The organism is Pseudomonas resinovorans NBRC 106553, assembly GCF_000412695.1.
Taxonomy (GTDB): domain Bacteria; phylum Pseudomonadota; class Gammaproteobacteria; order Pseudomonadales; family Pseudomonadaceae; genus Metapseudomonas; species Metapseudomonas resinovorans_A.
This window is the reverse complement of record NC_021499.1, coordinates 1-112,733: the sequence shown is the minus strand read 5'-3', so window position 1 is coordinate 112,733 and position 112,733 is coordinate 1. Positions and strand designations below refer to the sequence as shown.

Here is a 112,733-nt window from a genome sequence, read left to right as displayed (position 1 = left end):
GAAGCTCGCCAGGGGCACGGTGGCCCAGGTGGTGACGATGCCGCCGGTACTGCGCCGGCAGGCGGAACAATGGCAGTGGGCGACATCGTGCAGCGGCGCCTCGATGCGGTAGCGCAGCTGCCGGCAATGGCAGCCGCCGGTGTGGGATTCGGCCATGGTGATCTCCCGCTCAGGACTGTTTTCACCCTAGCAGGCGGTTGCGCATCGACCCGTGGATATCGAAGATGCCCGCTCGTACCCGACTGGATGTCCCCGTGCTCACCCTCCTCCAAGCCCTCTGGCCACTCTTCGCCCTGATCGTCGGCGGCTACCTGCTGCGCCGCTGGGACTTCCCCGGCGAAGCCTTCTGGCCCGCCGCCGAGCGCCTGAACTACTTCATCCTCTTCCCCGCGCTGCTGTTCAGCAGCCTGGCCACCGCGCCCCTGGACAACCCGGCGCTGCCGCGCCTGGCGGTCGCGGTGTTCCTCGGCCTCGGCATCGGCTGGGCGGCCCTGCTGCTGGCGCGGCGCCTGCTGCACTGGCCGGCGGCACGCTTCGGCGCCATCAGCCAGGGCATCCTGCGCTTCAACACCTACCTCGGCCTGGCCGCCATCGGCAGCCTCCATGGCCAGGACGGCCTGGCCATGGCCGCGCTGATGCTGGCCCTGATGGTGCCGACGGTGAACCTGATGTCGGTCTGGGCGCTCACCGCCGAGCGCGGTGTCAGCCTGCGCGGCCTGCTGCTGCCGGTGGCGAAGAATCCGCTGATCCTCGCCTGCGTGGCCGGCGCCCTGTTCAACCTCTCCGGCCTCGGCCTGGTGGGCGGCAGCGACCGCCTGCTCAACCTGCTGGCGGTGGCCAGCCTGCCGCTGGGCCTGCTCTGCGTGGGCGCCGCGCTGCGCCCGCAGGAGCTGGCTGGCGAGGTTCCGGCGCTGGCCTGGAACTGCGCCCTGCGCCTGTTGGCCATGCCCGCCCTGGCCCTGGCCGTGGCCCGCCTGCTCGGGTTGCCGGCGATGGAAAGCGCCATCCTGGTGCTGTTCTTCGCCCTGCCCACCGCGCCGACGGCCTATGTGCTGACCCGCCAGCTTGGCGGCGACAGCCATCTGATGGCCGGCATCATCACCCTGCAGACCCTGCTGGCCGCCGGGAGCCTGCTGCTGGTGTTGCGCGTGGTTGCCGGCTGAACGCCGGCGACCTCGCCATTCGTCGCTTATTCGCCACTCGATCGATACCGATCACCACCGAAAGCTCGTTGAAAGGTTGGCGCCTTAGCATCCGCCCCATTGCCGGCAACCGACCGGCAACCCGACAACAACAAGATTGGTGATCGACATGTCCTGCTCCGCCTGCCGTCCCGGCACCACCACGCCCGCTCTCCGCACGCCCCCGCGTTCGCGCTGATCCATCCCGCCCGAATCACGTCCGGAGAACCGCCATGCTGACTCTGCTCGGCTTCGCCATGGTCATCTGCTTCATGTACCTGATCATGACCAAACGCCTGTCCGCCCTGATCGCCCTGATCATCGTCCCCATCGCCTTCGCCCTGATCGGCGGCTTCGCCGCAGGCATCGGCCCGATGATGCTCGAAGGCATCAGCAAGCTCGCCCCCACGGGCGTGATGCTGATGTTCGCGATCCTCTACTTCGCCCTGATGATCGATTCCGGCCTGTTCGACCCGGCCGTGCGCAAGATCCTCAAACTGGTCAAGGGCGACCCGCTGAAGGTCTCGGTGGGCACCGCCGCCCTGGCCCTGATCGTCTCCCTGGACGGTGACGGCGCCACCACCTACATGATCTGCGTCGCCGCCCTGCTGCCGCTGTACAGCCGCCTGGGCATGAGCCCGCTGATCATGGCCGGCCTGATCATCCTCGCCGGCGGCATCATGAACATGACCCCCTGGGGCGGCCCCACCGCCCGCGCCGCCAGCGCCCTGCATGTGGACCCCTCGGACATCTTCGTGCCCATGATCCCGGCGATGGTCGTCGGCGCCATGGCTCTGTTCGGCCTCGCCTGGGCATACGGCAAGCGCGAACGCGCGCGCCTCGGCGTGCTGCACCTGCCGGACGAACAGATCAACCATGACGAGATCAGCGTGTCGCAGTTCCCGGAGGCCCGTCGGCCGAAGCTCTTGTGGGTGAACGCGGCCCTGACCGCCGGCCTGATGGTGACCCTGATCACCGGCCTGCTACCGCTGCCGGTGCTGTTCATGATCGCCTTCAGCATCGCCATGATCATCAACTACCCCTGCCTGCAGCAGCAGAAGGAGCGGGTCGCGGCCCATGCCGGCAACGTACTGGCGGTGGTCGGGCTGATCTTCGCCGCGGGCATCTTCACCGGCATCCTCTCCGGCACCGGCATGGTGGAAGCCATGTCCAAGAGCCTGCTGGCGGTGATCCCGCCGTCCATGGGTCCGTACATGGCGGTGATCACGGCGCTGGTGAGCATGCCGTTCACCTTCTTCATGTCCAATGACGCATTTTATTACGGCGTGTTGCCGGTTCTGGCCGAGGCCGCCAGCCATTACGGCATCAGCCCGGTGGAGATGGCGCGAGCGTCTATCGTAGGCCAGCCGGTGCATTTGCTGAGTCCGCTGGTACCCTCCACCTACCTGCTGGTTGGCCTGGCCAAGGTGGAATTCGGCGACCATCAGCGCTTCACATTGAAGTGGGCGGTGATGATTTGTCTGTGTATCCTCCTCGCCGCCCTGTTGCTGGGTGTGTTCCCGCTTTTCGGATCGCACTGACCAGCCGCCGAACGACACCCCGTTGGAGCCGGAAACTGCCTAAGCTTTTCCGGCTTCTTCGCATCCCATCCCTAGCCGCAAGACACTCACGAGGATCAACGCATCATGGAATGGCTGACCAGCCCGGAAATCTGGGTCGCCTTCTTCACCCTGACCGCCCTGGAAATCGTCCTCGGCATCGACAACATCATCATGATCGCCATCCTCGTGGGGCGCATGCCGCCGCACCTGCAGGCGCGCACCCGGTTCTTCGGCCTGGCGCTGGCCATGGTTACCCGCATCCTGCTGCTGCTCTCGATCACCTGGATCATGCGGCTCACCGCCGACCTGTTCCACCTGTTCGGCCAGGGCATCTCCGGCCGCGACCTGATCCTCTTCTTCGGCGGCCTGTTCCTGCTGTGGAAGAGCACCACCGAGATGTACCACGGCCTGGAAGGCGAAGATGAGACCGAGGCCGCCCCCAACGGCGCCGCGCGCAACTTCATCGGCACCATCATCCAGATCGCCATCATCGACATCGTGTTCTCCCTGGACTCGGTGATCACCGCCGTCGGCATGGTTTCCCACGTGCCGGTCATGGTTGCTGCGATCATCGTCGCCGTCCTGGTGATGATGCTGGCCGCCGGCACCATCAGCGCCTTCATCGACAAGCACCCGAGCCTGAAGATGCTGGCCCTGTCCTTCCTGGTAGTGGTCGGTACCGTGCTGATCGCGGAATCCTTCGAAGTCCACGTGCCCAAGGGCTACGTCTACTTCGCCATGGCCTTCTCCCTGGCCGTGGAGGCGCTCAATATCCGCGCCCGCATCGCCCGTGGCCGCAAGGAAGACCCGGTGAAACTGCGCAAGGACATCCCTGGGCAGTAATCGGTGACATGAAAAAACGGGGCCTGATGGCCCCGTTTTTTTGGCTATACCCGCACCTCAATATCCCTTCATTTCCTCCGCCTTGAAGCCACGGAAGCTGGCGCTGCCCAGGATCAGCCTTAGCAGGCTGTCCATGGTCTGCAGGTCGTTGTCGAAGCCGCCATGGCTGCTGCTGCGACTGGCCGCGCTATTGCTGGCCGACACCACCAGGGTGCTCCCGGCGGGCTGCCGGGCCGGGAGGAATTTCTGCATGCCCAGCAGCGGTACCCGCCGGTGCTTGTCTTCCAGGGCGTTGGACACCAGATAGAGCAGCGACTTGCGATAGGCGCCGGCGACCGTGTCTTCCTGTTCCGCCTGGTCGGACAGCACGAACAGCGTCTGCTGGCGGATGCCCTGGCCCAGCGCCTTGAGGAAGGTGGCCTCATACAGTTCCAGGGTGCAGGCGGGAGCGAAGAGCACCAGGTTGTGGATAACCGGTCCGCCCAACGCCAGCCAGGCCTGCAACAGCTGGGCATGCCAGATCGACCCGGCACTGTGGCCCACCAGGTGCACCTTGGGCGCCTGGGAACCCTGGGCCGCCAGCCAGCCCAGCAGGCGCTGCAGCACCAGCATGCCGGCCGCGCGTTTCTGGAAGGCGCGCGTGGCGTCCAGCTTCATCTCCTGCCAGAGGGCGAAGCCCAGCGGTTGGACAAGGCTTTCCACCTGGTTGTCCCACCAGGAGCTGACCGACCCCACACGCTCGCCCACCAGCGGCAGCTTGCCGAGGATGATGTCGCCCAGTTCCGCCAGCAGGCCGGTTTCCCAGATGAAGTGCAGTTCATGCACACCGTTGTCACGGAACGCCGGCCGCCATTTGAAGGCGCGCATGGCCGATCCGTTCACGCTGTTCAGCCCGCCGTGGGCATAGAGCAGCAGATGCGCGGGCTTGCTGTGCTGCAGTTCTTCGATGATGGCTTCCACCTGGGACAGGTCGGAGGCGTACTGGCCCAGGCCGTCGAACTGGCCGTCATCGATATGCAGGTAGTGCAGGTAGATGGCTTCCTGGGGTGGGCCCTGCAACGCCAGGCGCGCGGTACCGCCGTCGGATGCGTAGCGTGTGGCGGTGTCGGTCACGCCGTGGTTGACCGCAACACCCAGCTGCGCCACCCAGACATCCCAGACGTTCGCCTCGAAGTCCGCGTAGCTCCACAGCGCCAGCCCGGCGTGCACTTGCTTGCCCTGGCGAAAACCGCCCCAGGCGTCGCCCCAGGAGTTCTGCACCAGGAAACCGTCGCGGGTGTAGCCGAGGATGGTGAACGCGTGCCCGCCGCCGACACCCGGCGCTTCGGGTTTCCAGTCGATCACCCCGCGCCGTGGCGAACGCCAGCCATCGTGGGTCCGCGCCGAGGCGAAGAGCACGCCAACATCGCGCAAGGCCGCCTGCACGTCGTTGATCCGCGAAAGCACCCGGAAGTACGCGCCCAGGGGAATATCCAGCGCCTCCTGCTGGATCACCGGGTTCAGCCCGCCCTTGTGCTCGGGCGGCCAACTGCCCGCCAGGCATACCCCATGCTTGTGCCAGCCCTTCATGGCGCCTCGGGCGCTGCTGAAGTCGTAGTCCTCGCCGGGCCACTGGTCGTAGCGTCGAGCCATGGCGAAGAGCATCGCCGGACTTACCTGGCCGGGCAGGCCACGGCGGTAGCGCAGGTAGTTGACCGTGGCCGCCAGGCCGAAGCCGGTACAGGCGCCTTCCTCGCCCTGGTCGAGAATCTGCAGCAGCGACCAGTTCGGGTAGAGCTCGTCCGGCAGCGGCGATAGGGAGGCAGAATAGGTGAGGTCACGGAAATCCATGGAGTCCCGGCGGACATCCAGGCGTTTGGCCGTGGCCTTCTTGCGGGGTTTGCTGGGGGCGGGGCGTTTGGCCATGCTGACCTCCCTGTCCGGGTCCGGACGACATAGGCAAGGATTGACCGCTTTCAGCGCCGCCGTGGGATTGCGGACGAATGGTGGGTGAACCGCCACCACCCGGTGGGGTGGTGGCCGCTCTCAGAACAGGCTCAACTGGTCCTGATCCCGCCGCTGGTCCGGCGCAGGCACAGGCTCGACCACAGGCGCGACGAGGCCCGTCACCCCCAGGCGCTCGGCCAGGCCCGCCGCGCGCTCGGCCTTGGTCGAGACGGCTTCGGACAGGCGCGCCGGCAAGCCCCAGATTTCCACTTTCTGCTTCGCCCGGGTGATGCCGGTGTAGAACAGCGCGCGGCTGAGCAGCGGACTGGGTTGCTCCGGCAGGGCCAGCAGCACCTCGGTGAATTCCGAGCCCTGGCTCTTGTGCACCGTCATGGCGAAGGCGCTGTCGTGGCTGGGCAGGCGCGCCGGGGCGAAGGGCCGGTAGGCCTCGTCCCCCTCGAAGAACACCCGCAGGCCATGGCCGGTGTTCAGGCACAGGCCGATGTCGCCATTGAACAGGCCCAGGGCATAGTCATTCTGCCGCACCATCACCGCGCGGCCGGGGTACCAGCGCTCCCGCGAGGCGACGCCGAGGCGGCGCTTGATCCGTGCTTCCAGGGCTTCGTTGATACCGCCCACGCCCCAGGGGCCCTCGCGTTGTGCCGTGAGGGCGCGGAAGCCGTTGAAGGCGGCGAACGCCGAGGCCGGGTCGGCCGCACGCACGGCGGCGAAGTAGGGCGCGTAGCCTGCTTCCAGTCGCTCCAGCAGGGCAGCCGGGGTCGGACCGGCATTCCAGGTCAGGTCGGGGTGGCCGCCGCGCAGCAGCTCCAGGGTGCCTCGGGCATCACCCGTGTTGATCCGCCGCGCCAGTTCGCCAATGCCGCTGTCGCCGGCGAAGCGATGGCTGTGGGTCAGCAACACCACGGCGTCCCCCAGGCGCGAGCGGGGCGTTTCCACCGGCACCGCCTGGCCAGTGATGCGGGTCAGCTCGGCGGCGGCGCCGGCGTCCAGGCCACGGCCTTCGCAGAGCTCGGCGAATACCGCACCGGCTTCCACGGCCGCCAACTGGTCCTTGTCTCCCAGCAGGATCAGCCGCGCACTGGGCGGCAGGGCATCGAGCAGCTTGGCCATCAGCGCCAGGTCCACCATCGAGGCTTCGTCCACCACCAGCACATCCAGCGGCAGCGGGTTGTCGGCGTGGTGCCGCACCTGCGGGCTGTCGCCGCGGCTGCCCAGCAGGCGGTGCAGGGTGCGCGCCTCTTCGGGCAGCGCCGCCTTGATGGCGTCGCTCACCGGCAACTCGGCCTTGGCGTTGCGGATGGCCTCGGCCATGCGCGCGGCGGCCTTGCCGGTGGGCGCGGCCAGGCCGATGGCCAGGCGCTCGCCGCCAGGCTGTTCCAGCAGCGCCGCGAGCAGGCGCACCACGGTGGTGGTCTTGCCGGTGCCGGGGCCGCCGGAGATAACCGCCAGGTCGCGCCGCACGGCCTGCGCGGCGGCCAGGCGCTGCCAGTCCGGCTGCTGGGTGTTACGGGCGAACAGCCGCGCCAGGGACTCGCTCAGTTGCGCTTCATCCACCTGGGGTCGCGCCGTGGCCCGCTGCAGCAGGCTCTGGGCCAGCCGCGCCTCGTAGGCGTGATAGCGGCTGAGGTAGAGACGGGCGCCATCCAGGGTCAGGGGGGCGTAGCCGCCCGGCTGCGCCACCAGCGGCGATGCGGCCAGCGCCGCCAGCCAGGCGGGCAGGGCGGGTGCCAGCAGGCCGGACCCGCTCTCGACGAACAGCGGTTGTCCGGCCAGCCGGGCCAGCGGCAGGCACACATCCCCTTCGGCCAGGGCGCGGCAGCACAGGGCCGCGGCGGCCAGCACGGTCTCCCCGGCCTGCGGGTCGAGACGCTGCAGGGTCTCGGTGAAATGGCGCTCCAGCGGCCCCAGGGACCAGTCGGCCAGGCTCATCAGCGGCCCTCCTCGAACAGCAGGTCCAACGCATCCAGCAGGCTGTCGGCGGGACGGTTGAAGTACACCCCGGCGTCGGGCATGCCGCGCAGGAACAGGTACCAGGCGCCACCCAGGCGCTCGCTGGTGAAGTCCTCCAGGCGCTGGCGCAGGAAACGCCGCAGGGCCACCAGGTAGATCAGGTACTGCAGGTGGTAGTGCTCGGCGGCGATGGCCTGTTCCAGGCGTTCACCGCCGTAGAAGCTGGCGTCCGGGCCGAGCCAGTTGGACTTGTAGTCGGCGATGTACCAACGCCCGTCGTGCTCGAAGGTGAGGTCGATGAAGCCCTTCATGAAGCCCTTGAGGGTGTCGAACTCCAGGCGTTCGGCGGCCAGGCGCATAGTGTCCGGCAGGCCATGGGCGGGATCGGCGAGGATCGCCCGCAGGCGGCCGACATCCAGCCCGGCCACCGGGAAGGTGAAGCCCAGCTCCGGCAGCCGGCTCCTGGCGGCCAGGCCGGACAGGCGCAGGCCGTTGCCGTCGAGGTCGGTATCCAGCACCAGCTGCAGGTGGGCGCTGGCGATATCCGTCCAGCTCTCGGGCAGGCCATGCCCCTGCAGGTGCCGCTGCACCAGTTCGGGCAGCGTGCCCAGGTCGCGCATCCAGTCCTCCAGCACGGCGTGCAGGCAGGTACCGGCGCGGGCGCCTCGGGGGAAGGCGAAGAAACCGCTGCCCGGCTCGCTGGCCGAGGGCATGGACAAGGTGTCGCGGTCCGGCGCCTCCATGTGCATGCCGGCGGCCAGGCCGGAGAAGCTGCCGACCCGCCAGGCGCTGGCCAGTGCCCGATCCAGGCTGGCCAGGCCGGCCGGGGGCAGGGCACGGGACTCGCCCTGGGCGCTGGCTTCCTCGGCTTGCGGCGCGACCAGCGCGATATGACCGCCACTGGCGCCGGCCAGGGCCTCCAGCTCGGCGCGCAGGGCACGGCCGTCGCCGGCAGCCAGGTGGCGGGCGAGGGCGCCCAGCACGTCGCTATCGTCCAGCTCGCGACCATGCAGCAGCCAGGCGAGGGCGCAGCTGTGCAGGCCGTCTTCCGGCAACTCGCCGTCCTTCTTCGCCTTGGGCAGGGCCACCGGCCCCCAGTGCAGCCAGAGCCGGTCGCGGGCGCGGGTCAGGGCCACATAGGCCAGGCGCAGGCGCTCGGCGAAACGCTCGCGGCGGGCGGCTGCGCGGTGGCTGTCGAAGTCCGCACCGCCGAGGTCGAGCAGTGGCGTGCCGTCCTCGGCATGGCAGGTGATGTCCTCGTCCCGGCGCAGCAGGGCGCCGTCCCAGAGATAGGGGCAGAACACCAGGGGGTACTCCAGGCCCTTGCTGGTGTGCACCGTGACGATCTGCACCCGCTCGGCATCGCTCTCCAGGCGCAGCAGGGCGTCGTCGCCATGGCTTTCGGCGGCGCGCTGGGCGTTGAACCAGGCCAGCAGCGGCTCGAGGCCGGGCCGCTGGAGGCTTTCGCTCTGCAGCAGCTCGGCCAGGTGCAGCAGGTTGGTCAGGCGGCGCTCGCCGTCGGGCAGGCCGATCAGGCGTTCCGCCACGGCCTGTTCGTCGAGCCAGGCGCGGAAGGCCCGCATGAAGCCCTGTTGCTGCCAGAGCTGGTGGTAGCGCTCGGCGCTCTCGCGCTCCTCGTCCCAGGCGTGTTCGTCGTCCTGGCAGCGCGCCAATTGCTGGGCATCGCGGCCGAGCAGGCGGGTGGACAGGGCATAGCGCAGGACACCCTCGCGGCCGGGCTCGGCATAGGCGGCCAGCACCGCGGCGAGTTCTTCGCCTTCTTCGCTGTGCCACACGCTGTCACGGCCACGGCGCACGCTGGGCACGCCCCGGGCGGCCAGTTCGGCGGCCACGTCGCCCGCCTGGCGGTGGCTGGCCACCAGCACGGCGATGTCGCCACCCTTGAGGGGCGTACGCCGGCCATCCTCCTCGAAATAGGCCTCGCCCCGGGCGCTGGCCGCCAGCAGGCCGGCGATGCGGCGGGCGCTGTCCTGCGCCACGCTGGCGCCGGCCTCACCCTTGCCCAGGGGCTGGTCGCCCAGCCAGACCAGCTCCAGCGGCGCACCGCCGCCGGGCAGCACCAGTTCGGCGCGGGCCTTGTCGCTGGCGCCTACCGGTGGGTAGTCCAGGCCGGGCTCGGCAAAGGGCAGGGGACGGTCGAAGACCTGGTTGAGGGCGGCGATCAGCTGCGGCGTGGAACGGTGGTTGGTGTCCAGGCTGTACTGGCGCGCGGCTTCCTCGCGGGCCTTGAGGTAGGTGGCGAGATCGGCGCCACGGAAGGCGTAGATGGCCTGCTTGGGGTCGCCGACGAAGCAGAGGTCGCCCTGATGCTCGTACACCCGGTGGAAGATGGCGTACTGCACCGGGTCGGTGTCCTGGAACTCGTCGATCAGCGCCACCGGATAGCGCTCGCGCAGGGCCTGGCCGAGAACGTCGCCGGCCGGGCCGCGCAGGGCATCGTCGAGACGGTTGAGCAGGTCGTCGAAGGCCAGCAGGCGCTGGGCGGCCTTGCGCGCCGGCAGCTCGCGGTTGAGGGCGTCGAGCAGGCGCACTTGCAGGGCGATCAGGCGCGCCTCGCCGGCCGGCTTGGCGACTTCGAGGGCCTCGAAGAGTCGCTGCAGGGCGGCGCTGACGGGGTGGTCCGGCGCGTCGAAACCCTTCTTGGTGGCCTTGATCAGCGCCTCGCGGGCGAGTTTCTCCAGCCCGGTGGGTGGCGCGAAGAGGGCCGCCGGGTCGGCGAAATAGGCATCCAGCTCGGTCGTCCAGAGGGCGAACTTGGCCGCGTCGTAGCTGCGCTTGTTGAGGCCGTCGAACTGCGCCAGCTGGGCCACGCAATCGCTGCCCTGGCGCTGCCAGAAGCCCTGGGCATGGGTCCAGGCATCACTGGCGGCGGAGAGGTCGCCAGCCTCGGCCTCCCGCGGTTCGATCCGCAGGTAGGGCTTGCCCAGGTGCGAGCGCAGGCGCTGGCGCAACCAGACCGGGGTGATGCGCTTCTGCGCCAGGAAGCGCGCCCAGGCCGGCTCGGCCTCGGCCAGCTCGCGGCGCCAGAGGTCGGCGAGCAGGGCATCGAGCACTTCGCGGTCGTCGGTGGCCAGCTCGCTGTCGAAGTCGCCGCCGGCCTCGAAGGCCGCGTCCTGCAGGGCGCGCTGGCAGAAGCCGTGGATGGTGAAGATGGCCGCCTCGTCGAAACCATGCACCGCCAGCAGCAGACGGCGGTGGGCGTCCTCGCCCGGGTACAGCGCATGGAGCCCGGCGAGCACCGGGTCCGGCGCCGGCGCCCCCTCGTACATGGTCAGCAGCGCCGCCAGGCGGGCGCGGATGCGCTCACGCAGCTCGGCGGTGGCGGCGGTGGTGTAGGTCACCACCAGGATCTGCCCGACGTTCAGCTGGCGCTCCAGCAGCAGGCGCGCGTAGAGGGCGGTCAGGGTCCAGGTCTTGCCGGTGCCGGCGCTGGCCTCGATCAGGCTGCGACCGGTGAAGGGGTCCTTGAGCAGGTCGAGGCTCATGACTGGGAATCCTGCATGTCGTCACCGGTGAGAATCGCGTTGAGCACCAAGTTGCTGTAGTAGATAGAAAACCCAAGTTTTCTATACGTATCTGAATTGTCATGCATAGCCGTGCGCCAATTCCTATGCATCTTCGTCACCCGTGTTTTCCGCCAGGGCATCCAGTGCCGGGCCGAGCAGGGTTTCGGCGAGTTGCTCGAAGCGCTCGCCCAGGGGTTCGCGGTCGCGGAAGGCGAGGGCGTACCAGGGGTCGCGGGATTCGCCCACAGGGCCGAAATCGATGCCTTCCCAGGCCACGCGGGCCTTGTCGCGGGCGGCGTCCTGGGGCTGTTTGCGGCCGGGTTTGCGCAGGCCATGGGCGAAGCCGTAGCTGGCCTTGGTGAGCAGCGGCAGGGGGCTGCACAGGGCCTCGCGGTAGGCGTGCAGCCAGGGCTCCAGCAGTTCGCGTGCGTTGGCCAGCGGGCCGGCCTGCCAGTCGCCCGCCGGGGAGAGCAGGCGACTGTCGCGGGCGATACCCGGCGTGGCGGACAGGTTGAGCATCAGGTGGCGCAGCCAGAAGGGCGCCAGTTCCCACCCGCCTAGGCGGTTCAAGCGCCAGCCGAAGAGGCCTTCCGGGGTGACGCCGTCGAGCCAGCCGTGGATCCGTACGCCGGCCAACTCGATATCCACCAGCAGCGGTTGCGCCACCTCCTCGGGCCGGGCCTCGAACAGGCGCGGGGCGAAGGCGCGCACCGGGCCACGCAATTGGCCCCAGAGCGCGTGCCCCAGCTCGCCGGTGGGCAACCAGCCGGCGGCGCGGGCCATGCGGCGCTCGTCGGACTCCGACCAGCCGCGCTCCACCGCATCCAGCGCCAGTTGGCGCAGGCCGCGCCAGGCCGGGCCTTCTAGGCTGAAGGGTTCGTCGCTGGCCAGGGCTTCCTCGGCTTCGGCCAGGCGCAGGCCGAGGCGCTGTTCGAGGAGGAAGCGTGCCGGGTGGCGGAAGCACTGGATCAGTTGCGACGGTTCCAGGGTCAGCCAGTCGGCGTCGGGCTCGGGCAGCGGCAAGGCGAAGGGCGCGGCGGCGGGCCGCGGCGTTTCCGCCAGGCGCTGGGCCGCGCGGAACCAGGGCGCGGCGAAACCGGCCCACTGGCCGCCGGCGAAGTTGGTCGAGGCGAAGGGCTGCAGCGGGTGGGCCACCAGGACCCGCGCACTGGCCTTGTCGTCGCCGGCGATGGCGGTGAGGTCGATGGTTTCCAGCAGTTCGCTGACCAGCACCGAGGGTGGCAGGTGGGCGTTGTCGCGGGGGTCGCGGCCGACGAAGCTGAGGTAGAGGCCGTCCCGCGCCGACTGCAGGGTTTCCAGCAGCAGGTAGCGGTCGTCCAGGCGGCGGGCGCGATCGCCACGGCGCGGCTTGCGGGTGATCAGGTCGAAACCGGCGGCCGGGGTGCGGCGCGGGAAGGCGCCGTCGTCCAGGCCGAGCAGGCAGACCTGGCGGAACGGCAGGCTGCGCATGGGCACCATGGTGCAGAAGGTCACCGCGCCGGTGAGGAAGCCCGATGCGCCGCTGCCCTGGTCCAGGGCCGCCACCAGGTGCTGGCGCACCAGGGCCAGCTCCAGCGGACGCTCGATGCCGGCGGCCTCGGCCTGCTCGCGCAGGGCGCCACAGGCCTGGGACAGCAGGAGCAGGGTGTCGCCGGCCTCGCGCTCGTCGAACAGCAGGTCGATCAGGCCCTGGAGGGTTTCCGCCCATTCCGCCAGCGGGCGCGGCCGGGCCATGTCGTCGGCCAGGGTGCCGAGGCGCTGGACGAAGCCGGCCAGGCGTCCGAGCAATTGCGCACGGGCGCCTTCCAGGGCGTCCAGGGGCCAACTGTCGCCCAGCAGCGGCGGTGCCTCACCGGCCAGTTGTGGCGGCGCGGCGAAGCCCAGCAGCAGCCGGTCCAGACCCTGGCGCCAACTGAAGGCGCCTTCGTCGGGCAGCCCCAGGCGCGCCCGGTGGGTGCTATCGCGCCCCCAGCGCACGCCGGCATCGCGCAGCCAGTCGCGCAGCAGCGGCAGGTCTTCCGGTTCGATGCCGGCGCGGGCGGCCAGGGCCGGTTGCTCCAGCCAGGCCAGCAGTTCCTCGGCGGCGAAGCGGCTCTGCGGCAGCTCCAGCAGCGCGAGGAAGGCCTCCACCAGCGGCAGCTCGGCGCGCAGGCTGCGGTCGGCCAGGCTGAACGGTATGCGCGGCACGCCTTCGCGGGGGGCGAACACGGCTTCGATGTAGGGCGCGTAGCGCTCGATGTCCGGGGTCAGCACCACCACCTGGTCGGGGGTGAGGCCCGGGTCGGCGCGAAAGCGCGCCAGCAGTTGGTCATGCAACACCTCGACCTCCCGCAGCGGCGAGTGGCACAGGTGCACTTCCAGGGAGCGGTCGTCCGCGCGCAGGGCCATGCGCTCGTCGGGACGGCGGGTGCGCAGGCGCAGGATGTCGTTCTGCACGGCGCGCAGCAGGCTGCTGTCGACCAGGTCGTCGTCCTCGGCGTAAACGCCGATTTCCTGGCCGCCCAGGGTGAAGAGGGCGTCGAAGAAATCCCGGCCCTGCTTGCCGAGGCTGGCCAGCAGCGGGTGACCGACGTCCAGGTACCAGTCGTCGATGGCGGGCTCGGGCAGCCGCGCCAGTTCGCGGATATCACGGATATCGCCCCAGGCCTCGCGGCAGGGGTTGAGGGCGAAGAGCACCACCTGGCAATGCCGCGCCAGGCCTTCCAGCACCCGCATGTGGTGCGGCGGCAGGCTGCTGATGCCGAACACCAGCAAACGCTCGGGCAGCCCCTCGACGGGGGCGCCGTCGTGCAGGCGGGCCAGCAGGTCGCCCAGAAGGCGCGCACGGTGCGGGTGGCCGTCGGCGGTGAGCTCGCGCCAGAGCAGGGCCTGCCACTCCTCGTCCAGGCCGAGCCCCAGCGCTTCGCCGCCTTCCCAGGCGGCCAGCCAGTCGTCGCGGTAGAGCAGGTACTGGTCGAAGACGTCGGCGATCCGCGACGCCAGGGTCAGCCGGCGGCGTTCGTCGCCGCCTTCCAGGTACTGCGCCAGGCGCGGCGCACGGGCCAGGTTGTCGGGCTCGCAGAGCCAGTCGTAGAGGCGCCAGCCGAGGGTGACCGGGTTGAACGCCGATTGCGGCGGCAGCTCGCCAAGGGCCAGGCGGGTGACATCCCAGACGAAGCGGGCCGGCAACTGGATGTCCAGGTGCATGGCGATGCCCTGCTTGCGCGCCAGCTGCAGGGTCAGCCAGCGCCCCATGCCCTGGCTCGGCACCACCACATGGGCGGGCGCGAGCGGGTCCTGCTGGGGTTGCGCGAGCAGGCTGCAGGCCAGCTCGCCGAGGCTTTCCAGGTCATTGGCGTGGTAGAGGTTGAGCATGGGGGAGCCGCTTGCGAAAGGTCGGCACAGGTTAGCAGCCGGCTCCGCGTGGCGGCGAGCGGCTTGGCGCCCCTGGACGGCGCCCGGCGCTGACGGGAAACCACCTGAAATGTCATTTCCAAGCCCTTGATGAATAACGGGCAGGATTGGTCATTGCGAGCTTTACTAGGGAGTACCAACAACACGAGCCGGGCGATTGATGGAGATCAGCCAGGGCCATGACGGTCAAATGATGACAATCGTGTTACAACTCGCCTGACTGCGCCGCTGTATCCCCGCGCATGGACACAGCGGCCTTCTGCAAAGCCAGGAGGGCACAACCATGCTGACGCTGCTCAATCTGCTCTCAGCCGTCGCCTTGCTCATTTGGGGCACGCACATCGTTCGCACGGGCATCCTCCGTGTCTACGGCGCCAACCTGCGCCGTCTGCTCAGCCGCAGCGTGCGCCGTCCGCCCCTGGCCTTCGCCGCCGGCATCGGCGTCACCGCCCTGGTGCAGAGCAGCAATGCCACCGCCCTGCTGGTCAGTTCCTTCGTCGCCCAGGGCCTGATGCTGCTGGCGCCGGCGCTGGCCATCATGCTCGGCGCGGACGTCGGCACAGCGCTGATGGCGCGGGTGCTGACCCTGGATCTGTCCTGGCTGTCGCCGCTGCTGATCTTCTTCGGCGTGATCCTCTTTCTCTCCCGCAAGCAGACCCGCCTCGGCCAGCTCGGCCGGGTGGGCATCGGCCTCGGGCTGATCATCCTCGCGCTGCAGCTGATCATCGCCGCCGCCGAGCCCATCACCACCGCCAAGGGGGTGAAGGTGCTGTTCTCCTCCCTGACCGGCGACGTGCTGCTGGACGCCCTGACCGGCGCGCTGTTCGCGATGATTTCCTACTCCAGCCTGGCCGCCGTGCTGCTCACCGCGACCCTCGCCGCGTCCAAGGTGATCTCGCTGAAGGTCGCGCTGTGCCTGGTGATAGGTGCCAACCTCGGCAGCGGCATCCTCGCCCTGATCAGCAGCAGCCTGCAGAACCCCGCCGGGCGCCGCGTGGCCCTGGGCAGCCTGCTGTTCAAGCTGGCCGGCTGCGCCCTGGTGCTGCCGCTGGTGGGGCCCCTGGCCAACTGGATCGACAGCTGGCCGATTTCCAACGCCGAGCTGGTGATCGCCTTCCACGTGCTCTACAACGGCGTGCGCTGCGCGCTCTGCCTGCCGCTGACGGTACCCATGGCGCGCTTCTGCGACTGGCTGTTGCCCGACCGCCCGCAACCGGATGACGTCGTCAAACCGCGCCACCTCGACCCCGCCGCCCTGGAAACCCCCAGCCTGGCCCTGGCCAACGCGGTGCGCGAAACCCTGCGCATGGGCGACATAGTCGAGCAGATGCTGAACAACCTGCTGCACCTGCTGCGCGGCGGCGACCCGCTGCTGGGCAAGGACATCCACCGCCTCGACGACGACATCGACGCCCTCTACACCGCCATCAAGCTCTACCTGGCACGCATGCCCCGCGAAGACCTGGGCGAGCGCGACAGCCGGCGCTGGGCCGAGATCATCGAGCTGACCATCAACCTGGAACAGGCCGGCGACGTCATCGAGCGCATGCTCGATGACGTGCAGAGCAAGAAGAACTCCCAGGGGCGGACCTTCTCCGAGGAAGGCCTGGCGGAAATCGTCAGCCTGCACGACCAGTTGGTGGAGAACCTGCGACTGGCGCTGTCGGTGTTCCTCAACGGCGACCAGGAGAACGCCAAGCGCCTGCGCCGGGCCAAGCAGCGCTTCCGCATCCTCGAACGGCGCTACGCCCACACCCACGTTTCGCGGCTGCACCAGCAGGTGGTGCAAAGCATCGAGACCAGTGCCCTGCACCTGGGCCTGATCAGCGACATGAAGCGCCTCAATTCGCTGTTCTGCGCCATCGCCTACGCCATCCTGGACAACCCTGACGCCCCCGAGGCGGTCGAGGATGGATACGCGACCAGCGAACCCGAGCGCTACTTCGACACGGAGATCGGCTCGCACCGCTGAATGCGCACTTCACAGCCTACCGGTCGCTTGGGCAGAATCCGGCCATGACTTCCAACGACCTCTCCACCGCCTCGGTCAGCGCCAGCCTGACCCAGGCCGTGCTCAACGCCGCCGAACGGCTCGGCCTGGACCCCATGGACCTGTTGCGCGCCAGCCAGCTGGACCCAAAGCGTCTTGCCGACCCCGACGCGCGCATCCCCTTCAGTGCCCAGGAAGCGCTCTGGGACGCCATCCGCTCGCGCCTGGAGCACCCCGAGCCGGGCCTGGCCATCGGCCGCGCCCTGGCCCCCGGCCAGTTCAGCGTGCTCGGCTACCTGGTGCAGAGCAGCCCGACCCTGGGCGATGCGCTGGACGCCGAACTGCGCTACCAGCGTCTCGTCGGAGAGGGCGGCAGCCTGGCCCAGGAGGTACGCGGTGACGAGCTCTGGACCCTGTACCGTCCGCTGCACCCGCAGCTGCCGGCGACCCGTGCGCGGGTAATGGCGCTGATGGCGTTCTGGCTGGAATTGATGCGCCCGCTGCTGGCCGAGCTGCGCCTGGTGCGGGCCTGCTTCGTGCACCCGCAACCGGCGGACACGGCCCTGTACCAGCAGTTCTTCGCCTGCCCGTTGCAGTTCGAGGCCCAGGAATATGCCCTGGTGCTGCCCCTGGCCCTGCGTTCGGCACCGCTGAAACAGGCCAACCCGCCGTTGCAGGCGGTGCTGCGCCAGCATGCCGAGGCGCTGCTGGCGCGCCTGCCCAGCGAAGGCTTGCGGGCACGGGTGGTGGCCCTGCTGGGCGCCCAGCTGGCCCGTGGCGAGCCCGACCGTGGCGCCCTGGCCTCGGCCCTTGGCGTCAGCGAACGGACCCTGCAACGGCGCCTCGCGGACGAGGGCAGCAGCTACCAGCAGTTGCTCAACGACACCCGCCGCCACCTGGCCGAGCGCCACTTGCAGGAAGGTCGCCTGCCGATCGCCGAAATCGCCGTGCTGCTGGGTTACTCAGAGCCGAGCGTGTTCTTCCGCGCCTTCCGACAGTGGACCGGGCTGACGCCGGGCGACTACCGCCAGCAGCATCGGGATTGATGCTGCTCTCCTGTGGGGGCGAATTCATTTGCCAAGGGATGCGCGGCATCCCCCGCCAGCAAGCACCTGTAGGAGCGAATTCATTCGCGAACGGCCGCACAGCGGCCGCCGGGTAGGGTGCCTGCCGAATCCGACCGGAAACCCATTCGTCCCGCAGGTCAGGCCTGCGCCGCAATCCCCCGCGCCTTGAGGAAGGCCAGGAAGGCTTCACGGCTGGAGTACCGCGGCCGATAGCCGAACTCCTCTTTCAACCGGCGGTTATCCAGCACCGGGCGGTAGCGCAGGAAGTCCAGTTGTTCCGGGCCGTACTGGGTCAGGCCGAGCGGCTTGAGCAGGGCCAGCGCGCCGCGCAGCAGCCCGGCGGGCAGGGGCCGATACGGCTTGCCGAGGATGCCGGCGATCTCCGCCATGCTCAGGGCGCCGTCGCCGGCCAGGTTGTAGATGCCCGCCGAATTGCGCTCCAGTCCGACGCGAATGATGTCCACCACGTCCTGGTCCCAGATGAACACGAAGCGGCTGTCATGCCCCTTGATGCCCAGCACCGAGCGCTTTTCGAACAGGTCGGTGATCTGGTTGTTCACCCGCTCGCCCAGGATGGTGCCGGGGCGCAGCACCAGTTGGCGCAGTTGCGGCGAGCGTTTGCGTGCATCGGCCAGCAGCAGCTCCACTTCGCGCTTGTGCCGGGCATAGGCGAACAGCTCGTGGCCGCGCAGCGGGTGCTGCTCGTCGATCCACTCGGCGTTTTCCGGGTAGTAGCCGTAGGCGGCGCCGGAGCTGGTGACGATCAGCTGGTTCACGCCATGGGCCAGGGCGGCGTCGATCACCGCACGGGTGCCACCGACGTCGATGGCGTGCAGATGCGCATCACTCATGCCCCGTGGCGGGTTCACCACCGAGGCCAGGTGGACGATGGCCTCGGGCTTCCAGCGTTGCACGCAGGCATCCACCTCGCGGGCCTGGCTGATGTCCAGGGACACCGACTCGATATTGGGCTTGAGCCCTTGCTGGGCCAACGGGCGGATGTCCGCAGCCACCAGGGTCCAGTCCGGATGACGCTGCGCCAGGTCGTCGAGAAGTTGCCGACCGATGAAACCGGCGGCGCCGGTGATCAGGACGCGCATGACAGTTCCTCCTGGCCGCGCGGCGGGTTGCGCCGCCACAGGGCCACCAGCGCCAGGCCGGACACTATGTGCCAGAGCCCCCAGAAGCCGGCCACCAGGGCCATGTCCAGCTGGCCGCCGAACTGGGTGAGGATCAGCCCCAGGGCCAGGCCGGAGTTCTGCATCCCGACTTCGATGGTCAGGGCGCGGCGGTCCGCTTCGGGCAGGCGAGTCAGGCGCGAGGCGCTCCAACCCAGCAGCAGGGCGCTGGCGTTATGGCCGACCACCACCAGCAGCACCAGGCCGGCGTTGGCCACCAGCAACTGCCAGTTGCCGGCTGCCGCGACGACCAGGAACAGGCCGAAGGCGAGCAGGGAGAAACGCTTGAACCAGGGCAGCACCCGCGCACTGAAGGCCGGCGCCAGGTTGCCCACCGCCATGCCCGCCAGCAGCGGCAGCACCAGCAGTACCACCAGGCCGCCGATGATGCCGCTGGCGTCCACGTCCAGGCTGCTCATCTGGCCATGGAGGAAGGCGGCGGTTTCCGGGTTGAGGCTGGAGGTGAGGGCGAAGTTCAGCGGCAGGCTGAGAATCGCCAGCAGGCTCGACAGGCTGGTGACGCTCACCGACAGCGCGGTGTTGCCCCGCGCCAGGTGGGTGATGACGTTGGACAGGTTGCCGCCGGGGCAGGCGGCCACCAGCAGCATGCCCAGCTCCAGCCCCGGACGCAGGTCGAGGAAGAGGGTGGCCACCAGGGTCAACCAAGGCAGCAGCAGGCACTGGCAGAGCAGGCCCACCAGAGCCGGCAGCGGCCTTCTGGCGACCAGGAGGAAGTGGCTCAGGCGCAGCTCCAGGGCCACGCCGAACATCAGCGCGGCGAGCACCAGCCCGAGTATCAGTTGCTGACTGCTGTCGTAGTTCATCGAATGCTCTCTTGTTGTTCTTCAGGCGCCACTGGCGGGCGCAAGGCCCTCGCAGCTTAGTCCTCCGCGCCCCGTGGCGGCAGTGACCGACATCGCCAGCGGGAGTGGCCAATCGCGACACGGCGACGCACGCACATCGCCAGCCGACGGCGGGGCCGCCACCACCGGGCATTGCCAGGCCGGGCACCCTGGGCCAGAGTGCCAGCTCCCGTTCCGGAGCCGAATGCCCATGCCGATCAGGAAGTTGCGCATCAGCGATATCGAAGCCCTGCACCGCCTCTTCGCCGAGGTAAGCGCCGAAGGCGAGTTCCTCCTGCGCGCCGAGCCGCCGCCCATCGAACAGATGCGCGCCATGCTGCTGCGCTCGCTGCCGCTGGACCTGCCGCAGTTCATCGCTGAAGTCGACGGCGAGCTGGTGGGCTCCATCGAAATCTTCCCGGCCAGCTTCTGTGGCGTGGAGATCGGCTCGGGCGAGGACTTCGGCGTGCTCGGCATGCAGGTGAAGAAAGCCCATCGTGGCCAGGGCCTGGGTGGGCGCCTGATGGCGGCGGCGCTGGAGCACTGCCGCCGGCTGGACATGGGCCGGGTGGAGCTGACGGTGCTCAAATCCAACCTGCCGGCCATCCGTCTCTACGAGCGCTTCGCCTTCCTCTGGCTGGAGGACCTGGCCCCGGTCAGCCTGCCCAACGGTCGTGCCGACCGGCCGCAGAAGATGCGCCTGCTGCTGGACTGAGCCGCACGCCGTCAGCCCGCTCGCACCGCGCCTTCTCAGGGCCGGCAGCGGGCAGTATCCTGCGCGGCTTCGACCTCACCCGTCCTGTCGACGCCGATGCTGCTGTCCAAGTTCAAACCCCAAGTGCTCAAGCTGATCGAGCTGCTGCAGCGCCACCCGCGGCTGGTCGCCCTCTACGGCTTCGTGTCCGGCATGGCGAGCTTCCTCCTGGTGGAGCGCGGCGCGCGGGTGGCGCGGGTGATCGCCATCCTGCTGCTGGTGAGCTGGATCTGGCTGATGCTGGAGAACCTGTTCCGGCGCGGCGTCGAGCGGCTCTTCGGCGTCGAACTGCCACCGCCGCTGATGCGCTTCCTGACCCAGCTGATCCACCAGGAAAGCCTGTTCTTCGTACTGCCGTTCTTCGCCATCACCACCAGCTGGAACAGCGGCCAGGCCCTGTTCACCGGACTCCTGGGGGTGGCGGCGCTGTGCTCGATCACCGACCCGATCTACAACCGCCACCTGGCGCCCCGGCGCTGGCTGTTCCTCGCCTACCACACCCTGACGCTGTTCGCCGTGCTGCTGGCGGCGCTGCCGCTGATCCTCCAGCTGACCACCGCGCAGAGCTACCGCTGGGCCCTGGGCACGGCGGTGGCGCTGTCCTTCGTCAGCCTGTCCGGTGTCCTGCGTGGGCAACGCTGGTGGCGCAGCCTGGGCCTGGTGGGGCTGACCCTGGCCCTCGGCGGGCTGGGCTGGGTGACACGGGTGTGGGTGCCGCCGGCGACCCTCTGGCTCACCGAAGTGGCGGTATCGCCCCAGCTGAACAACCGGACGCCGGGGGACGGCGTGGACAGCCTGAGCGCCAACGAGCTGCGCACCAAGGGGCTCTACGCCTACACCGCGATCAACGCCCCGCGCGGGCTGAACGAGCGCATCTACCACGTGTGGCGCTTCAACGGCCGCGAGGTGGACCGCATCGCCCTGGATATCCACGGCGGCCGCGAAGCCGGCTACCGCGCCTGGACCCACAAGCGGAACTTCCCGAGCAACCCGGTGGGCCGCTGGCAGGTCCAGGTCCTGACCGAGGCCGGGCAGATGATCGGCACCCTGCGCTTCACCGTCACACCCTCGGAGCTGCCGCCCAAGCCTCGTTGAGACGCCTGCCAGACCAGATTCGGCCGTAGGATGGGTTGAGCGGAGCGATACCCATGCGGTCCGAATTGATGGGTATCGCAAGCTCACGGAACGCCGCCCGACCCATCCTACGAAGTGCCCGTGCCGACCTGAATCGAGGCAGAGGAGATGACGCCGCGCAAACCGCCCCTTCAGGAGGCCGAGTGGAATCCTTGCGAAACGGAGCGCAGCGAAGTAACAGCCGCAGGCTGGCCCGAAGGGCGAGCGCAGCGAGTCAGGGGGACGAGCGGCATGGATGCCGCGAGAGTCGCGCTGGGCCATGGATGGCCCTGCGCGGCGGGCCCCCGGAGCAAGGATGGAACGAGGGAACCCCGGCGCAGCCGCGGCCGGATGCAAGGGCAAGCCCTAATGGTTACTTTCTGGTGGGCGGCATTCCGTCGTTTGAGAAAGGGACTCGCCCGGGAGGGCGAAACAGAACCCGAAGCCCTCTCGGCAATGAGCCGTAATCCAAGCCCAATTTCCCAAACCCTTAAGACGTTGGGTTTCGCTTCGCTCTACACCAACCTACGAAAGAGGCTCCGTGAACCAAGGGTGGGCCACGCATCACCAGTCCACCATCGAGGCCCGGCATGGCGCCTACGAACAACAAGCGCGCTCAGCCGAAGAACCAGTAGCACACGCCGATGGACGCCAGCACGCCGGCCAGGTCCGCCACCAGGGCGCAACCAACGGCGTGGCGCGCACGCTGGATACCCACCGAACCGAAGTACACCGCCAGCACGTAGAAGGTGGTCTCGGTGCTGCCCTGCACGGTGGCCGCGATCAACGCCGGGAAGCTGTCCACCCCGTGGTTCTGCATGGTCTCGATCAGCATGGCGCGCGCCGCGCTACCGGAGAACGGCTTGACCAGGGCGGTGGGCAGGGCATCGACGAAGCGGGTGTCCCAGCCGAACCACTCGACCAGGGCGCGGATGCCGTCCAGGCCGAAGTCCAGGGCACCGGAGGCCCGCAGCACCCCCACGGCGCAGAGCATGGCCACCAGGTAGGGCAGCAGGTTCTTGGCGACGTCGAAGCCTTCCTTGGCGCCGTCCACGAAGCACTCGTAGACCTTCACCTTGCGTAACGCGCCAATCACCAGGAACAGCAGGATGAGGCCGAACAGGGTGAGGTTGCCGAGCAGCGAGGAGAGGGTCGCCAGTGCGGTGGCGGAGAGGCCGGCGAGCAGGGCCATGAAGCCGCCCAGCAGCAACGCGCCGGGTACCAGGTAGGCCAGCACCACCGGGTCCCACAGGCGCAGGCGCTGCACCAGGGCCACGGAAATCAGTCCCACGAGGGTGGAGGCGCTGGTGGCGAGGAGGATGGGCAGGAACACCAGCGTCGGGTCCTCGGCGCCTTGCTGTGCGCGGTACATGAAGATCGAGACCGGCAGCAGGGTCAGCGACGAAGCGTTGAGCACCAGGAAGAGGATCTGTGCGTTGCTCGCCGTGGTACTGCTGGGGTTGAGCTCCTGCAGCGCCTTCATCGCCTTCAGGCCGATGGGCGTGGCCGCGTTGTCCAGGCCCAGGCCGTTGGCGGCGAAGTTGAGAGTGATCAGGCCGAGGGCGGGATGGCCCGGCGGCACCTCGGGCATCAGGCGGTGGAACAGCGGCGCCAGGACGCGCCCCAGCCATTCCACCAGGCCGGCCTTCTCGGCGATGCGCAGGAAGCCCATCCACAGGGTCAGGGTGCCGAACAGCAGGATCATTACATCCACCGAGAGCTTGGCCATGGCGAACAGGCTTTCCACCATGGCCGCCCAGACACCCGGATCACCACCGATCCAGCGCGCCAGCGCCGCCACCGCCGCCACCACGAAGAAGCCCAGCCACAGGCCGTTGAGCATGTTCAGTCCCCCGAGAAATCAGTGGCACGGATTCTAGCGGGGCCGTTGCTGCCGGGGCGAATCCAATCTGCCCCGGCCCCTCTCCCCGAAAGGGCGAGGGGTGACAGCAGGCCCGATGCCTATACCTGCCTCACATAGAGCAGAGAAGATGACGCCGCGCAAAACGCCCCTTCAGGAGGCCGAGCGGAATCGTTGTGCAGGGGGACGAGCGGCATGGATGCCGCGAGAGCCGCGCAGGGCCATGGATGGCCCTTCGCGGCGGGCCTCCGGAGCGACGATGTAGTGAGGGGAGTTTGGCGCAGCCAAACCCGGATGCCGGGGCGAGCGTTCTTGGTTACTTCTTTGTGGTTCGGCATCCCGACGTTTGAAAGAAGTAACTCGCCCGGGAGGGCGAAACAAATACCCGCAACCCACTCGAAAACGAGCCTGACAAAAAAACGCAGGCCCCAACAAAAAAGCCCCGACCAGGTCGGGGCTTTCTCATCCAGCTCAGGCTCAGTCGATCACAGCCCGGCCCTTGGCCTGCACCTCGGTGCCGCGCCAATGGGGCAGGGAGCTCCAGTAGCGCTGGCCCTGCTCGGCGTCGTACATGCCTTCCCACTTGGCGATCACCAGTACCGCCAGCGCGTTGCCGATCACGTTCAGCGCGGTGCGCGCCATGTCCATGATGCGGTCGACGCCGGCGATGAAGGCCAGGCCTTCCAGGGGGATGCCGACGCTGCCCAGGGTGGCCAGCAGGACCACGAAGGACACGCCCGGCACGCCGGCGATGCCCTTGGAGGTGACCATCAGGGTCAGCACCAGCAGCAGCTGCTGGCTGATGGACAGGTCGATGCCGTAGAGCTGGGCGATGAAGATCGCGGCGATGCTCTGGTAGAGCGTCGAGCCGTCGAGGTTGAAGGAATAGCCGGTCGGCACCACGAAGCTGCTGATGGCACGCGGCGCGCCGTAGTCCTCCATCTTCTCGATGATGCGCGGCAGCACGGTCTCGGAGCTGGCGGTGGAGTAGGCGAGGATCAGCTCGTCCTTGAGGATGCGCATCAGGCGGATGATGGAGAAGCCGAACAGGCGCGCCACCAGGCCCAGCACCATGAAGGCGAAGAAGGCGATGGCGAAGTACACCAGCAGCACCAGCTTGGCCAGCGGCAGCAGGGAGGCGAAACCGAAGTTGGCCACGGTCACGGCGATCAGCGCGAACACGCCGATGGGGGCGTAGGCCATGATCATGTGGGTGACCTTGAACATGGTCTCGGAGATCCCCTGGAACATCTTCACCAGGGGCTCGCGGGTATCCCCGGGCAGGCTCGACAGGCCAAGGCCGAACATCACCGAGAAGAAGATGATCGGCAGCATCTCGCCCCGCGCCACGGCGGCGAAGATGTTCGACGGGATCAGGTTGAGCAGGGTCGAGATCAACGCGTGGTCGTGCTGCACTTCCTGGGCGGTCTGCTGGTACTTGGAGATGTCCACGGTACCCAGGGTGCTCATGTCGATGCCGGTGCCGGGCTGGAAGAAGTTCGCCAGCAGCAGGCCCACCACTATCGCCACGGTGGTGATGATCTCGAAGTAGAGGATGGTCTTGAAACCGATGCGGCCGAGCTTCTTGGCATCACCCACGCCGGCGATGCCGACGATCAGCGACGCGACCACGATCGGGATGACGATCATCTTGATCAGGCGGATGAAGATGTCGCCGGCCGGTTGCAGGACATTGGCGATCCACCAGGCCTTCTCGGCACTGAAGTGGTTGAGCAGGGCGCCAATGGCGATACCCAGCACCAACCCGATGAGAATCTGCCAGGCGAGGCTCAATCTGGCCTTGGTCATGGTCGTCACCCTCTGATTTCTTGTGGAATTCGGGAGCACGGTTGCGTCCGGGATGGCCGGTCGAACCGCAAAAGGGGCGCCATGATTCATAGGACGCTAACGATCGTCTAATGCCGTAAATGCCTACCCCATGCCGAATCGGCATGGGAAAAGCCACATGGAACCATGGTTCCAGATGATCTGGCCTCACGTTTTCGGCATGGGAACTGGCCCGATGGACGTGGAAGCAAAGATCGTGGGCGCCATCTAGGCTCACTGGGTTCGACCCGCTCGGTCGCCAATCCCCGATGGATGGAGAGCTGAAATGAAGAAGGTCCTGGTGCTCTATTACTCGATGTACGGTCACATCGAACGCATGGCCGAGGCCGTCGCCGAAGGTGCGCGCGGCGTGCCCGGCGTGGAGGTGACCATCAAGCGCGTGGCCGAGACCATGCCCGAGGATGTGGCCCGCAAGGCCGGCGCGAAGCTGGACCAGGCCGCCCCGGTGGCCATCCCGCAGGAGCTGGCGGACTACGACGCCATCCTGTTCGGCACGCCGACCCGCTTCGGCAACATGACGGCGCAGATGCGCAACTTCCTCGACCAGACCGGCGGGCTCTGGGTGAAGGGCGCGCTGGTGGGCAAGATCGGCAGTGTCTTCACCTCCACCGGCACCGGCGGCGGTTCGGAAACCACCATCACCTCGTTCTGGAACACCCTGGCGCATCACGGGATGCTGATCGCCGGGCTGCCCTACTCGGCACCGGAACTCAGCGATATCAGCGAACTGCGCGGTGGCTCGCCCTACGGCGCGGCCACGGTGGCGGCGGCGGACGGTTCGCGTACGCCGAGCGCCAAGGAGCTGGCCCTGGCGAAATTCCAGGGTGCCCATGTGGCGGGCCTGGTGAGCAGGATGCAGTGAGAGGATGACGCGGTGGCAGGGCGAGCGCCCCTGAGGGAATCGATCTCCGCTGCACACCGGGAGCTGGCATTCATCCAGCTCCCGGCAGCAGCTCGCCTGACCCGGCCCGCGGCTGCGGAGGTACCCCGTTTACCCCTAGGTCATGCCGCTCCAGTTGACGCGGTACAACCCGGCCCCTTGGTCTTCAGCCCATCTCTGGGCGTTGCTCCTTCACGTCCTCAGTACCAGTTCGGATCCGCTTTCAACTGCTCGTCGAGCATCCGTCGGACGCTCTGGTCCGGCTCGCCGAGCCAGCGGTAACTGGCGTGTCGACTGGGCGCCTTGTCGGATGGCAGACCATCCGGCACCTGCACATAGAGTGCCCAGGCGTCGTCCTTGTTCCAGCTGAAGGCGACATACAACCGCTGGTTGGAGCAGTTGCCCGCCTGGCAGAGCTCGCCCACCAGGAACTTGTCGTCCTCGTCATCCACCGCCTTCATTGGCGGCGCGGTGCCCGACAGGTTCATCACCCACTCGGGCAGACGGCTTTCATCCTCGACCAGCTCGCGCCAGGTTTCCTGGTACTCAGGGTCGCTGCCGAGCAGCTCGTCGAGACGGTGTATGGCCCGGCGGCCGGCGCTTGTGCGCCGGCCAGCCCCAGGAGCAAGGCGGCCGCCGCCTTGTTCAAGTGGTCCATCGAAACCTCCTCAGGGCGCTCGGCGGCCCATGATGAAGGACACCACGAACAACACCAGGAAGACGATGAAGAGGATCTTCGCGATGCCTGCGGCAGTGCCTGCGATACCACCAAATCCCAACACGGCGGCGACTATTGCGATTACCAGGAAAGTCAGTGCCCAGCTCAACATGGCCTTTCTCCTTCTGCTTCAAGTAGTCGGCTCAGCGGCCGCTGAACCATGACCACCGGCACCACGCAAGGCGCCATGACGGTGGGTGTTGCGAAATCGAGGAGCGCGCGGCGCAAGCAGGCGAGGCTGCGCATCGCGAGCGACGGGATGGAGGCATGGCGGGGCATGGCGACCACTCCTCAGAAGACCCAGCGTGCCCGGGTGCCGAGGTTCTCGGGCACGACCTGGCTGACTTCATGCAGCGGACCATCGGCGCGGACCGGCACGGCCGAACTGCTCTGTTCCGCGGCGGGCACCTGCATCGGCTTGGGCTGGATGTGCTCACGCAGGGAGTGTTCGGCCAGCATGGCGAGCACCACCACCAGTCCGATCAGCAGGACCATGAGGCATCTGGACGAGCGCCACTGGAAACCTTTCATCCTCGCATCCTCCCTTGGGTGGATTTGTGGCCTTGAGACTTCGAGTGCATTGCCCATGCCACTCATGGCCCTGGAAAACTTCAATTAACTCAATCAGTTACAACGGCACTCCAAACCGGCCCGGCGGCACTTTGCACGACCGGGTGTTTTCCGCCGGGCAAATTGCACGCTTTAAAAGGCCCGGAACCTCCCTGTTCCAGGCGGAGTGCTCCTGGTGGAGCGCGGGGTCACAAGAGGTGGAAAGACCGCCGCGCCTTCAGGTACGAGAAATATCGCAAGGCCTGTGCCAGTCTTTTGCAGAGATAAATATTTATAAAAATCAGCGCGTTAGCTTTTATGCCAGGACTTCCTACACTTGCATGCTGCAAGACTCGTAGGAAAAACGCGTGCAACTTGCACGATATTTCTTGGACTAACTTTCTATGACTCGGAAATGGAGTGAGAGCATGGAACAGGTAACCGAGAACCAGGGACGGGTACTGCTGGTGGATGACGAAGCCGCCATCCTGCGTACCTTCCGCTACTGCCTGGAGGACGAGGGCTACAACGTGGCCACGGCGAGCAGCGCCGCACAGGCGGAGGCGCTCCTGCAACGGCAGGTGTTCGACCTGTGCTTCCTCGACCTGCGACTGGGCGAGGACAATGGCCTCGACGTCCTGGCGCAGATGCGCGTGCAGGCGCCCTGGATGCGGGTGGTGATCGTCACCGCGCACTCGGCGGTGGATACCGCCGTGGACGCCATGCAGGCCGGCGCCGCGGATTACCTGGTCAAGCCCTGCAGCCCGGACCAGCTGCGCATGGCGGCGGCCAAGCAGCTGGAGGTGCGCCAGCTCACCGTGCGCCTGGAAGCCCTGGAGGGCGAAGTGCGCCGCGACGGCGACGGCCTCGACTCCCACAGTCCGTCGATGATGACCGTACTGGAGACCGCCCGGCAGGTAGCCGGCACCGACGCCAACATCCTCATCCTCGGCGAGTCCGGCACCGGCAAGGGCGAACTCGCCCGCGCCATCCACGGCTGGAGCAAGCGGGCGAAGAAGTCGGTGGTCACCATCAATTGCCCCTCGCTGTCGGCGGACCTGATGGAGAGCGAGCTGTTCGGCCATAACCGCGGCGCCTTCACCGGCGCCAGCGAGAGCACCCTCGGCCGGGTCAGCCAGGCCGACGGCGGTACGCTGTTCCTCGACGAGATCGGCGACTTCCCCCTGAGCCTCCAGCCCAAGCTGCTGCGTTTCATCCAGGACAAGGAATACGAACGGGTGGGCGACCCGGTGACCCGCCGCGCCGACGTGCGCATCCTCGCCGCCACCAACCTCGACCTGGACGAGATGGTCCGCGACGGACGCTTCCGCGAGGACCTGCTCTACCGCATCAATGTGATCGCCCTGAGCCTGCCGCCGCTGCGTGAACGCCACGAGGACATCCTCGAACTGGCCGAGCGCTTCCTCGCCCGCTTCATCGGCGACTACGCGCGTCCGGCGCGGGCGTTCAGCGAGGAGGCCAAGGCGGCGATGCTCGGCTACCGCTGGCCGGGCAACGTGCGCGAATTGCGCAACGTGGTGGAACGCGCCTCGATCATCTGCAACCAGGAACTGGTGGAGGTCGTCCACCTGGGCCTGGGCGATACCCCCGCCAGCAATGCGCCACGGGTGGGCGGGCCATTGAGCCTGGAGGAGCTGGAACGGGCGCATATCGCCGGTGTGCTGGCCAGCGCCGAAACCCTCGACCAGGCGGCCCGCACCCTGGGCATAGACGCCTCGACCCTGTACCGCAAACGCAAGCTCTACGGCCTCTGAGCGAGCCGCCGGCATGCGCCTTCGCACACGGCTGTTCCTGAGCATTTCCGCGCTGATCACCGTGGCCCTGGTGGGCCTGCTGCTGGGGCTGGTCAGCGTCATGCAGATGGCCGGCTCCCAGGAGCAACTGATCAACCGCTCGTTCGCCACCATCGACATCAGCCTGCGGCTGCGCCAGCACCTGGGCGACCAGATGGTCAACCTGATGGGCAAGGACCTGGACATGCCGGCCCTGCAGGATTCCCAGGCCAAGTTCCTCACCGCCCTGGAAGAAGGCCTGGACTCGGAGACCGACGCCGAGACCCGCGAGCACTTCCAGGCGATCGCTGCGTCCTACAAGACCTTTCTCGATGTAGTGCGCCAACCCGCCAGCCTGCGCTGGAGCCTGCTGGACGACGATGACTTCAGCCACTCCCTGGATGTCCTGCGCACCAGCATGGTCGCCCTGCAGCGCCATTCCCTGACGGTGGTGGGGGATGCCGAAGGGGCGGCGCGCGACCGTGCACTGCTGATCGCCGGCCTGCTCGGGCTGCTGGGCATCGCGGTGCTGCTCATCGGCTACATCACCGCCCAGGGCATCTCCCGGCGCTTCGGCGAACCCATCGACGCGCTGGCCAAGGCGGCCGATCAGGTGGGCCGGGGCGATTTCCAGGTCACGCTGCCGCTGTCGCCGGTGAACGAGATGTCCGCGCTGATCCGCCGCTTCGGCCTGATGGCCGAGGCCCTGCGGGCGGTCAAGGAAACCAACGTCGAGAAGTTGCTGGCCGAGCAGCAACGCTTGAAGGCGGTACTCGACAGCATCGATGACGGCCTGCTGATCCTCGACCGCCAGGGCCACGTCCAGCACGCCAACCCGGTGGCGCAGCGGCAGCTTTCCTGGAGCGAGACACCTGCCTCGCTATCGCTGGCCCAGGCGCTGGGTCGCCCAGAGCTGGAGGAGGTCGCCCAGCGCGTCCTGCGCGGGGAACCCCTGGAGGATGCGCCCGAAGACCTGAAGATCGAGGCCGACGGCGAGGAGCGCCTGCTCAACTGGCGCCTGGCGCCGGTGGTGCTGGGCGAAAGCCGCGTGGTCGGCGGGGTGATGGTGCTGCGGGACGTGACCGAAGCGCGGGCCTTCGAGCGGGTGCGCAACGAATTCGTGCTGCGCGCCTCCCATGAGCTGCGCACGCCGGTAACCGGCATGCAGATGGCCTTCGGCCTGCTCAACGAGCGACTGCACTTCGACCCGGAGAGCCGCGAAGCCGACCTGCTGAAGACCATGGACGAGGAGATGCAGCGCCTGGTGCGGTTGATCAACGACCTGCTGGATTTCTCCCGCTACCAGAGCGGCGTGCAGGCACTGGTCCGCGAACCCTGCGACCTGGAGGAGATGCTTGCCGCGCTGTGCCAACGCTATCAGGCGCACGCCGGCGAGCACGGCATCGAGCTCGACCTCGAGGTGCAGCCACCGCTGCCACGGCTGCAGCTGGACCGCCTGCAGATCGAGCGGGTGCTGGACAACCTGGTGGGCAATGCCATCCGCCACAGCCCACAGGGCGGGCATATCCGCCTGCAGGGCCGGCGCCACGGCGAGCGCGTCCTGGTGAGCGTGACGGACGAGGGCGAGGGCGTGCCCTACAGCCAGCAGGCGCGCATCTTCGAGCCCTTCGTCCAGGTCGGTCACCGCAAGGGCGGCGCCGGCCTGGGCCTCGCGCTGTGCAAAGAGATCGTGCAGCTGCACGGCGGTCGCATCGGCCTGTATTCACGGCCGGGGCAGGGCGCGCAGTTCTATATGACGTTGCCGGTGTGAACCCTGTAGGAGCGAATTCGGCGCTCGGCCTCAGCCTTGTAGGATGGGTTGAGCCCGCGATACCCATCGGGTCCGAGCGCTAACCGCATGGGTATCGCTCCGCTCAGCGGAACGCCGCCCGACCCATCCTACGAGCTGTGATTCGGAGCTCAGTGCGGCATGCCGTTCAACACCAGCAGCAGGGCGGCGGTCTCGGCGTCGGGCTCACCGTCGTAGAGGCGCTGGCGGTACTTCATCTGGAAGGCGGCGATGACGTTGCGGGTTTCCTTGTCCAGCACGCCGGTCTGCGGGGTGGTGTAGCCCTGGCGCGCCAGTTGCTCCTGGAACCAGCCCACGGTGGGCAGGGCCTGCTCGAAGCGCGCCTGCTCGCGAGCCACGGCATCGGCGTCCGGCCAGGGCAGCAGGCCGGCGTCGGCCAGGCGCTTCCAGGGGAACAGCGGGCCGGGGTCGACCTTGCGCTGGGGGGCGATGTCGCTGTGGCCGATGATGGCGCCCGGCGGCAGGTTGTGGCGTTTGACCAGGTCCTGGAGCAGGGGAATCAACGCGTCGATCTGCTCCTCGCTGAAGGGTTGGTAGACCCGCCCGGCGGGGGTGTCCTGGTAGCCCTCGTTGACCAGTTCGATGCCGATGGTGCTGGCGTTCAACCAGGTGCGCCCCTCCCACTCGCTTTCCCCGGCATGCCAGGCACGGCGGTCTTCGTCCACCAGGCGGTAGATGGTCGCCGGGTGGTCGCCGATCAGGTAGTGGCTGCTGACGCCATCTTCGGTCAGCAGACGCAGGGAGTTGTCCATGTCGGTGGAGGTGTAGTGCAGCACCACGTACTGCACGCGGCTGCTCTGGCTCACCGAACGGTGGCTGTCATCGATGCGCAGCCCGCCGGCGCAACCGCCGAGCAGGAGCAGGGCCAAGCCCAGGATCAGGATTCTCATGGGGTCAGGTGGAGAACGCTTTGCAGGTTGTCGAGCAGCATGTCGACGCTGAGCATGATCAGCAGCATGCCGGTCAGGCGCTCCACGGCCATCAGGCCGCGATCACCGAGAAAGCGCTGCAGGAAGGCGGCCTGCAGCAGGATCAGCGCGGTGCAGGCCCAGGCCAGCAGCACGGCGACGTAGAGTTCCCAGAGCTCGCCCTGGTGGGTGTTGCGCAGGGTCATCAGCACGGCGAGGGCCGACGGGCCGGCCACCGCCGGCGTGGCCAGCGGCACCAGCATGGGCTCGCCACCGGGCAGGTCGCCGAGCACGCCTTCCGGGCGCGGGAAGATCAGGCGCAGGGCGATGATGAACAGGATGATGCCGCCGGCGATGGCGATGGACTCGCGGGACAGCCCGAGGCCACTGAGGATCTTGTCGCCGAAGGTGAGGAACAGCATCAGCAGGCCCAGGGCGAACAGCAGTTCGCGCAGCGCGACCTTGAGGCGGCGTTCCGGGGCGACGCCCTTGAGGGCGGCGATGAAGATGGCGATGTTGCCGAACGGGTCGGTGACCAGAAAGATCAGGACGGCAATGCCGAGGATTTCCATGGGGGCTTCCCTTGATCGATGGGCAGAAGTGTACTGGCCGCCAGCGCCGGCGTCTGCGCGTGGGCACCGTGTTGGGGAGTCGAACCTGTTGCGAGATTTTCGGCCGGGGGACGCCCCGGCGCAAAAGGGCGCGGATTATAGCCCGATGCCAGCACGTTTATCGGACATGGGGCCGGCCGGCCGGGATGAACGGCGCCATGGGTTTTTCCGTCGCAGGTAATGTTGTAGGTAAGGGAAAACCCGACCGAGGAAAACTCCATGCGCCGCGTGTTGCTCTGGTTGAAGCAGGATCTCAGGCTCGACGACCACCCGGCACTGCAGGCGGCGCTGCAGGCTGACCGTCTGCTGCCCCTGTACGTCCTCGACCCGTCGCTGCTCGGTCCCTCACCCTTCGGACCACGCCGGCTTGGAGTGCACCGGGCGCGCTTCCTCCTGGAAAGCCTGGCCGCCCTGGATGCGGGCTTGCGCCAGCACGGCTCGCGCCTGCTGGTGATCCAGGGTCACGCCGAACTGGTGATCCCTACCCTGGTGAACCACCTGAGCCTGGACGAAGTGCTGACCCTGGACGAAGTCGCGCCCTTTGAGCGCGACGAGCTGCGCCGGGTGCGCCACGCCCTCGGGGTGCCGCTGGTCGAGCTGCCCGGCAACAACCTGCTGCGCGAGGACGAGCTGCCCAGGCCGCTGAACGAACTGCCGTCGGTGTTCAACCAGTTCCGCGAGCTGCTGGAGCAGCGCGTGCAGGTGTTCCAGCCGCGCCCCGCGCCTCCTGCACTGCCACCCTTGCCAAGCGGCGCGGCGAGCCTGATCGGGCCATTGCCGACCCTATCCCGCCTGGGCCTGGGCGAACCCCTGGGGGTGCCGGCCACCGCCTTCCCTTTCTCCGGCGGCGAGCCCGCCGCCCTGGCGCGGTTGCGCGACTACCTCTGGGAAACCCAGGGTGTGTTGCAGTACCAGGAAAGCCGCAACGGCATGATCGGCAGCGACTACTCCTCCAAGCTCTCGCCCTGGCTGGCCAACGGTAGCTTGTCGCCGCGCCGGGTGGCCGCCGAGCTGCACCGCCTGGAAGCCCAGCACGGCCGCAGCGAATCCACCCAGCAGCTGTGGCAGGATCTGCTCTGGCGCGAATTCTTCCGCTGGACCGTAAAGCGCTACGGCGGCGCGCTGTTCCGCTCCGACGGCCTGAAGGCCACCGCTCGAGCACCGCGCAACCTCGACGAGCGCTACCTGCACTGGTGCAACGGGCGCACCGGCATGCCGCTGGTGGACGCCAGCATGCGCGAGCTGATGATGACCGGCTGGATGTCCAGTCGCGGCCGCCAGGTGGTGGCCGCCTACCTGGTCAACGACCTGCAGCAGGACTGGCGCTACGGCGCCGCCTGGTTCGAGGAACACCTGCTGGACTACGACCCGGCGAGCAACTGGGGCAACTGGGCCTACCTCGCCGGAGTGGCCAGCGATCCCCGCCGCGCGCGAGCCTTCAATGCCCTGCGCCAGGCTCGCCAGTACGATCCGGATGCCGGCTACGTCAGCCTCTGGCTGCCGGAGCTGCGCGGCTTGCCGGTGGAACAGCGGCACACGCCCTTCATGCTCAGCGAACTGCAGTTCGCCGGGCTGGACTACCCGCGCCTGGAACAGATCCCGGAAAACTGGAAGCCCTACATATCCAGCGCGGCCTGAGCCGGCTCAGCCGGGCAGCGGCACGCCCTGGGGAGCCGGGTCGTCGCGCTCGGCGGGCACAAACGCCGTTTCGATGCGGTTGCGGCCCTGGTGCTTGGCCCGATAGAGCGCCTGGTCGGCACGCTGGAAGGCGGCGTCGCTGGATTCGCCGGCGATGAGCGCGGTGAGTCCGGCGGAGAGGGTGATGCCCACCCGCTCGCCCTTGAAGTGGAAGGGGCAGGCCTCGATGGCAAGGCGCAAGGTTTCCAGCAGCAGCCGACCGCCTTCGGTGGGCGTCGAGGGCAGCAGCAGGACGAACTCCTCGCCGCCGAAGCGGGCGATGAAGTCGGTCTTGCGCAGGCGCCGGGCCAGTTCCCCGGCGATGATCTTCAGCACCTTGTCGCCGGCCAGGTGGCCGAAGCCGTCGTTGATGCGCTTGAAGTGGTCGATGTCGATGACCCCGAGCAACAGGTCGCCGCCATAACGCTGCTGGCGGGCCAGCTCGATCTCCAGGCGCTCGTTCCAGGCCGCGCGGTTGGGCAACCCGGTGAGGGGGTCCTGCAGGGCCATCTGCCGCTGGGCTTCGAGGTTTTCCTGGACGCTCTTGGCTTCTTCTTCCATGGTCGCCACCCGCGTCATCAGCATCTGCAGGCGCTCGGCCACTTCCTGGTCGCGCACGGCGCGCTGCTGCTGGTAGCGGTTCATGGTTTCGAGCAGGCCATCGAGGCGCTGATCCAGGCCGAGCTTGAGATGATCGAGGTCGGTGGCGTCCTGCACGCTGGCCTGCAGCCCGCTGACCTGCTCGCGCAACTGGTCGTCCAGGGCGCGGGCGTCGTCCCGCGATTCGGCGTGGCCTTCCTGGGCCGCGCTGATCTGTTCGAGGAACAGCGTCAGGCGCTGGTTGAGTTGCTTGAGGTAGCCGGCGAACTCGCGCTGGCCGCTGTCGGTGACCGCCAGAACCAGCACGCCGAGGTCGTCCAGTACCGGCACCAGTTCGTACCAGTTGAGTCCGCCTTCCAGGCGCTGGCGCAGGCCATCGGCCATGGGCTGGTGATGCTCGGGCAGGTCCAGTTCGTCGAGCAGCGAACGCAGGCTGTCGGCTACATGCGGCGCGATGGCGCTATAGCCCGGCTCCGGCGCGCTGGGCAGGGCGTAGTCCGGATCACCTTCGCCGGTGATGATGGAAGCCGCCAGGGGCAGGCTGTCCAGGCTATTGCTGCGCACCGCAGGCGACGGCCGCAGCGGGTCGATGGCCACGGCGGCAGCGGGCAGCGCCTGCTCGGGTATCGGCGCGGCTGGCGCTGCGGGCTCGACGGCAGCCGCTGGCGGAATCTCCGCGACGGGTGCCGGTAGGGGTTCTTCAGGCGCCGCCGCTGGTTCGGCGCCGGTAGCAATGGCGACGGCGGGCGCGGGGAGGGGGTCGGCTTCGGCCGGCGCTTCGTCGCGGCCGCCGAACAGGCGCTGCAACAGGCCGGGCTTGGTGGCCGTGGCGTCGACGTTGGTCAGCGCCTGCAGGACCTGGCCCTGGAGCACGCCGAGCTCCGCCAGCACGCCCGGCATTTCCCGGGGCTGCCGGGCGCGCTCGTCGATGCGCCGGGAGAATTGCTTGAGGCCCTTGCGCACTTCCCGTGGGAGGTCGAGGGCCAGGAGCCGGCCGGCGATGCCGGTGAGCGCGCTGACGTTCTGTTCAACGCGCTGCTGGCGGCGCTGCTCGGAGTCCAGCACGGCCTTTTCCAGGCGCGGGATCAGTGCCGAGAGGCCGGCGTCCATCTGCTCGCCACGGATGATCTCGCGCAGTTCCTGCATGCACTGGTCGACGGCCTTGTCGGAACCTTCGGCCGCCAGGGAGCTGCGCACCAGGCCGCGACGCAACAGATCGAGGCGGGCGTCCCAGCGCTTCTCGAGCTTCTCCTGCTCTTCGAGGCTTTCGAGGTATTTGGACTTCCAACGCTGGGCGTCGTCGCTCATGCAGATTTTCCGCGTGGGGGTTCACTGAGCACCAGCGGCAGATCGGCCTGCAGCCCGGCGGGCAGGCGAATGTCCACCGCCACCGGTAGATGGTCGGAAATCGGCTGGCTGAGCACCGACACCCGCTCCAGGGTCAGGCTGGAGCTGAGCAGGATGTGATCGAGGCAACGCTGCGGCCGCCAGCTGGGGAAGGTCGCTTCGACCTGGGGCGCCAGGAGGCCGAGGTCGCGCAGGGGCGAATGCTCCAGCAGGTCGTTGGCGTGGGTATTCATGTCGCCCATCAGCACCACGTGGCGGTAGTTGCCCACCAGCTCACGGATGTAGGCCAGCTGACGGGTACGGGTACGGGCGCCGAGGGACAGGTGCATCATCACCACGGCGAGCGCGTCGCTGCCCTGGCCGAAGCGCATCAGGATCGCACCACGGCCGGGCGGGCCAGGCAGCGGGTGGTCTTCGAGCAGGCTGGGTTGCAGACGGCTGAGCAGGCCATTGCTGTGCTGGGCGATGCGCCCGAGATTGCGATTGAGCTGCTGGTACCAGTAGGGGAAGGCGCCCAGTTGGGCAAGGTGCTCGACCTGGTTGATGAAGCCGGAGCGGATGCTGCCGCCGTCGACCTCCTGCAGGGCGACCAGGTCGAAGTCGCCGAGCAGGTCGCCGATGCGCTGGAGGTTGCCGGCGCGCCCCGTGTGCGGCAGCAGGTGCTGCCAGCCACGGGTCAGGTAGTGGTGATAACGCTGGGTGCTGATGCCGACCTGGATGTTGAAGCTGAGTAGCCGCAGGCGGCCATCGGCGGGCAACCCGCCCGAGTCGAAATGCGGGTTGACCCGCGCATCACACGAGCTTGCCGTACGTTCGGCCACCCAGCGTCGCCTCACCGAGCGAATGCGCCGCTTACTTCGCGGCGCGCTCCTTCTCGATCAGGTGATCGGCGACCTGCAGGGTCTGCTCCGGACCACCCGAGGAGCTGATGTCGAAACGGTATTTGCCGTTGACCACCATGGTCGGTACGCCGGTGATCTGGTAGGCCATGGCCAGTTTCTTGGCCTTCTCCATCTGGCCCTTCACGGCGAAGGAGTTGAAGGTCTTGAGGAAGGCGTCCTTGTCTACGCCCTGGGTGGCGAGGAACTCGGCCATTTCCTCGGGAGTCGCAAGCTTCTTGCCTTCCTTGTGGATGGCGTCGAATACGGCTTTGTGGACCTGTTGCTCGACCTTCATGGTCTCCAGGGTGATGAACAGCTGGCCATGGACGTTCCACAGGCCGCCGAACATGGCGGGAATGCGTACGAAGTTGACGTCTGCCGGCAGCTTCGCGGACCAGGGATTGATGGTCGGCTCGAACTGGTAGCAGTGCGGGCAGCCGTACCAGAACAGCTCAACCACCTCGATCTTGCCGGGAACGGACACCGGTACCGGGCTGCTCAGCTCGACATACTGTTTGCCGGCCTCGATCTCATCGGCCTGGACGGCAGTCATGCCCAGCAGGCTCGCGCCAGCAAGAACGGCGGAAAGAATCAGGTTACGCATGCTTCACTCCTTGACGGTTTAAGGTGCCGCGGTGGCCAGAAATTCGACCTGCGGCCGTACAGCGGGTTCCGGCCATTGTAGTGGAGCCGGGAACGAAAAAGGGTGGCCTTGGCCACCCTCGTTCATGTTCCGGACAACGGACCTCAGTGCAGGCCCTGGATGTACGTCGACACCGCTTCGATGTCCTTGTTGCTCAGCTTGGCCGCGATGGCGCGCATGATCTGGCTGTCGCCGTCGTTGGTGCGCTCGCCTTCGCGGAAGGCGGTCAGCTGCTTGGCAATGTACTGGGCGTGCTGGCCACCCAGGTGCGGGAAGCCGGCAGCGGCGTTGCCGGCGCCGTCGGGACCATGGCAGCCAGTGCAGGCAGGCATGCCGGTTTCCAGGTTGCCGCCGCGGAAGAGCGCCTGGCCGCGATCGACCAGCTTCGGATCGGCCGCGCCCACGCTGCCGTGCTGGCTGGCGAAGTAGGCGGCGATGTCAGCCAGGTCCTGGTCGCTGAGGTTGTTCAGCAGGCCGGTCATTTCCAGCACGGTACGGTTACCGGCCTTGATGTCCTTCAGCTGCTTGAGCAGGTAGCGTTCGCCCTGGCCAGCCAGTTTCGGGAAGTTCGGGGCGGCACTGTTGCCATCCGGACCATGGCAGGCACCGCAAACGGCAGCTTTGGCCTGGCCAGCCTTGGCGTCACCTGCGGCGTGGGCCATGCCGGTGATGCCCAGGGTCAACAGCAGACTCACGATCAGTTTGTTCATCAGCTAATCCAACTACGGCTAAAGGGTAAAGGTGTATTGCGCCGGGCTACTTTATTGGCTCATCCACTGGATGACGGCCTTGTAGTCCTCGGCACTGCAATCCATGCACAGGCCTTTCGGCGGCATGGCGTTCAAACCAGTGGTGACGCTCTGCACCAGCGTGTCCATGCCCTTGGCCAGACGCGGTTCCCAGGCAGCCTTGTCGCCTTTCTTCGGCGCCATCGGCAGCTGGCCACTATGGCAGGCACCGCAAGCCCGGTTGAAAACCGCTTCTGCATCCTGGACCGCTTGCGCGGCGAAGGGCATCACCGCAAGGCTCGCGGCGAGCAGCAATTTCTTCATGATCAACCTCATCAGAGGGCATTGCCGCGCGTTCTTTCGTGCGTCGGTCACTGCCGTGGACACTAGACCCTGGGGGATAAAGCGCACACTAAATCTGCGGCATTATATACTGGCGATGCTTAAACGGAAACGAAACAGCCTCCTGCGACACCGAGTCGCACCCCTGGACACCGCATGTCAATCAAGAACCCGATCCTCGGTCTGTGCCAACAGGCCCGTTTTCTCATCAGTGCTGCCAAAGTCGACCAGTGCCCGCCGGATGCCGGCCTGGAAGTGGCGTTCGCCGGGCGTTCCAACGCCGGCAAGTCGAGCGCGCTGAACACCCTGACCCACGCCAGCCTGGCGCGTACCTCCAAGACCCCGGGCCGCACCCAGCTGCTGAACTTCTTCTCCCTGGATGAAGATCGCCGCCTGGTGGACCTGCCCGGCTACGGCTACGCCAAGGTGCCGATCCCGCTCAAGCAGCACTGGCAGCATCACCTGGAGGCCTACCTCAGCAGCCGCGAAAGCCTCGCCGGCCTGGTGCTGATGATGGACATCCGCCATCCGCTGACCGACTTCGACCGGCTGATGCTGGACTGGTCGACCGCCAGCAACATGCCCATGCACATCCTGCTGACCAAGGCGGACAAGCTGGCCTTCGGCGCGTCGAAGAACGCCCTGCTCAAGGTTCGCCAGGAGATCCGCAAGGGTTGGGGCGATGACGTGAGCATCCAGCTGTTCTCGGCGCCAAAGCGCCAGGGCATCGAGGAAGCCCACGCGGTGCTCGCGCACTGGCTGCAGCTGGATCTGCAGGACGACGAAGAGCAGGACGACGCCTGAATTCCAGGCAAAAAAAACCCCGGACTTCGTATGGGGAGGGGGAAGTTCGGGGTCTAAGTCTGAACCGCTAGGGCGGGGTCCAGATATCTGCCAACACTAAACACAGCAAAAGGAGCATCGAAAGGCTTCACCAGCCATTCAGTTGTGTGACCACCCCGTCCTACAGAAAGTTCAGAACTAATTTTCAAACAGTTCGCTATCAGAGAAATCTTGTTTATTCGATTTCCAGCCAAGCGACTGTTGCGGGGCTGATACAGCCCCGCGCCAAGGCGCACTCAGTGCGCCTCGTCCCAGTTGTCGCCCGTCCCCACTTCCACCACCAATGGCACATCCAGCTCGGCGGCGCCGCTCATCAGCGGGCGGATCTTCGCGGAAACTTCCTCGACCAGATCCTCGCGTACCTCCAGTACCAGTTCGTCGTGCACCTGGAGGATGACGCGGGCATCCAGGCCGCTGTCCTGCAGCCAGTTGTCCACCGCCACCATGGCCCGCTTCATGATGTCCGCCGCCGTGCCTTGCATGGGGGCGTTGATCGCGGTGCGCTCGGCGCCCTTGCGCATGGCCTGGTTCTTCGAGTGGATCTCCGGCAGGTACAGGCGGCGGCCGAACAGGGTCTCGACGAAGCCCTGCTGCCCAGCCTGCTCACGGGTGCGTTCCATGTAGGCCAGCACGCCCGGGTAGCGCGCGAAATAGCGATCGATGTAGGCCTGGGCCTCCTTGCGCTCGACACCGATCTGCTTGGCCAGGCCAAAGGCGCTCATGCCGTAGATCAGGCCGAAGTTGATCGCCTTGGCGCTGCGGCGCTGGTTGTTGCTGACCTCGTCCAGCGGCACGCCGAACACCTCGGAAGCCGTGGCGCGGTGCACGTCGCGGTCGTGGCGGAAGGCATCCAGCAGGCCTTCGTCCTTGGCCAGGTGGGCCATGATGCGCAGCTCGATCTGCGAGTAGTCCGCCGCCAGCAGCTTGTAGCCCTTGGGTGCTACGAAGGCCTGGCGGATGCGCCGGCCCTCGGCGGTGCGGATCGGGATGTTCTGCAGGTTCGGGTCGGTGGAGGACAGGCGCCCGGTGGCGGCCACGGCCTGGTGGTAGGAGGTGTGGATGCGCCCGGTGCGCGGATTGATCTGCCCCGGCAGCTTGTCGGTGTAGGTGCTCTTGAGCTTGCTCAGGGAGCGGTACTGCATGATCACCTTGGGCAGCTCGAAGTCCTGTTCCGCGAGGTCGGCGAGCACGTTCTCGGCGGTGGAGGGCTGGCCGGTGGCGGTCTTGGCCAGCACCGGCAGGCCGAGTTTTTCGTAGAGGATGGCGCCGAGCTGCTTGGGCGAGCCCAGGTTGAATTCCTGTCCGGCCAGGTCATAGGCCTGGCGCTCCAGCTCCACCATCTTCTCGCCCAGCTCCAGGCTCTGCTGGCCCAGCAGCTTGCCGTCGACGTAGGCGCCATTGCGCTCGATACGCGCCAGTACCGGCACCAGCGGCATCTCGATTTCGCGCAGCACCTTGGCCAGCGACGGAATGGCTTCCAGCTTCTGCCACAGGGTCTGGTGCAGGCGCAGGGTGACGTCGGCGTCCTCGGCCGCATAGGGACCGGCCTGCTCGATGGCGATCTGGTCGAACGTCAGCTGCTTGGCACCCTTGCCGGCGATGTCCTCGAAACGGATGGTGCTGTGGCCGAGGTACTTCAGCGCCAGGCTGTCCATGTCGTGGCGGGTGGCGGTGGAGTCCAGCACGTAGGACTCGAGCATGGTGTCGAAGGCGATGCCCTGCACGGCGATCGGCGTCGAGGCGTTGGCCAGGACGTTCATGTCGTACTTGGCGTGCTGGCCGACCTTGGCCTTGGCCGGGTCTTCCAGCAGCGGCTGGAGGGCCTTGAGCACGGCGTCGCGATCCAGCTGCTCGGGCACGCCCATGTAGCTGTGGGCCAGGGGCACGTAGGCGGCCTCACCGGCCTCCACCGCAAAGGACACACCCACCACCTGCGCCTGTTGCGCATCGATGCTGGTGGTCTCGGTATCGAAGGCGAACAGCGGCGCGGCCGCCAGCTTCTTCAGCCAGGCGTCGAACCGCGCCTGCTCCAGTACGGTTTCGTAGCGCTTCTCGGCCTCGGCTTCGGCGGCCGGTGCCGCGTCCAGGGCGAGCTGCTCGCCGCCGGCCTTGGCCTGGCGCTGCAGGTCGTCCAGCCAGCTCTTGAATTCCAGGGTGCGGTACAGCTCGGCCAGGGCGTCGCGGTCCGCCTCGCCGGGGTACAGGGAATCGATCTCGACGTTCAACTCGACGTCGCACTTGATGGTGGCTAGCTTGTAGGACAGGTAGGCCATGTCCTTGTGCTCTTCGAGCTTGGCCGGCAGGCCCTTGGCACCACGGATCGGCAGCGCGGGTACCTTGTCCAGGTTGGCATAGAGTTCGTCGAGGCCGCCGCCGATGCCTTGCAGCAGGCCTAGCGCGGTCTTTTCGCCGACGCCGGGTACGCCGGGGATGTTGTCGACCTTGTCACCCATCAATGCCAGGTAGTCGATGATGTGTTCAGGACCGACACCGAATTTCTCCTTCACGCCATCCACATCCAGCGTGCTACCGGTCATGGTATTGACCAGCGTAATGTGCCCGTCGACCAGTTGCGCCATGTCCTTGTCGCCGGTGGAGATCACCACCGGACGGCTACCCGCGGCGCTCTGCCGGGCCAGGGTGCCGATCACGTCGTCGGCTTCCACCCCTTCCACACACAGCAGGGGCAGGCCGAGGGCGCGCACGCTGGCATGCAGCGGCTCGACCTGGACCCGGAGCTCGTCCGGCATGGAAGGACGATTGGCCTTGTACTCGGCGAACATCTCATCACGGAAGGTGCCACCCTTGGCATCGAAGACCACCGCGAAGGGGCTGTCCGGGTACTGCCGGCGCAGGCTTTTCAGCATGTTCAGCACGCCCTTGACCGCCCCCGTGGGCAGGCCCGCCGATGTGGTCAGCGGCGGCAGTGCATGGAAGGCGCGGTACAGGTAGGAGGATCCGTCCACAAGGACGAGGGGAGCTTGGCTCATGCTTGAAATCAACCTTTATTCGCCGGACCCGAAGTAGAATGGACCGATCAATGACGAGAAGGAGCAAGGTTACCATGCGCGCACTGAACCGCCTGTTGCTGGCCAGCCTGCTGGCATCGATTCCAGTCGTCGCGTTCGCCGCGGACGAACCTTCCGGGGAACCGGACGTCACCATCCGCCAGGAAGGCGACAGGACCATCCAGGAATACCGCGTCAACGGTTTCCTCTATGCCATCAAGGTCACACCGCGACGCGGCGTACCCTACTTCCTGGTACGCGCCGACGGCGAAAGCAACTTCATCCGCTCCGACCAACCCGACATGCTCATCCCGGCCTGGCGAATCTTCAGCTGGTAGCGCACACGCAACCCCGTAACAAGGTAGTCCAATGTCTGTATTCACCCCTCTTGAGCGCCAGGAACTGGAAGTTTTTCTCGCCCCCTACGGACTGGGTCGACTGAAGGATTTCCAGGGCATTGCCGAAGGCTCCGAGAACAGCAACTTCTTCGTGAGCCTGGAAGGGGGGGAGTTCGTACTGACCCTGGTGGAGCGCGGCCCGAGCCACGACCTGCCGTTCTTCATCGACCTGCTCGACGTGCTCCACGATGCCGACCTGCCGGTGCCGTTCGCCCTGCGCACCGAGGGAGGCGAAGCCCTGCGCGAACTGGCCGGCAAGCCGGCGTTGCTGCAACCGCGCCTGCCGGGCAAGCATGTGCAGCAGCCCAACGCCCACCACTGCGCGGAAGTCGGCAACCTGCTGGCGCGCCTGCACCTGGCTACTCGCGAACGGGTGCTGGAGCGCAAGAGCGATCGGGGCCTGGACTGGATGCTGCGCGAAGGGCCGGCCCTGGCCCTGCAACTGGACGACACGGCATTGCCGCTGCTGCGCGACGCGCTGAAGGAAATCGGCGAGGTGAAGGAACGCTTCCTGGCCCTGCCACGGGCCAACCTGCACGCCGACCTGTTCAAGGACAACGCGCTATTCGACGGTCCGCATTTCTCCGGGCTGATCGACTTCTACAACGCCTGCTCCGGTCCCATGCTCTATGACCTGGCGATCTGCCTGAACGACTGGTGCTCGGATGAACAGGGCCACCTCGACGCCCCGCTCGCCCGCGCCCTGCTCGGCGCCTATTGCGCACGGCGCCCGTTCACCGCAGCCGAGGCCGAGCTCTGGCCGGCGGCCCTGCGCATCGCCTGCGTACGCTTCTGGCTGTCACGGCTGATCGCCGCCAATGCCTTCGCCGGGCAGGACGTGCTGATCCACGATCCCTATGTGTTCCAGGCACGACTGGCGCACCGGCAGAAGGTCGAGGTCGGGTTGCCGTTTGCGCTTTGACCCGGGCATGCATCCGTAGCTCTTCATGTAGGGGCGAATTCATTCGCCAAGCAGACCGCAGGTCTGCCCTGAGGGATTGTCGGGACAGCTGCGCCGTCCTTGGCGAATGAATTCGCCCCTACCGGATTCTTTGCCCCCCGGACTGACCATCCGTGGCTGGTCGTTCGCCGGGGCAACGCATGCTTTTGCGTCGCAAAGATCAGCTTGATCGCAGACATCCCTGTCGTTACTCCGTGCCCAGGTTCAACCCCGGCCCGGCCATCCATGGCCGGTCGTTCGCCGGGGCGAAGCATGCTTCGCCTTATCCGGCTCACCCACATTTCGAATGGCCGCAGTTGAGGCAGGTGGCGCAGCCGTCCATCTGCACCACCGCCTGGGTGTTGCACTTGCCGCAGAGCTGGGCGCCGGGGGGGGAAGCCTTCGCCGGGTTCGGCGGTGGTGGTGCCCAGGCTGGCTTCGTAGGCGGCGCGCTTTTCGGCGAGGTAGAGCTTGTGCTCCTCGTCCAGTTTCTGGCCTTCCATCAGGCCGATGGCCACCAGGTGCCGTTCCAGTACCGCACCGATTTCCGCCACCAACGACGGCATGTAGATGCCGCCGCGCTTGAGGTAGCCGCCGCGCGGGTCGAACACGGCCTTCAGCTCTTCCACCAGGAAGGTGCAGTCGCCACCCTTGCGAAACACCGCCGACATGATGCGGGTGAGGGCGACGATCCACTGGAAATGCTCCATGCCCTTGGAGTTGATGAAGATCTCGAAGGGCCGGCGCTGCTCGAAGGCCGTGCCGGGGTTGAGCACGATGTCGTTGATGGTCACGTAGAGCGCGTGCTCGAACAACGGCGACTTTATCTTGTAGGTGGCACCCACCAGGGTCTCGGGACGTTGCAGCGTCTCGTCCATCTGCACCACGGCGGCCGCTTCCTCGGCGGCCTTGCGGGCCTTCTCCTGATCCAGGTCGACCAGGCTGAAACCCTTGATCTTCTTCTCGATCTTGATGGTCATGGGCCACTCCCACAGCTCAGTACTTGCCGTAATAGCCTTCTTTGAGGGCGTCGAACAGGTTGGCGGCGGTGTGCACCTCGCCGTCGTACTCCACTTCCTCGTTGCCGCGCAGTTCCACCAGGCTGCCGTCCTCCAGCTCGAAGCGGTAGACGGTCTTCTCCAGGTCCGACTCCTTCACCAGCACGCCCTGGAAGGCGGCCGGGTTGAAGCGGAAGGTGGTGCAGCCCTTGAGCCCCTGGGTCCAGGCGCGCAGGTAGATGTCCTTGAAGTCCTCGAAGGGAAAATCGGTGGGCACGTTGGCGGTCTTGGAGATGGAGGAATCGATCCACTTCTGCGCCGCCGCCTGCATGTCCACGTGTTCGGCCGGGCTGATGTCGTCGGCGCTGACGAAGTAGTCCGGCAGGCGCTGGGCCTGGAGTTCGGCGCCGGGCCGTGCCTGGCTGTTGACCAGGGCGCGGTAGGCCAGCAGCTCGTAGCTGCACACCTCGATCTTCTCCTTGGTCTTGCGCCCGGGGCGGATCAGGTTGCGCGAGTACTGGTGGGCGTAGCTCGGCTCGATGCCGTTGGAGGCGTTGTTGGCCAGGCTCAGGCTGATGGTGCCGGTGGGCGCGATGGAGCTGTGGTGGGTGAAGCGCGCGCCCACCTCGGCAAGCTCGGCCACCAGCTCCGGCGCATGCTCGGCGATGCGCTGCATGTAGCGGGAATAGCGGGCGTGAAGGATGCGGCCAGGCACCCGGTCGCCGACCCGGTAGCCGTCGTCGACCATCTCGGGACGCTTGCGCAGCATGGCGGCGGTGACCTCGTAGTCCTCGCCGAGAATGGGTGCCGGGCCCTTTTCCCGCGCCAGCTCCAGGGCCACCTGCCAACCGGCCAGGGCCATTTCCCGCGCCACCTCCTCGGTGAAGACGCAGGCCTCGGTGCTGCCATAACGCAGCCTGAGCAGCGCCAGGGCCGAGCCGAGACCGAGGAAGCCCATGCCATGACGGCGCTTGCCGAGGATCTCCTCCCGTTGTCGCGCCAGGGGCAGGCCGTTGATCTCCACCACGTTGTCGAGCATGCGGGTGAACACCCGCACCACGGCGCGGAAGCGTTCCCAGTCGAAATGCGCGTCCTCGCCGAAGGGTTCCTCGACGAAGGCAGTGAGGTTGATCGAGCCGAGCAGGCAGGAGCCATAGGGGGGCAACGGCTGTTCGCCACAGGGGTTGGTGGCGCGGATCGCCTCGCACCACCAGTTGTTGTTCATCTCGTTGACCCGGTCGATGAGGATGAAGCCCGGCTCGGCGAAATCGTAGGTGGACACCATGATCATGTCCCACAGGTGCCGGGCCTGGACGCGGCCATAGACCTTGCAGGCCACCAGGCCGTCCTCGCGGACGATATAGCCTTCGTGCACGGGCCAGTCGCGCCAGATCACCTGGGCCGGGTCATGGAAGTCGAGCTCGTCGCGCTCCTTGGGGTGCACCGGGTACAGCAGCGGCCACTCGGTGTCGTTCTCCACGGCATGCATGAAGGCATCGCTGACCAGCAGGCTGAGATTGAACTGGCGCAGGCGGCCGTCCTCGCGCTTGGCCCGGATGAAGTCGCGCACGTCCGGGTGGCAGACGTCGAACGTGCCCATCTGCGCACCACGGCGGCCACCGGCGGAGCTCACGGTGAAGCACATCTTGTCGTAGATATCCATGAACGACAGCGGGCCGCTGGTTTGCGCCCCGGCCCCGGATACATAGGCGCCGCGCGGGCGCAGGGTGCTGAATTCGTAACCGACGCCGCAGCCGGCCTTGAGGGTCAGCCCGGCTTCGTGAACCTTGCCGAGGATGTCGTCCATGGCATCGAGGATGGTGCCGGAGACGGTGCAGTTGATGGTCGAGGTGGCCGGTTTGAAATCCTGGGCACCGGCGTTGGAGATGATCCGCCCGGCGGGAATGGCGCCGTTGCGCAGCGCCCAGAGGAAGCGCTCGTACCAGTGCTCGCGCGCCGCGGCATCGACCTCCACCTCGGCCAGGGCGCGGGCGACGCGCTGCCAGGTGGCGTCCGGGCTGAGGTCGACCGGGGTGCCGTCCTTGCGCTTGAGGCGGTACTTGCTGTCCCAGATGTCCTCCGACGCCGCCTGCAAGGCGATGCCGTGGTTACCCTGGACCTGCTTGGGTGTTCCCGTCCTGGCCATCCGCTGCCCTCCTTCGATGAAGAGTCCAGACTAGTCTGACCACGAATGCCGGCCGCTGATCCACATCAAGACGGCCCGCGGCCCCTCTCTCACCTTAGCAGGCGGCGCTGGTTGCTCCCGTAGGTTGGTGCTGAGCCAGCGAAGCCCAACAATCCCGGCACCATGGCTTTGGGCCTCGCTTCGCTCGGCACCAACCTACAAAAGCGGGTCAGAGCGCCTCCAGGCAGCCCGCCAGGCCATCGCCGAGGTTCTGCAGCAGGGTCTCGTAACCCGTGGCCGTCACCGGCGCCTGCATGCCCAGGGCATCCAGCTCGGCCAGGCGCACCGGCAGGCCGGCGGTCAGGGTTTCAGCCAGGCGCGGGCGCACCGGCGGCTCGCTGAACACGCAGCTGGGGCCTGCCTTCTGCAGCCGCTCGCGCATGGCGGCGACATGGCGGGCGCCGGGCTGCACTTCGCTGGCCACGCTGAACACCCCGGCGTGGCGCAGGCCATAGGCCGCCTCGAAGTAATCGAAGGCCTCGTGGAAGACGAAGAAGGGCTTGCCGGCCACGCCGGCCATGCGCGCCTTGAGGCGCGCGTCGAGCTGGTCGAGACGACCCTCGAAGGCTTTCAGGTTGGCCTGGTAGCGGGCGGCATTGGCGGGGTCGACCTGGCTCAGGTCGGCGGCCATGCGCGCGGCGATTACCCGGGCGTTGGCCGGCAGCAGCCAGAGATGGGCGTCCAGGGAGCCAGGGCGGTGGTCGTGATCGTGCTCATGGTCGTCATGGCCGGCTTCCTCGTGCTCGTCGTGCAGCGCCTCGAAGTGGCGCAGCTGCATGCCGGGTTCGTCCTGCAAGGCCAGGCTGGGCTTGTCGCGGCCTTGCAGCACGCGGGGCAGGAAGCCTTCCAGGTCAGGGCCGACCCAGTAGAACAGGTCGGCCTCACGCACCCGCCGTACGTCCGAGGGACGCAGCGCGTACTGGTGGGGCGAGGCGCCAGGCGGCAGCAGCACATCGGGCTGGCCGACGCCGTCCTGCACCGCGGCGGCAACCAGTTGCAGCGGCTTGATGCTCGTGAGCAGGCGCACCTCGGCCTGGGCCGACAGGGTGAGCGCACTAAGGAAAAGGCTGACGAATAGACGGAACACAGGCACAGACTCTAGGGGAAAAGAGTTATAGAATAACGTCTCTTTCCTTAAACGTCGTCGTCGCCATGCTCAAGCCGATCAGCGTGAAAGCCCCCCTGGCCTGCCGTCCCCACGACCATTCCCATTGCGTGTCCAACGCCCTGGCCGAGGCCGAGGCCATCTGCGCTCGCCAGGGCCTGCGCCTGACCGCACTGCGCAAGCGCGTGCTCGAACTGGTCTGGCAGAGTCACCGGCCACTGGGCGCCTACGACATTCTCGGCGTGCTGACCGAGGAAGACGGCCGCCGCGCGGCGCCGCCCACGGTCTACCGGGCGCTGGACTTCCTGCTGGAAAACGGCCTGGTGCACCGCATCGCCTCGCTCAACGCCTTCGTCGGCTGCAACCACCCGGGCGACGCGCACCAGGGCCAGTTCCTGATCTGCCGCAACTGCCAGACCGCCATCGAGCTGGAGCAGTCGAGCATCAGCCAGGCCATAGTCGACAGCGCCAAGTCCGTGGGCTTCAGCGTCGAAGGCCAGACCGTGGAGATCGTCGGCCTCTGCGCCACCTGCCAGGTGGCGGCATGAGCGACGCACTGATCCGTCTCGAGGGCATCGGCGTTCGCTTCGCCGGCCAGGCCGTGCTGCAGGACGTCAACCTGAGCCTCAAGCCCGGCGAGATCGTCACCCTGATCGGCCCCAACGGCGCCGGCAAGACCACCCTGGTGCGCACCGTGCTCGGCCTGCTCAAGCCCGACAAGGGCGAGGTCTGGCGCAAGTCGCGCCTGCGCATCGGCTACATGCCGCAGAAACTGCAGGTGGACGCCACCCTGCCGCTCACCGTGTTGCGCTTCCTGCGCCTGGTGCCGGGAGTGGACCGCACCACCGCCCTGGCCGCCCTGGACGAAGTGGGTGCGGCACAGGTGATCGACAGCCCGCTGCAGAACATTTCCGGCGGTGAACTGCAGCGCGTGCTGCTGGCCCGCGCCCTGCTGCGCGAGCCCGAGCTGCTGGTGCTGGACGAGCCGGTGCAAGGCGTCGACGTCGCCGGCCAGGCCGAGCTCTACCGCCTGATCACCCGCCTGCGCGACCGCCACGGCTGCGGTGTTCTGATGGTGTCCCACGACCTGCACCTGGTGATGAGCACCACCGACCAGGTGGTCTGCCTGAACCGCCACGTCTGCTGCTCGGGCCACCCGGAGCAGGTCAGCTTCGACCCGGCCTTCGTCGAGCTGTTCGGCCAGGACGCCAAGAGCCTGGCCGTCTACCACCACCATCACGACCATGACCACGACCTGCATGGCGAAGTGGTGAAGACACCCTTCCCCAGCGGCACCCGATTCACTCCCGTCCACACGCATGGCCCCGACTGCAACCATGGCTGATTTCCTGCTCAACGCCCTGCTCGCCGGCCTCGCCCTGGCCCTGGTGGCCGGCCCCCTCGGCTCCTTCGTGGTCTGGCGGCGCATGGCCTATTTCGGCGACACCCTGTCCCACGCCGCGCTGCTGGGCGTCGCCCTCGGCCTGATGCTGGACGTCAGCCCGACCCTGGCGGTGACCGTCGGCTGCGTGCTGCTCGCCGTGCTGCTGGTGACCCTGCAACAACGCCAGCCGCTGGCCTCGGACACCCTGCTGGGCATCCTCGCCCACAGCACCCTGTCCCTGGGCCTGGTGGCGCTGAGCTTCATGAGCGAGGTGCGCATCGACCTGATGGGTTACCTGTTCGGCGACCTGCTGGCCGTGAGCCCCACGGACCTCGCCTGGATCCTCGGCGGCAGCGCCCTGGTGCTGCTGGTGCTGATCCCCATGTGGCGGCCGCTGCTGGCGATCACCGTGCATGAGGAACTGGCGCGGGTGGAGGGCCTCCCGGTGGCGGCCATCCGCCTGGCGCTGATGTTGCTGATCGCCATCGTCATCGCCGTGGCGATGAAGATCGTCGGCGTACTGCTGATCACCTCCTTGCTGATCATCCCGGCCGCCGCCGCCCAGCGCCATGCGCGCAGCCCCGAGCAGATGGCCCTGGGCGCCAGCCTGCTGGGCCTGGTGGCGGTCTGCGCCGGGCTGGCGCTGTCCTGGTACAAGGACACCCCGGCCGGCCCCTCCATCGTGGTCTCGGCCGCCAGCCTGTTCCTCCTCAGCTTTACCTTGCCGCGCCGCGCCTGAGGTCGGCCAGCACCAGGTCCGCGGCCTTCTCCGCGATCATCAGGGTCGGCGAGCAAGTGTTGCCGGAGACGATTTCCGGCATCACCGAGGCGTCGGCGATGCGCAGTCCCGGCACCCCGTGCACCTTCAGCTCGGCGTCCACCACCGCCTCGGGGCCACGGCCCATGGCGCAGGTGCCCACCGGGTGGAAGATGGTGGTGCCGATCTGTCCGGCGGCCTCGCGCAGTTCCGCTTCGCTCTGCAGCGCAACGCCCGGCAGGTATTCCTCCGGTCGATAGCGCGCCAGGGCCGGCGCGGCGACGATGCGCCGGGTCAGGCGGATGGCGTCCGCCGCCACCCGCAGGTCCTCGACATGGCTCAGGTAGTTGGGCTGGATCAGCGGCGGCGCCTTGGCGTCCAACGAGCGGATGTCCACCCGTCCACGGCTCTGCGGGCGCAGGTTGCACACCGAGGCGGTGAAAGCGGGGAAGGGGTGCAGCGGCTCGCCGAAGCGCTCCAGGGACAACGGCTGCACGTGGTACTCCAGGTTGGCCCGCGTCTGCTCCGGGCCGGAGCGGACGAAGGCGCCCAACTGGCTCGGCGCCATGGCCAGCGGTCCGCTGCGGCTGGCGAGGTAGCGCAGGCCCATGCCCAGCTTGCCCCACAGGCTGCCGGCCAGCTGGTTCAACGTCTGCACCCCGGAAACCTTGAAGATCAGCCGCAGTTGCAGGTGATCCTGCAAGTTGCCGCCCACCCCCGGCAGCTCGTGCCGTACGCCAACGCCGAGGCGTTCCAGCAGCGGTCGCGGGCCTATGCCTGAGCGCTGCAGCAGCATGGGCGAGCCCACGGCGCCGGCACAGAGAATCACTTCCCGGCGGGCGCGGAACTCCTGCTCGATCCCAGCCCAGAGGCCCACCACGCCCACCGCGCGCCCCTGCTCCAGCAACAGCCGCTGTACCTCGACGCCGGTATGCACGGTCAGGTTCGGCCGCTGCCGTGCCGGCCGCAGGAAGGCCTTGGACGCGTTCCAGCGCACGCCGCCGCGCTGGTTCACCTGGAAGTAGCCGCAGCCCTGGTTGTCGCCGGTATTGAAGTCTTCCACCGGGGCGATGCCGCACTCGCCGGCGGCCGCCCGGAAGGCGTCGAGGATTTCCCACGACAGGCGCTGGCGTTCCACCCGCCATTCACCGGCGTCGTTGTGGAACTCGCTGGCGCCGGCGAAGTGGCTTTCGCTACGCAGGAACAGCGGCAGGACCTCGCTCCAGCTCCAGCCCGGGTTGCCCAGCTCGGTCCAGCGCTCGTAGTCGGCGGCCTGGCCGCGCATGTAGATCATCCCGTTGATCGACGAGCTGCCGCCCAGCACCCGGCCACGCGGGTAGCCCAGGCTGCGGCCCTGCAGGCCGGGCTCCGCCTCGGTGCGGTAGCACCAGTCGGTGCGGGGGTTGCCGATGCAATAGAGGTAGCCGACCGGGATGTGGATCCAGGGGTAGCTGTCTTGTCCGCCGGCCTCCAGCAACAGCACGCGCACACTGGGGTTGGCCGAGAGTCGGTTGGCCAGCAGGCAGCCTGCCGGTCCGGCGCCGACGATGAGGTAGTCGAATTCCTGGTGGGACGGATGCATGGCGCTCCTCGCCTGGTCGTCATGGTTGCTCGGCCCTGGTGGGCAACCCGCAGCATCGGCCGAATGCCTCTGGAAATGCCATCCTTGCGGCCGATTTACCCCTACTTTTTGTCCTGAACGCCGCCGCAGTGTAGAATCGCGCGTTTTTTGAGCAATCAGAGATCCGCTGGAATGAAGCTTTTCGCTACTCGTTGCCTGCCTGTTGTCGCTTTTTCCCTGCTGCTGGCCGCTTGCCAGACAGCCCAGCACGCGACTGAAGTGCCAACGGACGAACTGGTCAGCAGCTTCCGACAACTTGATCTGGAGCTGGCCGACGGCAAGCTCGCCGAAGCCGAGAGCCGCATCAAGGCCCTGGAACCCAGCGCCACCGGGGATACCCGCCTGGAGCAATACCAGCGCCAGCTGGCCGATGCCTGGATGCAGCGTGGCCAGGCCGCCCTGGAGCAGGGTGACCTGGACTCCGCCACCAAGGCGCTCAGCCATGCCCGCAGCCTGATGCCCCAGGCCCCTGCGCTGAGCGCCGGCCTGGACGGTGCCATCGACAAGGCCCGCGAAGCCGCCGAGGCCCGTGCCGAAGCCAGCCGCCGCGCCGCCGAAGCAGCAGCGGCCGCCGCCAAGCAGAACGCCCAGCAGCTGGAGCAGGCACGCCAGCTGCGCGAAGCGGCCGCGCGCCAGGCCAGCGCCGCCCAGGCCCAGGCCCAGGTGGCCCATGCGCCGAAACCACCGCGCGCGCTGACGCCGCTGGTGGAAATGCCGATGCTCGACCGCGACGACAACGAGAACCTGCGTCGCCTGCTGGACGGCGTGGCCGCCGACATGGTCGCCCATGACTGCGCCGTGCAGATCCAGGTGCGCGAAGCCAAGGACTACCCCTGGGTCGCCGCCCTGCTCTCGGCGCGGGCGAAGAAGCTCGACCCCGGCTTCAAGACCCACTACAGCCAGGCCCTCAAGCCTGACGAGGTGCCACGCCTGGTGCTCAGCCCGCGCCGCTGAACGACCCGGCCGGGCGGCAGCTAGACTGGACGGGAGCCGTCCATCGCTTATTCCCACTTGTTCTATACATAGGACCAGAAAGATTTTCTGCGCCTATACGCCAACAGGTAAAATTGCCGGTTTTTAGCCGATCCGGCTAACGACGAGCCCACAAGGTTTCCGCAGTGATCGAATTCCATAACGTCCACAAGGCGTACCGCGTCGAAGGCCGCGAAATCCCGGCCCTGCAGCCGACCGACCTGACCATCCAAGGTGGTGAGGTGTTCGGCCTCATCGGCCATTCGGGCGCCGGCAAGAGCACCCTGCTGCGTCTGATCAACCGTCTCGAGGAACCCTCCGGCGGGCGCATCGTGGTCGACGGCGAGGATATAACCGCCCTCGATGCCGAAGGCCTGCGTCGCTTCCGCCAGCGCGTCGGGATGATCTTCCAGCACTTCAACCTGCTGTCGTCCAAGACCGTCGCCGAGAACGTCGGCCTGCCGCTGAAGCTGGCGGGCGAACTGTCCCGCAGCGAGCTCGACCGCCGCGTCGCCGAGCTGCTGGCCCGCGTCGGCCTCAGCGACCATGCCCGCAAATACCCGGCGCAGCTCTCCGGCGGCCAGAAGCAGCGCGTCGGCATCGCCCGCGCCCTGGCCACCCAGCCGAAGATCCTGCTGTGCGACGAGGCCACCAGCGCCCTCGACCCGCAGACCACCGCGCAGGTTTTGCAGCTGCTGGCCGAGATCAACCGTGAGCTGAAGCTGACCATCGTGCTCATCACCCATGAGATGGACGTGATCCGTCGGGTCTGCGACCGCGTGGCCGTGATGGATGATGGCGTGATCGTCGAGCAGGGGCCGGTGGCCGATGTCTTCCTCCACCCGCAACACGCCACCACCCAGCGCTTCGTGCTGGAGGACGAGCAGGTGGACGAGGGCGAGCAACACGACGACTTCGCCCATGTGTCCGGCCGCATCCTGCGCCTGACCTTCCGTGGCGAGGCCACCTACGCCCCGCTGCTGGGCACCGTGGCGCGCCAGACCGGCGTCGACTACAGCATCCTTGCCGGGCGTATCGACCGCATCAAGGACACCCCCTACGGCCAGCTGACCCTGGCCCTGACCGGCGGCGACATCGACGCCGCACTGACCTGCTTCCGCGAGGCGGACGTGCACCTGGAGGTCCTGCGTTGATGGAAGCCCTGCTCGCCAATATCGACTGGTACGAAATCTGGCTCGCCACCCTCGACACCTTCCTCATGCTGGGTGGCTCGCTGCTGTTCACCGTGCTCCTGGGCCTGCCGCTGGGCGTGCTGCTGTTCCTCACCGGACCGCGCCAGCTGTTCGAGCAGAAGGCCGTCTACGGCCTGCTGTCGCTGCTGGTGAACGTGCTGCGCTCACTGCCGTTCATCATCCTGCTGATCGTGATGATTCCCTTCACCGTGTTCATCACCGGCACCTCCCTGGGTGTCGCCGGGGCCATCCCGCCGCTGGTGGTGGGTGCCACGCCGTTCTTCGCGCGCCTGGTGGAAACCGCCCTGCGCGAGGTGGACCGCGGCATCCTCGAAGCCACCCAGGCCATGGGGGCGACCACCCGCCAGATCATCTGGAATGCCCTGCTGCCGGAAGCCCGGCCGGGCATCTTCGCCGCCATCACCGTCACCGCCATCACTCTGGTGTCCTACACCGCCATGGCCGGCGTGGTGGGCGCGGGCGGCCTCGGCGACCTGGCCATCCGCTTCGGCTACCAGCGCTTCCAGACCGACGTGATGGTGGTCACCGTGGTCCTGCTGCTGGTGCTCGTACAGATACTGCAAACCGTCGGCGACAAGCTGGTGGTGCACTTCTCCCGTAAATGACCCGAAGCCGGCGCCCATCCGCGCCGGCCCTATGAATTCCCACAAGGAGCCCCTCATGAAGAAACTGCTGGTGGCCTTCGCCGCCCTCTCCGCCCTCTCCGCCCTCTCCGCCCAGGCCGATACCCTGAAGATCGCCGCCACCCCGGTGCCCCACGCCGAGATCCTCGAATTCATCAAGCCGCAGCTGGCCAAAGAAGGCGTGGACCTGCAGGTGAAGGTCTTCACCGACTACGTACAGCCCAACGTGCAGGTTGCCGAAGGCCGCCTGGACGCGAACTTCTTCCAGCACCAGCCGTACCTGGACGAGTTCAACAAGGCCCGCCAGACCAAGGTGAAGCTGGAAGCGGTGACCGGTGTGCACATCGAGCCCTTCGGCGCCTACTCCACCAAAATCAAGACCCTGGCCGAGCTGCCCGAAGGCGCCCAGGTAGTCATCCCCAACGACGCCACCAACGGCGGCCGCGCGCTGCTGCTGCTGGACAAGGCCGGTGTGATCAAGCTGAAGGACAACACCAGCATCACCGCCACCCCGAAGGACATCGTCGAGAACCCGAAGGGCATCAAGGTCCGTGAACTGGAAGCCGCCACCCTGCCGCGCGTGCTGAACCAGGTCGACCTGGCGCTGATCAACACCAACTACGCCCTGGAAGCCGGGCTCAACCCCACCAAGGACGCCCTGGTGATCGAGGGCAGCGATTCGCCCTACGTGAACATCCTGGTGGCCCGTGGCGACAACAAGGACAGCGCCGACATGCAGAAGCTGGCCAAGGCCCTGACCAGCCCCGAGGTGAAGAAATTCATCGAGGAGAAATACAAGGGCGCTGTGGTTCCGGCGTTCTGATCGCTTCCGCGCCATGAAAAAGCCCGCTCGAATGAGCGGGCTTTTTTGTGGGCGCGGGATCTATTCGTAGGTTGGCGCCGAGAGCAGCGAGGCCCAACATCCGGGGCCACATGCGCCTGGAATCGTTGGGTTTCGCTGCGCTCTACCCAACCTACTTACTGAGCCATTCAGCTTTTCGGTACCACCAGCCCCGGCAGCTGCTCCTTGAGCTTCTGGTTGTTCAGCGGCGAGCGGATGAAGCCGCGCTGGGTGCCGTCCGGGCCCAGGACTACCAGGTTGCCGCTGTGGTCGACGGTGTAGTTTTCCTTGCTGGTGTCGGCCGGAATGAAGGGGATGCTCACGGCGTTGGCCAGTTTCTGCAGGGTCGGCAGGTCACTGGTGATGCCAAGGAAGCCCGGATCGAAGTAGCCCAGGTACTGCTTGATCTGCTGCGGGGTGTCGCGATTCGGGTCGACGCTGACGAAGACGAAGCGCAGGTTGTCCCGCGCCTCCGGCGGCAGCAGCCCCTTGAGTTCACGCATCTGCGCCAGGGTGGTGGGGCAGATGTCCGGGCAGAAGGTGTAGCCGAAGAACATCAGGCTCCACTTGTCCTTGAGCTGGTCCACCGCAACCTTTTCGCCGTTCTGGTCGAGCATGGTCAGGGGCGGCAGGGTGCGGCTCTGGGGCAGCAGCACGATACCGGCGTCGAGCAGCTTGGTGGGGTCGGCCTGGCCCTGGCTGGTCAGCACCCGGTGCACGGTGAGGCCGAGCACCAGGGCGACGACGGCGACGAGGATGAAGACGGTTTTCTGGACTCTGGTCATAGGCTCAGCATCAGGTAGTGGTCCACCAGCAGGGCGATGAACAACAGGAAAAGGTAGGCGATAGAGTACTTGAAGGTCCGTATCGCCGCGTGCGGTTTGCTGTCACGGTACAGCACCCACGCCCACTGCAGAAAGCGCGCCCCGAGCACCACGGCGCAGACCAGGTACAGCGCGCCACTCATGTGGATGGCATAGGGCAGCAGGCTGACCGCGAACATCACCAGGGTGTAGAGCAGGATGTGCACCTTGGTGTAGTGCTCGCCGTGGGTCACCGGCAGCATGGGGATGTCGGCCTTGGCGTACTCCTCCTTGCGGTGGATGGCCAGGGCCCAGAAATGCGGCGGGGTCCAGGCGAAGATGATCAGCACCAGCAGCAACGGTTCGGCGGACAGGTGGCCGGTGACGGCAACCCAGCCGAGCAGCGGCGGCGCGGCGCCGGCCAGGCCGCCGATGACGATGTTCTGCGGCGTCGCACGCTTGAGAAAGCCCGTGTAGAGCACCGCGTAGCCCATCAGGGAGGCCAGGGTCAGCCAGGCCGTCAGCTCATTGGTGAAAGCCAGCAGCAGGGCTTGCCCGGCCACCGCCAGGACGAAGGCGAAGGCCAGGGCCGCCACCGGCGAAACGCGGCCGTTGACCACCGGACGCTTGAGGGTGCGGGCCATGATCGAGTCGATGCGCCGGTCCACCACATGGTTGATCGCCGCCGCCGCGCCGGCACAGAGCCCGATGCCGAGGTTGCCGAACACCAGCACCGTCCAGGGCACGCCGGCGCGGGTGGCGAGGAACATGCCGACCAGCGAGGTGATGAGCATCAGCACCACCACCTTGGGCTTGGTCAGTTCCAGGTAGTCGCGCCAGCTGGCGCGAGCCCCGCTGTGTCCTTGGCTGAGTAGAGTGGCCATGGCGTCTCTCCTTATTTGCTGTGGGAGGTCAGAACCGTAGGAGCGAGCTCTGCTCGCGAACCTTCGGTGTTCCCGCTTTCGCGAGCAGAGCTCGCGCCTACCAGAACCTGCGGGCTGCGCACCCGGTAGTTCACCGAAACCAGCACCAGCAGCAGCAGGGCGCCACCGCCGTTGTGGGCCACCGCCACCGGCAGCGGCAGATGGAAGATCACGTTGCTGACGCCCAGCCCCACCTGCAGGCACAGGGCCGCCAGCAGCAGCCCGGCGAGGCGTGGCAGGCCGGCGCCGCGCAGCTGCCAGGCCAGCCCCAGCAGCACCAGGGTCACGGCCAGGGCGCCGAGGCGGTGGGTCATGTGGATGGCGGTGCGGGCGTCGCTGTCCAGTTGGCCGCCCAGGTAGTTCGGACCTATGTGCTGGGTCAGGTGGAAGCCGTTGGCGAAGTCCATCGCCGGCCACCATTGGCCGTGGCAGGTGGGCAGGTCGACGCAGGCCACCGCCGCGTAGTTGGAACTGACCCAGCCGCCCAGGGCGATCTGGCCGATCACCAGCGCCAGTCCCAGCGCCGCCCAGCGCCGCAGCCGGGCGGGCAGCGCCAGCGGCGGGAACGCGCTGGACAGCCGCAGACACAGCAGCAACAACAGCGAAAGGGTGGTGAAGCCGCCCAGCAGGTGGGCGGTGACCACCTGGGGCCAGAGCTGCAGGGTCACCGTCCACATGCCGAAAGCGGCCTGGGCGACGACCACGGCCACCAGCAGCAGCGGCAGTTTCAGCGGTTGGCCATCACGACCGCGCAGGCGCAGGGCGTGGACGGCGAGGCCGAGAATCACCAGGCCCAGGGTGCCGGCGAAGTAGCGGTGGACCATCTCGTTCCAACCCTTCTGCGCCTCCACCGGCGCATGGGGGAAGTTGGCCTCGGCGTGGGCCAGCTGGGCTTCGGTCTTGGGTACGCCGATGAAGCCGTAGCAGCCCGGCCAGTCGGGGCAGCCGAGGCCGGCGTGGGTCAGGCGGGTATAGGCGCCCAGCAGCACCACCACCACGGCCAGCAGGGTGGCGAACAGGGCGAGGCGGAATCCGGGCCGGTTCTTGTAGTTATCCACAGCAGCCGCTCCTCACCTTTCCTGAGAAAGGGGTCGTTCAACCTATGTTGGAAAGCTTCAGCAGGTGGCGCAGGTCGTTGAGGATCTGCTTGCCCTTGATGCCGCCGTCGTAACGCAGCACCAGGTTGCCGTGGGGGTCGACTATCCACAGGCGGGCGCCGCCCAGGTCTTCGGTGGCCTTGCCGTAGGCCGCGGCATCCAGGCCATGGCGTTCGAGCCGCGGATAATCCCGGCGCAGTTGTTCGTCGTAGTCGGCAGGGATGGCGTTGGCGGCCAGGGCATGGGTGGCCCGGGAAGCATCGCGGCCGAGGCCGATGTGGATCTGCCGGGCCATGTAGACCAGCTCCTGACAGTCCGCCTCGCAGTTGGCCGGCGCAGTCACCAGCAGCCGCCAGGTATCCCCGGCCGCTTCGCCCTGCACGCCGAGGTCGGCCAGGGTCTGCCCGTTGCCGATCAGGGTCCCGTGGTAGCTACGGCCCTCCGGCACCCAGAAGCTGAACTTGTACATGGCCGTGGCGAGCAGCATCGGGCCGATCACCACCATCAGGATCAACAGCAGCTGGATGCGCCCACGGCGGCGCGGCGGTGCGGCCTCAGGCATGGCGAGTGCTGGATTCATTGTTGTTCTCCCGTCCTTTGCGCAATCCGAAATAGATGAACAGGCCAAGCAGCGCCGCCGCCATGGCGAACCACTGCACGGCGTAGCCGAGGTTTTTCTCCGGGCCCATGGCGACCACCGGCCAACCGGTGCGAAGCGCCGCCGGGCCTTCTTCCAGGCGCAACTCCAGGGGCAGGCCACTGCGCCCGAGCTGCTGCCAGAGGGCGGCGGCGTCCACCTGGTTGATCAGTTGCGGCCAGCCGCTCCCTTGCAGGTGCTTGAGTTCGAAAACGGCCCCCGGCGGCACGTAGGCCCAGGCGATCAGCTCCTGTGCGCTGTCCGGGGTGTTGAATGCCAGGGCCACACGGCGGTCGGGCCAGGGCAGCCAGCCACGATTGACCAGCAGCCACTGGCCACTGGCGCTGTCCTGGAAGGGCTGCAGCAACTCGACGCCGACCTTGCCGTCGCGAATCCGGTTGTCCAGCAGCAGGCTGTGGGCGCCGTCGAAATGGCCGTTGAGGCGAACCCGCAGGTAGGCCGGGTCGGGGCTGGAACGGAGTTGTTCGAGATCGATGGGGGCGGCGACGCGGCGAGCCTCGGCGGCGCTCAGCAGCTGGCGCTTTTCCTCGGCGCGGGACAGCTGCCAGAAGCCCAGCCCGAGCAATATCGGCAGCAGCGCGAGCACCACCAGGGTGGGCACCAGGCCGGGCCGGAAGGCACTCATGCTTGCCGTCCGCGAGGCCGAACAGGGCTGGCTATACTGCACAACATCCCCCTTCCCCCCGGAGTCACGCATGCTCAAGGCTGCGATCGTCCTCATGTTGCTTGCCACCCTGGTCAGCCTGTTCAGCGGCCTTTTCTTCCTGGTCAAGGACGAAGGTCGCAGCTCCCGCGTGGTCAATGCGCTAACGGTTCGTGTGATCCTGGCCGCCCTGACCCTGGCGCTCGTCGCCTGGGGCTTCTACAGCGGCCAGCTCGTGTCCCATGTCACCTGGTAGGCCGGACGCCCCCGCGTCCGGCGCACCATTCACAGCACGTAGACGAAGATAAACAGGCCGATCCAGACCACATCCACGAAGTGCCAGTACCAGGCCGCCGCCTCGAAGCCGAAGTGCTGCTCACTGTTGAAGTGCCCCCGCATGATGCGCATCAGCATCACGAACAGGATCAGCGTACCCATGGTCACGTGGGCGCCGTGGAAGCCGGTGAGCATGAAGAAGGTGGCGCCGTAGATGCCCGACCCCAGGGTCAGCCCCAGCTCGCGGTAGGCGTGGACGTATTCCTCCACCTGCAGCGCCAGGAAGCTCAGCCCCAGCAGGATGGTCAGCGCCAGCCAGGCCTTGAGCGGACCGCGCTTGTTCTTGCGCAGGGCGTGGTGGGCGAAGGTCACGGTGAAGCTGGAGGTCACCAGCAGGATGGTGTTGATCAGCGGCAGGTGCCAGGGATCGATCACTTCCTTGGGCGGCGGGAACAGCTTGGGATCGGGGTTGCTCAGCGCCGGCCAGGCGAACTCGAAGTTCGGCCAGAGCATGTTGGAGACACCCTTGGCGCCTTCGCCGCCGAGCCAGGGCCCGGCGAAGTGGCGGATGTAGAAGAGGGCACCGAAGAAGGCCGCGAAGAACATCACCTCGGAGAAGATGAACCAGCTCATCCCCCAGCGGAAGGAGCGGTCCATCTGCGGGCTGTAGAGGCCGCCGCGGCTCTCGCGGATCACGTTGCCGAACCAGCCGAACAACATGTACGCGACGAACAGGCCGCCGACGAAGAAGATGATCGGCCCGTTGGAGTCGGGGCGCCCGGCCTTGAGATCGTTGAACCAGGTGCCCAGGCCGTAGACCGTGATCAGCAGGCCGAGGGTGGCAATGATCGGCCACTTGCTCTGGGCAGGAACGTAGTAGTTCTCGTGACTAGCCATCGTTGTTGTTCTCCTTATCGGCCCGTCAGCCGTCATTCCTGGCGACTGGTGGCTTGCGGGCGGTGATATCGAACAGCGTGTAAGCAAGGGTCAGGTGATGCACGTCGGCCGGCAGATCACGATCGACGATGAAGCGCACCGGCATCTCGATGCGCTGGCCGGGTTGCAGGACCTGCTGGGTGAAGCAGAAGCATTCGGTCTTGTGGAAGAAAGCCGCCGCCTTTGACGGCGCCACGCTGGGAATCGCCTGGGCGGTCATCGGCTTGTCGGTGGGGTTGTAGGCCACGAAGAGCATTTCGTTGCTCGCCCCCGGGTGCACCACCAGGTCATCCGCCTTGGGGCGGAATTCCCAGCTCATCCCCGCCGCATTGGTGGCGAGGAACTGCACCCGCACCTGGCGCTGCTGGTCTTCGCTCTGGGCCCCTTCGTAGGCCGACCCGGTGGTCTTGCCGTTGATGCCGAAGGCCTGGCACATCACGTCGTAGATAGGCACCAGGGCAAAACCGAAACCGAACATCGCCACCACCAGCAACAGCAGGCGCAGGATCAGGCGGCGATTGCTCATTTCCCCGTTCATGTCACTTCACTTCCGGCGGCGTGCTGAAGGTGTGATAGGGCGCCGGCGAAGGCACCGTCCACTCCAGCCCCTCGGCACCGTCCCAAGGCTTGGCCGGGGCCTTGGCGCCACCACGGATGCACTTGATGACGATGAACAGGAAGAGGAACTGGGTAGCGCCGAAGGTGAAGGCACCGATGGAAGAGATCATGTTGAAGTCGGCGAACTGCAGGTTGTAGTCCGGGATCCGCCGCGGCATGCCTGCCAGTCCCACGAAGTGCATGGGGAAGAAGGCCATGTTCATGCCGATGAAGCTCATCCAGAAGTGCAGCTTGCCGAGGGTCTCGTCGTACATGTGGCCCGTCCATTTCGGCAGCCAGAAGTAGGCCGAGGCGAAGATGCCGAAGATGGCGCCGGGCACCAGCACGTAGTGGAAGTGCGCCACCACGAAGTAGGTGTCGTGGTACTGGAAGTCCGCCGGGGCGATGGCCAGCATCAGGCCGGAGAAACCGCCGATGGTGAACAGGATGACGAAGGCCACGGCGAACAGCATCGGCGTCTCGAAGGTCAGCGAGCCTTCCCACATGGTGGTCACCCAGTTGAACACCTTCACCCCGGTGGGCACGGCGATCAGCATGGTGGCGAACATGAAGAACAGCTCACCGGTCAGCGGGATGCCCACGGTGAACATGTGGTGCGCCCAGACGATGAAGGACAGGAAGGCGATGGACGCGGTGGCGTAGACCATCGAGGTGTAGCCGAACAACGGCTTGCGCGCGAAGGCCGGGATGATCGCGCTGACCGCACCGAAGGCGGGCAGGATCATGATGTACACCTCGGGGTGGCCGAAGAACCAGAACACGTGCTGGAACAGCACGGGGTCGCCACCACCGGCGGCGTTGAAGAAGCTGGTGCCGAAGTGGATGTCCATCAGCATCATGGTCACGCAGCCGGCCAGCACCGGCATTACCGCGATCAGCAGGAAGGCGGTGATCAGCCAGGTCCAGACGAACAGCGGCATCTTCATCAGCGTCATGCCGGGGGCACGCAGGTTGAGAATGGTGGCGATCACGTTGATCGCCCCCATGATCGAGCTGATGCCCATCAGGTGGATGGCGAAGATGAAGAAGGTGACGCTTTCCGGCGCGTAGGTGGTCGATAGCGGCGCGTAGAAGGTCCAGCCGAAGTTGGGCCCGCCGCCGGCGCTGAACAGGGTGCTCACCAGCAGGCCGAAGGCCGCCGGCAGCAGCCAGAAGCTGAAGTTGTTCATGCGCGGCAACGCCATGTCCGGCGCGCCGATCATCAACGGGATCATCCAGTTGGCCAGGCCGACGAAGGCCGGCATCACGGCGCCGAACACCATGATCAGGCCATGCATGGTGGTCATCTGGTTGAAGAATTCCGGCTGCACTATCTGCAGGCCGGGCTGGAACAGCTCGGCGCGGATCACCATCGCCATGGACCCGCCCAGCAGGAACATGGCGAAGCTGAACCACAGGTACATGGTGCCGATGTCCTTGTGGTTGGTGGTCAGCACCCAGCGCATCAGGCCCTTGGCCGGACCGTGGTGGTGATCATGCCCGGCATGATCGTGGTCGATCACTGCACTCATGTCAGTCTCCATATAGGCCGGTGTCTTTTTCATTGGCTTTCCGCCTGTTTCAGCGCCAGCACTTCCTTGGGCGTCACCATGTCCCCGGTGGCGTTACCCCAGGAATTGCGCTCGTAGGTGACGACCGCGGCGATATCGACCTCGGACAGTTGCTTGCCGAAGGCCGCCATGGCGGTGCCCGGCTTGCCGTGGAAGACGATGGAAAGGTGATCGGCCTTGGGACCGGTGGCGATCTTCGAGCCCTTGAGCGCCGGGAACATCGGCGGCAGGCCCTCGCCTTCGGCCTGGTGACAGGCGGCGCAGGTGGTGTGGTAGACCTTGTCACCCCGCGCGACCAGTTCCTCCAGGGTCCATTCCTTGTCGGTCAGCTCCTTGAGCTTGGCGGTTTCTTCCTTGCGTGCGGCCAGCCACTTGGCGAAGTCTTCCTTGGACTTGGCCTCGACCACGATGGGCATGAAGCCATGGTCCTTGCCGCACAGCTCGGCGCACTGGCCACGGTAGAGGCCGGGCTTGTCGACGCGGGTCCAGGATTCGTTGACGAAGCCGGGAATGGCATCGCGCTTGACCGCCAGGGCCGGCACCCACCAGGAGTGGATCACGTCGGCGGCGGTGATCAGGAAGCGCACCTTGGCGCCCACCGGGATCACCAGCGGCTCGTCCACCTCCAGCAGGTAATGCTCGCCCTTCTCCGCCTGGTTGTGGATCTGCTCGGAGGGCGTGGTCAGGTTGCTGAAGAACTCGACGTCCTGGCCCAGGTACTTGTAGTGCCACTTCCACTGGTAGCCGGTGACCTGGATATCCACGTCGGATTCCGAGGTGTCGTAGATGTCGATCAGGGTCTTGGTGGCGGGAATCGCCATCAACACCAGGATGACGAAGGGCACGACGGTCCAGAGGATCTCGACCGTCGTGCTTTCATGGAAGTGCGATGGCTGCTGTCCGGTGGAGCGGCGGTGGATGATCATCGACCAGAACATGGCACCGAAGACCAGTACGCCGATGACGACGCAGATCCAGAAGATGGTCATGTGCAAATCGAAAACGGTGCGGCTGACCTCGGTGGCCCCGGGCGCCATATTGACCGTCCAGGCGGCCTCCGCCTGGGCTAGAACAGACCACAGCAGGAGTCCCATCCAGACTCGTGGATGTCGCATCATTGCGGGTTCCCCTTCTCGTTCTTGTTATCCCGCCGGCTGGGCCAACGGCTTGGGGACGGCTGCCCGGACTACCAAAACTCGGACCGCCGACCTCGGCACGCAGGTGCACAGTCGGGTTCCATCAGGTAATGCCTTTCGAGTCGGAGTATAGACACGGACTTCCGGCGCGCAACGCGGTCCAGGAAATGGCCGAATGCGCGTAAGCCTTGTCCTAAAGGCCACGGCTCACACGGGTTGGCAGCGGGTGGCAAAGTGCTGTTATATCCGACCCGAATAACCACTACGGAATTATGACAATCCGGTCTTAGCAGCTTCGCAAGGCAAGCTAAGGTCTTCTCTTCACGTCCACCACGCATGTCCTTTTCAGGAGCAGTCATGAACACCGCCGCAGTGCGCGAAGTCATTCAGCGCGCCCTCCAGAACGAAGCCGCGTCAGCCCAACTCAAGCAGATACTGGAAACCCAGGTCGCCAGCCTCCACCCCGCGATCCGCCTGCCGGAAGATGATGCCCAGGGCGTGCTCGCCCGCTTCATCGCCGCCTACGTGGAGCAGGTGCCGGATGTGCTGGACGCCGCCGCCAACGTCGCCCGCGAAGCCGGTATCGAGTCGCGGATCAAGCCGGTCCTCAAAGTGGCCGAACAATTCTTCCTGCAACCGCCAGCGCTGATGGCCGGCCATGATGGCCTCGAAGGCCTGCTCGACGAGGCCTACCTCGCCCATCGCCTGGTGGAGGAGGTCAACGACCGCTACATCGTGCATTTCGGCCAGCCGCTGATCCCGCTGGACACCACCGTGGCCAACCTGATCGCCCATCAGTTGATCGGCGAGCCGTTCGCCAACCAGCTGGATGAAGCGGTGCACCACGCCGTGGACGGCCTGCTTGAGGAGGAGGTGTTCAGCCAGCCCTCGGCCCAGGCCTACCGCCAGCAACTTCACGACCCCAAGGTGGAAGCGGCCTGGAAGCGCTGGCCCTGCCTGTCCCAACAGCTGGGCGTGGGGCTGGAGCTGAACCAGGGGCAACGCGCGTAGGGCTGAACCTGAGGTCCCCATCAGCCTTGTCCGCGTGGGTATCGTTCCACTCAACCCACCCTACGAACCTATCTCCGCCGCCCCTCTCCTGGGGGGAGAGGGGTGACTCGCGGCGGCGAGCAACAGACAGACCTGATGCCCATACCAGCCTGACGCGGGGCAGAGAAGCAGAGGCCGCGCAAACCGCCCCTTCAGGAGGCCGAGCGGAATCGTTGTAGAGGGGGACGAGAGGCATGGATGCCGCGAGAGCCGCGCAGGGCCATGGATGGCCCTTCGCGGCGCGCCCCCGGAGCAAGGATGGAGCGAGGGAAGTTTGGCGAAGCCAAACCCGGATGTCGGGGCAAGCCTTTTGCTTCCTTTGGGTGGTGCGGCATTCCGACGACTGCCAAAGGAAGTCGCCTGGGAAGGCGAAACAACAACCCCCAGCCCACGCAAAAACGAGCCGAGCAACAAAGCCCGCAAAGCACCATGAAAAAGGGCTGCAATCGCAGCCCTTTTCGTCTTACTCCGCCTGGTAGCGCGGCCGCGGCGTAGCCATCGGCAGCGGACCATCGCCGATGGCGCGGAAACGCCCCTGCTCGGCGTCGTAGGCGCGGATCACCGACGTCTCGATGTCATACACCCAGCCGTGGATGAACAACTGGCCGCTGGCCAGGCGCGCCGCCACCGACGGGTGGGTGCGCAGGTGGTCGAGCTGGGCCACCACGTTTTCCTCGGTGAGCACGCCCAGGGCTTCGTGGTTTGCGCAGCCGCAGTTCTCCTGGACCACCACCTTGGCCACTTCGGCGTGGCGCAGCCAGGCCTTCACCGTGGGCATGCGTTCCAGGGTCTGGGGGTCCATCACCGCCTTCATGGCGCCGCAGTCGGAGTGGCCGCAGATGATGATGTGGTGCACGCCGAGGGCCATTACCGCGAACTCGATGGCGGTGGACACGCCACCGTTCATCTGGCCGTAGGGCGGGACCACGTTACCGACGTTGCGGGTCACGAACAGGTCGCCGGGCGAGCTCTGGGTGATCAGTTCGGGAACGATGCGCGAGTCGGCGCAGGTAATAAACATGGCGCGGGGTTTCTGCTCGTGGGCGAGCTTCTTGAACAACTCTTCCTGTTGCGGGAACACCTCGTCGCGGAAGCGCTGGAGACCCTCGACTATGTTCCGCAGCGCCTCTTCAGCACTCTCACCGCCTTGCTTGTCATGCTCATTGCTCATGCTGCCAACCTCGGTCATCTCAGGAATTTTGTCGTTATGCCGCCCATTATCCACGGTTTAACGGCATTTGAATTCCTACAGGACAGTCGTTACGGCCTGCCGAGTCACACCTTAAAGTAACGCCATCTGTCCGCCCGGCGGACAAAAGCGCGAACAATCCAGTTCATAGTCGCGGCGGCGGTTCAGTCCGAGCTTGCGAATGGCCACGGCGAAGCGCTGGGCCAGCAGCTCGGCGAAGGGTCCCTCGCCCTTGAAGCGGTGACCGAAGCGGCTGTCGTAGACCTCGCCACCCCGGCACTGGCGGATGATGCTCATGACATGACGGGCGCGCTGCGGGTAGTACGCCTCCAGCCATTCCTCGAACAGTGGCGCCACTTCCCTCGGCAGGCGCAGCAGCATGTAGTTCGCCTGCCGCGCACCAGCGTCGCGCGCCGCTTCCAGCAGGCTTTCCAGTTCCATGTCGTTGATCATCGGGATCATCGGCGAGCAGAGCACGCCCACCGGAATGCGGTTTTCGCGCAATACGCGGATCGCCCGCAGACGAGCGGACGGAGCGGCGGCGCGGGGTTCGAGGGTGCGTTTCAACTCATCGTCCAGGGTGGTCAGGCTGATCATCACCGCCACCAGGTTCTGCTCCGCCAGCTCGGTCAGCAGGTCGAGGTCACGCAGCACCAGCGAGCCCTTGGTCACTATGGTCACCGGATGCCGATAGCGCAGCAGCACTTCGAGGGTCTGCCGGGTGAGGCGGTGTTCCCGTTCGATGGGCTGGTAGGGGTCGGTGTTGGAGCCGAGGTTGATCGGCGCGCACTGGTAGCCGGGCTTGGACAGCTGTTGTTCGAGCAGGGCCACGGCGTTGGTCTTGGCGATCAGCCGGGTCTCGAAATCCAGCCCCGGCGACATGTCCCAATACGCGTGGCTGGGCCTGGCGTAGCAGTAGATGCAGCCGTGTTCGCAGCCACGGTAGGGGTTCACCGAACGGTCGAAGGGCAGGTCCGGCGACTGGTTGCGGGTAATGATGCTCTTGGCGGTTTCCAGCCGTACCTCGGTGGCGCGGCTGGGCGGGACTTCCTGGAACCAGCCGTCATCCAGAGCCACCGAGGTGGTCGGGGCGAAGCGGTTGAACGGGTTGCTGGCCGTACCACGGCCACGGGGCGGGAGAGGGGCAGGCATGGCAGGGCTCCGATAGCTGTATATTCATACAGTATACATAGCCCTTTCCTACGCCAAGGGGTCTCTGCCGGACGGCAGGGATCGGCACCGGTTCTCATGTCAACGCCGTGTATTTCGTCACCACAATTGAATTCGCGCCTGCAAGGGCAAGATCAAACGAGACGGACGTTAAGCCCACCGTAGCCATGCTGGCCGGCAGTCCCACCCAGTTCGACGCGGCCCTGGTCAGCCAGCTCGCGTGCGCGCCAGAAGGCGAAGAAATCGGTGACGAAGAAACCGTCGACACCCGCCATCAGCTCGGCCATCACCCGGGGCAACGGCTGCCAGTCCGGCGTGCAGGCCGCCAGGAAGATGGCATCCACGACTGCGTGGTCCTCCCCCTGGAAATCGCCGTCGCGCCAGCGGCGGATATCCGCATTGGCGGCCACGGCGCCATGCCATTGCGCAGCCAGCTGTGCCTTGCGCCCGGCCTCGACCCGACGCGGCTGGTGGTAGGCGCTCATCGCCTCGGGTTCGATCATGGCCACGGCGCGACGTGTGCGGACGCCGCCGTCGCCGGTACCGCAGGCCACTTCCCAGAACGGCAGGTCGCTGTGCGCCAGGGCGGCGGCCACGCGGGCCAGCAGCAGTTGCTCGGAGCAGCTGTCGCCGTGCCAGACGGTCACCGGCCGCGCTTGCTGCGCCAGGGCCGCTAGCCAATCGGCGTCACCGCTGAGACCGCTGCCGAAGTCGGGCCTGGGCGTCACCGCCTGGGGCCAGACCTCCAGCCAGAATGCCGCGCGGGCCGCACAGGGCGGCCGCTCGATATCCGCCAGCGGTCCCACCGCCAGGTCATCGTGCAATACCCGGATGCCCTTGGCAGCGTCGGCGCCAATGGCGCGGGCAACCCCGTCGACCGCGTTGTCACCACACACCAGGTGCCACATGAGCCCTCCTTGGCCCGTGCGTTATTCGCCGGGTTTCTTCAGCTTGGGATTGGGGAAGAACTGCACCCCCTGCACCTTGGGATCGGCCGGCTTGGACTTGGGCTGGTTGACCCGCGTGCCCAGCTCCTTGGGCACCGACTGGCCCTGGGCGTTGAGGGTGTCGGCATAGCCACAGACGACGCACTCACGGTGCGGCACGCCGTCCTCGTCCCACATCTGGATCTTGTCCATCTCGCTGCACGCCGGGCATACGGCCCCGGCGATGAAGCGTTTCGGCGTAGCGGTCATGCTGCGTCCTCCGACAGGCCGCTATGGCGCAGCAGGGCGTCGATGGACGGCTCGCGGCCGCGGAAGTCGACGAACAGCACCATCGGCTCCTGGGAGCCGCCACGGGCCAGGATGGCCTCGCGGAAGGCGCGGCCGGTGGCTTCGTTGAGCACGCCTTCTTCCTCGAAGCGCGAGAAGGCGTCGGCGGACAGCACTTCGGCCCACTTGTAGCTGTAGTAACCGGCCGCGTAACCGCCGGCGAAGATGTGCGCAAAGCTGTTGGCGAAACGGTTGAACGCCGGCGGACGCATCACCGCCACCTCGCCCCGGATCGCTTCCAGCACGTCCAGTACGCTGCGGCCGTCGCCGTGGGTGGCGTGCAGTTCGAAGTCGAACAGGGAGAACTCCAGCTGGCGCACCATCATCAGGCCGGACTGGAAGTTCTTCGCCGCCAGCATCTTGTCCAGCAGGTCCTGGGGCAGGGCTTCGCCGCTCTGGTAGTGGCCGGAGATCAGCGCCAGGCCCTCGGGCTCCCAGCACCAGTTCTCCATGAACTGGCTGGGCAGCTCCACCGCGTCCCAGGCCACGCCGTTGATGCCGGAGGCGCCGGCATGCTCGACGCGGGTCAGCAGGTGGTGCAGGCCATGGCCGAATTCGTGGAACAGGGTGGTGACTTCATCGTGGGTCAGCAGCGCGGGCTTGTCGCCAACGGCGGGGGTGAAGTTGCACACCAGGTTGGCCACCGGCGCGACCACCTCGCCACGGGCGTTGCGGCGCTTGTCGCGGGCACCGTCCATCCAGGCGCCGCCACGCTTGTTGGCGCGGGCGTAGAGGTCGAAGAAGAAGCGGCCGACGTGCTGGCCGTTCTCGCTGATCTCGAACAGGCGCACGTCCGGGTGCCAGGTATCGAAACCGGACAGCTCGCGGATCTCGATGCCGTAGAGCTTCTGCACGATGGCGAAGAGGCCCGACAGGACCTTGTCCACCGGGAAGTAGGCGCGCAGGGTTTCCTGGGAAATGCTGTAGCGCTGTTCGCGCAGCTTCTCGCCGAAGTAACCCACGTCCCAGCTCTTCAGATCGGCCACGCCCCGCTCGGCGGCAAAGGCCTTGAGCTCGTCCAGGTCCTTGGCGGCAAAGGGTTTGCTGCGCTTGGCCAGGTCCCGCAGGAAGCCCAGGACCTGATCGGTGGACTCGGCCATCTTGGTGGCGAGGCTGAGCTCGGAGAAATGCGCGAAGCCCAGCAGGCGGGCCAGTTCCTGGCGCAAGTCGAGGATCTCGGCCATCACCGGGCCGTTGTCGTTCTGCCCGGCATTGGGCCCCTGGTCGGAGGCGCGGGTGCTGTAGGCGGTATAGACCTCTTCACGCAACGCGCGGTCGTCGGCGTAGGTCATCACCGCGTAGTAGCTGGGGAATTCCAGGCTGATCAGCCAGCCGTCCAGGCCCTTGGCCTCGGCGGCCTGCTTCATCTGCGCCTTGGCCGAATCGGTGAGGCCGGCCAGCACGGCTTCATCCTGGACTTCCTTGGTCCAGGCCTGGGTGGCGTCCAGCAGCTGGTTGGAGAAGCGGCTGCCCAGCTCCGAGAGCTTCATCTGGATTTCGCCGTAACGCTGTTGCTGGTCCGCCGGCAGGTCGATGCCGGACAGGCGGAAGTCGCGCAGGGCGTGTTCGAGGATGGTCTTCTGCGCCACCTCGAAGCCGGCGGCCTCCGGGCCATTGGCCAAGGCCTCGTAGGCCTGGAACAGGGCACGGTTCTGGCCCATTTCGGTCCAGTACTCGGACAGCTTGGGCAGGCAGGCCTCATAGGCGTTGCGCAGCTCGGCGCTGTTGCACACCGCGTTGAGGTGGCTCACCGGGCTCCAGGCGCGACCCAGGCGCTCGCCCAGTTCGTCCAGGGCCTGCACCAGGCCCTGCCAGGTGGGGGCGCCATCCTGGCGCGCCAGCAGCTCGGCGATGGCCGCGCGGTTGTCGGCGAGGATCTGGTCGACGGCCGGTTCGACATGTTCCGGACGAATGGCGGAATAGGGCGGCAGGTCGAAGTCTTGCAGGAGGGGATTGCTCAGCGTCACGGCATTCACCTGTATTCGGGGAGGAGGCGGGCGGCGCGGGGAGACGATACGCAGCCCGAATGCTGGTCATCTTAATTACAATCGGCGCCTGACGCAGCCTCAGGAATAGCTATGAACCCGATCAGAACCTACCAGGGCACCACCCCAGAGCTCGGCGAGCGGGTCTTCGTCGACGCCTCCGCCGTGGTCATCGGCGACGTGCGGCTCGGCGACGACGCCTCGGTCTGGCCCCTGGTGACCATCCGCGGCGACATGCATCGCATCCGTATAGGCGCGCGCACCAGCGTGCAGGACGGCAGCGTGCTGCACATCACCCACGCCGGCCCCTTCAACCCGGACGGCTATCCGCTGGAAATCGGCGACGACGTGACCATCGGCCACAAGGCGCTGCTGCACGGTTGCAAGGTCGGCAGCCGGGTGCTGATCGGCATGGGCAGCATCGTCATGGACGGCGCGGTGATCGAGGACGACGTGGTGCTCGGCGCCGGCAGCCTGGTGCCGCCGGGCAAGCGCCTGGAAAGCGGCTACCTCTATGTGGGCAGCCCGGTGAAGCAGGCCCGCCCGCTGAGCGACAAGGAGAAGGCCTTCTTCACCTACAGCGCGGCGAACTACGTGAAGCTGAAAGACCTGCATATCGCCGAAGGCTACGGAGTCTGATCGATGGATTACCGCAACATCCTCTTCGACCTCGACGGCACCCTCACCGACCCCCGCGAGGGCATCACCCGCTCGGTGCAGTACGCACTCGCCAAGCTGGATATCCACGAGCCCGACCTGGCGAAGCTTGAACACTTCATCGGCCCGCCGCTGCTGCAGTGCTTCATGCAGACCTACTCCCTCTCCGAGGAACGCGCCTGGGACGCGGTGAACCACTACCGCGACCGCTTCAAGGTCACCGGCCTCTACGAGAACCGCGTGTTCGACGGCATCGACGCGCTGCTGGCGCGCCTCGTCGAGCAGGGCCGCACGCTGTACATCGCCACCAGCAAGCCGACGGTGTTCGCCCGCGAGATCGCCCGCCACTTCGGCTTCGACCGGCACTTCAAGCACATCTACGGCAGCGAGCTGGACGGCACCCGCACCAACAAGGTGGAGCTGATCGCCCACCTGCTGGACGAGGAGGGCCTGGCCCCTGCCGACACCCTGATGATCGGCGATCGCAAGCACGACCTGATCGGCGCCAGCCGCAATGGCCTGCACGGGGCGGGGGTGGGCTATGGCTTCGGCAGCCGCGAGGAGCTGCTGGCGGAAGGGCCGGCTCATTACTTCGCCAGCCTGGACGAGTTGAGCCGGGCGTTGGGCTGAAACGCGGAGAAAGGATGTAGGGGCGAATTTATTCGCCAAGGGGTGCGCAGCGCCCCCAATGGCTGAGAGGCAGGCCTCCGGCCTGCTTGGCGATTGAAATCGCCCCCACAGACTTCGTCAGTTGCCGTTGCGCTGATAGATGATCTTCTTGGTGCCGTTTTCGCAGGTGCCGACCACCATGTTCTGGTCCTTCACCTCGGCGTTGGGGACTATTTCCAGGGTGTAGCTGGGCACTCCGGCGGCCTGGATCTTCACCTCGATCTCCTGCTTCAGCTCCTCGCACGGCTTGGGCGCCGCGACGGCGGTGCCCGCCAACGCGCCCAGCACCAGGACTAGCGCAAATCTCATCATCACCCACTCCATTTCCTTGAGGTCCTGGCCCTTTGACTGACGGCCAGCCAGGCAAGTTCTAGCGGTTTGCCATCAGGCTTTCCAGTGCTCGTTCACGTTCCTGCTGGGGGAGTTCACCCAGTTCGTCGACGCGCCGGTAGAAGTCCGCCCAGTCGCCCCCCACCTCGTCGAACAACGCGGAGAAGGCCGGCACCCACAGGTCGTAGAGGCCGAAGGGGAGCAGCTTGGCGTTGTTCAGCGGTCCTTCGATCCAGGCGTCGTAGCGGTTGTAGCCACCCCATTGGCGGTCGCGCAGGGTGCGGTAGTCGTGGCGCAGCCGCTCGAACTCGGCGGCCTTGGCCTGGCGCATGGGCTCGGCCGGCAAGCCGCTGGCGTAGAGCTTCTCCAGGCGTTCACGGCAATCCAGCACCAGGCGGGTGAGGGCGTCGCGCCGCGCGGACGCGGCATCGTCGTGGGCCTCGAGGCCCTGGCTCTGCCGCCATTGGTGCAGGCCCTCGCGCTCGACGAAGCTGGCGAAGGATTCGTTGAACGCGGTATCGCCCGGCACATAGCGCTTCTGGTGGGCCAGCTCGTGGAAGATCAGCGCGACGAGACGGTCGTCGTCCCAGCGCAACATGGTGTTGAGCAACGGGTCGTCGAACCAGCCGAGGGTGGAGTAGGCCTCGACGCCCCCCACCCAGGTATCCAGCCCTTCCTGGTCGAGCAACGCGGCGGCACCCCGGGCGCGTCCCAATTGGTAGTAGCCGCGATAGGCCACGCAACCGGCGATGGGGAAGCAATGGGTTTTCGGCTCCAGGGAGAACTCCGGGGTGGCGAACAGGTTCCACACCACATAGGGCCGCTGGATGTCGGCGTAGACCCGGTAGCTGCCGTTGTCCGGCAGGCCCAGCTGCGTGCTGGCGAACGCGCGCGCCCGCTGGGTGAGGGCCAGGCGCTCGCGCAGCACCTGGGGTTGCTGGGGGTCGTCGATCAGTTCCTGTACCGGCTCGCGGGCCTGCAGCAACGCCAACTGGCCGCTGGCCAGTTGGCCGTAGTAGTCCAGGCTGGAGCAACCGTTCAGCAGCAGGGCGCCCAGCAAGGGAACCGAGGGGCGGCGGATGCGGTCAAGCAACTCGATAAGAAGGGTGGTCGGCATGCCGCGACACTAGCGCATCGGAACCACCAACTGCCATCGACGGAGTCATTCATGCGCCCATTGCTGCTTTCCCTGCCGCTGCTCAGTCTTGGCGGCTGCGCCATGCTGATGCCTGGCCCCAACCCCGACCAGGCCTGGATCGACCTGAAGCCCCAGGATGGCCAGGCCATCCAGGCGAGCCGGGTGGACAACCAGGCCCTGGCGGATTCCCACTACCTACAGGTAACGCCCGGCCACCACGAGCTGGAGGTGCGCCTGGAGTTCGACGTGGGCGGCACCGACATCGGCGAGAACAGCACCAGTTATCGGCGTACCTGCCTGCTCAAGCTGGCCTATGGGGACTTCACCGCTGGCGAGCGCTACCAGCTGGAGGCCGGCGGCATCGGTTTCCGTCCCTGGGCGCGGCTGTACGACGAGCAGAACCGCGAAGTGGCCAAAGCACGGGAAAGCCGCTGCGGCGATGTCTGAACACCCCGCCATGGGGCTATGCTGGCGAGACGTCCCTCACCAGGAGTATCACCATGCGCACGCTGTTGGCCTTGATACTGCTGGCCAGCCTCACCGCCTGCGCCGGCAAGCTGCCCGAACCCGATCCACGACTGGCCTGGATCGACGTGGCGCCACTGCCCGGCGACACCCTCATGGCCAACCGCCTGAACGGCAAGCGCTGGGATGACGGCCGCTTCTTCCAGGTGATGCCCGGCAAGAACGAGCTGGAGCTGCGCTACCAGTTTGAAATCCGCGGCGGCGGCGGAATGTTCGGCGCCGAACCCACGCGCATCACCTGCCACATGATCTTGCGCTACGACGGTTTCGAAGCCGGCCGGCGCTACCGCGTGGAAGCCCGCAACGCCGCCAACCAGCCCAGGGCCTGGCTGCTGGACGACCAGGGCCAGGTACTGGCGCGGCATGAGATATTCCCCCGCTGCGGTCCGTTCTAGGCTCGCTACGAAAAGTGCCTGCGCTTGGTGATGCGTCGTTAAAAATCGGTTCGGAATGCTCATTAACAGCTCGTTAACTCCGCTTCCTCACCGATTTTTTCCTCGCCTGACCTGCGCTCGACGACTTTTCGTACGGACCCTAATCCCGCAGGCTGGCCAGGATGTCGAAGGCGCGCAGCCGGTGCTCGTGCTGGTAGAGGTCGCAGGTGAAGATCAGCTCGTCGGCGTCGGTCTGGTCCAGCAGCACCTGCAGGCGCGCGCGGATCTTCTCCGGCCCGCCCACCATCGACATCGCCAGGAAACTGCCCACCGCCTCCTTCTCATGGGGCAGCCAGCGGCCCGCCATGCTCTCCACCGGCGGGCGCAGCACCAGGCTTTCGCCACGGATCAGCGCCAGCACCCGCTGGAACACGGTAGTCGCGAGGAACTCCGCCTCTTCGTCGGTGGGAGCGGCCACCAGGGGTACGCCGAGCATCACATAGGGCTTGTCGAGCACCGCCGAAGGGCGGAAATGATTGCGATAGACACGGATCGCCTCGTGCATGTAGCGCGGCGCGAAGTGCGAGGCGAAGGCATAGGGCAAACCTTTTTGCCCCGCAAGCTGGGCGCTGAACAGGCTGGAACCGAGCAGCCAGATCGGCACGTTGGTATCCATCCCCGGCATGGCGATCACCTGCTGCCCCGGCTGGCGAGGGCCGAGCAGGGCTTCCAGTTCTTCCACGTCGCGGGGGAAATCATCGGCACTGCCCAGGCGATCGCGGCGCAAGGCCCGCGCGGTGAAGTGGTCGGCGCCGGGGGCGCGTCCCAGGCCCAGTTCGATGCGGCCCGGATAGAGGCTGGCGAGGGTGCCGAACTGCTCGGCGATCACCAGCGGCGCGTGGTTGGGCAGCATGACCCCGCCCGAACCCAGGCGGATGCTGGAGGTACCTCCAGCCAGGTAGGCCAGCAGCACGGCAGTGGCCGAGCTGGCGATGCCTTCCATGTTGTGGTGCTCGGCCACCCAGAAGCGCGAGAAGCCCAGGCGCTCGACGTGGCGCGCCAGCTCCAGGGAGTTGTGCAGGGCCTGGGTTGCGCCACCGTGGTCGCGGACGGGCGCGAGATCGAGGACGGAGAAGGGCAGGTTGGAAAGGGCAGACATGGGCAAGACCTTGGCAGGGGACAGGTGCGGGACCTAATCCGAGTGAATCAGTAGGTCTTACTCTAGGGATTGCCGCTGCGGGCCGCTAGAAGGCACTTTTCGGTAACCAGGGCACCAGAAAGTAAGGATCGGGCCGGCGCATGGCGCCGGCCCAGGGATGGCGCGCGATCATTTGCGCTGGTAGACGACTTCCTTGCTGCCACCCTCGCAGGTACCCACCACCTGCATGCCACCGCCGGCCCCCTTCTCGACGATCTCCAGACTGTAGGAGGTGACGCCCTTGGCCTGGAGCTTGGCGTCGATTTCCGCCTTGAGCTCCTCGCAGGGTTTGACGGCGGCGAAGGTCGAACCGGCCAGGGCGAACAGGCCGAGGCCCAACAACAGTTTCTTCATGGATAACGCTCCCTCGTGATGAATGAACGGCCCGGTTGGCGAGCCATCCGCCCCCGCCTGGTTCCAGCGAGGCCGAGGACGAATGGCCAGAGCCTAACCCAAATGGACAAGGGAGCCGAATCTCAACTGTCGCTGATGCGGAAACCTATCTTCAGCGTCACCTGGTAGTGCCCTACCCGGCCGTTCTCGATATGCCCTCGAGTCTCCACCACCTCGAACCAGTCCATGTTGCGAATCGTCCGCGACGCTTCGGTGACGGCGTTGTTGATCGCGTCATCGACGCTGTTGCGCGAGGTGCCGACTATCTCGATCAGTTTGTAGGTGCGGTGGTCACTCATGGCGTATCTCCTTGTGGCAGGGCGAAAGAGCGCCTCAGCAAGGCTAGCCAAGAAAGTCGCTATCGGCTTGTCAGCTGCTGACGCAGCCAGTGGGCCAGGCGCTCGGCGCGGCGGTCGAGCTGGCGGGCCGGCACCCAGAGCGCCAGGCGCGCCGGGGTCTCGACGAAGCCCCAGGGGGCGACCAGGCGGCCAGAGGCGAGCTCGTCGGCCACCAGTTGCTGCGGGGCGATGGCCACCCCGAGCCCGGCCACTGCCGCTTCCAGCAGGTAGTAGAGGTGCTCGAAGCCCTGGCCGAGGCGCAGTCGGCCGTCGTCCAGACCCTGGGCCCGCGCCCACTGCGGCCAGGCCTGGGGACGCGACACCGTGTGCAGCAGGACTTCCTCCAGCAGCGCCTCTGGCGCGGCGGCGGCCAGCGCGTCGTGGCGGGCATAGCGCGGGCTGAGCACCGGGCCGATGGACTCGGCGGCCAGCTCGAACACCCGCATGTCCGCCGGCCAGGGCGGCGCGGCGAAGCACAGGGTGGCGTCGACGCCAGGGCGGCGCGGGTCCAGCTCGCCTTCGCTGGCGGAAAGCTGCAGGCGCAGTTCGGGCAGTTCGCGGTTGAGCCGGTCCAGGCGCGGGATGAACCAGCGCGCCAGCAGGCTGCCCGGGCAACCGAGGACAAAAGGCGCGTCCTCGCTGCGCTTGGCGAGGTCGGCGCAGACGCTGCGCAGGCGCTCGAAGGCCTCACCGCTGGCATCGCGCAGGCGTTCGCCGGCATCGGTGAGTTTTACGCCACGGCCATCCTTGCTGAACAACGCGACGCCCAGGGTTTCCTCGAGCAGGCGCACCTGCCGGCTCACGGCACCGTGGGTAACGTGCAGCTCCTCCGCCGCACGGCTGATGCTCTCCAGCCTGGCGGCAGCTTCGAAGGCGCGCAGTGCATTGAGCGGGGGCAGCTCTCGGCTCATGGAAATATGTGAGTTTTACTGACAGGTAATAGCAATCTAATCGCTTTTCCGCCACGCGGCCAGGGGTAAAATGGCCGCCATCGGATACCACTCCCAGGAGTTCCACCATGACTTCACTGCGCACCGGCCCGGACGCCAAGGGCCTGTTCGGCTCCTTCGGCGGCCAATACGTCGCCGAAACCCTGATGCCGCTGATCCACGACCTGGCCCGCGAATACGAAGCCGCCAAGGACGATCCGGAATTCCAGAAGGAGCTGGCCTACTTCCAGCGCGACTACGTCGGCCGCCCGAGCCCGCTGTACTTCGCCGAACGCCTGACCGAGCACTGCGGCGGCGCGAAGATCTACCTCAAGCGCGAAGAGCTGAACCACACCGGCGCGCACAAGATCAACAACTGCATCGGCCAGATCCTCCTGGCCCGGCGCATGGGCAAGAAGCGCATCATCGCCGAGACCGGCGCCGGCATGCACGGCGTGGCCACCGCCACCGTGGCCGCGCGCTTCGGCCTGCAGTGCGTGATCTACATGGGCACCACCGACATCGATCGCCAGCAGGCCAACGTGTTCCGCATGAAGCTGCTGGGCGCCGAGGTGATCCCGGTCACCGCCGGCACCGGCACCCTCAAGGACGCAATGAACGAAGCCCTGCGCGACTGGGTGACCAACGTCGACAGCACCTTCTACCTGATCGGCACCGTGGCCGGCCCGCACCCTTACCCGGCCATGGTCCGCGACTTCCAGGCGGTGATCGGCAAGGAAACCCGCGAGCAGCTGCAAGCACAGGAAGGGCGCCTGCCCGACAGCCTGGTCGCCTGCATCGGCGGCGGCTCCAATGCCATGGGCCTGTTCCACCCCTTCCTCGATGACAAGAGCGTCGCCATCGTCGGTGTCGAAGCCGCCGGCCACGGCATCGAGACCGGCAAACACGCGGCCAGCCTGAACGGCGGCGTACCCGGCGTACTGCACGGCAACCGTACCTTCCTGCTGCAGGATGAGGACGGCCAGATCATCGACGCCCACTCGATCTCCGCCGGCCTGGACTACCCCGGCATCGGCCCGGAACACGCCTGGCTGCACGACATCGGCCGCGTCGAGTACACCTCCATCACCGACCACGAAGCCCTGGACGCCTTCCACCAGTGCTGCCGCCTGGAAGGCATCATCCCGGCGCTGGAGTCCTCCCACGCACTGGCTGAAGTATTCAAGCGCGCGCCGAACCTGCCCAAGGACCACATCATGGTGGTCAACCTGTCCGGCCGTGGCGACAAGGACATGCAAACCGTGATGCACCACATGCAACAGGAGCACAAGGCATGAGCCGCTTGCAGACTCGCTTTGCCGAACTGAAACAGCAGAACCGCGCTGCCCTGGTGACCTTCGTCACCGCCGGCGACCCGGGCTACGACGCGTCCCTGGCGATCCTCAAGGGCCTGCCGGAAGCCGGCGCCGACGTGATCGAACTGGGCATGCCCTTCACCGACCCGATGGCCGACGGCCCCTCCATCCAGCTGGCCAACATCCGTGCCCTGGGCGCCAAGCAGAACCTGGCCAAGACCCTGCAGATGGTTCGCGAATTCCGTAGCGGCAACCAGAGCACCCCGCTGGTGCTGATGGGCTACTTCAACCCCATCCACTACTACGGCGTGGCGCGCTTCATCGAAGACGCCAAGGAAGCCGGCGTGGATGGCCTGATCGTGGTCGACCTGCCACCGGAACATAACGAGGACCTCTGCCACCCGGCCCAGGCCGCAGGCATCGACTTCATCCGCCTGACCACCCCGACCACCGACGACCAGCGCCTGCCGACCGTGCTCGATGGCAGCTCCGGCTTCGTCTACTACGTCTCGGTGGCCGGCGTCACCGGTGCCGGCTCCGCCACCCTGGAGCACGTGCAGGAAGCCGTCGCCCGCCTGCGTCGCCACACCGACCTGCCGGTTGCCATCGGCTTCGGCATCCGCACCGCCGAACACGCGGCGAACATCGCCCGCCTGGCCGATGGCGTGGTGGTGGGTTCCGCCCTGGTGGACCAGATCGCCAACGCCCAAACGCCTGAGCAAGCAGTGGATGGCGTGCTCAGCCTCTGCAAGACCCTCGCCGAAGGCGTGCGCAACGCCCGCGCCTGATTCGCGCCCGCAGTACGAAAAAAGCCGCTGTCCCGAAAGGGCAGCGGCTTTTTCATGGGCGGACATTGGACCCGTAGGATGGGTAGAGCGGAGCGAAACCCATGCGGACGTGCGCGGGATTCGATGGGTTTCGCAGGCTCGCGGAACGCCGCCCGCCCCATCCTACGAGCTGGGTCCTTACAGCTCGTACTCGATCTCTCCGTCTTCCAGGCAGGACAGGTCCAGCGGCCGTATCGCGCCCATCCACATGGGGTAGTCGCGGTGGTCGCGCAGGTCGCTGCCGGTGATGGGGTGCACCAGCACCGTGAGGCCGTCGCGGTGCAGCGCCAGCCAGGGGATCACCTCGCCGAACAGCTCGGGCTTGAAGGCCAGCTGGCAGCTCCAGTCCGGGTGGGGGCCCACGGGTTTCTCGTGGACGCGGCCCATCTTCAGAGGGAAGCGCCGCGCGGCTTCCTCGCAGAGCTCGCGAGCCTGGTCGAGGCTGGCGGCATCGAAGTAGACGTGGGCGTGGAAGCCCTTGATACGGGGCGTGGGGGTCATATGGCGATTCCTTCACGATGCCGGATGAGCTGGGCCTGGCGGGTCTCGTCGCCCAGCTCCTGCTGCAACCAGTCGACGAAACAGTTCATCAGCCGCGCGCGGCGCTTGCGTTCCGGCTGCACCAGGTAGTAACCCAAGTCCGAACGGACGCTGCTGTCCAACAAGGGTACCAGCAGGCCCTGGTCGAGCAGGTCGTCCACCAGGTAGCGCCAGCCGATGGCCACGCCCTGGCCGGCGATGGCGGCCTGGATCAGCAGGGTGTAGTTGTCGAAGCGCAGCATGCCCGAACCGGGGGGTTGGGCGATCCCCAGTTCGCGGAACAGCCCGTTCCAGTCGAACCAGCGGGTGCGCACCTCGGGTTTCAGATGCAGCAGCGGCAACTCGGCCAGCGCCGCCGCCGGCAACGGCTGCTCGCGCCCGGCCAGCAGGCGCGGACTGGCGACGGGGAAGACCTCCTCGCGGAACAGCAGCAACGCCTCGCCATGCTTGAAGCGGCCGTCGCCGAAGGCGATGGCGATATCCACATCCGAGCGCAGCATGTTCATGGTGCGATCGCTGGTGACGATGCTGACGTCGATCTCCGGGTTGGCCTCGTGGAAGCGGTGCAGGCGCGGCATCAGCCAGTAGGCGGCGAAGGCGAAGTCGGTGGCCACCTGCAGCACCTCGTGCTGGCGCCGCGAACCGATGGCGTCGAGACCGGCGTTGATCGCCTGCAGCCCCTCCTGCACATGGAGCAGCAGCAGGCGGCCGGCGTCGGTCAGCTCGATGCCGCGATAGACCCGATCGAAGAGCCGGGTGGCCAGCTGCTTTTCCAGGCGCTGGATCTGCTGGCTCACCGCCGGCTGGGTGGTGCCCAGCTCCACCGCGGCGGCGGTGAAACTCAGGTGACGGGCGGCGGACTCGAACACCCGCAGCAGGTCCAGGGACAGTTCAGCGTGCAGTTCTGCCATAAGGTTTGCTTATCCGAGTCATGTTCCACCGTGCGGTTTACCGGGTGGATATCTGGCGCAATCATCGAAGCCAGCACTTTCGCATAATTCGACAATATGGATAAGCGAACGATGAAACGCCCCAATATCCTCTTCATCATGGCCGACCAGATGGCCGCGCCGCTGCTGCCCTTCTACGCCCCTTCTCCGATCAAGGCACCCAACCTCTCACGGCTCGCCAGTGAGGGCGTGGTGTTCGACTCGGCCTACTGCAACAGCCCGCTCTGCGCGCCTTCGCGCTTCACCCTGGTGAGCGGCCAGCTGCCGTCGAAGATCGGCGCTTACGACAACGCCGCCGACTTCCCCGCCGACGTCCCCACCTACGCCCACTACCTGCGCCGCCTGGGCTACCGCACCGCGCTGTCCGGCAAGATGCACTTCTGCGGCCCCGACCAGTTGCACGGCTACGAAGAACGACTGACCAGCGATATCTACCCGGCGGACTACGGCTGGGCGGTGAACTGGGACGAGCCGGACGTACGCCCGAGCTGGTACCACAACATGTCGTCGGTGCTGCAGGCCGGTCCCTGCGTGCGCACCAACCAGCTGGATTTCGACGAGGAAGTGGTGTTCAAGGCCCGCCAGTACCTCTACGACCATGTGCGCGAAGGCGACGGCCAGCCGTTCTGCCTGACGGTGTCGCTGACCCATCCCCACGACCCCTACACCATCCCGGCGGAGTACTGGGACCTGTACCGCGACGAGGACATCGAACCACCCCGCGTGCAGTTCGCCGATGCCGAACAGGACCCGCATTCCCAGCGCCTGCTCAAGGTCATCGACCTCTGGGGCAAGCCGCTGCCGCCGCACAAGGTGCGTGATGCCCGTCGCGCCTACTACGGCGCCTGCAGCTACGTCGACGAACAGGTCGGCCGACTGCTCAAGACCCTGGCCGACTGCGGCCTGGACCAGGACACCATCGTCGTCTTCTCCGGCGACCACGGCGACATGCTTGGCGAGCGCGGCCTCTGGTACAAGATGCACTGGTTCGAGATGGCCGCCCGCGTGCCGCTGCTGGTGCATGCGCCGAGCCGCTTCCGCGCTGCGCGGGTGAGCCAGTCGGTGTCCACCGTCGACCTGCTGCCCACCCTGGTGGAGCTGGCGGGTGGCGCGCTGGAACCCGGCCTGCCGCTGGATGGCCGTTCGCTGCTGCCGCACCTCGAAGGGCAGGGTGGCCACGACGAGGTGCTCGGCGAGTACATGGCCGAGGGCACCACCAGCCCGCTGATGATGATCCGTCGCGGCCCCTACAAGTTCATCTACTCGGAGCAGGACCCCTGCCTGCTCTTCGACCTGGCCAACGACCCGCAGGAGCTGGAAAACCTCGCCCCGTCGCCAGACCACCAGGCCCTGCTGGCAGACTTCCGGGCGGAGGCCCGCGCCCGCTGGGACATCCCGACGATCGCCGCCGCCACCCTGGCCAGCCAGCGCCGCCGCCGCTTCGTCGCCGAGGCCCTGGGCCAGGGCAAGCTGGCGAGCTGGGACCACCAGCCCTTCGTCGACGCCAGCCAGCAGTACATGCGCAACCACATCGACCTGGACGACCTGGAACGCCGCGCGCGCTTCCCCCAACCCTGAGGAACCAAGGCATGAAGACGATCAATACGATGCTCGCCGCCGCCGCGCTGCTGGGCGGCCTGACCTTCGAGGCCCAGGCGGAGGACGCCAGTTGCGCCACGGTGAAGCTGGGCGATCCGGGCTGGAGCGACATAGCCGTCACCAACGGTGTGGCGCGCTTGCTCCTCGATGGCCTGGGCTACCGCACGGAAACCCCGACCCTGGCGGTGCCGATCATCTTCGCCGGGTTGCACAAGGGGCAGATCGACGCCTTCCTCGGCAACTGGATGCCGGCGCAACAGAGCAACTACGACAAGTTCGTCGCCGCCGGCAGCGTCGACAAGCTGGCGCAGAACCTCGGCGGCACCGAGTACACCCTGGCTGTGCCGCGCTACGCCCATGACGCGGGGGTGAAGTCCTTCGCCGACCTGGACAAGTTCGCCGACAAGTTCGACAAGACCCTCTACGGCATCGCCTCCGGCTCCCCCGCCAACGAGTCGATCCGGCAGATGATCGCCAAGGACGAGTTCGGCCTCGGCGACTGGAAGCTGGTGGAGTCCAGCGAGCAGGCGATGCTGGTGCAGGTGGGCCGGGCGGTGAAGCGCGACCAGTTCGTGGTCTTCCTCGGCTGGACCCCGCACCCGATGAACGTGCAGTACGACATGGCCTACCTCAAGGGCGGCGAAAAGTACTTCGGCGAGAGCGGCAGCGTGAACACCCTGGCGCGCAAGGGTTACGCCGAGCAGTGCCCGAACGTCGGCAAGCTGCTGGGCAACCTGCAGTTCACCCAGGAAATGGAGAACGCCGTGATGAACCAGGTGCTCAACGGCAACACCAGCAACGACGCGGCCATCAAGGCCTGGCTGAAAGCCAACCCGGCGGTGGTCGAAGGCTGGTTGCAGGGCGTCACCACCCGCGATGGCGGCGACGCCGTGGCGGCGGTGCAGGCGAAGCTCTGACGCGGATCGTTCGCACAATCTCTGTAGGGGCGAATTCATTCGCCAAGCAGACTGAAGGTCTGCCGGGAAGTCCCTGGGCCCGCTTCGCGGCCCTTGGCGAATGAATTCGCCCCCACAAGAGCACCAGGCGATCGATGAAACTCCACAACCTCTTCCCCTTCCTCACCTGGCTACCGGGCGTGCGAGCGCCCGGCCTTGGCCGCGACGCGATGGTGGGGCTGACCGGCGCCATCCTCGCCCTGCCGCAGTCCATCGCCTATGCGCTGATCGCCGGCCTGCCGGCGGAGTACGGGCTCTACGCGGCGGTGGTGCCGGTGATGGTCGCCTGCCTCTGGGGCTCGTCGAAACACCTGATCTGCGGGCCGACGGCGGCCATCTCGGTGGTGCTGCTGGCCAGCGTCAGCCCGCTGGCCCTGCCCGGCAGCCAGGAGTACATCGCCCTGGTGCTGCTGCTGACCTTCCTCGCCGGCGCCTTCCAGTGGCTGCTGGGATGGCTGCGTTTCGGCACCCTGGCCAACTTCGTCTCACAGTCGGTGGTGCTCGGCTTCAGCCTGGGCGCGGCCCTGGTGATCGCCCTAGGCCAGGTCCCCAACCTGCTCGGCCTGGCCAACCTGGAAGGCCGCGCCACCGCCTGGCAGAGCGCGCTGCAGCTGGCCGACCATGTCCGTGAGCTGCACTGGCCGTCGCTGCTGGTGGCGGCTGTGACCCTCGGCCTGTCGATGCTGGTGCGCTGCCTGTGGCCGCGCCTGCCGGCGCTGCTGATCGGCCTGGTGGGCGGTAGCCTGCTGGTGCTGGCCCTGCCCGGACTCTTTGCCGAGGTCGCGCGGGTACAGCCCTTCAGCGGCAGCCTGCCACCGCTCGCCGCGATCCGCTTCGATGCCGAGGACCTGCTGCGCCTGCTGCCCTCGGCGGTGGCCTGCGGCCTGCTCGGCCTGGTCACCAGCCTGTCCATCGCCCGCGCCCTGGCCAGCCAGTCGCGCCAGCTGCTGGACGCCAACCAGGAGGCCCGTGGCCAGGGGCTGTCCAACCTGATCGGCGCCTGCTTCTCGGGTTACCTCTCGGCGGGCTCCTTCACCCGCTCCGGCTTGAATCTCCAGGCCGGCGCGCAGTCGCCCCTGGCCGGGGTGTTCTCGGCGCTCTGGGTAGCGCTGTTCGCCCTGCTGGGGGCAAGTCTGATTGCCCATATCCCGCTGCCGGCCATGGCCGCGAGCATCCTGCTGATCTGCTGGGGGCTACTGGACGGGCGTCGCCTGCGCCAACTCTGGCGGGTCAGCCGGGCGGAGTTCGCGGTGATGGCGCTGACCTGCGCCGCCACCCTGCTGCTGGAACTGCAGACGGCCATATACGCCGGGGTGCTGGCGTCGCTGTTCTTCTACCTCAAGCGCACCTCAAAGCCACGGGTGCATCAGGCCCATGAGGGGGATGCCGAGGTGTTGCGCATCGAAGGCTCGATCTTCTTCGGCGCCTGCCCTTACCTGCAGAAGCTGATCCAGCGCAGCCGCGCCGGGCGCCTGGTGCTGGATGCGCACCATGTGAACTTCATCGACTACGCCGGGGTAAGCATGCTGCATGAAGAAGCGCGGCGCCTCGGCGGGGAGGGCCGCAGCCTGGTGCTGCGCCGCGCCCGGCCGCAGGTGGAGCGGGAGCTGCGCAAGCTGGAGGGAGAGGGCAGTGGGCTGTTGATCGAGGGGAGCAATCCGTAGGAGCGAGCGCTGCTCGCGAAGGCTGTTCGCGAGCAGCGCCTACGGACCTGGGAGGGGAATAAAGATCAGCCCTGGGCCAGTTGGCGGCGCAGCTCGGCGAGCACCGGAGCGCTGTCCGGCAGCACGCCGCGCCAGAGCAGGAAGGCTTCTGCGGCCTGCTCCACCAGCATACCGAGGCCATCCAGGGTACGCAGCGCGCCGTGCTCGCTGGCCCAGCGGTTGAAGGCGGTCATTTCCTTGCCGTACATCATGTCGTAGCAGACCGTGTGGCCCGGCTGGATCAGGCTCGGCGAAATGGGCGGCAGGTCGCCGGACAGGCTCGCCGAGGTGCCGTTGATGATCAGGTCCACCGGCTCCTCCAGCCAGTCGAAACCGCTGGCGGACACCGGGCCCAGGTCGGCGAACAGCCGGGCCAGGTCCTCGGCCTTTTCCACGGTGCGGTTGGCGATCACCAGGGCCGCCGGCTTCTCGGCCAGGATCGGCTCGATCACCCCGCGTGCGGCACCGCCGGCACCCAGCAGCAGGATGCGCTTGCCGGCCAGGGTCAGCCCGGCGTTGCGGATGAGGTCGCGCACCAGGCCGGCGCCGTCGGTGTTGTCACCCAGCAGGCTGCCGTCGTCGAGCTTCTTCAGGGTGTTCACCGCGCCGGCGCGCTGGGCGCGGGCGCTGAGGCTGCCGGCCAGCTGGTACGCCTGCTCCTTGAAGGGCACGGTGACGTTGCCGCCCTTGCCGGTGGCGAAGAATGCCCGGGCGCAGCCGCTGAAATCGTCCAGGGGCGCGAGCACGGCTTCGTAGGTCAGCCGTTCGCCGGTCTGCTCGGCGAACAGGCGGTGGATCAGCGGCGACTTGCTGTGGCCGATGGGGTTGCCGAAGACGCAGTAGCTGTCCATCAGAGGCCCGCCTCCGTCAGCCAGTCGCGGTCCTTGAGGAAGTACTCGGTGAGGCGCGCCTCCTCGCTGCCGGGCTCGGGCTTCCAGTCATAGCCCCAGCGCACGTGGGGCGGCAGGGACATGAGGATGGATTCGGTACGGCCGCCCGATTGCAGGCCGAACAGGGTGCCGCGGTCGAACACCAGGTTGAACTCCACATAGCGGCCACGACGGAAGGCCTGGAACTCGCGCTGCTGCTCGTTGAAGGGAGTGTCCTTGCGCTTGCGCAGGATCGGCAGGTAGGCCGCAAGGTAGGCGTCGCCGATGGCGCGCATGAAGGCGAAGCTGGTGTCGAAGTCCCACTGGTTCAGGTCGTCGAAGAACAGGCCGCCGATGCCGCGCGGCTCGTTGCGGTGCTTCAGGTGGAAGTAGCGGTCGCACCATTCCTTGTAGCGCGGGTAGACGTCCGCGCCGAAGGGCGCGCAGGCATCGCGGGCCACCTTGTGCCAGAACACGCAGTCTTCTTCCTGCGCGTAGTAGGGGGTCAGGTCGAAGCCGCCACCGAACCACCACACCGGCTCCTCGCCTTCCTTCTCGGCGCAGAAGAAGCGCACGTTGGCATGGGAGGTGGGCACGTGGGGGTTTTCCGGGTGGATCACCAGGGACACGCCCAGGGCCTGGAAGCCACGGCCGGCCAGTTCCGGGCGATGGGCGCTGGCCGAGGGCGGCAGGCTGCTGCCGAACACATGGGAGAAATTCACCCCGCCTTTCTCGATCAGCCCGCCGTTCTCGATCACCCGGGTACGGCCGCCGCCGCCAGCGGGACGGGTCCAGGCGTCCTCGATGAATTCGGCCTTGCCGTCTTCGGCCGCCAGGGCGGCGCAGATGCGGTCTTGCAGATCGAGCAGATAGGCCTTCACGGCCTCGATACGGTCAGTCACGTAATCAACCTTGGCAGCGGGGGGTGGCGGAAAAATGAGCAGGCAAGCATACCACCGCCAGACCCCCGCCGTGGCTTGACGGGAATCAAGCCGAAGCGTTGGATGGGAGCTTTTCCGACCAGGAGGTTGCAAGCATGGCCAAACGCATCCAGTTCTCCGCCTATGGCGGGCCGGAAGTCCTCGAATACGCGGACTATCAGCCGACGGAACCGGGACCGCAGGAAGTACGGGTGCGCAATCGTGCGGTCGGCCTGAACTTCATCGACACCTACTACCGCAGCGGCCTCTACCCGGCGCCGGACTTCCCCACCAGCCTCGGCACCGAGGGTGCGGGCGAAGTGGAAGCGGTGGGCAGCGCGGTGACCCAGTTCAAGGTGGGCGACCGCGTCGCCTATGCCACCGGCCCCCTGGGCGCCTACAGCGAACTGCACGTATTGCCGGCGGACAAGCTGGTGCGCCTGCCGGAAGGCATCAGCTTCGAGCAGGCCGCGGCCATGATGCTCAAGGGCCTCACGGTGCAATACCTGCTGCGCCAGACCTTTGAGCTCAAGGGCGGCGAGACCATCCTCTTCCACGCCGCCGCCGGTGGCGTGGGCCTGATCGCCTGCCAGTGGGCGCGCGCCCTGGGGGTGAAGCTGATCGGTACCGTCAGCTCGGCGGAGAAGGCGGCGCTGGCCAAGGCCAACGGCGCCTGGGCGACCATCGACTACAGCCATGAGAACGTTGTGCAGCGGGTGCTGGAACTCACCAACGGCGCCAAGTGCCCGGTGGTCTACGACTCGGTGGGCAAGGACACCTGGGAAACCTCGCTGGACTGCGTAGCCCCGCGCGGGCTGATGGTGAGCTTCGGCAACGCCTCCGGGCCGGTGAGCGGGGTGAACCTCGGCATCCTCGCGCAGAAGGGCTCGCTCTACGTCACCCGGCCGACGCTGTTCGGCTACGCCAGTACGCCGGAGCGCCTGCAGGCCATGGCGGATGAGCTGTTCGCGCTAATCGCCGACGGCCACATCAAGGTGGAGATCAAGCAGCGCTTCGCCCTGGCCGACGCGGCCAAGGCGCATACCGCCCTGGCCAGCCGGCAGACCACCGGTTCGACCGTGCTTATCCCCTGAGTACCCGACCGCTGGCCAGGTCGCGGATCACGCTGGGATTGCGCCGCCCGCCGAGGGCGCCACCCAGCACCGCGTCCAGCTCTTCGCCGAAGTACTGCTGCACCCGCAGGCGCGAGTAGGCGGAAGGACGGCCAGAGGGGTTGGCGGAAGTGGAGATCAGTGGCCCGGTGAGGGCGCAGAGGTCGCGCACCAGCGGGTGGTCGCTGACGCGCAGGGCGACGCTGTCGTGCTGGCCGGTTACCCACTCCGGCAGCAGGTTCTGGTGCGGCACCAGCCAGGTGTTGGGGCCGGGCCAGCTGCTGGCGAGACGGTCGATCCAGGCGTCCGGCAGGCCTTCGAGGAGGAAGTCGAACTGGCGGATATTGTCCGCCACCAGGATCAGGCCCTTGTCCACGGGCCGCTCCTTGAGCGCCAGCAGGCGGTACACCGCATCTTCGTTCCAGGGATCGCAGCCCAGGCCCCAGACCGCCTCGGTCGGGTAGGCGATCACGCCACCCTCGCGCACTACCCGCGCCACTTGCTGCACCCGCCAACTGCTGACCATCGCCTACTCCCACAAGACCTGTTCGGCAAAGTGTACAGGGCTCAACCCCGACGATGCACCCAACAGCCGGCCTCGCGGGCGACGCGTCCGCGCAGCTCGAGATCGGTGAGTTCGGCGAGCAGTCGCGGCAGCTCCCAGCCGCTGGCGGCGGCCAGTCCCTCGCTGCTGTAGGGCGCCGCGCGCAGCAGCGCCAGCAAGGGGTGGGCCTCATGTTGCGGCGCTTCGGCAGGGGCCTCCGGCGCCATGGCCTGCCAGCCGCGCAAGGCCTGGAGTATGTCGTCGATGCGTTCCACCAGGGTGGCGCCTTCGCGGATCAACTGGTTGCAGCCCCGCGCGCCAGGGTGATGGATGGAACCGGGAATGGCGTACACCTCGCGACCCTGTTCGGCGGCCAGGCGCGCGGTGATCAACGAGCCGCTTGACGGACTGGCTTCCACCACCAGCACGCCGAGGGACAGGCCGCTGATGATGCGGTTGCGGCGGGGAAAGCTGGCCGCCATCGGCGGGCAGTCGAGGGGCAGCTCGGACAGCAGCGCGCCACCTTGCTCGCCGATTCGCGCCGCCAGGCCACGGTGTCGATTGGGGTAGATGTGTTCCAGCCCGGTGCCGAGCACCGCGACAGTCCCACCCCCGGCCTCCAGCGCCCCCAGGTGGGCCGCGCCATCGATGCCGAGCGCCAGGCCGCTGGTGACCACGAAGCCGCCGCCAACCAGGCTGCGGGCGAAGGCCCGGGCGGTGTCCAGCCCGGCCGCCGAGGCCCGCCGGCTGCCGACGATGGCCAGCTGCGGGCGCTCCAGCAGGCTGGGGTCGCCGGCGACGTAGAGCAGCGGCGGCGCATTGGCCGTTTCGGCAAGCAGGGCGGGATAGTCGGGAGCGTCCCAGCACAGCAGGTGCTGGCCGGGCTGCTTCAGCCAGCCCAGGGCGCGCGCCGCGGCATCGCGGATCTGCGGGCTGCGCCGGGGTTCGGCGCAGGCGGCCGGCAGGCCAAGGGCTCGCCAGGCGGAGGCGGGCGCACTGAGGGCGGCGGAGGCGCTGCCGAAGGCTTCGATCAGGCGGCGGAAACGGGCGGGGCCGAGTTCGGGGAGGTGGTGCAGACGCAGCCGTGCTTCCAGCTCGGCGGGGGAGATTGGTGGCATGTCGATCGGTCCATGATCGCGCCGCCATTGCGGCAGGACAGCCACCAATACAACAAGCCCCCGCGATGCGGGGGCCTGGAGGTGTTACGGGTTATGTACCTTGTCCATCACCGCCAGCTGCCGCGTGGCCGCCAGCACCAGGCCGTAGCTGAGCTTGTCGTAGGTGCGGAACACCATCAACAGGCCGGCGCGCTCGTCCGGGATCTTGATGAACTCATCGGTGATGCGGTCGCGCACGGTTTCACCGGTCTTGTAGACCGCCAGCACGTTGCCTTCCACCAGGCCGTCACGCTTGCCCTTGTTGATGGTGACCACGTCGAACTGGCCAACCTGGGTCACGCCACGGGGCACATCGAGGATCACGCCGCTGATGTCGCGATCCGGGGCGCTGGGCATGAAGGTGGAGTTGATCGGGCGTTCCTCGGTGGGGAACAGGCGATCGCCCAGGCGCACTTCCTCGGTGGAGCGGGACAGTTCCAGGGTGGCGATATCGCCCTCGTCGGCAACCATCTCGCCGCTGCCGATATCGTTGGCGTTGATCCCCAGGAACTCCTTGGTGTCCGGGTCCACGTAGGTGCGGCCCTGGCGGAAGATGCCGTAGGCCGGCTGATCCTGGGAGAAGTTGCCGCGGGCGTAGACCCGGTCACCGGCGCCGCTGACCACGCGCTCGGCATTGCCGGCGACGATGTAGGGCGCGGAATCGAACTGGCTGGCCTCGTCGACGATGCGGTTTTGCAGCAGGAAGGCGTTGATAGCCTCCAGCGGGATTGCCGGAATCGCCTCGGCCATCGGCGTGCTGCGCACCTGCGGCGACAGCTTGATGGTGCCGCGGGACGCGCCGCGGTTCAGCATCAGGCGAGGTTCGCCACCTACGTAGACCAGGCTCAGCACATCACCCGGGAAGATCAGGTGCGGGTTCTCGATCTGCGGGTTGGCGTGCCAGATTTCCGGCCACTTCCACGGCTTGGTCAGGAACTTGCCGGAGATGTCCCATAACGTATCGCCCCGAACCACTGTATAGCGCTCCGGATACCCAGCCTTGAGTTCCACCGCGGCCTGGGTCAGCCCACTGGCGGCCAGGAGCAGCAGGGCGAGTAGTGATTTCCTCATGCGGTGAATCCCTTTATTATGTCCATTCACATGAAACGCCCTGAGAGCCGCCCCAACCGGGCTCTGTAGCCGTTTTTCGATGCTGCTCACCATCTTAGCAGCGGATTTTCAACTTATTCCACAAGTGCATCACAAACGCATATGGCGATTCTGAACATTCTCGAATTCCCCGATCCGCGCCTGCGCACCATTGCCAAACCCGTGGATGTGGTCGACGACTCCATTCGCACGCTGATCGACGACATGTTCGAAACCATGTACGCCGCACCAGGCATCGGCCTGGCCGCAACCCAGGTGAACGTGCACAAGCGCGTGGTGGTGATGGACCTCTCGGAAGACAAGTCCGAGCCGCGGGTCTTCATCAACCCCGAGTTCGAGTCCCTCACCGAGCAGATGGACCAGTACCAGGAAGGTTGCCTGTCGGTACCCGGCTTCTACGAGAACGTCGACCGGCCGCAGAAGGTCAAGATCAAGGCCCTGGACCGCGATGGCCAGCCCTATGAGCTGATCGCCGAGGGCCTGCTCGCCGTGTGCATCCAGCACGAGTGCGACCACCTCAACGGCAAGCTCTTCGTCGACTACCTGTCGTCCCTCAAGCGCGACCGCATCAAGAAGAAGCTGGAAAAGCAGCACCGCCAGCAGGCTTGATCCCCATCCCAAAGGCTTGCCCCGGCAAGCCTTTTTCTTTAGCGAGTACCCATGACTGAGCCACTGCGCCTCGTCTTCGCCGGCACCCCGGAGTTTGCCGCGGAGCACCTCAAAGCCTTGCTGGACTCCCGCCACCAGGTGATCGCCGTCTACACCCAACCGGACCGCCCGGCCGGCCGTGGCCAGAAGCTGATGCCCAGCCCGGTCAAGCAACTGGCCCTCACCCATGGCGTACCGGTGCTGCAGCCGCCGACCCTGCGCGACCCGGCGGCCCAGGAAGAACTCCGTGCCCTGGGCGCCGACCTGATGGTAGTGGTGGCCTACGGGCTGATCCTGCCCCAGGTGGTGCTCGACACCCCGCGCCTGGGCTGCATCAACAGCCATGCCTCGCTGCTGCCGCGCTGGCGCGGCGCCGCGCCCATCCAGCGTGCGGTGCAGGCGGGCGACGCGGAAAGCGGCGTGACCGTGATGCAGATGGAAGCGGGCCTGGATACCGGCCCCATGCTGCTCAAGGTGACCACCCCGATCGCCGCCACCGATACCGGCGGCAGCCTGCACGACCGCCTCGCCCAGCTCGGCCCGAAGGCCGTGCTCGAAGCCATCGAGGGCCTGGCCGCCGGCACTCTCGAGGGTGAAGTGCAGGACGATACCCTGGCCAACTACGCCCACAAGCTGAACAAGGACGAAGCGCGCCTGGACTGGAGCCGCCCGGCCGTGGAACTGGAACGCCTGGTGCGCGCCTTCAACCCCTGGCCGATCTGCCACAGCAGCCTCGACGGCGAGCCCGTGAAGGTACTGTCCGCCGCCCCGGGCGAAGGCAAGGGCCAGCCCGGGCAGATCCTCGCCGCCAGCAAGGAAGGCCTGACCGTGGCCTGTGGCGACGGCGCCCTGCTGCTCACCCGCCTGCAATTGCCGGGTGGCAAGCCGCTGAATTTCGCCGATCTCTACAACAGCCGCCGCGAGCAGTTCACTGCGGGCAAGGTGCTGGGCGCATGAACCCACGCCTCGCCGCCGCGCGCGCCCTGGCCGCCGTACTGTCCGGCAAGGCCTCCCTGGGTGGCAGCCTGCCGCCCCAGCTGGACAAGGTCGATCCCCGCGACCGCGCCCTGGCCCAGGACCTGGCCTTTGGCGCGGCACGTTGGCAACCACGCCTGGCGATGCTCGCCGAGCGCCTGCTGCAAAAGCCCTTCAAGGCCGCCGACAGGGATGTGGAAGCCCTGTTGCTGGTGGGGCTCTACCAGCTGTTCTACACCCGCATTCCCGCCCATGCCGCCATCGGCGAAACCGTCGGCTGCTCGGAAAAACTGAAGAAGCCCTGGGCCAAGGGCCTGCTCAACGCCGTGTTGCGCAACGCCCAGCGCCAGGGCGAAGCCATCTTCGCCGAACTGGAACGCGACCCGGCGGCGCGCACCGCTCACCCGCGCTGGCTGCAGAAGGCCCTCAAGGCCGCCTGGCCGGAGCATTGGGAAGCGGTCTGCGCCGCCAACAACGCCCACCCGCCGCTGATCCTGCGGGTCAACCGCCGCCACGGCAGCCGCGACGCCTACCTCGCCGAGCTGGAGCAGGCCGGGATCAAGGCCGAGCCCTGCAGCTACAGCCGCGATGGCATCCGCCTCGCCGAAGCCTGCGACGTGAAGACCCTGCCCGGCTTCGCCGAAGGCCGCGTCAGCGTGCAGGACGAAGCCGCGCAACTGGCCGCCGACCTGCTCGAACTGGCGCCCGGCCAACGGGTGCTGGACGCCTGCTGCGCCCCCGGCGGCAAGACCTGCCACCTGCTGGAAGCCGAGCCCGGCCTGGCCGAAGTGGTTGCGGTCGACCTCGAGGAAAGCCGCCTGGTGCGGGTCCGCGAGAACCTCCAGCGACTGGGCCTGGAAGCACGCCTGATCGCCGCCGATGGCCGCGACACCGCCCGCTGGTGGGACGGCAAGCCCTTCCAGCGCATCCTGCTGGACGCGCCCTGTTCAGCCACCGGCGTGATCCGCCGTCATCCGGACATCAAACTGACCCGCAAACAGGAAGACATCCCCGCCCTGGCGCAGCTCCAGGGCGAGTTGCTGGACGCCCTCTGGCAGACCCTGGAAGTGGGCGGCGTGCTGCTGTACGCCACCTGCTCCACACTGCCCATGGAAAACAGCGACAACATCGCCGCCTTCCTCGCCCGCACCCCGGGTGCCCGCGAGCTGGACATCCCGGGCCCCTACGGCCTGAAGCAACCCCATGGCCGCCAGTTGCTGGCGCAGGAAGACGGCCATGATGGTTTCTACTATGCCAAGCTGATCAAGATCGCCGCCTCAGCGCGCGGCTAACGGAGTTAGCAGTGAAGATCATCATTCTCGGCGCGGGTCAGGTGGGTGGCACCCTGGCCGAACACCTGTCGGGCGAGGCCAACGACATCACGGTGGTGGACACCGACGGCGACCGCCTGCGCGACCTCGGCGACCGCCTCGACATCCGCACGGTGCAGGGTCGCGGCTCCTTCCCCACGGTACTGCGCCAGGCCGGCGCCGACGACGCCGACATGCTGGTGGCGGTGACCAACAGCGACGAGGTGAACATGGTCGCCTGCCAGGTGGCCTACACCCTGTTCCACACCCCGACCAAGATCGCCCGGGTGCGCGAAGCGGCCTACCTGACCCGCACCGGCCTGTTCGACAACGAAGCCATCCCGGTGGACGTGCTGATCAGCCCCGAGCAGGTGGTCACCAACTACATCAAGCGCCTGATCGAGTACCCCGGCGCCCTGCAGGTGATCGACTTCGCCGAGGGCAAGGCCCAGCTGGTAGGCGTCAAGGCCTACTACGGCGGCCCGCTGGTGGGCCAGGAACTGCGCCAGATCCGCGAGCACATGCCCAACGTGGATACCCGCGTGGCGGCCATCTTCCGCCGCAACCGGCCGATCCTGCCCAAGGGCGATACCGTGATCGAGGCCGACGACGAAGTGTTCTTCATCGCCGCCAAGGCGCACATCCGCGCCGTGATGAGTGAGCTGCGCCGCCTGGAAGACAACTACAAGCGCGTGGTGATCGCCGGCGGCGGGCATATCGGCGAACGCCTGGCCGAGGCCATCGAGAGCCGCTACCAGGTGAAGATCATCGAGATGAACCCGGCGCGCTGCCGCCATCTCTCGGAAGTCCTCGACAGCACCATCGTGCTGCAGGGCAGCGCCTCCGACCGCGACCTGCTGGTGGAAGAGAACATCAACGATGCCGACATCTTCCTGGCCCTGACCAACGACGACGAGGCCAACATCATGTCCTCGCTGCTGGCCAAGCGCCTGGGCGCGCGCAAGGTGATGACCATCATCAACAACCCGGCCTACGTGGACCTGGTGCAGGGCGGCGACATCGACATCGCCATCAGCCCGCAGCTGGCGACCATCGGCACCCTGCTGACCCACGTGCGCCGCGGCGACATCGTCAGCGTGCACTCCCTGCGTCGTGGCGCGGCCGAGGCCATCGAAGCCATCGCCCACGGCGACGCCAAGTCGAGCAAGGTGGTGGGCAAGATGATCGAGGACATCGTCCTGCCGCCGGGCACCACCATCGGCGCCATCATCCGCGACGAGGAAGTGCTGATCGCCCACGACGACACCGTGATCGAATCCGGCGACCATGTGATCCTGTTCCTGGTGGACAAGAAGTACATCCGCGATGCCGAGCGGTTGTTCCAGGTGGGCCTGACCTTCTTCTGATAGAGGAGTGCGAGATGCTCGAAGGACTGGAAAAGATGCTGGCCAAGGGCGTGGACAACGCCCTGCTGCGCTTCGGCCTTGGCAAGGGCTACCTCGACCAGGGCGACGCCGCCAAGGCTGCCGAGCACCTGCGGCGCTGCGTGGAGCAGGACCCGAAGTATTCCGCCGCCTGGAAGCTGCTGGGCAAGGCCCTGGAAACCCAGGGCGACCACGCCGCCGCCCGCGCGGCCTGGACCGATGGCCTGGCGGCCGCCCAGGCCCATGGCGACAAGCAGGCGGAGAAGGAGATGACGGTGTTCCTCAAGCGCCTGGACAAGCGCGACGCCGCTTCGACCTGACCCGGTCGGATTGACAGCCTTGCGCGTCCTTATGACTCCATCAAAAGCAGTCATATGGACCACAGTATTTTCCAAGGCATTGATTCATAAGGGCTGATTTTCTGGCCCGTTTCTTGTTCCACGAGGCTCGCGTCGCGCCAATGCCGCGACTACCTCTCTTCTGGAACAGGAAAGTGCCATGTCACAACACGAATTCGAGAATCGCCTGGCCGTGGTCACCGGCGCCAGCTCCGGTATCGGCCTGGCCGTGGTCGAGCGTCTGCTGGAGCGCGGTGCCCGCGTCCTGGCCATGAGCCGGGGCCAGGGCGAACTGGCGGCGCTGCAGCCGCGCTTCGGCGATCAATTGCAGTGGCAAGCCGGCGATGTCACCCAGCCCGCCGATCGCGCCGCGCTGGCCCAATTGGCGCGGGATTTCGGCCCGGTGGATTTCGTCGTACCCAACGCAGGCATCGCACGCCTCGCGGACGGCCTGGAAACCTCGGCCTTCGACGGGCAGTGGGCGGTCAACGGCGCCGGCGCCCTGGATACCCTGGCGGCCCTCGAAAACCAGTTGGCGGCGCCCGCCTCGGTGGTGTTCATCGGCACCTTCCTCTCCCAGGTGAGCTTTCCGGGCCTCGCCGCCTACATCGCGTCGAAGGCCGCGCTGAAAGCCCACATGCGCACCCTGGCGGTGGAGATGGCGCCCCGTGGCGTACGCCTGAACATGGTGTCGCCCGGCCCCACCGACACCTCCATATGGTCCAGCCTGGGCCTGGCGGATGAAGCACTTGCGGCGGTCGCCGGCAGCGTCAGCCAGCGCTTGCTGGGGGGCCGCTTCCTCGAACCCGGCGCGGTGGCCGATGCCATTCTCTTCCTGCTCTCCCAGGCAGCGCGCGGCCTGCACGGCCAGGACCTGGTGGTGGACGCCGGCTACACCCTGAGCTGAGAAACCGCTGCCCCCGACCGGATAACCGCGCGGGGGCAACGCCGAGATCAGGACGCGAGGAAACGCAGGCCGGCGCCTTCGGCGTCCACCCGCATCACTTCCATTTCCAGGATCGGCGCCTCCATGGGCAGGTCCTGCACCTGGCCACGGACGATGCTGCCGACGGGCAGGGCGGCCAGGTCAGGGTGCCGGACATACACGCCGCCATCGGACAGGTCGCGGGTCTGGGCGATCAGCTCGCCGAAGTTCGGGTGGCTGATCTTGATCCTGCATCGCATCGGAGTTCGTGGATATTGCCGCTGGTTCGCCATGTGATCCCATCGTCCTGAGCGGATTTAGCTGCCGACGTTAATACGGCTTATCGCGATTTGGCACAAGGGACGGCAAGCAAGACGTGAAAAAGGCGCCTACCGGCGCCTTCCTCGTCAATACCACTTTTTCTCGCCCTCGGGGCGCTTCTTGAAGCGTTTCATGCTCCACATGTACTGGGTCGGGTAGGCCCGCACGTATTTCTCCACCACCTGGCTCATGGCGGCGACGCCCTCTTCGACGTTCTCGCTGTACATGCCTTCCGGTGCGGCTTCGAGGATCACCTTGAAGCCCGAACCGTCGGGCAGGCGCAGGGCATGGAGGAACACCCCACGGGCCTTGCCGCCGGCGAGCATGCCGGGGACGAACTTGCTGGTCAGCGCCAGGGTGCCGAGGAAGGGCACGAACACGCCAGCCGAGAGGCTCGGCTCGGGGTCGGCGGGAATCCCCACGGCACCGCCCTTGCGCACTTCCTTGATGACGCTGAGGATGCCTTCCTTGGTGGACGGCGCGACGCGGTTGCCGAGCTGCACGCGCTGTTTCTGCAGCAGGTCGTCCACGGCCTTCAGCTTCGGCGGGCGGTAGAAAATGATGGGTTTGCACTGGGCGCAGTAGAAGTGGTTGAGCACTTCCCAGTTACCCAGGTGGCTGGTGATGCCCACCACGCCCTTGCCGCTGGCCAGGGCCTCGCGCAGCACCTCCAGGCCTTCCACCTCGCGCACCAGGCCGATGGACTTCTCCGCCGGCCAGATCCAGGCGCACGCGCTTTCGGTGAAGGTCTTGCCGATGTCCTGCAGGCTCTGGCCCACCCGGGCGTCCAGCTCGGCCGGCGACCACTCGGGGAAGCACTTGGACAGGTTGATCCGCACCACGTCGCGGGAACGGTTCGGCAATTTCCACATCAGCCAGCCGATGGCCGCGCCGACCGCTTGCACGGCGCGCCACGGCAACATGGCGAAGAGGCGCAGGAAACCGACAATCAGCGCACCTTTCAACTTATCCACAGGCAACTCCAGGATATTCGAAAGCGCGCATTCTACCCCGACGTGAGTTCGCGGTAGCGATCGCAGTCCGTGGTGTGGTCCATGACCATGCCGGAAGCCTGCATGAAGGCGTAGCAGATGGTCGGGCCGACGAAGGTGAAACCGGCCTTCTTCAGGGCGCGGCTCATGGCTTCGGCCTCGGCGGTGACCGCCGGGACGTCGCCACGGCCGCTGAAGTGGTTGACCTTGGGCTTGCCACCGACGAACGACCAGAGCAGCGCCACCGGGTCCTCCTGGCGCAGCCAGGCCTGGGCGTTGGTCCGCGCGGCCTTGAGTTTGAGCAGGTTGCGCACGATGCCCGGGTCCTGCATCAGCTTCTCGATCTCCTCGTCGCTCATCACCGCCAGGCGCTTGGGGTCGAAGCCGAACAGCACTTCGCGGTAGCGCTGGCGCTTCTTCAGCACGGTGATCCAGGACAGGCCGGCCTGGAAACCTTCCAGCAGCAGCAGCTCGAAGAGCGCCGCGGGGTCCCGCAGCGGCACCCCCCATTCGGTGTCGTGGTAGGCGATGTAGAGCGGGTCGTCATTGCACCAGAAGCAACGGGCCATGGCATGTCCATCCTGGGTCATGGGAAGAGGTGAGACTATAGCTACGACACTGTATGAAAAACCAGTATCGAAGTGATCGACGTTACCCGGTGGGCGCCGTCCGGCCCGGCTGTAGGGTGATTCGCACTTCCGCCCCGGCCTACAGCGAAACACTCGTGGTTGCTGGGTTTGACGGGATTCGATCGGGTATACTCCCCGGCTTTGTCGCAGCCTCAGCACAGGTAAATTTCGTGAGCCAGACCAAGCCTGCCGTGCGCACCTTCCAGGACCTGATCCTAGCCCTCCAGCAGTACTGGGCCGAGCAGGGCTGCGTGGTGCTCCAGCCCTACGACATGGAAGTGGGCGCCGGTACCTTCCACACCGCCACCTTCCTCCGCGCCATCGGCCCGGAAACCTGGAACGCCGCCTACGTGCAGCCGTCCCGCCGTCCGACTGACGGCCGCTACGGCGAAAACCCCAACCGCCTGCAGCACTACTACCAGTTCCAGGTGGTCCTCAAGCCCAACCCGGAGAACTTCCAGGAGCTGTACCTCGGCTCGCTGAAAGCCATCGGCATCGACCCGCTGGTGCACGACATCCGCTTCGTCGAAGACAACTGGGAATCGCCGACCCTCGGCGCCTGGGGCCTGGGCTGGGAAATCTGGCTGAACGGCATGGAAGTCACCCAGTTCACCTACTTCCAGCAGGTGGGCGGCATCGAGTGCTACCCGGTCACCGGCGAGATCACCTACGGCCTGGAACGCCTGGCCATGTACATCCAGGGTGTCGATTCGGTGTACGACCTGGTCTGGGCCGACGGTCCCTTCGGCAAGGTCAGCTACGGCGACGTGTTCCACCAGAACGAAGTGGAGCAGTCCACCTACAACTTCGAGCACGCCAACGTGCCGAAGCTGTTCGAGCTCTTCGACTTCTACGAGAGCGAGGCCAATCGCCTGATCGAGCTGGAGCTGCCGCTGCCGACCTACGAAATGGTCCTCAAGGCCTCCCACACCTTCAACCTGCTGGACGCCCGTCGCGCCATCTCGGTGACCGAGCGCCAGCGCTACATCCTGCGCGTGCGCACCCTGGCCCGCGCCGTGGCGCAAAGCTACCTGCAGGCGCGCGCGCGCCTTGGCTTCCCCATGGCCACTCCCGAACTGCGTGACGAAGTACTGGCCAAGCTGGAGGCTCAAGAATGAGTGCACAAGATTTCCTGGTAGAACTGGGCACCGAAGAGCTGCCTCCCAAGGCCCTGAAATCCCTGGGTGCCGCCTTCCTCGGCGGCATCGAGCAAGGCCTCAAGGCCGCTGGCCTGGGCTATGCCAAGGCGCAGGTGTTCGCCGCTCCGCGCCGCCTGGCGGTACTGGTTGAGCAACTGGCCACCCAGCAGCCCGACCGCAGCGTCAACCTCGACGGCCCGCCGATCCAGGCAGCCTTCGACGCCGAAGGCAAGCCGACCCAGGCCGCCCTCGGTTTCGCCCGCAAGTGCGGCGTCGACCTCGAGCAGATCGACAAGAGCGGCCCGAAGCTGAAGTTCAGCCAGAACATCGCCGGCCAACCGGCCGCGGGCCTGCTGCCCGGTATTGTCGAGGCCTCCCTGGCCGCACTGCCCATCCCCAAGCGCATGCGTTGGGCCGCCCGTCGCGAAGAGTTCGTGCGTCCGACCCAGTGGCTGGTGATGCTCTTTGGCGACGAGGTGGTCGACTGCGAGATCCTCGCCCAGAAAGCCGGTCGTGAATCCCGTGGCCACCGCTTCCACAACCCGGACAACATCCGCATCGGCAAGCCTTCCACCTACCTGGAGGACCTGCGCAGCGCCCACGTACTGGCCGATTTCGACGAGCGCCGCGAGATCATCACCAAGCGCGTGGCCGAGCTGGCCGCCGAGCAGAACGGCAGCGCCGTGGTGCCCGCCGACCTGCTGGACGAAGTGACCGCCCTGGTGGAATGGCCGGTGCCGCTGGTGTGCTCCTTCGAGGAACGCTTCCTCGACGTGCCCCAGGAAGCCCTGATCACCACCATGCAGGACAACCAGAAGTACTTCTGCCTGCTGGACGCCAACGGCAAGCTGCTGCCGCGCTTCATCACCGTGGCCAACGTGGTCAGCAAGGACCCGGCGCAGATAATCTCCGGCAACGAGAAGGTGGTGCGCCCGCGCCTCACCGACGCCGAATTCTTCTTCAAGCAGGACAAGAAGCAGAAGCTGGAGACCTTCAACGAGCGCCTGAAGAACGTGGTGTTCCAGGCCCAACTCGGCACCGTGTACGAGAAGGCCGAACGCGTCTCCCGCCTGGCCGGCTTTGTCGCCGGGCAGATCGGCGCCGACACCGCCCGCGCCGAGCGCGCCGGCATCCTCGCCAAGTGCGACCTGGCCACCGAGATGGTTGGTGAGTTCCCCGAGATGCAGGGCATCGCCGGCTACTACTACGCCGTCAACGATGGCGAGCCGAGCGACGTGGCCCTGGCGCTGAACGAGCAGTACATGCCCCGTGGCGCCGGCGCCGAGCTGCCGCAGACCCAGACCGGCGCCGCCCTGGCCGTGGCCGACAAGCTGGACACCCTGGTGGGTATCTTCGGCATCGGCATGCTGCCCACCGGCAGCAAGGACCCCTTCGCCCTGCGCCGCCAGGCCCTGGGCGTGCTGCGCATCCTGATCGAGAAGCAGCTGGACCTCGACCTGGCCGCCGCCGTCGCCTTCGCCGTGGACCTGTACGGCGCCAAGGTGAAAGCCGAAGGCCTCGCCGAGCAGGTGCTGGAGTTCGTCTTCGACCGCCTGCGCGCCCGCTACGAGGACGAAGGCGTGGACGTGGCCGTCTACCTCTCGGTACGTGCCGTGCAGCCGACTTCGGCGCTCGACTTCGACCAGCGCGTGCAGGCCGTGCAGGCCTTCCGCAAGCTGCCGGAAGCCGCCGCCCTGGCCGCCGCCAACAAGCGCGTCTCCAACCTGCTGGGCAAGGCCGAAGGCAATGTGCCGTCCAGCGTCGACAGCGCACTGCTGCAGGAAGATGCCGAGAAGGTCCTGGCCCGCGCCGTGACCGAGGCCGAGCAGGCCCTGGCCAACGCCGGCAGCTACCGCGAGACCCTGGAGCGCCTGGCCAGCCTGCGCGAGCCGGTGGACAGCTTCTTCGAAGCGGTACTGGTCAACGCCGAAGACGCCGCTGTACGGGGCAACCGCTATGCGCTGCTGGCCAAGCTGCGCGGCCTGTTCCTGGGCGTGGCGGACATCTCGGTACTGGGCTGATCCCGTCCCGGGGCTGCAGGTTGCGACCTGCAGCCCCGAGGCCCGTGGCTTGATGCGTGCGACTTCTCTATGAAACTTCTGATTCTCGACCGCGACGGCGTCATCAACCAGGACTCCGACGACTACATCAAATCCGTTGAGGAATGGATCCCCATTCCCAGCGCCATTGCGGCCATCGCCCGGCTGAGCCAGGCCGGTTGGACTGTCGCCGTGGCCACCAACCAGTCCGGCATCGCCCGCGGCTACTACGACCTGGCTACCCTCGACGCCATGCACGCGCGCCTGCGCCAGCTGGTGGCGGAGCAGGGCGGCGAGCTAGGCGTGATCCAGTTCTGCCCCCACGGCCCGGACGACGGCTGCGACTGCCGCAAGCCGCGCCCCGGTATGCTCCTGCGCATCGCCGAGCACTATGGCGTGGACCTTGCTGGCACCTGGTTCGTCGGCGACAGCCGTGGTGACCTGGACGCCGCGTTGGCCGTCGATTGTCAGCCCGTTCTGGTGAAGACCGGCAAGGGCGAACGTACCCTGGCCAAGCCCTTGCCAGCGGGAACCCTCGTATTCGACGATCTGGCGGCAGTCGCCACACATCTCCTTCAGTAAGGTCAACAGCTCCCATGACGACAGTGCAGGCCATCAGAACCTTCCTTTTCTACCTGCTGCTGTCGTTGAGCGCCTTCATCTGGGGCACCTTGAGCCTCTTTTTCGCGCCTTTCATGCCATTCCGCATGCGCTACGGCTTCATCGTGTACCGCTGGTGCCGTTTCGCGGTCTGGCTGGCCAAGGTCATGGTGGGGGTGCGCTACGAGGTGAAAGGCCTGGAGAACGTGCCGGAACGTCCCTGCGTGATCCTCGCCAAGCACCAGAGCACCTGGGAGACCTTCTTCCTCTCCGGCGCCTTCGAGCCCCTCAGCCAGGTGGTCAAGCGTGAGCTGCTGCGCGTGCCCTTCTTCGGCTGGGCCATGGCGCTGATGAAACCCATCGCCATCGACCGCAGCAACCCCAAGGCAGCCCTCAAGCAGCTGGCCGCGCAAGGCGACGAGCGCCTCAAGCAGGGCGCCTGGGTGTTGATCTTCCCGGAGGGAACCCGCGTGCCGGTGGGCCAGATGGGCAAGTTTTCCCGTGGTGGCGCGGCACTGGCGGTCAACGCCGGGCTGCCGGTGCTGCCGGTGGCGCACAACGCCGGCCATTTCTGGCCGAAGGAAGGCTGGGCCAAGCATCCTGGCACCATTCAGGTGGTCATCGGCCCGGCCATGCACGCCGAAGGGGAGGGTCCAAGGGCCATCGCCGAGCTCAACGAGCGCGCCTATGCCTGGGTGGAAGCGACGCAGCGCGAGCTCGAAGGCCCCCTCGTGGCGGCGGCACCCGAGCAATCCACCGAGCCTGTGGATAAGCTGTGAGCAAAATATCGGTGATTCGTCCGAATCACCGTTCCACGCCCCGAGCTACAAGGCTTTGAGATTTACGCCAAGGCTTAGCGAGAAAGTGCATAACGATTTCTCGCTGCCGCCATGCGTCAGCCTTTCAGGTAGGTCGAATCCAGCGCGTTGAAGCAGCGGATGATCCGCTCGCGGTCCACCTGCGGGTAGTTCTTTTCGGTGAGCACCACCAGCACCGCCGGCTTGACCCTTCCTGAACGCAACTGCCTCACCATGTAGGCGCTGATCTCCTCATCGGTGATCAGTTCGTCGCCCTTGTCCTCATCCATCGTGCACTCCTTCGTATGGCCGCCAGCGGGCCTGAAATCGCCACCAGGGTAGCCTTCTCGGTCCGGGCAGGGGGAGGGGCGCGCCCAAGATTGGCACATGCGCAAACCTCGCCAGGGGCGTTTCGGGAAGAATTGGTGGGGAATGATTTTGCGGAAGCCGGAAAGCACTGAGGGGAGCCTGGGCTCCCCTCAAATGTTTTTCTTTTATTGTTGTTGTTTTTATCGTGTTCGTTGTTGTTCTTCGCTACTGACTCCAACGAGTCAGAATTGGCTAGTCCCAACATGGACCTAGGGCAAACGGATTTTTTTGGACGCTGATCATGCCATCGTCATTTCTGAACCAACCGGAGCGCCGCTACCTCAAGGTAGTTTTATTGTTCTGTTGCTCTAGTTGCCGGGTGCGGAACGGCACACCCTCTCCAAAAAAATCGGTTTGCTTCTTCTCTGGGCTGTTGTTTTTGTTTTTTCAGAGTCGAAATATTCTTTTTGAAGCTTTTTATTGTTGTTGTGCCAGATATAGAGCAGGAGTCGTGCCAGAAATTATAAAGTCCTTATAAATCATATATTTATAAAAAATCTGCTTTCAGACGCGGCCTACACTCCCCCTAGAATGTTCCCATACGACCCGTCCGGGAACCCCTGCCTCGAGCCTGGGGTAACAGCTTTGACGGTCAATTGTTACCCCATGTTGGCGTGGCGTAACCCATTGCCAGGTAACGGAAAAAATCTTGAATGGGCGGCGCGGGATCAGCCGCACGCCAGCAGCGATTCGACCCAGCCCAGCACCGCCTTCTGGCCCGTCGCGTCAAAGACGAATTCCTGCCCCCTGAATGCGCTATCCAGCAAGCAGCGATCAGCCTCCAGGCTCCAGCGAGAGGGGTTGCGGTGGAAGCTCAGCCCCGTGTGCCCTGCGGCGGGTGCCAAGCACAGCGGCAACTGCCAGCGGGTCTGCGGCCTGGAGCCGGGTACGGTGAGTTGCAGGCGCTCATGCAGATAGCGGAAGGTGCCGGCGCCCGGATACGGGGTTGATACGCCCTCCACCCTCAGCTCGTCCCTGGCCAGGTACAGGGTGTTGGTCGTATCGGCCGCATAGTTGAAGTGTGGGTGATAACGCGCCCAGTCCATGGCGTCCGCCGCCAGCTCATCGACCTTGAGGATTTCACTCACCTGCAGCCAGCCCCAGATGACCTGAATGGGCGTCTGCTCCGGACAAAAACGCCACCCATCCTTCATCGTCTGGACGGAGCGAAAGGAGCCGAAAAACAGGAACAGATCCCCCGGTACCACTCCCTCGTTGCGCAGATGCCCTTGAGCGCTGCCGCTCTGCCCGAGCAGAGGCTTCCAGCCAGGACGGCGTGGCAGCGCATCGGCACGCAGGTCCGGATCCAGGTGAGCGCCCCGGCTTCGCCAGGACGCCTCTCCGGTCAGGCCGACCAGCAACTCGCCCAGGTCGATGCCGTCGTGATCGATGCTCGAATAGCTCACCGACGATGCCGGGTCCGGGATGGGCAGCGAGCACAGTCGACCATCCGGGAGAATTGGACTTGGGAAGCCGCCAGCCGATGAATCGAAGCCCTTGCGGCTGAGGATGATACGCATCGCCTGACTTTCCCCCTTTGCAGAACCAACCCGATTCAGTTCTGGTTGAATGCTTTGCGCCCGACACGGAGCGTGTCAGCTCACCAGTAGACGTCCGGAATGGCATCGGAACAGGGATTGCCGTTGGCATCCATCAGCTTGAGGTTGTCCGCCATCTGCCGGGCGTAGCGTGAAAAGTCTTCGCCGTCGGATTGGCTGCGCTTGAATGCGACCGCAGCACACATGGTCCAGGCCTGGGCGTTGTCGGGATCGTTCTGTGCCAGCTCGCTGTAGCGCTGCGCTATCGCGAGATGGGCCTGGTTGTCGGTGGCCGCATCGGCGGCAATAGGTGCATCCACCCGCGCCAGGATGGAAGGCGTGCCCTCCGACGGTACGCGGTCCGCTTCAACCCGGCCGTGGTCGTCGAACCGCAGGGAGAAAGTCGACCCGCTAACCGGGTTGTAGTACCGGTAGCTGCCGTCGCCTTGTGGCTCGTAGCGCGAGCGTTTGTTCCCGTCGACAACCACCAGGGCGTTTCCCTCCTGCTCGACGGTCATCGAATAGCTCCCACCCTCGATCACATAGGTTCCCGCGAGCGACTCTTCCTGCGCACCTTTCTCCGGCGCGGTAACGGGGGCCTCCGATTGGGAAGAAGCGTTCGAGAGGGTAGTGGGTTCAGCCTGGGCAGATGTGGCGCTGGGCTGCGGCTGCGGCACCAGGGTTTGTGCGGCCGATTGCGCGGGCTGGGGCACTTCCACCGGTTTGGACGCGTCGACAGCAGGGGGCTGCAGCAATGGGACCAGGACTGGCGGAACCACACCACCCAACCGCTCCTGCGCCTTCAGGCTCTTGATGACTTCATCCGCCTGGGCCTTGGCATGGGCCAGCCGCTGGGCTTCGGTCATCCAGGGCGCCTGGGTCTTCAACATCTCCAGGTGACCTTGCAGGTAGCTCTCGTAGACCTGGTCGTAGGACTGTGCCGTCACGGAAGGAGTGGTGCAGGCACTGAGTACGAGGGTCACACCCAGAATGCTTGCGAGCGAAGCGAGCTTCATGAAGACATTCCCTGACATGGATCGCGTCCCTGATATTTGGCCAAGGGGAGCATAGCGCTTCCCGAGGTGCGCTTGCCTGGTCGTAAAGTGAAGTCTGCAAAGACAACTGCAGAAAAGAAAAACCCCGGCTCGGAGGCCGGGGTTTTACGCTGGATCCGATCCATCGATCAGCACTGCGTGAGTGCGGTGATCGATGGCAGGTGCAGATCACACGTCGAGGTTGGACACCGCCAGGGCGTTGCTCTCGATGAAGTCACGACGCGGTTCCACTGCATCACCCATCAGAGTGTTGAAGATCTGGTCCGCGGCGATGGCGTCCTCGATGGTGACCTTGAGCATGCGACGGACGTTCGGGTCCATGGTGGTTTCCCACAGCTGCTCCGGGTTCATCTCACCCAAGCCTTTATAGCGCTGGATGGTGTGACGCTTGGTGCTTTCGGTCATCAGCCAGGACAGGGCTTCCTTGAAGCTGGTCACCGGCTTCTTGCGCTCGCCGCGCTGAACGAAGGCACCTTCTTCCAGCAGGCTGTTGAGCTGGTCGCCCAGTTCGGTCACCTGGCGGTAGTCGTTACTGGCGAAGAAATCACGGTTGAAAGTGATGTAGTGGGACAGCCCGTGTGCGGTCTGCTCCACTTCCGGCAGCCAGAGGTGGCGCTCGCGATCTTCACGCAGCTGGGCGGTGAAGGTCAGGCCGGACTTCTCGGAGGCTTTCAGGCGCGCCTGGAAACCGCCCAGCCAGCTCTGCATGGCAGCCTGGTCGGACAGTTGCTCCACGCTCACGCGAGGCAGGTAGATCATGTGCTCGGTCAGGTCCTGCGGGTACAGGCGGGACAGACGCTTGAGGGTGCGCATGACATTGCGGTAGTCGTTGACCAGACGTTCCAGGGCTTCACCGGAAAGGCCAGGGGCATTTTCGTTGACGTGCAGGCTGGCATCTTCGAGAGCCGACTGGGTCATGTATTCGTCCATGGCCTCGTCGTCCTTGATGTACTGCTCCTGCTTGCCCTTCTTCACCTTGTACAGCGGCGGTTGGGCAATGTAGACGTAGCCGCGCTCGATCAGCTCAGGCATCTGACGGAAGAAGAAGGTCAGCAGCAAGGTACGGATGTGCGAACCGTCAACGTCGGCGTCGGTCATGATGATGATGTTGTGGTAACGCAGTTTCTCGATGTTGTATTCCTCGCGGCCGATACCGCAACCCAGCGCGGTGATCAGGGTGCCGACTTCCTGGGAGGAAAGCATCTTGTCGAAACGGGCTTTTTCCACGTTGAGGATCTTGCCCTTCAGGGGCAGGATCGCCTGGGTCCTGCGGTTACGTCCCTGCTTGGCAGAGCCGCCCGCGGAGTCACCCTCCACTATGTAGAGTTCGGAGAGGGCGGGGTCTTTTTCCTGGCAGTCGGCCAGCTTGCCCGGCAGGCCGGCGATGTCCAGGGCACCCTTGCGGCGGGTCATCTCACGAGCCTTGCGCGCAGCCTCGCGGGCACGGGCGGCGTCGATCATCTTGCCGACGACGGCCTTGGCTTCGTTGGGGTTTTCCAGCAGGAAGTCGGCGAAGTATTTGCCCATTTCCTGTTCCACCGCGGTTTTCACCTCGGAGGAGACCAGCTTGTCCTTGGTCTGGGAACTGAACTTGGGATCCGGCACCTTCACCGAGATGATGGCGGTCAGGCCTTCACGGGCGTCGTCGCCGGTGGTGGCAATCTTGAACTTCTTCGCCAGCCCTTCCTGTTCAATGTAGTTGTTCAGGTTACGGGTAAGGGCGGAGCGGAAGCCCGCCAGGTGGGTACCACCGTCACGCTGGGGAATGTTGTTGGTGAAGCAGAGGATGTTCTCGTTGAAGCTGTCGTTCCATTGCAGGGCGACTTCCACACCGACACCGTCTTCCTCACGCTGCATGTTGAAGTGGAAGACTTCGTTGACTACGGTCTTGTTGGTGTTCAGGTACTCGACGAACGCCCTCAGGCCACCCTCGTACTTGAACAGCTCTTCCTTGCCACTGCGCTCGTCACGCAGAACGATACCCACGCCGGAGTTCAGGAAGGACAGTTCGCGCAGGCGCTTGGCCAGGATGTCCCAGCTGAAGTGGATGTTGTTGAAGGTCTGGCTGGACGCCTTGAAATGCACCTCGGTACCGGTGCCATCGGTTTCGCCAACCGGGCGCAGCGGGAACTGCGGAACGCCATGGTGATAGATCTGCTCCCAGACCTGGCCAGCGCGGCGGATGGTCAGGCGCAGTTCCTCGGAAAGGGCGTTCACCACGGATACACCCACGCCGTGCAAGCCGCCGGAGACCTTATAGGTGTTGTCGTCGAACTTACCGCCGGCGTGCAGCACGGTCATGATGACCTCGGCCGCGGAGACCCCTTCTTCCTTATGGATATCCACCGGAATGCCACGGCCGTTGTCGCGAACGGTAATGGACTCGTCGGTATGGATGGTGATGCTGATTTCCGAGCAGTAGCCGGCAAGTGCTTCGTCGATCGAGTTGTCGACGACCTCGAACACCATGTGGTGCAGACCGGTCCCATCATCGGTGTCGCCGATGTACATACCGGGGCGTTTGCGTACGGCATCCAGCCCCTTCAGCACCTTGATGCTGGAAGAGTCGTACGTGTTGTTCTCGCTCATGCTTCACTCCCGATGATCGTGGGGCTGATACAGCCATGTTCCACGTGGAACATGGCGACCGGCGTATCCGTGCGCCAGCCGTCCCTCAGAAATTCATGGTCAACGCAGGTGATGAACACCTGGCAATCCAAATCTTCCAGCAATCGACAAAGTGCTTGCCGGTGCTGTTCGTCCAACTCTGACGGTAAGTCGTCAACTAGGTAGATGCACTGTCCGCGCTTCGCCTGGTTCACCAGATGACCCTGGGCGATTCGTAGGGCGCAGACCACCAGCTTCTGCTGACCGCGCGACAGTATGTCCGCCGCGCTATGTGCACCTGAACGCAAACGCAGATCGGCTCGTTGTGGGCCTGCCTGGGTATGCCCGATCTGTTGATCTCGGAGGAGGGAAGTAGAAAGTACTTCGGACAGCTCCCGATCCTTATCCCAGCCGCGGTAATAACTGAGCGTGAGACTGTCGAGCTCCACCAAGTCAGCAAGAGTCCGTTCAAAGACCGGTTTCAGGGCCTGAATATAAGCCCGTCGATACTCATCGATTTCATTGCTGGCCAGGCACAATTCCCGGTCCCATGCCGCCTGCGAAGCACCGTCCAGTGTACCATGCCGGAGCCACGAGTTCCGCTGTCGCAGGGCCTTCTGCAGTCTCTGCCAAGCCGGCATGAAGCGAGGTTCCACGTGGAACACTCCCCAATCGAGGAACTGCCGCCGAATCTTCGGCGCGCCTTCGAGCAGACGAAAACTGTCCGGGTTGATCAGCTGGAGAGGCAAAGCCTCGGCCAATTGCGCAGCACTACGGGCGTTCTGCCCGTCGATACGAATCTGGAATTCCCCCTGGCGATCCCTCGATATCCCGAGATTGCTCTGGTTACCCTCGGCGAGGCTCACCTGGCCAAATACGGTGCAAGCTGGCTGCTCGTACTGGATGACGGGTTGCAGGCGAGTACTGCGAAAGGAACGGGCAAGCCCAAGCAAATGAACGGCTTCCAGCAAGCTGGTCTTTCCGCTGCCGTTGGCGCCGTAGAGGATATTGATGCGGGGGGAGGGGGAGAGGGTCACCGGGTGCAGATTGCGCACACCGGTGACCGAGATACGGCTGAGGGACATTGAGTCGTTACAGGCGCATCGGCATGACAACGTAGGACGAATCGTCGTTGTCGGCTTCCTGAACCAGGGCACTGCTGTTGGCATCGGACAGGATCAGACGAACCTGCTCGGTGGACATGACGCCCAACACGTCCAGGAGATAGCTCACGTTGAAGCCGATCTCCAGGTTGCTGCCGTTGTAGTCCACGGCCACTTCTTCCTCAGCCTCTTCCTGCTCCGGGTTGTTGGCCTGGATTTTCAGCAGGCCGGACGCCAGGGTCAGGCGAATGCCACGGTACTTCTCGTTGGACAGGATCGCGGTACGGCTGAACGCCTCGCGCAGAGCCTGACGGTCGCCAACGACCAGCTTGTCGCCACCACGCGGCAGAACACGCTCGTAGTCCGGGAACTTGCCGTCCACCAGCTTGGAGGTGAAGGTGAATTCGCCAGTGGTAGCGCGGATGTGGTGTTGGCCCAGAACGATACCTACTTCACCGTCCTGCTCGGTCAGCAGACGCGCCAGTTCCAGGATGCCCTTGCGCGGCACGATCACCTGGTGGCGATCCAGACCTTCGATACCAGTCTGCATGGCACACATGGCCAGGCGGTGACCGTCGGTGGCAACAGCGCGCAGGGTGCCGGCATTCACTTCCAGCAGCATGCCGTTGAGGTAGTAACGCACATCCTGCTGAGCCATCGCGAAGCTGGTGCGCTCGATCAGGCGGCGCAGTTTGCTCTGGACCAGGCTGATGTTCAGCGAACCCGGGCCTTCCTCGACGGTGGGGAAGTCGTTGGCCGGCAGCGTGGAAAGCGTGAAGCGGCTGCGCCCTGCCTTGATCAGCAGCTTCTGCTCGTCGACACGGATGTCGATCAGTGCATCGCTGGGCAGGCTCTTGCAGATGTCCATCAGTTTGCGCGCCGGTACGGTGATCTCACCTGGCTCAGCCGGTTCTTCCAGGGCAACCCGTCCAACCAGTTCGACCTCGAGGTCGGTACCGGTCAGCGAGAGCTGCTGGCCTTCGACTACCAGCAATACGTTGGAGAGGACCGGCAAGGTCTGGCGGCGCTCGACGACGCCGGCGACCAGTTGCAGGGGTTTCAACAGGGCTTCGCGTTGAATTGTGAAATGCATGGTCTAGTCCCTTGCCTCTTGGGCTGCGATCAGGTGGTCAAAGTACGCAGCAGATTCTTGTAATCCTCGCGAATGTCCGCGTCGGATTCCCTTAATTGCGCAATCTTACGACAGGCGTGGAGCACAGTGGTGTGGTCTCGTCCGCCGAAAGCGTCGCCGATTTCCGGCAAGCTGTGGTTGGTCAATTCCTTGGACAACGCCATCGCGACCTGTCGCGGCCTGGCCACCGAGCGCGAGCGGCGCTTGGAGAGCATGTCGGACATCTTGATCTTGTAGTACTCGACTACCGTGCGCTGGATATTGTCGATGCTGACCAGCTTGTCCTGCAGGGCCAGAAGGTCCTTGAGCGACTCGCGGATCAACTCGATCGTGATGTCCCGACCCATGAAGTGAGCGTGCGCGATCACTCGCTTGAGCGCGCCCTCCAGCTCACGCACGTTGGAGCGTATGCGCTGGGCAATGAAGAACGCCGCATCGTGGGGTAGATCCACCTTGGCCTGCTCGGCCTTCTTCATCAGGATCGCTACACGCGTTTCCAGCTCAGGCGGCTCGACGGCCACGGTGAGGCCCCAGCCGAAGCGGGACTTCAGACGCTCCTCCAGGCCTTCGATTTCCTTCGGATAGCGGTCGCTGGTGAGGATCACCTGCTGACCACCCTCTAGCAGGGCGTTGAAGGTATGGAAGAACTCTTCCTGGGAACGCTCCTTGCGGGCGAAGAATTGAATGTCGTCGATAAGCAACGCGTCGACCGAACGGTAGAAGCGCTTGAACTCGTTGATGGCATTCAGCTGCAGGGCCTTGACCATGTCCGCCACGAAACGCTCGGAGTGCAGGTAGACCACCTTGGCATTCGGGTTCTTCTTCAGCAGATGGTTACCCACAGCGTGCATCAGGTGGGTCTTGCCAAGGCCGACACCACCATAGAGGAACAGCGGGTTGTAACCATGCTTGGGGTTGTCCGCCACCTGCCAGGCCGCTGCGCGGGCCAGCTGGTTGGACTTGCCCTCGACGAAGTTCTCGAAGGTGAAAGTACGGTTCAGGTAGCTGGTGTGCTTGAGCGCACCCTCCACTTGCACGGAACGCTCGGTACGGATGGCCGGAGCGGATACCACGGACGCCAGCGGATCGAGGTTGTCGCGACTTTCGTCCACGGTCTCGATGCGCATCTGCGACGGCGCGGGTGCGGGAGGGGGCGGCGGAGCCATGACCGGCGGCGGCGGCGGTGGTGCCTTGCGCGGTGCCGGGCTGCGTTTGCTGCCTATTAATAAGGAGAGGGCGGGCGCCAGGCCATTGCCCCGTTCGCCGAGCAACTCGAGGAGCCGCCCCATGTACTTCTCGTTGACCCAATCGAGCACGAACCTGTTGGGCGCGTAAACGCGCAGCTCGTCTCCATCGGCTTCAACCTGCAATGGGCGGATCCAGGTGTTGAATTGCTGGGCAGGCAGCTCATCGCGCAAGAGCTCCACGCACTGCTGCCAAAGTTCCACTGACACGGATGTCCCCCAGTCGGAAAGATGCCGGACGCAAAAAATCAGCCGTCATTGTAGCCGCCGCAGGAATAGTTATCCACACGAAAAGGGGCCAATGGTTGAATAAAATCAAGATGTTATTCACCGCACGGGCGCTGCTGGTGATTGGCATGAATCTTGTGGATAACCTACCAATAAACCGGCCTTGTGCGTTGGGGAAAACCGATTGCATAACCAGCCTGTGGGTAACCTGGCGTTTCATCCCCAGCTTCTACCCAAGCACCCCACAGCCAGGGCACCTCTTGTCGACAAGGTTGTTAGCGCCTTGAAGCACAGGCAGAATGCAGCTCCTGTGGAGTTTTCCACAGGCTGGGGCCGACACAGCTTCTACAAACATAACCAGCCTTTCTTAAATTCCTTTTCCTTCTATATTTCTTTCTACCAAGTGGTGTTGGTTGGAAATTGACCTGCACGTCGCGTTTCACTAGAATTGCCGGTCTCTTTAAA

General features: G+C 66.3%; 102 protein-coding genes and 2 pseudogenes (1 of these 104 running past the window's edge). 43 read left to right on the top strand and 61 right to left on the bottom strand.

What is annotated here, in order from left to right; translation table 11 throughout:
• Nucleotides 1–156, bottom strand: partial view of a GFA family protein gene (locus PCA10_RS00520; protein WP_016490048.1) — the 5' end (the start) only. Its footprint begins 246 nt before the window's first position; only the first 156 of its 402 coding nucleotides appear in the window; the start codon lies at nt 154–156; the stop codon falls past the left edge of the window.
• A gap of 68 nt (nt 157–224) precedes the next feature.
• Here PCA10_RS00520 and PCA10_RS00515 point away from each other — a divergent pair, with 68 nt between their 5' ends.
• The 3 genes from PCA10_RS00515 (at nt 225) to PCA10_RS00505 (ending at nt 3,586) form a co-directional block, all read left to right on the top strand.
• A complete protein-coding gene (locus PCA10_RS00515; protein ID WP_016490047.1) occupies nt 225–1,163 on the top strand; it encodes an AEC family transporter in 939 nt (312 codons plus the stop codon).
• A gap of 251 nt (nt 1,164–1,414) precedes the next feature.
• The gene (locus tag PCA10_RS00510) at nt 1,415–2,722 is read left to right on the top strand and encodes a CitMHS family transporter (protein ID WP_016490046.1); all 1,308 of its coding nucleotides are present in this window, start codon (nt 1,415–1,417) and stop codon (nt 2,720–2,722) included.
• Between the two features lie 105 nt (nt 2,723–2,827).
• Complete coding sequence (locus PCA10_RS00505; RefSeq protein ID WP_016490045.1) at nt 2,828–3,586, top strand: TerC family protein; 759 nt, start codon at nt 2,828–2,830, stop codon at nt 3,584–3,586.
• Between the two features lie 57 nt (nt 3,587–3,643).
• Here PCA10_RS00505 and PCA10_RS00500 read toward each other — a convergent pair whose 3' ends face one another.
• From PCA10_RS00500 to recC, 4 genes are all read right to left on the bottom strand, one after another.
• On the bottom strand, nt 3,644–5,491 hold the full coding sequence (locus tag PCA10_RS00500; protein WP_016490044.1) for a C1 family peptidase: 1,848 nt from the start codon (nt 5,489–5,491) through the stop codon (nt 3,644–3,646).
• Nucleotides 5,492–5,611: 120 nt separating this feature from the next.
• Entirely contained in the window at nt 5,612–7,462 is a 1,851-nt protein-coding gene (recD, locus tag PCA10_RS00495) for an exodeoxyribonuclease V subunit alpha (protein WP_016490043.1), read from the bottom strand.
• The gene (gene recB / locus PCA10_RS00490; protein ID WP_016490042.1) at nt 7,462–10,989 is read right to left on the bottom strand and encodes an exodeoxyribonuclease V subunit beta; all 3,528 of its coding nucleotides are present in this window, start codon (nt 10,987–10,989) and stop codon (nt 7,462–7,464) included. Before recB ends, recD begins: the two co-directional genes overlap by 1 nt.
• A 123-nt stretch (nt 10,990–11,112) precedes the next feature.
• Nucleotides 11,113–14,364, bottom strand: a complete 3,252-nt coding sequence (gene recC / locus PCA10_RS00485) for an exodeoxyribonuclease V subunit gamma (protein WP_016490041.1) — start codon at nt 14,362–14,364, stop codon at nt 11,113–11,115.
• Nucleotides 14,365–14,686: 322 nt separating this feature from the next.
• On the opposite strand from recC, the gene PCA10_RS00480 reads away from it, so the two are divergent.
• Nucleotides 14,687–16,375, top strand: coding sequence for a Na/Pi cotransporter family protein (locus PCA10_RS00480; protein ID WP_016490040.1), 1,689 nt, complete (start codon nt 14,687–14,689; stop codon nt 16,373–16,375).
• A 44-nt stretch (nt 16,376–16,419) separates the two neighbouring features.
• Entirely contained in the window at nt 16,420–17,439 is a 1,020-nt protein-coding gene (locus tag PCA10_RS00475; protein WP_016490039.1) for an AraC family transcriptional regulator, read from the top strand.
• Nucleotides 17,440–17,597: 158 nt separating this feature from the next.
• Here the strand turns inward: PCA10_RS00475 and PCA10_RS00470 are convergent, their stop codons facing one another.
• A complete protein-coding gene (locus PCA10_RS00470; protein WP_016490038.1) occupies nt 17,598–18,560 on the bottom strand; it encodes an NAD-dependent epimerase/dehydratase family protein in 963 nt (320 codons plus the stop codon).
• Nucleotides 18,548–19,462 (bottom strand): bile acid:sodium symporter family protein, encoded by a 915-nt coding sequence (locus tag PCA10_RS00465; protein WP_016490037.1) that lies wholly within the window; start codon nt 19,460–19,462, stop codon nt 18,548–18,550. Before PCA10_RS00465 ends, PCA10_RS00470 begins: the two co-directional genes overlap by 13 nt.
• 229 nt (nt 19,463–19,691) lie before the next feature.
• On the opposite strand from PCA10_RS00465, the gene PCA10_RS00460 reads away from it, so the two are divergent.
• Both PCA10_RS00460 and PCA10_RS00455 read left to right on the top strand, forming a co-directional pair.
• Complete coding sequence (locus tag PCA10_RS00460) at nt 19,692–20,195, top strand: GNAT family N-acetyltransferase (protein ID WP_041770474.1); 504 nt, start codon at nt 19,692–19,694, stop codon at nt 20,193–20,195.
• A gap of 96 nt (nt 20,196–20,291) precedes the next feature.
• On the top strand, nt 20,292–21,329 hold the full coding sequence (locus PCA10_RS00455) for a DUF5924 family protein (protein WP_016490035.1): 1,038 nt from the start codon (nt 20,292–20,294) through the stop codon (nt 21,327–21,329).
• Between the two features lie 634 nt (nt 21,330–21,963).
• Here the strand turns inward: PCA10_RS00455 and PCA10_RS00450 are convergent.
• Nucleotides 21,964–23,190 (bottom strand): nucleoside recognition domain-containing protein, encoded by a 1,227-nt coding sequence (locus PCA10_RS00450; protein WP_016490034.1) that lies wholly within the window; start codon nt 23,188–23,190, stop codon nt 21,964–21,966.
• Nucleotides 23,191–23,685: 495 nt separating this feature from the next.
• Entirely contained in the window at nt 23,686–25,017 is a 1,332-nt protein-coding gene (gltP, locus tag PCA10_RS00445; RefSeq protein WP_016490033.1) for a glutamate/aspartate:proton symporter GltP, read from the bottom strand.
• Between the two features lie 304 nt (nt 25,018–25,321).
• Between gltP and wrbA the strand changes: the two genes are divergently transcribed.
• Nucleotides 25,322–25,918 carry an NAD(P)H:quinone oxidoreductase gene (gene wrbA / locus PCA10_RS00440; protein ID WP_016490032.1) on the top strand — a complete coding sequence of 199 codons (597 nt, stop codon included), beginning with the start codon at nt 25,322–25,324 and terminating at the stop codon, nt 25,916–25,918.
• Between the two features lie 218 nt (nt 25,919–26,136).
• On the opposite strand, the pseudogene PCA10_RS00435 reads toward wrbA, so the two are convergent.
• From PCA10_RS00435 to PCA10_RS00425, 3 genes and pseudogenes are all read right to left on the bottom strand, one after another.
• A pseudogene (locus PCA10_RS00435) lies at nt 26,137–26,562 on the bottom strand (inhibitor of vertebrate lysozyme family protein); the annotation flags it as partial.
• A gap of 42 nt (nt 26,563–26,604) precedes the next feature.
• Nucleotides 26,605–26,766: a DUF1328 domain-containing protein gene (locus tag PCA10_RS29325; protein ID WP_016490030.1), complete on the bottom strand. Its 162-nt coding sequence runs from the start codon at nt 26,764–26,766 to the stop codon at nt 26,605–26,607.
• 179 nt (nt 26,767–26,945) lie between these two features.
• Complete coding sequence (locus PCA10_RS00425; RefSeq protein ID WP_041770070.1) at nt 26,946–27,149, bottom strand: hypothetical protein; 204 nt, start codon at nt 27,147–27,149, stop codon at nt 26,946–26,948.
• 482 nt (nt 27,150–27,631) lie between these two features.
• Between PCA10_RS00425 and algB the strand changes: the two genes are divergently transcribed.
• Together algB and PCA10_RS00415 are read left to right on the top strand one after the other, a co-directional pair.
• Nucleotides 27,632–28,978: a sigma-54-dependent response regulator transcription factor AlgB gene (gene algB, locus PCA10_RS00420; RefSeq protein WP_016490028.1), complete on the top strand. Its 1,347-nt coding sequence runs from the start codon at nt 27,632–27,634 to the stop codon at nt 28,976–28,978.
• A gap of 13 nt (nt 28,979–28,991) precedes the next feature.
• On the top strand, nt 28,992–30,767 hold the full coding sequence (locus tag PCA10_RS00415) for a KinB sensor domain-containing domain (protein WP_016490027.1): 1,776 nt from the start codon (nt 28,992–28,994) through the stop codon (nt 30,765–30,767).
• A 149-nt stretch (nt 30,768–30,916) separates the two neighbouring features.
• On the opposite strand, the gene PCA10_RS00410 is transcribed toward PCA10_RS00415, so the two are convergent.
• Nucleotides 30,917–31,696, bottom strand: coding sequence for an N-acetylmuramoyl-L-alanine amidase (locus PCA10_RS00410; protein WP_016490026.1), 780 nt, complete (start codon nt 31,694–31,696; stop codon nt 30,917–30,919).
• Nucleotides 31,693–32,286, bottom strand: a complete 594-nt coding sequence (locus tag PCA10_RS00405; RefSeq protein ID WP_016490025.1) for a MarC family protein — start codon at nt 32,284–32,286, stop codon at nt 31,693–31,695. The genes PCA10_RS00410 and PCA10_RS00405 overlap by 4 nt, the downstream gene beginning before the upstream one ends.
• A gap of 258 nt (nt 32,287–32,544) precedes the next feature.
• On the opposite strand from PCA10_RS00405, the gene PCA10_RS00400 reads away from it, so the two are divergent.
• Nucleotides 32,545–33,963 carry a DASH family cryptochrome gene (locus PCA10_RS00400; RefSeq protein ID WP_016490024.1) on the top strand — a complete coding sequence of 473 codons (1,419 nt, stop codon included), beginning with the start codon at nt 32,545–32,547 and terminating at the stop codon, nt 33,961–33,963.
• Between the two features lie 6 nt (nt 33,964–33,969).
• Here the strand turns inward: PCA10_RS00400 and PCA10_RS00395 are convergent, their stop codons facing one another.
• From PCA10_RS00395 to PCA10_RS00375, 5 genes are all read right to left on the bottom strand, one after another.
• Nucleotides 33,970–35,910, bottom strand: coding sequence for a GGDEF domain-containing protein (locus PCA10_RS00395; protein WP_016490023.1), 1,941 nt, complete (start codon nt 35,908–35,910; stop codon nt 33,970–33,972).
• Complete coding sequence (locus PCA10_RS00390; RefSeq protein WP_051148016.1) at nt 35,907–36,785, bottom strand: endonuclease/exonuclease/phosphatase family protein; 879 nt, start codon at nt 36,783–36,785, stop codon at nt 35,907–35,909. The genes PCA10_RS00395 and PCA10_RS00390 overlap by 4 nt, the downstream gene beginning before the upstream one ends.
• Before the next feature lie 16 nt (nt 36,786–36,801).
• The gene (locus PCA10_RS00385) at nt 36,802–37,434 is read right to left on the bottom strand and encodes a thiol:disulfide interchange protein DsbA/DsbL (protein ID WP_016490021.1); all 633 of its coding nucleotides are present in this window, start codon (nt 37,432–37,434) and stop codon (nt 36,802–36,804) included.
• Between the two features lie 143 nt (nt 37,435–37,577).
• A complete protein-coding gene (locus PCA10_RS00380; RefSeq protein ID WP_016490020.1) occupies nt 37,578–38,183 on the bottom strand; it encodes a c-type cytochrome in 606 nt (201 codons plus the stop codon).
• Nucleotides 38,184–38,234: 51 nt separating this feature from the next.
• Entirely contained in the window at nt 38,235–38,525 is a 291-nt protein-coding gene (locus tag PCA10_RS00375) for a c-type cytochrome (protein ID WP_016490019.1), read from the bottom strand.
• Between the two features lie 174 nt (nt 38,526–38,699).
• Between PCA10_RS00375 and yihA the strand changes: the two genes are divergently transcribed.
• Nucleotides 38,700–39,347 (top strand): ribosome biogenesis GTP-binding protein YihA/YsxC, encoded by a 648-nt coding sequence (gene yihA / locus PCA10_RS00370; RefSeq protein WP_016490018.1) that lies wholly within the window; start codon nt 38,700–38,702, stop codon nt 39,345–39,347.
• 275 nt (nt 39,348–39,622) lie between these two features.
• Here yihA and polA read toward each other — a convergent pair whose 3' ends face one another.
• Nucleotides 39,623–42,376, bottom strand: coding sequence for a DNA polymerase I (gene polA / locus PCA10_RS00365; protein ID WP_041770068.1), 2,754 nt, complete (start codon nt 42,374–42,376; stop codon nt 39,623–39,625).
• A gap of 74 nt (nt 42,377–42,450) precedes the next feature.
• Between polA and PCA10_RS00360 the strand changes: the two genes are divergently transcribed.
• Nucleotides 42,451–42,732 carry a DUF2782 domain-containing protein gene (locus PCA10_RS00360; RefSeq protein WP_016490016.1) on the top strand — a complete coding sequence of 94 codons (282 nt, stop codon included), beginning with the start codon at nt 42,451–42,453 and terminating at the stop codon, nt 42,730–42,732.
• Between the two features lie 31 nt (nt 42,733–42,763).
• Nucleotides 42,764–43,714 carry a homoserine kinase gene (locus PCA10_RS00355; protein ID WP_016490015.1) on the top strand — a complete coding sequence of 317 codons (951 nt, stop codon included), beginning with the start codon at nt 42,764–42,766 and terminating at the stop codon, nt 43,712–43,714.
• Nucleotides 43,715–44,024: 310 nt separating this feature from the next.
• Here PCA10_RS00355 and PCA10_RS00350 read toward each other — a convergent pair.
• The 3 genes and pseudogenes from PCA10_RS00350 to PCA10_RS00340 all read right to left on the bottom strand — a co-directional run bounded on the left by PCA10_RS00350 (nt 44,025) and on the right by PCA10_RS00340 (nt 48,002).
• A pseudogene (locus PCA10_RS00350) lies at nt 44,025–44,712 on the bottom strand (TSCPD domain-containing protein).
• Nucleotides 44,713–44,728: 16 nt separating this feature from the next.
• Nucleotides 44,729–46,876, bottom strand: a complete 2,148-nt coding sequence (locus PCA10_RS00345) for an adenosylcobalamin-dependent ribonucleoside-diphosphate reductase (RefSeq protein ID WP_016490013.1) — start codon at nt 46,874–46,876, stop codon at nt 44,729–44,731.
• 208 nt (nt 46,877–47,084) lie between these two features.
• A complete protein-coding gene (locus PCA10_RS00340; protein ID WP_016490012.1) occupies nt 47,085–48,002 on the bottom strand; it encodes a zinc ABC transporter substrate-binding protein in 918 nt (305 codons plus the stop codon).
• 65 nt (nt 48,003–48,067) lie between these two features.
• Here PCA10_RS00340 and PCA10_RS00335 point away from each other — a divergent pair, with 65 nt between their 5' ends.
• The 3 genes from PCA10_RS00335 to znuB are packed head-to-tail and all read left to right on the top strand — an operon-like array spanning nt 48,068 to nt 50,143.
• Nucleotides 48,068–48,568 carry a Fur family transcriptional regulator gene (locus PCA10_RS00335; RefSeq protein ID WP_016490011.1) on the top strand — a complete coding sequence of 167 codons (501 nt, stop codon included), beginning with the start codon at nt 48,068–48,070 and terminating at the stop codon, nt 48,566–48,568.
• Entirely contained in the window at nt 48,565–49,365 is an 801-nt protein-coding gene (gene znuC, locus PCA10_RS00330; RefSeq protein WP_016490010.1) for a zinc ABC transporter ATP-binding protein ZnuC, read from the top strand. The genes PCA10_RS00335 and znuC overlap by 4 nt, the downstream gene beginning before the upstream one ends.
• Nucleotides 49,358–50,143 carry a zinc ABC transporter permease subunit ZnuB gene (gene znuB / locus PCA10_RS00325; RefSeq protein ID WP_016490009.1) on the top strand — a complete coding sequence of 262 codons (786 nt, stop codon included), beginning with the start codon at nt 49,358–49,360 and terminating at the stop codon, nt 50,141–50,143. Before znuC ends, znuB begins: the two co-directional genes overlap by 8 nt.
• Here znuB and PCA10_RS00320 read toward each other — a convergent pair.
• Nucleotides 50,121–51,743, bottom strand: coding sequence for a GMC family oxidoreductase (locus PCA10_RS00320; protein ID WP_016490008.1), 1,623 nt, complete (start codon nt 51,741–51,743; stop codon nt 50,121–50,123). The two genes, znuB and PCA10_RS00320, sit on opposite strands and share 23 nt — an antisense overlap.
• A gap of 171 nt (nt 51,744–51,914) precedes the next feature.
• Here PCA10_RS00320 and PCA10_RS00315 point away from each other — a divergent pair, with 171 nt between their 5' ends.
• The 4 genes from PCA10_RS00315 to PCA10_RS00300 all read left to right on the top strand — a co-directional run bounded on the left by PCA10_RS00315 (nt 51,915) and on the right by PCA10_RS00300 (nt 55,414).
• On the top strand, nt 51,915–52,736 hold the full coding sequence (locus PCA10_RS00315) for a PA5502 family lipoprotein (RefSeq protein WP_016490007.1): 822 nt from the start codon (nt 51,915–51,917) through the stop codon (nt 52,734–52,736).
• A 164-nt stretch (nt 52,737–52,900) separates the two neighbouring features.
• On the top strand, nt 52,901–53,908 hold the full coding sequence (locus PCA10_RS00310; RefSeq protein WP_016490006.1) for a methionine ABC transporter ATP-binding protein: 1,008 nt from the start codon (nt 52,901–52,903) through the stop codon (nt 53,906–53,908).
• Nucleotides 53,908–54,573 (top strand): methionine ABC transporter permease, encoded by a 666-nt coding sequence (locus PCA10_RS00305; protein ID WP_016490005.1) that lies wholly within the window; start codon nt 53,908–53,910, stop codon nt 54,571–54,573. Before PCA10_RS00310 ends, PCA10_RS00305 begins: the two co-directional genes overlap by 1 nt.
• A 55-nt stretch (nt 54,574–54,628) precedes the next feature.
• Nucleotides 54,629–55,414 (top strand): MetQ/NlpA family ABC transporter substrate-binding protein, encoded by a 786-nt coding sequence (locus PCA10_RS00300; RefSeq protein WP_016490004.1) that lies wholly within the window; start codon nt 54,629–54,631, stop codon nt 55,412–55,414.
• A 167-nt stretch (nt 55,415–55,581) separates the two neighbouring features.
• Here the strand turns inward: PCA10_RS00300 and PCA10_RS00295 are convergent, their stop codons facing one another.
• The 5 genes from PCA10_RS00295 to PCA10_RS00275 are packed head-to-tail and all read right to left on the bottom strand — an operon-like array spanning nt 55,582 to nt 59,538.
• On the bottom strand, nt 55,582–56,217 hold the full coding sequence (locus tag PCA10_RS00295) for an SCO family protein (RefSeq protein WP_016490003.1): 636 nt from the start codon (nt 56,215–56,217) through the stop codon (nt 55,582–55,584).
• Nucleotides 56,214–57,119 carry a heme o synthase gene (gene cyoE, locus PCA10_RS00290; RefSeq protein ID WP_016490002.1) on the bottom strand — a complete coding sequence of 302 codons (906 nt, stop codon included), beginning with the start codon at nt 57,117–57,119 and terminating at the stop codon, nt 56,214–56,216. Before cyoE ends, PCA10_RS00295 begins: the two co-directional genes overlap by 4 nt.
• 11 nt (nt 57,120–57,130) lie before the next feature.
• Entirely contained in the window at nt 57,131–58,216 is a 1,086-nt protein-coding gene (locus PCA10_RS00285; RefSeq protein WP_016490001.1) for a COX15/CtaA family protein, read from the bottom strand.
• Nucleotides 58,217–58,253: 37 nt separating this feature from the next.
• Nucleotides 58,254–58,835 (bottom strand): hypothetical protein, encoded by a 582-nt coding sequence (locus PCA10_RS00280; RefSeq protein ID WP_081663885.1) that lies wholly within the window; start codon nt 58,833–58,835, stop codon nt 58,254–58,256.
• Entirely contained in the window at nt 58,810–59,538 is a 729-nt protein-coding gene (locus PCA10_RS00275; protein ID WP_016489999.1) for an SURF1 family protein, read from the bottom strand. The genes PCA10_RS00280 and PCA10_RS00275 overlap by 26 nt, the downstream gene beginning before the upstream one ends.
• Before the next feature lie 70 nt (nt 59,539–59,608).
• Between PCA10_RS00275 and PCA10_RS00270 the strand changes: the two genes are divergently transcribed.
• Nucleotides 59,609–59,812, top strand: a complete 204-nt coding sequence (locus PCA10_RS00270; protein ID WP_041770066.1) for a twin transmembrane helix small protein — start codon at nt 59,609–59,611, stop codon at nt 59,810–59,812.
• A 29-nt stretch (nt 59,813–59,841) separates the two neighbouring features.
• On the opposite strand, the gene PCA10_RS00265 is transcribed toward PCA10_RS00270, so the two are convergent.
• From PCA10_RS00265 to coxB, 4 genes are read right to left on the bottom strand one after another with little or no spacing between them, the layout of a single operon-like run.
• Complete coding sequence (locus PCA10_RS00265) at nt 59,842–60,729, bottom strand: cytochrome c oxidase subunit 3 (RefSeq protein ID WP_016489997.1); 888 nt, start codon at nt 60,727–60,729, stop codon at nt 59,842–59,844.
• A gap of 25 nt (nt 60,730–60,754) precedes the next feature.
• On the bottom strand, nt 60,755–61,306 hold the full coding sequence (locus tag PCA10_RS00260) for a cytochrome c oxidase assembly protein (protein WP_016489996.1): 552 nt from the start codon (nt 61,304–61,306) through the stop codon (nt 60,755–60,757).
• Between the two features lies 1 nt (nt 61,307).
• The gene (gene ctaD, locus PCA10_RS00255; RefSeq protein WP_041770064.1) at nt 61,308–62,897 is read right to left on the bottom strand and encodes a cytochrome c oxidase subunit I; all 1,590 of its coding nucleotides are present in this window, start codon (nt 62,895–62,897) and stop codon (nt 61,308–61,310) included.
• 29 nt (nt 62,898–62,926) lie between these two features.
• Nucleotides 62,927–64,054: a cytochrome c oxidase subunit II gene (coxB, locus tag PCA10_RS00250; protein WP_162472265.1), complete on the bottom strand. Its 1,128-nt coding sequence runs from the start codon at nt 64,052–64,054 to the stop codon at nt 62,927–62,929.
• 375 nt (nt 64,055–64,429) lie between these two features.
• Between coxB and PCA10_RS00245 the strand changes: the two genes are divergently transcribed.
• Entirely contained in the window at nt 64,430–65,083 is a 654-nt protein-coding gene (locus tag PCA10_RS00245) for a hypothetical protein (protein ID WP_016489993.1), read from the top strand.
• Between the two features lie 502 nt (nt 65,084–65,585).
• Here the strand turns inward: PCA10_RS00245 and PCA10_RS00240 are convergent.
• From PCA10_RS00240 to prlC, 5 genes are all read right to left on the bottom strand, one after another.
• Nucleotides 65,586–66,293, bottom strand: coding sequence for a carbonic anhydrase (locus PCA10_RS00240; RefSeq protein ID WP_016489992.1), 708 nt, complete (start codon nt 66,291–66,293; stop codon nt 65,586–65,588).
• Nucleotides 66,294–66,404: 111 nt separating this feature from the next.
• A complete protein-coding gene (locus PCA10_RS00235) occupies nt 66,405–67,463 on the bottom strand; it encodes a PA0069 family radical SAM protein (protein WP_016489991.1) in 1,059 nt (352 codons plus the stop codon).
• Between the two features lie 152 nt (nt 67,464–67,615).
• Nucleotides 67,616–68,389: a DUF1835 domain-containing protein gene (locus tag PCA10_RS00230; protein WP_016489990.1), complete on the bottom strand. Its 774-nt coding sequence runs from the start codon at nt 68,387–68,389 to the stop codon at nt 67,616–67,618.
• A gap of 21 nt (nt 68,390–68,410) precedes the next feature.
• Complete coding sequence (locus PCA10_RS00225) at nt 68,411–68,677, bottom strand: YheV family putative zinc ribbon protein (protein ID WP_016489989.1); 267 nt, start codon at nt 68,675–68,677, stop codon at nt 68,411–68,413.
• On the bottom strand, nt 68,674–70,722 hold the full coding sequence (gene prlC, locus PCA10_RS00220) for an oligopeptidase A (protein ID WP_016489988.1): 2,049 nt from the start codon (nt 70,720–70,722) through the stop codon (nt 68,674–68,676). The genes PCA10_RS00225 and prlC overlap by 4 nt, the downstream gene beginning before the upstream one ends.
• 111 nt (nt 70,723–70,833) lie before the next feature.
• Between prlC and PCA10_RS00215 the strand changes: the two genes are divergently transcribed.
• Nucleotides 70,834–71,379: a gamma carbonic anhydrase family protein gene (locus PCA10_RS00215; protein ID WP_016489987.1), complete on the top strand. Its 546-nt coding sequence runs from the start codon at nt 70,834–70,836 to the stop codon at nt 71,377–71,379.
• A gap of 3 nt (nt 71,380–71,382) precedes the next feature.
• A complete protein-coding gene (locus tag PCA10_RS00210; protein WP_016489986.1) occupies nt 71,383–72,027 on the top strand; it encodes an HAD family hydrolase in 645 nt (214 codons plus the stop codon).
• Between the two features lie 117 nt (nt 72,028–72,144).
• Here PCA10_RS00210 and PCA10_RS00205 read toward each other — a convergent pair whose 3' ends face one another.
• Both PCA10_RS00205 and PCA10_RS00200 read right to left on the bottom strand, forming a co-directional pair.
• A complete protein-coding gene (locus tag PCA10_RS00205; RefSeq protein WP_041770063.1) occupies nt 72,145–72,378 on the bottom strand; it encodes a DUF1161 domain-containing protein in 234 nt (77 codons plus the stop codon).
• A 58-nt stretch (nt 72,379–72,436) separates the two neighbouring features.
• Complete coding sequence (locus tag PCA10_RS00200) at nt 72,437–73,513, bottom strand: aminopeptidase (protein ID WP_016489984.1); 1,077 nt, start codon at nt 73,511–73,513, stop codon at nt 72,437–72,439.
• A 51-nt stretch (nt 73,514–73,564) separates the two neighbouring features.
• Here PCA10_RS00200 and PCA10_RS00195 point away from each other — a divergent pair, with 51 nt between their 5' ends.
• On the top strand, nt 73,565–73,981 hold the full coding sequence (locus PCA10_RS00195; protein ID WP_016489983.1) for a PA0061/PA0062 family lipoprotein: 417 nt from the start codon (nt 73,565–73,567) through the stop codon (nt 73,979–73,981).
• 53 nt (nt 73,982–74,034) lie between these two features.
• Nucleotides 74,035–74,454, top strand: coding sequence for a PA0061/PA0062 family lipoprotein (locus tag PCA10_RS00190; RefSeq protein ID WP_016489982.1), 420 nt, complete (start codon nt 74,035–74,037; stop codon nt 74,452–74,454).
• Between the two features lie 139 nt (nt 74,455–74,593).
• Here PCA10_RS00190 and PCA10_RS00185 read toward each other — a convergent pair whose 3' ends face one another.
• The 4 genes from PCA10_RS00185 to PCA10_RS00170 form a co-directional block, all read right to left on the bottom strand.
• Complete coding sequence (locus PCA10_RS00185; RefSeq protein WP_016489981.1) at nt 74,594–75,592, bottom strand: LLM class flavin-dependent oxidoreductase; 999 nt, start codon at nt 75,590–75,592, stop codon at nt 74,594–74,596.
• A gap of 168 nt (nt 75,593–75,760) precedes the next feature.
• On the bottom strand, nt 75,761–75,985 hold the full coding sequence (locus PCA10_RS00180; protein WP_016489980.1) for a DUF1161 domain-containing protein: 225 nt from the start codon (nt 75,983–75,985) through the stop codon (nt 75,761–75,763).
• A gap of 122 nt (nt 75,986–76,107) precedes the next feature.
• Nucleotides 76,108–76,323 carry a dodecin gene (locus tag PCA10_RS00175; RefSeq protein ID WP_016489979.1) on the bottom strand — a complete coding sequence of 72 codons (216 nt, stop codon included), beginning with the start codon at nt 76,321–76,323 and terminating at the stop codon, nt 76,108–76,110.
• A 59-nt stretch (nt 76,324–76,382) separates the two neighbouring features.
• Nucleotides 76,383–77,273: a LysR family transcriptional regulator gene (locus PCA10_RS00170; RefSeq protein WP_016489978.1), complete on the bottom strand. Its 891-nt coding sequence runs from the start codon at nt 77,271–77,273 to the stop codon at nt 76,383–76,385.
• A 107-nt stretch (nt 77,274–77,380) separates the two neighbouring features.
• Between PCA10_RS00170 and trpB the strand changes: the two genes are divergently transcribed.
• Together trpB and trpA are read left to right on the top strand one after the other, a co-directional pair.
• On the top strand, nt 77,381–78,589 hold the full coding sequence (gene trpB, locus PCA10_RS00165; RefSeq protein ID WP_016489977.1) for a tryptophan synthase subunit beta: 1,209 nt from the start codon (nt 77,381–77,383) through the stop codon (nt 78,587–78,589).
• On the top strand, nt 78,586–79,395 hold the full coding sequence (gene trpA / locus PCA10_RS00160) for a tryptophan synthase subunit alpha (RefSeq protein ID WP_016489976.1): 810 nt from the start codon (nt 78,586–78,588) through the stop codon (nt 79,393–79,395). Before trpB ends, trpA begins: the two co-directional genes overlap by 4 nt.
• A 177-nt stretch (nt 79,396–79,572) precedes the next feature.
• Here the strand turns inward: trpA and PCA10_RS00155 are convergent, their stop codons facing one another.
• A complete protein-coding gene (locus PCA10_RS00155) occupies nt 79,573–79,935 on the bottom strand; it encodes a DOPA 4,5-dioxygenase family protein (RefSeq protein ID WP_016489975.1) in 363 nt (120 codons plus the stop codon).
• Nucleotides 79,932–80,885, bottom strand: a complete 954-nt coding sequence (locus PCA10_RS00150) for a choline sulfate utilization transcriptional regulator (RefSeq protein ID WP_016489974.1) — start codon at nt 80,883–80,885, stop codon at nt 79,932–79,934. Before PCA10_RS00150 ends, PCA10_RS00155 begins: the two co-directional genes overlap by 4 nt.
• Nucleotides 80,886–80,996: 111 nt before the next feature.
• Here PCA10_RS00150 and betC point away from each other — a divergent pair, with 111 nt between their 5' ends.
• The 3 genes from betC (at nt 80,997) to PCA10_RS00135 (ending at nt 85,143) form a co-directional block, all read left to right on the top strand.
• Nucleotides 80,997–82,502, top strand: a complete 1,506-nt coding sequence (gene betC, locus PCA10_RS00145; protein WP_016489973.1) for a choline-sulfatase — start codon at nt 80,997–80,999, stop codon at nt 82,500–82,502.
• A 29-nt stretch (nt 82,503–82,531) separates the two neighbouring features.
• Entirely contained in the window at nt 82,532–83,440 is a 909-nt protein-coding gene (gene choX / locus PCA10_RS00140; protein ID WP_016489972.1) for a choline ABC transporter substrate-binding protein, read from the top strand.
• 134 nt (nt 83,441–83,574) lie between these two features.
• Nucleotides 83,575–85,143 (top strand): SulP family inorganic anion transporter, encoded by a 1,569-nt coding sequence (locus tag PCA10_RS00135; protein ID WP_016489971.1) that lies wholly within the window; start codon nt 83,575–83,577, stop codon nt 85,141–85,143.
• A 65-nt stretch (nt 85,144–85,208) separates the two neighbouring features.
• Here the strand turns inward: PCA10_RS00135 and aroE are convergent, their stop codons facing one another.
• Together aroE and hemF are read right to left on the bottom strand one after the other, a co-directional pair.
• Nucleotides 85,209–86,033, bottom strand: a complete 825-nt coding sequence (aroE, locus tag PCA10_RS00130; protein ID WP_016489970.1) for a shikimate dehydrogenase — start codon at nt 86,031–86,033, stop codon at nt 85,209–85,211.
• Nucleotides 86,033–86,953 (bottom strand): oxygen-dependent coproporphyrinogen oxidase, encoded by a 921-nt coding sequence (gene hemF / locus PCA10_RS00125; RefSeq protein WP_016489969.1) that lies wholly within the window; start codon nt 86,951–86,953, stop codon nt 86,033–86,035. Before hemF ends, aroE begins: the two co-directional genes overlap by 1 nt.
• A gap of 134 nt (nt 86,954–87,087) precedes the next feature.
• Here hemF and PCA10_RS00120 point away from each other — a divergent pair, with 134 nt between their 5' ends.
• Nucleotides 87,088–88,065, top strand: coding sequence for an NADPH:quinone reductase (locus PCA10_RS00120; RefSeq protein WP_016489968.1), 978 nt, complete (start codon nt 87,088–87,090; stop codon nt 88,063–88,065).
• Here PCA10_RS00120 and tsaC read toward each other — a convergent pair.
• The 3 genes from tsaC to PCA10_RS00105 all read right to left on the bottom strand — a co-directional run bounded on the left by tsaC (nt 88,055) and on the right by PCA10_RS00105 (nt 90,855).
• Entirely contained in the window at nt 88,055–88,609 is a 555-nt protein-coding gene (gene tsaC, locus PCA10_RS00115) for an L-threonylcarbamoyladenylate synthase type 1 TsaC (protein ID WP_016489967.1), read from the bottom strand. The two genes, PCA10_RS00120 and tsaC, sit on opposite strands and share 11 nt — an antisense overlap.
• A 41-nt stretch (nt 88,610–88,650) precedes the next feature.
• Nucleotides 88,651–89,745, bottom strand: coding sequence for a DNA-processing protein DprA (dprA, locus tag PCA10_RS00110; protein WP_016489966.1), 1,095 nt, complete (start codon nt 89,743–89,745; stop codon nt 88,651–88,653).
• An 84-nt stretch (nt 89,746–89,829) separates the two neighbouring features.
• Nucleotides 89,830–90,855 carry a LysM peptidoglycan-binding domain-containing protein gene (locus tag PCA10_RS00105; RefSeq protein WP_016489965.1) on the bottom strand — a complete coding sequence of 342 codons (1,026 nt, stop codon included), beginning with the start codon at nt 90,853–90,855 and terminating at the stop codon, nt 89,830–89,832.
• A 141-nt stretch (nt 90,856–90,996) separates the two neighbouring features.
• On the opposite strand from PCA10_RS00105, the gene def reads away from it, so the two are divergent.
• From def to PCA10_RS00075, 6 genes are all read left to right on the top strand, one after another.
• Nucleotides 90,997–91,503 (top strand): peptide deformylase, encoded by a 507-nt coding sequence (gene def, locus PCA10_RS00100; RefSeq protein ID WP_016489964.1) that lies wholly within the window; start codon nt 90,997–90,999, stop codon nt 91,501–91,503.
• Between the two features lie 51 nt (nt 91,504–91,554).
• Nucleotides 91,555–92,499 carry a methionyl-tRNA formyltransferase gene (gene fmt, locus PCA10_RS00095; protein ID WP_016489963.1) on the top strand — a complete coding sequence of 315 codons (945 nt, stop codon included), beginning with the start codon at nt 91,555–91,557 and terminating at the stop codon, nt 92,497–92,499.
• Nucleotides 92,496–93,809: a 16S rRNA (cytosine(967)-C(5))-methyltransferase RsmB gene (gene rsmB, locus PCA10_RS00090; protein WP_016489962.1), complete on the top strand. Its 1,314-nt coding sequence runs from the start codon at nt 92,496–92,498 to the stop codon at nt 93,807–93,809. Before fmt ends, rsmB begins: the two co-directional genes overlap by 4 nt.
• Before the next feature lie 11 nt (nt 93,810–93,820).
• Nucleotides 93,821–95,194, top strand: coding sequence for a Trk system potassium transporter TrkA (gene trkA / locus PCA10_RS00085; protein WP_016489961.1), 1,374 nt, complete (start codon nt 93,821–93,823; stop codon nt 95,192–95,194).
• A gap of 14 nt (nt 95,195–95,208) precedes the next feature.
• Nucleotides 95,209–95,532 (top strand): tetratricopeptide repeat protein, encoded by a 324-nt coding sequence (locus PCA10_RS00080; RefSeq protein WP_016489960.1) that lies wholly within the window; start codon nt 95,209–95,211, stop codon nt 95,530–95,532.
• 178 nt (nt 95,533–95,710) lie between these two features.
• The gene (locus PCA10_RS00075) at nt 95,711–96,457 is read left to right on the top strand and encodes an SDR family NAD(P)-dependent oxidoreductase (protein ID WP_016489959.1); all 747 of its coding nucleotides are present in this window, start codon (nt 95,711–95,713) and stop codon (nt 96,455–96,457) included.
• A gap of 47 nt (nt 96,458–96,504) precedes the next feature.
• On the opposite strand, the gene PCA10_RS00070 is transcribed toward PCA10_RS00075, so the two are convergent.
• The 3 genes from PCA10_RS00070 to PCA10_RS00060 form a co-directional block, all read right to left on the bottom strand.
• The gene (locus PCA10_RS00070) at nt 96,505–96,768 is read right to left on the bottom strand and encodes a PilZ domain-containing protein (RefSeq protein WP_041770060.1); all 264 of its coding nucleotides are present in this window, start codon (nt 96,766–96,768) and stop codon (nt 96,505–96,507) included.
• A gap of 114 nt (nt 96,769–96,882) precedes the next feature.
• Nucleotides 96,883–97,770: a lysophospholipid acyltransferase gene (locus PCA10_RS00065; protein ID WP_016489957.1), complete on the bottom strand. Its 888-nt coding sequence runs from the start codon at nt 97,768–97,770 to the stop codon at nt 96,883–96,885.
• A 32-nt stretch (nt 97,771–97,802) separates the two neighbouring features.
• Nucleotides 97,803–98,357 carry a DNA-3-methyladenine glycosylase I gene (locus PCA10_RS00060; RefSeq protein ID WP_016489956.1) on the bottom strand — a complete coding sequence of 185 codons (555 nt, stop codon included), beginning with the start codon at nt 98,355–98,357 and terminating at the stop codon, nt 97,803–97,805.
• A 230-nt stretch (nt 98,358–98,587) separates the two neighbouring features.
• Here PCA10_RS00060 and glyQ point away from each other — a divergent pair, with 230 nt between their 5' ends.
• The 4 genes from glyQ to PCA10_RS00040 all read left to right on the top strand — a co-directional run bounded on the left by glyQ (nt 98,588) and on the right by PCA10_RS00040 (nt 102,974).
• Complete coding sequence (gene glyQ, locus PCA10_RS00055) at nt 98,588–99,535, top strand: glycine--tRNA ligase subunit alpha (RefSeq protein WP_016489955.1); 948 nt, start codon at nt 98,588–98,590, stop codon at nt 99,533–99,535.
• Entirely contained in the window at nt 99,532–101,577 is a 2,046-nt protein-coding gene (glyS, locus tag PCA10_RS00050) for a glycine--tRNA ligase subunit beta (protein WP_016489954.1), read from the top strand. The genes glyQ and glyS overlap by 4 nt, the downstream gene beginning before the upstream one ends.
• A gap of 69 nt (nt 101,578–101,646) precedes the next feature.
• Nucleotides 101,647–102,177: a D-glycero-beta-D-manno-heptose 1,7-bisphosphate 7-phosphatase gene (gmhB, locus tag PCA10_RS00045; protein WP_016489953.1), complete on the top strand. Its 531-nt coding sequence runs from the start codon at nt 101,647–101,649 to the stop codon at nt 102,175–102,177.
• A gap of 14 nt (nt 102,178–102,191) precedes the next feature.
• The gene (locus PCA10_RS00040; protein WP_016489952.1) at nt 102,192–102,974 is read left to right on the top strand and encodes a lysophospholipid acyltransferase family protein; all 783 of its coding nucleotides are present in this window, start codon (nt 102,192–102,194) and stop codon (nt 102,972–102,974) included.
• A gap of 116 nt (nt 102,975–103,090) precedes the next feature.
• On the opposite strand, the gene PCA10_RS00035 is transcribed toward PCA10_RS00040, so the two are convergent.
• The 7 genes from PCA10_RS00035 to dnaA form a co-directional block, all read right to left on the bottom strand.
• Complete coding sequence (locus tag PCA10_RS00035; RefSeq protein WP_016489951.1) at nt 103,091–103,282, bottom strand: hypothetical protein; 192 nt, start codon at nt 103,280–103,282, stop codon at nt 103,091–103,093.
• Between the two features lie 747 nt (nt 103,283–104,029).
• Nucleotides 104,030–104,881 (bottom strand): Nmad3 family putative nucleotide modification protein, encoded by an 852-nt coding sequence (locus PCA10_RS00030; protein WP_016489950.1) that lies wholly within the window; start codon nt 104,879–104,881, stop codon nt 104,030–104,032.
• 80 nt (nt 104,882–104,961) lie between these two features.
• Entirely contained in the window at nt 104,962–105,915 is a 954-nt protein-coding gene (locus tag PCA10_RS00025; protein ID WP_016489949.1) for a hypothetical protein, read from the bottom strand.
• Nucleotides 105,916–106,122: 207 nt separating this feature from the next.
• A complete protein-coding gene (gene gyrB / locus PCA10_RS00020) occupies nt 106,123–108,543 on the bottom strand; it encodes a DNA topoisomerase (ATP-hydrolyzing) subunit B (protein WP_016489948.1) in 2,421 nt (806 codons plus the stop codon).
• Complete coding sequence (recF, locus tag PCA10_RS00015; protein ID WP_016489947.1) at nt 108,540–109,646, bottom strand: DNA replication/repair protein RecF; 1,107 nt, start codon at nt 109,644–109,646, stop codon at nt 108,540–108,542. Before recF ends, gyrB begins: the two co-directional genes overlap by 4 nt.
• Before the next feature lie 7 nt (nt 109,647–109,653).
• The gene (dnaN, locus tag PCA10_RS00010) at nt 109,654–110,757 is read right to left on the bottom strand and encodes a DNA polymerase III subunit beta (protein WP_016489946.1); all 1,104 of its coding nucleotides are present in this window, start codon (nt 110,755–110,757) and stop codon (nt 109,654–109,656) included.
• Nucleotides 110,758–110,786: 29 nt separating this feature from the next.
• Nucleotides 110,787–112,250: a chromosomal replication initiator protein DnaA gene (gene dnaA / locus PCA10_RS00005; protein ID WP_041770056.1), complete on the bottom strand. Its 1,464-nt coding sequence runs from the start codon at nt 112,248–112,250 to the stop codon at nt 110,787–110,789.
• Nucleotides 112,251–112,733: the final 483 nt, after the last annotated feature.

Coding starts and splice junctions, on each gene's coding strand:
- wrbA (WP_016490032.1), top strand. CDS start 25,322: ATGAAGAAGGTCCTGGTGCTCTATTACTCGATGTACGGTCACATCGAA.
- PCA10_RS00395 (WP_016490023.1), bottom strand. CDS start 35,910: ATGAGCGACGACGCCCAGCGTTGGAAGTCCAAATACCTCGAAAGCCTC.
- recF (WP_016489947.1), bottom strand. CDS start 109,646: ATGTCCCTCAGCCGTATCTCGGTCACCGGTGTGCGCAATCTGCACCCG.
- PCA10_RS00380 (WP_016490020.1), bottom strand. CDS start 38,183: ATGAACAAACTGATCGTGAGTCTGCTGTTGACCCTGGGCATCACCGGC.
- cyoE (WP_016490002.1), bottom strand. CDS start 57,119: ATGGCCACTCTACTCAGCCAAGGACACAGCGGGGCTCGCGCCAGCTGG.
- PCA10_RS00385 (WP_016490021.1), bottom strand. CDS start 37,434: ATGCGTAACCTGATTCTTTCCGCCGTTCTTGCTGGCGCGAGCCTGCTG.
- PCA10_RS00030 (WP_016489950.1), bottom strand. CDS start 104,881: ATGCGTATCATCCTCAGCCGCAAGGGCTTCGATTCATCGGCTGGCGGC.
- PCA10_RS00480 (WP_016490040.1), top strand. CDS start 14,687: ATGCTGACGCTGCTCAATCTGCTCTCAGCCGTCGCCTTGCTCATTTGG.
- PCA10_RS00505 (WP_016490045.1), top strand. CDS start 2,828: ATGGAATGGCTGACCAGCCCGGAAATCTGGGTCGCCTTCTTCACCCTG.
- choX (WP_016489972.1), top strand. CDS start 82,532: ATGCTCGCCGCCGCCGCGCTGCTGGGCGGCCTGACCTTCGAGGCCCAG.
- PCA10_RS00405 (WP_016490025.1), bottom strand. CDS start 32,286: ATGGAAATCCTCGGCATTGCCGTCCTGATCTTTCTGGTCACCGACCCG.
- PCA10_RS00375 (WP_016490019.1), bottom strand. CDS start 38,525: ATGAAGAAATTGCTGCTCGCCGCGAGCCTTGCGGTGATGCCCTTCGCC.
- PCA10_RS00280 (WP_081663885.1), bottom strand. CDS start 58,835: ATGAATCCAGCACTCGCCATGCCTGAGGCCGCACCGCCGCGCCGCCGT.
- PCA10_RS00075 (WP_016489959.1), top strand. CDS start 95,711: ATGTCACAACACGAATTCGAGAATCGCCTGGCCGTGGTCACCGGCGCC.
- PCA10_RS00460 (WP_041770474.1), top strand. CDS start 19,692: ATGCCGATCAGGAAGTTGCGCATCAGCGATATCGAAGCCCTGCACCGC.
- ctaD (WP_041770064.1), bottom strand. CDS start 62,897: ATGAGTGCAGTGATCGACCACGATCATGCCGGGCATGATCACCACCAC.
- coxB (WP_162472265.1), bottom strand. CDS start 64,054: ATGATGCGACATCCACGAGTCTGGATGGGACTCCTGCTGTGGTCTGTT.
- PCA10_RS00315 (WP_016490007.1), top strand. CDS start 51,915: ATGAAGCTTTTCGCTACTCGTTGCCTGCCTGTTGTCGCTTTTTCCCTG.
- PCA10_RS00180 (WP_016489980.1), bottom strand. CDS start 75,985: ATGAAGAAACTGTTGTTGGGCCTCGGCCTGTTCGCCCTGGCCGGTTCG.
- PCA10_RS00070 (WP_041770060.1), bottom strand. CDS start 96,768: ATGGCGAACCAGCGGCAATATCCACGAACTCCGATGCGATGCAGGATC.
- PCA10_RS00475 (WP_016490039.1), top strand. CDS start 16,420: ATGACTTCCAACGACCTCTCCACCGCCTCGGTCAGCGCCAGCCTGACC.
- PCA10_RS00345 (WP_016490013.1), bottom strand. CDS start 46,876: ATGGCCAGGACGGGAACACCCAAGCAGGTCCAGGGTAACCACGGCATC.
- PCA10_RS00200 (WP_016489984.1), bottom strand. CDS start 73,513: ATGCCGACCACCCTTCTTATCGAGTTGCTTGACCGCATCCGCCGCCCC.
- tsaC (WP_016489967.1), bottom strand. CDS start 88,609: ATGGTCAGCAGTTGGCGGGTGCAGCAAGTGGCGCGGGTAGTGCGCGAG.
- PCA10_RS00295 (WP_016490003.1), bottom strand. CDS start 56,217: ATGACCAGAGTCCAGAAAACCGTCTTCATCCTCGTCGCCGTCGTCGCC.
- PCA10_RS00035 (WP_016489951.1), bottom strand. CDS start 103,282: ATGGATGAGGACAAGGGCGACGAACTGATCACCGATGAGGAGATCAGC.
- recC (WP_016490041.1), bottom strand. CDS start 14,364: ATGCTCAACCTCTACCACGCCAATGACCTGGAAAGCCTCGGCGAGCTG.
- PCA10_RS00060 (WP_016489956.1), bottom strand. CDS start 98,357: ATGGCCCGTTGCTTCTGGTGCAATGACGACCCGCTCTACATCGCCTAC.
- algB (WP_016490028.1), top strand. CDS start 27,632: ATGGAACAGGTAACCGAGAACCAGGGACGGGTACTGCTGGTGGATGAC.
- PCA10_RS00355 (WP_016490015.1), top strand. CDS start 42,764: ATGTCTGTATTCACCCCTCTTGAGCGCCAGGAACTGGAAGTTTTTCTC.
- PCA10_RS00465 (WP_016490037.1), bottom strand. CDS start 19,462: ATGAACTACGACAGCAGTCAGCAACTGATACTCGGGCTGGTGCTCGCC.
- recB (WP_016490042.1), bottom strand. CDS start 10,989: ATGAGCCTCGACCTGCTCAAGGACCCCTTCACCGGTCGCAGCCTGATC.
- PCA10_RS00245 (WP_016489993.1), top strand. CDS start 64,430: ATGAACACCGCCGCAGTGCGCGAAGTCATTCAGCGCGCCCTCCAGAAC.
- PCA10_RS00400 (WP_016490024.1), top strand. CDS start 32,545: ATGCGCCGCGTGTTGCTCTGGTTGAAGCAGGATCTCAGGCTCGACGAC.
- yihA (WP_016490018.1), top strand. CDS start 38,700: ATGTCAATCAAGAACCCGATCCTCGGTCTGTGCCAACAGGCCCGTTTT.
- trpB (WP_016489977.1), top strand. CDS start 77,381: ATGACTTCACTGCGCACCGGCCCGGACGCCAAGGGCCTGTTCGGCTCC.
- def (WP_016489964.1), top strand. CDS start 90,997: ATGGCGATTCTGAACATTCTCGAATTCCCCGATCCGCGCCTGCGCACC.
- PCA10_RS00300 (WP_016490004.1), top strand. CDS start 54,629: ATGAAGAAACTGCTGGTGGCCTTCGCCGCCCTCTCCGCCCTCTCCGCC.
- PCA10_RS00215 (WP_016489987.1), top strand. CDS start 70,834: ATGAACCCGATCAGAACCTACCAGGGCACCACCCCAGAGCTCGGCGAG.
- dprA (WP_016489966.1), bottom strand. CDS start 89,745: ATGCCACCAATCTCCCCCGCCGAGCTGGAAGCACGGCTGCGTCTGCAC.
- PCA10_RS00225 (WP_016489989.1), bottom strand. CDS start 68,677: ATGACCGCTACGCCGAAACGCTTCATCGCCGGGGCCGTATGCCCGGCG.
- PCA10_RS00425 (WP_041770070.1), bottom strand. CDS start 27,149: ATGGTCCTGCTGATCGGACTGGTGGTGGTGCTCGCCATGCTGGCCGAA.
- PCA10_RS00170 (WP_016489978.1), bottom strand. CDS start 77,273: ATGAGCCGAGAGCTGCCCCCGCTCAATGCACTGCGCGCCTTCGAAGCT.
- glyS (WP_016489954.1), top strand. CDS start 99,532: ATGAGTGCACAAGATTTCCTGGTAGAACTGGGCACCGAAGAGCTGCCT.
- fmt (WP_016489963.1), top strand. CDS start 91,555: ATGACTGAGCCACTGCGCCTCGTCTTCGCCGGCACCCCGGAGTTTGCC.
- PCA10_RS00205 (WP_041770063.1), bottom strand. CDS start 72,378: ATGATGAGATTTGCGCTAGTCCTGGTGCTGGGCGCGTTGGCGGGCACC.
- gmhB (WP_016489953.1), top strand. CDS start 101,647: ATGAAACTTCTGATTCTCGACCGCGACGGCGTCATCAACCAGGACTCC.
- PCA10_RS00230 (WP_016489990.1), bottom strand. CDS start 68,389: ATGTGGCACCTGGTGTGTGGTGACAACGCGGTCGACGGGGTTGCCCGC.
- PCA10_RS00260 (WP_016489996.1), bottom strand. CDS start 61,306: ATGAACGGGGAAATGAGCAATCGCCGCCTGATCCTGCGCCTGCTGTTG.
- gyrB (WP_016489948.1), bottom strand. CDS start 108,543: ATGAGCGAGAACAACACGTACGACTCTTCCAGCATCAAGGTGCTGAAG.
- dnaN (WP_016489946.1), bottom strand. CDS start 110,757: ATGCATTTCACAATTCAACGCGAAGCCCTGTTGAAACCCCTGCAACTG.
- PCA10_RS00410 (WP_016490026.1), bottom strand. CDS start 31,696: ATGAGAATCCTGATCCTGGGCTTGGCCCTGCTCCTGCTCGGCGGTTGC.
- PCA10_RS00235 (WP_016489991.1), bottom strand. CDS start 67,463: ATGCCTGCCCCTCTCCCGCCCCGTGGCCGTGGTACGGCCAGCAACCCG.
- PCA10_RS00105 (WP_016489965.1), bottom strand. CDS start 90,855: ATGAGGAAATCACTACTCGCCCTGCTGCTCCTGGCCGCCAGTGGGCTG.
- PCA10_RS00470 (WP_016490038.1), bottom strand. CDS start 18,560: ATGCGCGTCCTGATCACCGGCGCCGCCGGTTTCATCGGTCGGCAACTT.
- polA (WP_041770068.1), bottom strand. CDS start 42,376: ATGAGCCAAGCTCCCCTCGTCCTTGTGGACGGATCCTCCTACCTGTAC.
- PCA10_RS00320 (WP_016490008.1), bottom strand. CDS start 51,743: ATGCATCCGTCCCACCAGGAATTCGACTACCTCATCGTCGGCGCCGGA.
- rsmB (WP_016489962.1), top strand. CDS start 92,496: ATGAACCCACGCCTCGCCGCCGCGCGCGCCCTGGCCGCCGTACTGTCC.
- PCA10_RS00450 (WP_016490034.1), bottom strand. CDS start 23,190: ATGCTCAACGGCCTGTGGCTGGGCTTCTTCGTGGTGGCGGCGGTGGCG.
- PCA10_RS00275 (WP_016489999.1), bottom strand. CDS start 59,538: ATGAGTGCCTTCCGGCCCGGCCTGGTGCCCACCCTGGTGGTGCTCGCG.
- PCA10_RS00195 (WP_016489983.1), top strand. CDS start 73,565: ATGCGCCCATTGCTGCTTTCCCTGCCGCTGCTCAGTCTTGGCGGCTGC.
- PCA10_RS00500 (WP_016490044.1), bottom strand. CDS start 5,491: ATGGCCAAACGCCCCGCCCCCAGCAAACCCCGCAAGAAGGCCACGGCC.
- PCA10_RS00515 (WP_016490047.1), top strand. CDS start 225: ATGCCCGCTCGTACCCGACTGGATGTCCCCGTGCTCACCCTCCTCCAA.
- PCA10_RS00150 (WP_016489974.1), bottom strand. CDS start 80,885: ATGGCAGAACTGCACGCTGAACTGTCCCTGGACCTGCTGCGGGTGTTC.
- znuB (WP_016490009.1), top strand. CDS start 49,358: ATGGCTGATTTCCTGCTCAACGCCCTGCTCGCCGGCCTCGCCCTGGCC.
- PCA10_RS00025 (WP_016489949.1), bottom strand. CDS start 105,915: ATGAAGCTCGCTTCGCTCGCAAGCATTCTGGGTGTGACCCTCGTACTC.
- PCA10_RS00185 (WP_016489981.1), bottom strand. CDS start 75,592: ATGTCTGCCCTTTCCAACCTGCCCTTCTCCGTCCTCGATCTCGCGCCC.
- PCA10_RS00270 (WP_041770066.1), top strand. CDS start 59,609: ATGCTCAAGGCTGCGATCGTCCTCATGTTGCTTGCCACCCTGGTCAGC.
- znuC (WP_016490010.1), top strand. CDS start 48,565: ATGAGCGACGCACTGATCCGTCTCGAGGGCATCGGCGTTCGCTTCGCC.
- PCA10_RS00190 (WP_016489982.1), top strand. CDS start 74,035: ATGCGCACGCTGTTGGCCTTGATACTGCTGGCCAGCCTCACCGCCTGC.
- PCA10_RS00240 (WP_016489992.1), bottom strand. CDS start 66,293: ATGAGCAATGAGCATGACAAGCAAGGCGGTGAGAGTGCTGAAGAGGCG.
- PCA10_RS00175 (WP_016489979.1), bottom strand. CDS start 76,323: ATGAGTGACCACCGCACCTACAAACTGATCGAGATAGTCGGCACCTCG.
- PCA10_RS00120 (WP_016489968.1), top strand. CDS start 87,088: ATGGCCAAACGCATCCAGTTCTCCGCCTATGGCGGGCCGGAAGTCCTC.
- betC (WP_016489973.1), top strand. CDS start 80,997: ATGAAACGCCCCAATATCCTCTTCATCATGGCCGACCAGATGGCCGCG.
- PCA10_RS00510 (WP_016490046.1), top strand. CDS start 1,415: ATGCTGACTCTGCTCGGCTTCGCCATGGTCATCTGCTTCATGTACCTG.
- PCA10_RS00305 (WP_016490005.1), top strand. CDS start 53,908: ATGGAAGCCCTGCTCGCCAATATCGACTGGTACGAAATCTGGCTCGCC.
- PCA10_RS00415 (WP_016490027.1), top strand. CDS start 28,992: ATGCGCCTTCGCACACGGCTGTTCCTGAGCATTTCCGCGCTGATCACC.
- gltP (WP_016490033.1), bottom strand. CDS start 25,017: ATGACCAAGGCCAGATTGAGCCTCGCCTGGCAGATTCTCATCGGGTTG.
- PCA10_RS00455 (WP_016490035.1), top strand. CDS start 20,292: ATGCTGCTGTCCAAGTTCAAACCCCAAGTGCTCAAGCTGATCGAGCTG.
- PCA10_RS00265 (WP_016489997.1), bottom strand. CDS start 60,729: ATGGCTAGTCACGAGAACTACTACGTTCCTGCCCAGAGCAAGTGGCCG.
- PCA10_RS00210 (WP_016489986.1), top strand. CDS start 71,383: ATGGATTACCGCAACATCCTCTTCGACCTCGACGGCACCCTCACCGAC.
- trpA (WP_016489976.1), top strand. CDS start 78,586: ATGAGCCGCTTGCAGACTCGCTTTGCCGAACTGAAACAGCAGAACCGC.
- aroE (WP_016489970.1), bottom strand. CDS start 86,033: ATGGACAGCTACTGCGTCTTCGGCAACCCCATCGGCCACAGCAAGTCG.
- PCA10_RS00155 (WP_016489975.1), bottom strand. CDS start 79,935: ATGACCCCCACGCCCCGTATCAAGGGCTTCCACGCCCACGTCTACTTC.
- recD (WP_016490043.1), bottom strand. CDS start 7,462: ATGAGCCTGGCCGACTGGTCCCTGGGGCCGCTGGAGCGCCATTTCACC.
- PCA10_RS00360 (WP_016490016.1), top strand. CDS start 42,451: ATGCGCGCACTGAACCGCCTGTTGCTGGCCAGCCTGCTGGCATCGATT.
- PCA10_RS29325 (WP_016490030.1), bottom strand. CDS start 26,766: ATGTTGAGCTGGGCACTGACTTTCCTGGTAATCGCAATAGTCGCCGCC.
- PCA10_RS00135 (WP_016489971.1), top strand. CDS start 83,575: ATGAAACTCCACAACCTCTTCCCCTTCCTCACCTGGCTACCGGGCGTG.
- PCA10_RS00080 (WP_016489960.1), top strand. CDS start 95,209: ATGCTCGAAGGACTGGAAAAGATGCTGGCCAAGGGCGTGGACAACGCC.
- PCA10_RS00040 (WP_016489952.1), top strand. CDS start 102,192: ATGACGACAGTGCAGGCCATCAGAACCTTCCTTTTCTACCTGCTGCTG.
- PCA10_RS00335 (WP_016490011.1), top strand. CDS start 48,068: ATGCTCAAGCCGATCAGCGTGAAAGCCCCCCTGGCCTGCCGTCCCCAC.